General features: G+C 62.8%; 101 protein-coding genes and 5 tRNA genes (2 of these 106 running past the window's edge). 55 read left to right on the forward strand and 51 right to left on the reverse strand.

Annotated elements, in window-relative coordinates; genetic code table 11:
* The 4 genes from EB812_RS03035 to ldhH form a co-directional block, all read left to right on the forward strand.
* On the forward strand, window positions 1-805 hold the 3' portion of the coding sequence (locus tag EB812_RS03035; RefSeq protein WP_130957814.1) for an FAD-binding oxidoreductase. It extends 581 nt beyond the left edge of the window; 805 of the gene's 1,386 nt are visible here — the last part of the coding sequence; its start codon lies off the left edge, out of view; its stop codon occupies window positions 803-805.
* Window positions 806-814: 9 nt separating this feature from the next.
* On the forward strand, window positions 815-2,110 hold the full coding sequence (locus EB812_RS03040) for a heterodisulfide reductase-related iron-sulfur binding cluster (RefSeq protein WP_118229847.1): 1,296 nt from the start codon (window positions 815-817) through the stop codon (window positions 2,108-2,110).
* Window positions 2,111-2,205: 95 nt separating this feature from the next.
* On the forward strand, window positions 2,206-2,832 hold the full coding sequence (locus tag EB812_RS03045; RefSeq protein ID WP_118229846.1) for a LutC/YkgG family protein: 627 nt from the start codon (window positions 2,206-2,208) through the stop codon (window positions 2,830-2,832).
* 3 nt (window positions 2,833-2,835) lie between these two features.
* Window positions 2,836-4,986 carry an L-lactate dehydrogenase (quinone) large subunit LdhH gene (gene ldhH, locus EB812_RS03050; protein WP_118229845.1) on the forward strand — a complete coding sequence of 717 codons (2,151 nt, stop codon included), beginning with the start codon at window positions 2,836-2,838 and terminating at the stop codon, window positions 4,984-4,986.
* 222 nt (window positions 4,987-5,208) lie between these two features.
* On the opposite strand, the gene EB812_RS03055 is transcribed toward ldhH, so the two are convergent.
* The 3 genes from EB812_RS03055 to EB812_RS03065 form a co-directional block, all read right to left on the reverse strand.
* The gene (locus EB812_RS03055) at window positions 5,209-5,628 is read right to left on the reverse strand and encodes a hypothetical protein (RefSeq protein ID WP_130957815.1); all 420 of its coding nucleotides are present in this window, start codon (window positions 5,626-5,628) and stop codon (window positions 5,209-5,211) included.
* 85 nt (window positions 5,629-5,713) lie between these two features.
* A complete protein-coding gene (locus EB812_RS03060) occupies window positions 5,714-6,397 on the reverse strand; it encodes a hypothetical protein (protein ID WP_207287304.1) in 684 nt (227 codons plus the stop codon).
* Window positions 6,398-6,712: 315 nt separating this feature from the next.
* Complete coding sequence (locus EB812_RS03065) at window positions 6,713-7,906, reverse strand: alpha/beta hydrolase family protein (protein ID WP_242621173.1); 1,194 nt, start codon at window positions 7,904-7,906, stop codon at window positions 6,713-6,715.
* Here EB812_RS03065 and EB812_RS03070 point away from each other — a divergent pair.
* The 5 genes from EB812_RS03070 to EB812_RS03090 all read left to right on the forward strand — a co-directional run bounded on the left by EB812_RS03070 (window position 7,905) and on the right by EB812_RS03090 (window position 12,479).
* Window positions 7,905-8,552 carry a DedA family protein gene (locus EB812_RS03070; protein ID WP_118229798.1) on the forward strand — a complete coding sequence of 216 codons (648 nt, stop codon included), beginning with the start codon at window positions 7,905-7,907 and terminating at the stop codon, window positions 8,550-8,552. The two genes, EB812_RS03065 and EB812_RS03070, sit on opposite strands and share 2 nt — an antisense overlap.
* Window positions 8,553-8,694: 142 nt before the next feature.
* On the forward strand, window positions 8,695-9,801 hold the full coding sequence (locus EB812_RS03075) for a VgrG-related protein (protein WP_118229797.1): 1,107 nt from the start codon (window positions 8,695-8,697) through the stop codon (window positions 9,799-9,801).
* A gap of 7 nt (window positions 9,802-9,808) precedes the next feature.
* On the forward strand, window positions 9,809-11,437 hold the full coding sequence (locus EB812_RS03080; RefSeq protein ID WP_130957816.1) for a glycosyltransferase family 9 protein: 1,629 nt from the start codon (window positions 9,809-9,811) through the stop codon (window positions 11,435-11,437).
* 65 nt (window positions 11,438-11,502) lie between these two features.
* Entirely contained in the window at window positions 11,503-12,111 is a 609-nt protein-coding gene (locus EB812_RS03085; RefSeq protein ID WP_118229795.1) for a DUF8043 domain-containing protein, read from the forward strand.
* Window positions 12,112-12,155: 44 nt separating this feature from the next.
* The gene (locus EB812_RS03090; RefSeq protein ID WP_118229794.1) at window positions 12,156-12,479 is read left to right on the forward strand and encodes a hypothetical protein; all 324 of its coding nucleotides are present in this window, start codon (window positions 12,156-12,158) and stop codon (window positions 12,477-12,479) included.
* A gap of 37 nt (window positions 12,480-12,516) precedes the next feature.
* Here EB812_RS03090 and EB812_RS03095 read toward each other — a convergent pair whose 3' ends face one another.
* On the reverse strand, window positions 12,517-15,273 hold the full coding sequence (locus EB812_RS03095) for an EAL domain-containing protein (protein WP_165450880.1): 2,757 nt from the start codon (window positions 15,271-15,273) through the stop codon (window positions 12,517-12,519).
* Between the two features lie 970 nt (window positions 15,274-16,243).
* Here EB812_RS03095 and EB812_RS03100 point away from each other — a divergent pair.
* Entirely contained in the window at window positions 16,244-16,534 is a 291-nt protein-coding gene (locus tag EB812_RS03100; RefSeq protein ID WP_118229791.1) for a helix-turn-helix domain-containing protein, read from the forward strand.
* Window positions 16,535-16,806: 272 nt separating this feature from the next.
* Here EB812_RS03100 and EB812_RS03105 read toward each other — a convergent pair whose 3' ends face one another.
* Window positions 16,807-17,595 carry an AMIN domain-containing protein gene (locus tag EB812_RS03105; protein ID WP_130957818.1) on the reverse strand — a complete coding sequence of 263 codons (789 nt, stop codon included), beginning with the start codon at window positions 17,593-17,595 and terminating at the stop codon, window positions 16,807-16,809.
* A gap of 41 nt (window positions 17,596-17,636) precedes the next feature.
* Complete coding sequence (locus EB812_RS11715) at window positions 17,637-18,680, reverse strand: tetratricopeptide repeat protein (protein WP_207287305.1); 1,044 nt, start codon at window positions 18,678-18,680, stop codon at window positions 17,637-17,639.
* A 7-nt stretch (window positions 18,681-18,687) separates the two neighbouring features.
* On the opposite strand from EB812_RS11715, the gene EB812_RS03115 reads away from it, so the two are divergent.
* Together EB812_RS03115 and hypB are read left to right on the forward strand one after the other, a co-directional pair.
* Complete coding sequence (locus tag EB812_RS03115) at window positions 18,688-19,119, forward strand: hydrogenase maturation nickel metallochaperone HypA/HybF (RefSeq protein ID WP_242621175.1); 432 nt, start codon at window positions 18,688-18,690, stop codon at window positions 19,117-19,119.
* A 114-nt stretch (window positions 19,120-19,233) separates the two neighbouring features.
* Window positions 19,234-19,893 carry a hydrogenase nickel incorporation protein HypB gene (hypB, locus tag EB812_RS03120; RefSeq protein WP_118229789.1) on the forward strand — a complete coding sequence of 220 codons (660 nt, stop codon included), beginning with the start codon at window positions 19,234-19,236 and terminating at the stop codon, window positions 19,891-19,893.
* 198 nt (window positions 19,894-20,091) lie between these two features.
* Here hypB and EB812_RS03125 read toward each other — a convergent pair whose 3' ends face one another.
* The gene (locus EB812_RS03125; RefSeq protein ID WP_118229788.1) at window positions 20,092-21,066 is read right to left on the reverse strand and encodes a peptidoglycan glycosyltransferase; all 975 of its coding nucleotides are present in this window, start codon (window positions 21,064-21,066) and stop codon (window positions 20,092-20,094) included.
* 213 nt (window positions 21,067-21,279) lie between these two features.
* Here EB812_RS03125 and EB812_RS03130 point away from each other — a divergent pair, with 213 nt between their 5' ends.
* From EB812_RS03130 to EB812_RS03190, 13 genes are all read left to right on the forward strand, one after another.
* Window positions 21,280-22,053, forward strand: coding sequence for an SPOR domain-containing protein (locus tag EB812_RS03130; RefSeq protein WP_118229787.1), 774 nt, complete (start codon window positions 21,280-21,282; stop codon window positions 22,051-22,053).
* 242 nt (window positions 22,054-22,295) lie between these two features.
* Complete coding sequence (locus EB812_RS03135; RefSeq protein WP_118229786.1) at window positions 22,296-23,750, forward strand: catalase; 1,455 nt, start codon at window positions 22,296-22,298, stop codon at window positions 23,748-23,750.
* A 234-nt stretch (window positions 23,751-23,984) separates the two neighbouring features.
* Entirely contained in the window at window positions 23,985-24,962 is a 978-nt protein-coding gene (gene lplA / locus EB812_RS03140; RefSeq protein WP_118229784.1) for a lipoate--protein ligase, read from the forward strand.
* Between the two features lie 432 nt (window positions 24,963-25,394).
* On the forward strand, window positions 25,395-26,450 hold the full coding sequence (locus tag EB812_RS03145; RefSeq protein ID WP_118229783.1) for a TRAP transporter substrate-binding protein: 1,056 nt from the start codon (window positions 25,395-25,397) through the stop codon (window positions 26,448-26,450).
* 80 nt (window positions 26,451-26,530) lie between these two features.
* A complete protein-coding gene (locus tag EB812_RS03150; protein ID WP_118229782.1) occupies window positions 26,531-27,136 on the forward strand; it encodes a TRAP transporter small permease subunit in 606 nt (201 codons plus the stop codon).
* Between the two features lie 14 nt (window positions 27,137-27,150).
* Window positions 27,151-28,491, forward strand: a complete 1,341-nt coding sequence (locus EB812_RS03155; RefSeq protein ID WP_118229781.1) for a TRAP transporter large permease — start codon at window positions 27,151-27,153, stop codon at window positions 28,489-28,491.
* Between the two features lie 9 nt (window positions 28,492-28,500).
* Window positions 28,501-29,868 carry an ethanolamine ammonia-lyase subunit EutB gene (locus tag EB812_RS03160; protein ID WP_118229780.1) on the forward strand — a complete coding sequence of 456 codons (1,368 nt, stop codon included), beginning with the start codon at window positions 28,501-28,503 and terminating at the stop codon, window positions 29,866-29,868.
* 37 nt (window positions 29,869-29,905) lie between these two features.
* On the forward strand, window positions 29,906-30,712 hold the full coding sequence (gene eutC / locus EB812_RS03165) for an ethanolamine ammonia-lyase subunit EutC (protein ID WP_242621176.1): 807 nt from the start codon (window positions 29,906-29,908) through the stop codon (window positions 30,710-30,712).
* 225 nt (window positions 30,713-30,937) lie between these two features.
* Window positions 30,938-31,939: a secretion protein HlyD gene (gene hlyD / locus EB812_RS03170; RefSeq protein WP_130957820.1), complete on the forward strand. Its 1,002-nt coding sequence runs from the start codon at window positions 30,938-30,940 to the stop codon at window positions 31,937-31,939.
* Between the two features lie 110 nt (window positions 31,940-32,049).
* A complete protein-coding gene (locus EB812_RS03175) occupies window positions 32,050-33,894 on the forward strand; it encodes an ATP-binding cassette domain-containing protein (protein WP_118229777.1) in 1,845 nt (614 codons plus the stop codon).
* Between the two features lie 46 nt (window positions 33,895-33,940).
* Complete coding sequence (locus EB812_RS03180) at window positions 33,941-35,062, forward strand: ABC transporter permease (protein ID WP_130957821.1); 1,122 nt, start codon at window positions 33,941-33,943, stop codon at window positions 35,060-35,062.
* A 1-nt stretch (window position 35,063) separates the two neighbouring features.
* Window positions 35,064-36,206 (forward strand): ABC transporter permease, encoded by a 1,143-nt coding sequence (locus tag EB812_RS03185; RefSeq protein WP_118229775.1) that lies wholly within the window; start codon window positions 35,064-35,066, stop codon window positions 36,204-36,206.
* Between the two features lie 139 nt (window positions 36,207-36,345).
* Window positions 36,346-36,816: a hypothetical protein gene (locus EB812_RS03190; protein WP_130957822.1), complete on the forward strand. Its 471-nt coding sequence runs from the start codon at window positions 36,346-36,348 to the stop codon at window positions 36,814-36,816.
* Window positions 36,817-37,109: 293 nt separating this feature from the next.
* Here the strand turns inward: EB812_RS03190 and EB812_RS03195 are convergent, their stop codons facing one another.
* From EB812_RS03195 to carB, 9 genes are all read right to left on the reverse strand, one after another.
* Window positions 37,110-37,856, reverse strand: coding sequence for an outer membrane protein (locus EB812_RS03195; RefSeq protein ID WP_130957823.1), 747 nt, complete (start codon window positions 37,854-37,856; stop codon window positions 37,110-37,112).
* A gap of 170 nt (window positions 37,857-38,026) precedes the next feature.
* On the reverse strand, window positions 38,027-38,704 hold the full coding sequence (locus EB812_RS03200; protein ID WP_118229773.1) for an outer membrane protein: 678 nt from the start codon (window positions 38,702-38,704) through the stop codon (window positions 38,027-38,029).
* 401 nt (window positions 38,705-39,105) lie between these two features.
* Window positions 39,106-40,389 (reverse strand): OmpP1/FadL family transporter, encoded by a 1,284-nt coding sequence (locus EB812_RS03205; protein WP_118229772.1) that lies wholly within the window; start codon window positions 40,387-40,389, stop codon window positions 39,106-39,108.
* A gap of 81 nt (window positions 40,390-40,470) precedes the next feature.
* Window positions 40,471-42,828, reverse strand: a complete 2,358-nt coding sequence (priA, locus tag EB812_RS03210; RefSeq protein ID WP_130957824.1) for a replication restart helicase PriA — start codon at window positions 42,826-42,828, stop codon at window positions 40,471-40,473.
* 82 nt (window positions 42,829-42,910) lie between these two features.
* Window positions 42,911-43,783, reverse strand: coding sequence for a UTP--glucose-1-phosphate uridylyltransferase GalU (galU, locus tag EB812_RS03215; protein WP_118229869.1), 873 nt, complete (start codon window positions 43,781-43,783; stop codon window positions 42,911-42,913).
* A gap of 310 nt (window positions 43,784-44,093) precedes the next feature.
* Window positions 44,094-44,336, reverse strand: coding sequence for a glycine zipper domain-containing protein (locus tag EB812_RS03220; protein ID WP_118229770.1), 243 nt, complete (start codon window positions 44,334-44,336; stop codon window positions 44,094-44,096).
* A 30-nt stretch (window positions 44,337-44,366) separates the two neighbouring features.
* Entirely contained in the window at window positions 44,367-44,792 is a 426-nt protein-coding gene (locus tag EB812_RS03225) for a hypothetical protein (protein ID WP_118229769.1), read from the reverse strand.
* A 102-nt stretch (window positions 44,793-44,894) separates the two neighbouring features.
* Complete coding sequence (gene carA / locus EB812_RS03230; protein ID WP_118229768.1) at window positions 44,895-46,025, reverse strand: glutamine-hydrolyzing carbamoyl-phosphate synthase small subunit; 1,131 nt, start codon at window positions 46,023-46,025, stop codon at window positions 44,895-44,897.
* Between the two features lie 2 nt (window positions 46,026-46,027).
* Entirely contained in the window at window positions 46,028-49,270 is a 3,243-nt protein-coding gene (carB, locus tag EB812_RS03235) for a carbamoyl-phosphate synthase large subunit (protein ID WP_130957825.1), read from the reverse strand.
* Window positions 49,271-49,461: 191 nt separating this feature from the next.
* On the opposite strand from carB, the gene EB812_RS03240 reads away from it, so the two are divergent.
* The 9 genes from EB812_RS03240 (at window position 49,462) to EB812_RS03280 (ending at window position 56,021) form a co-directional block, all read left to right on the forward strand.
* Entirely contained in the window at window positions 49,462-50,181 is a 720-nt protein-coding gene (locus EB812_RS03240) for a class I SAM-dependent methyltransferase (RefSeq protein WP_242621177.1), read from the forward strand.
* Window positions 50,182-50,244: 63 nt separating this feature from the next.
* The gene (gene nikR / locus EB812_RS03245) at window positions 50,245-50,661 is read left to right on the forward strand and encodes a nickel-responsive transcriptional regulator NikR (RefSeq protein WP_118229765.1); all 417 of its coding nucleotides are present in this window, start codon (window positions 50,245-50,247) and stop codon (window positions 50,659-50,661) included.
* Window positions 50,661-51,476, forward strand: a complete 816-nt coding sequence (gene folE2 / locus EB812_RS03250; RefSeq protein ID WP_118229868.1) for a GTP cyclohydrolase FolE2 — start codon at window positions 50,661-50,663, stop codon at window positions 51,474-51,476. Before nikR ends, folE2 begins: the two co-directional genes overlap by 1 nt.
* 291 nt (window positions 51,477-51,767) lie before the next feature.
* On the forward strand, window positions 51,768-52,136 hold the full coding sequence (locus tag EB812_RS03255; RefSeq protein ID WP_130957826.1) for a flagellar basal body rod C-terminal domain-containing protein: 369 nt from the start codon (window positions 51,768-51,770) through the stop codon (window positions 52,134-52,136).
* Window positions 52,137-52,220: 84 nt separating this feature from the next.
* On the forward strand, window positions 52,221-53,234 hold the full coding sequence (locus EB812_RS03260) for a C40 family peptidase (RefSeq protein WP_118229763.1): 1,014 nt from the start codon (window positions 52,221-52,223) through the stop codon (window positions 53,232-53,234).
* A gap of 8 nt (window positions 53,235-53,242) precedes the next feature.
* The gene (locus tag EB812_RS03265; RefSeq protein WP_118229762.1) at window positions 53,243-53,755 is read left to right on the forward strand and encodes a rhodanese family protein; all 513 of its coding nucleotides are present in this window, start codon (window positions 53,243-53,245) and stop codon (window positions 53,753-53,755) included.
* 9 nt (window positions 53,756-53,764) lie between these two features.
* Window positions 53,765-54,736, forward strand: coding sequence for a tRNA glutamyl-Q(34) synthetase GluQRS (gluQRS, locus tag EB812_RS03270; protein ID WP_118229761.1), 972 nt, complete (start codon window positions 53,765-53,767; stop codon window positions 54,734-54,736).
* 569 nt (window positions 54,737-55,305) lie between these two features.
* Window positions 55,306-55,680: a hypothetical protein gene (locus EB812_RS03275; RefSeq protein ID WP_118229867.1), complete on the forward strand. Its 375-nt coding sequence runs from the start codon at window positions 55,306-55,308 to the stop codon at window positions 55,678-55,680.
* 265 nt (window positions 55,681-55,945) lie between these two features.
* Window positions 55,946-56,021, forward strand: a tRNA-Thr gene (locus EB812_RS03280).
* 147 nt (window positions 56,022-56,168) lie between these two features.
* Here the strand turns inward: EB812_RS03280 and arsM are convergent.
* The 4 genes from arsM to EB812_RS03300 all read right to left on the reverse strand — a co-directional run bounded on the left by arsM (window position 56,169) and on the right by EB812_RS03300 (window position 57,826).
* The gene (gene arsM / locus EB812_RS03285; RefSeq protein ID WP_118229760.1) at window positions 56,169-57,020 is read right to left on the reverse strand and encodes an arsenite methyltransferase; all 852 of its coding nucleotides are present in this window, start codon (window positions 57,018-57,020) and stop codon (window positions 56,169-56,171) included.
* Between the two features lie 67 nt (window positions 57,021-57,087).
* A complete protein-coding gene (locus EB812_RS03290; RefSeq protein ID WP_118229759.1) occupies window positions 57,088-57,456 on the reverse strand; it encodes an ArsR/SmtB family transcription factor in 369 nt (122 codons plus the stop codon).
* A gap of 208 nt (window positions 57,457-57,664) precedes the next feature.
* Window positions 57,665-57,741, reverse strand: a tRNA-Glu gene (locus EB812_RS03295).
* 10 nt (window positions 57,742-57,751) lie between these two features.
* Window positions 57,752-57,826 (reverse strand) — tRNA-Gln (locus tag EB812_RS03300).
* 362 nt (window positions 57,827-58,188) lie between these two features.
* Here EB812_RS03300 and EB812_RS03305 point away from each other — a divergent pair.
* The 4 genes from EB812_RS03305 (at window position 58,189) to EB812_RS03320 (ending at window position 60,959) form a co-directional block, all read left to right on the forward strand.
* Window positions 58,189-59,631 carry a putative sulfate exporter family transporter gene (locus EB812_RS03305; RefSeq protein WP_118230040.1) on the forward strand — a complete coding sequence of 481 codons (1,443 nt, stop codon included), beginning with the start codon at window positions 58,189-58,191 and terminating at the stop codon, window positions 59,629-59,631.
* Between the two features lie 24 nt (window positions 59,632-59,655).
* Entirely contained in the window at window positions 59,656-59,817 is a 162-nt protein-coding gene (locus tag EB812_RS03310; protein WP_118230039.1) for a bacteriocin-type signal sequence, read from the forward strand.
* 79 nt (window positions 59,818-59,896) lie between these two features.
* Entirely contained in the window at window positions 59,897-60,133 is a 237-nt protein-coding gene (locus EB812_RS03315) for a hypothetical protein (RefSeq protein WP_118230038.1), read from the forward strand.
* A 388-nt stretch (window positions 60,134-60,521) separates the two neighbouring features.
* Complete coding sequence (locus tag EB812_RS03320; RefSeq protein WP_118230037.1) at window positions 60,522-60,959, forward strand: 2-thiouracil desulfurase family protein; 438 nt, start codon at window positions 60,522-60,524, stop codon at window positions 60,957-60,959.
* Between the two features lie 106 nt (window positions 60,960-61,065).
* Here EB812_RS03320 and EB812_RS03325 read toward each other — a convergent pair.
* The 18 genes from EB812_RS03325 to EB812_RS03415 all read right to left on the reverse strand — a co-directional run bounded on the left by EB812_RS03325 (window position 61,066) and on the right by EB812_RS03415 (window position 87,185).
* Window positions 61,066-61,142: transfer RNA gene (locus EB812_RS03325), tRNA-Pro, on the reverse strand.
* Window positions 61,143-61,213: 71 nt separating this feature from the next.
* Complete coding sequence (locus EB812_RS03330) at window positions 61,214-63,286, reverse strand: alpha amylase C-terminal domain-containing protein (protein ID WP_118230036.1); 2,073 nt, start codon at window positions 63,284-63,286, stop codon at window positions 61,214-61,216.
* 166 nt (window positions 63,287-63,452) lie between these two features.
* Window positions 63,453-64,358: an NAD(P)-dependent oxidoreductase gene (locus EB812_RS03335; protein ID WP_118230035.1), complete on the reverse strand. Its 906-nt coding sequence runs from the start codon at window positions 64,356-64,358 to the stop codon at window positions 63,453-63,455.
* A 359-nt stretch (window positions 64,359-64,717) separates the two neighbouring features.
* Complete coding sequence (locus EB812_RS03340; RefSeq protein WP_118230034.1) at window positions 64,718-66,388, reverse strand: formylglycine-generating enzyme family protein; 1,671 nt, start codon at window positions 66,386-66,388, stop codon at window positions 64,718-64,720.
* Window positions 66,381-67,640, reverse strand: a complete 1,260-nt coding sequence (locus EB812_RS03345; RefSeq protein WP_207287306.1) for an ABC transporter permease — start codon at window positions 67,638-67,640, stop codon at window positions 66,381-66,383. Before EB812_RS03345 ends, EB812_RS03340 begins: the two co-directional genes overlap by 8 nt.
* Window positions 67,640-68,614: an ABC transporter ATP-binding protein gene (locus EB812_RS03350; protein ID WP_236031565.1), complete on the reverse strand. Its 975-nt coding sequence runs from the start codon at window positions 68,612-68,614 to the stop codon at window positions 67,640-67,642. The genes EB812_RS03345 and EB812_RS03350 overlap by 1 nt, the downstream gene beginning before the upstream one ends.
* On the reverse strand, window positions 68,589-70,565 hold the full coding sequence (locus EB812_RS03355) for a vWA domain-containing protein (RefSeq protein WP_118230032.1): 1,977 nt from the start codon (window positions 70,563-70,565) through the stop codon (window positions 68,589-68,591). Before EB812_RS03355 ends, EB812_RS03350 begins: the two co-directional genes overlap by 26 nt.
* A 13-nt stretch (window positions 70,566-70,578) precedes the next feature.
* Window positions 70,579-71,670: an SEL1-like repeat protein gene (locus tag EB812_RS03360; protein WP_130957828.1), complete on the reverse strand. Its 1,092-nt coding sequence runs from the start codon at window positions 71,668-71,670 to the stop codon at window positions 70,579-70,581.
* A gap of 2 nt (window positions 71,671-71,672) precedes the next feature.
* The gene (locus EB812_RS03365; RefSeq protein WP_118230028.1) at window positions 71,673-74,291 is read right to left on the reverse strand and encodes a virulence factor SrfC family protein; all 2,619 of its coding nucleotides are present in this window, start codon (window positions 74,289-74,291) and stop codon (window positions 71,673-71,675) included.
* 13 nt (window positions 74,292-74,304) lie between these two features.
* On the reverse strand, window positions 74,305-77,610 hold the full coding sequence (locus EB812_RS03370; RefSeq protein ID WP_130957829.1) for a virulence factor SrfB: 3,306 nt from the start codon (window positions 77,608-77,610) through the stop codon (window positions 74,305-74,307).
* 1 nt (window position 77,611) lies between these two features.
* The gene (locus tag EB812_RS03375; RefSeq protein WP_118230026.1) at window positions 77,612-78,931 is read right to left on the reverse strand and encodes an SrfA family protein; all 1,320 of its coding nucleotides are present in this window, start codon (window positions 78,929-78,931) and stop codon (window positions 77,612-77,614) included.
* Window positions 78,928-80,067, reverse strand: coding sequence for a S1 family peptidase (locus tag EB812_RS03380; RefSeq protein ID WP_118230025.1), 1,140 nt, complete (start codon window positions 80,065-80,067; stop codon window positions 78,928-78,930). The genes EB812_RS03375 and EB812_RS03380 overlap by 4 nt, the downstream gene beginning before the upstream one ends.
* Before the next feature lie 334 nt (window positions 80,068-80,401).
* A complete protein-coding gene (locus EB812_RS03390) occupies window positions 80,402-81,205 on the reverse strand; it encodes a glycine zipper domain-containing protein (protein WP_118230024.1) in 804 nt (267 codons plus the stop codon).
* A 564-nt stretch (window positions 81,206-81,769) separates the two neighbouring features.
* Window positions 81,770-82,348, reverse strand: a complete 579-nt coding sequence (locus EB812_RS03395; RefSeq protein WP_118230023.1) for a TetR/AcrR family transcriptional regulator — start codon at window positions 82,346-82,348, stop codon at window positions 81,770-81,772.
* Window positions 82,349-82,661: 313 nt separating this feature from the next.
* Window positions 82,662-83,486, reverse strand: coding sequence for a lysophospholipid acyltransferase family protein (locus EB812_RS03400; RefSeq protein WP_118230022.1), 825 nt, complete (start codon window positions 83,484-83,486; stop codon window positions 82,662-82,664).
* Window positions 83,483-84,715 (reverse strand): replication-associated recombination protein A, encoded by a 1,233-nt coding sequence (locus EB812_RS03405; protein ID WP_118230021.1) that lies wholly within the window; start codon window positions 84,713-84,715, stop codon window positions 83,483-83,485. Before EB812_RS03405 ends, EB812_RS03400 begins: the two co-directional genes overlap by 4 nt.
* Window positions 84,712-85,470 (reverse strand): 16S rRNA (uracil(1498)-N(3))-methyltransferase, encoded by a 759-nt coding sequence (locus EB812_RS03410; protein ID WP_118230020.1) that lies wholly within the window; start codon window positions 85,468-85,470, stop codon window positions 84,712-84,714. The genes EB812_RS03405 and EB812_RS03410 overlap by 4 nt, the downstream gene beginning before the upstream one ends.
* Entirely contained in the window at window positions 85,467-87,185 is a 1,719-nt protein-coding gene (locus EB812_RS03415; RefSeq protein ID WP_118230019.1) for a hypothetical protein, read from the reverse strand. The genes EB812_RS03410 and EB812_RS03415 overlap by 4 nt, the downstream gene beginning before the upstream one ends.
* Window positions 87,186-87,461: 276 nt before the next feature.
* Here EB812_RS03415 and EB812_RS03420 point away from each other — a divergent pair, with 276 nt between their 5' ends.
* The 3 genes from EB812_RS03420 to EB812_RS03430 are packed head-to-tail and all read left to right on the forward strand — an operon-like array spanning window position 87,462 to window position 90,285.
* Complete coding sequence (locus EB812_RS03420; protein ID WP_236031553.1) at window positions 87,462-88,454, forward strand: GAF domain-containing protein; 993 nt, start codon at window positions 87,462-87,464, stop codon at window positions 88,452-88,454.
* 2 nt (window positions 88,455-88,456) lie between these two features.
* Window positions 88,457-89,479, forward strand: coding sequence for a rod shape-determining protein (mreB, locus tag EB812_RS03425; protein WP_118230017.1), 1,023 nt, complete (start codon window positions 88,457-88,459; stop codon window positions 89,477-89,479).
* Window positions 89,480-89,493: 14 nt separating this feature from the next.
* Window positions 89,494-90,285 carry an inositol monophosphatase family protein gene (locus tag EB812_RS03430; RefSeq protein WP_118230016.1) on the forward strand — a complete coding sequence of 264 codons (792 nt, stop codon included), beginning with the start codon at window positions 89,494-89,496 and terminating at the stop codon, window positions 90,283-90,285.
* Between the two features lie 17 nt (window positions 90,286-90,302).
* On the opposite strand, the gene EB812_RS03435 is transcribed toward EB812_RS03430, so the two are convergent.
* Window positions 90,303-90,845, reverse strand: coding sequence for an NUDIX hydrolase (locus EB812_RS03435; protein ID WP_118230015.1), 543 nt, complete (start codon window positions 90,843-90,845; stop codon window positions 90,303-90,305).
* Between EB812_RS03435 and rimI the strand changes: the two genes are divergently transcribed.
* The 8 genes from rimI to EB812_RS03475 all read left to right on the forward strand — a co-directional run bounded on the left by rimI (window position 90,820) and on the right by EB812_RS03475 (window position 97,496).
* A complete protein-coding gene (gene rimI, locus EB812_RS03440; protein ID WP_118230045.1) occupies window positions 90,820-91,317 on the forward strand; it encodes a ribosomal protein S18-alanine N-acetyltransferase in 498 nt (165 codons plus the stop codon). The genes EB812_RS03435 and rimI overlap by 26 nt on opposite strands.
* A complete protein-coding gene (tpiA, locus tag EB812_RS03445) occupies window positions 91,314-92,081 on the forward strand; it encodes a triose-phosphate isomerase (RefSeq protein ID WP_118230014.1) in 768 nt (255 codons plus the stop codon). The genes rimI and tpiA overlap by 4 nt, the downstream gene beginning before the upstream one ends.
* 87 nt (window positions 92,082-92,168) lie before the next feature.
* Window positions 92,169-92,624 carry a preprotein translocase subunit SecG gene (gene secG, locus EB812_RS03450; protein ID WP_118230013.1) on the forward strand — a complete coding sequence of 152 codons (456 nt, stop codon included), beginning with the start codon at window positions 92,169-92,171 and terminating at the stop codon, window positions 92,622-92,624.
* Between the two features lie 135 nt (window positions 92,625-92,759).
* The gene (locus EB812_RS03455) at window positions 92,760-93,797 is read left to right on the forward strand and encodes a Smr/MutS family protein (protein WP_130957830.1); all 1,038 of its coding nucleotides are present in this window, start codon (window positions 92,760-92,762) and stop codon (window positions 93,795-93,797) included.
* Window positions 93,798-94,299: 502 nt separating this feature from the next.
* Window positions 94,300-94,785, forward strand: coding sequence for a Fur family transcriptional regulator (locus EB812_RS03460; RefSeq protein ID WP_130957831.1), 486 nt, complete (start codon window positions 94,300-94,302; stop codon window positions 94,783-94,785).
* Between the two features lie 75 nt (window positions 94,786-94,860).
* Complete coding sequence (locus EB812_RS03465; RefSeq protein ID WP_242621178.1) at window positions 94,861-95,673, forward strand: metal ABC transporter ATP-binding protein; 813 nt, start codon at window positions 94,861-94,863, stop codon at window positions 95,671-95,673.
* Entirely contained in the window at window positions 95,670-96,548 is an 879-nt protein-coding gene (locus EB812_RS03470) for a metal ABC transporter permease (protein WP_118230010.1), read from the forward strand. Before EB812_RS03465 ends, EB812_RS03470 begins: the two co-directional genes overlap by 4 nt.
* A 48-nt stretch (window positions 96,549-96,596) precedes the next feature.
* Window positions 96,597-97,496 carry a metal ABC transporter substrate-binding protein gene (locus tag EB812_RS03475; protein WP_242621179.1) on the forward strand — a complete coding sequence of 300 codons (900 nt, stop codon included), beginning with the start codon at window positions 96,597-96,599 and terminating at the stop codon, window positions 97,494-97,496.
* A gap of 271 nt (window positions 97,497-97,767) precedes the next feature.
* Here the strand turns inward: EB812_RS03475 and EB812_RS11645 are convergent, their stop codons facing one another.
* Window positions 97,768-97,938: a hypothetical protein gene (locus tag EB812_RS11645; RefSeq protein ID WP_165450881.1), complete on the reverse strand. Its 171-nt coding sequence runs from the start codon at window positions 97,936-97,938 to the stop codon at window positions 97,768-97,770.
* Window positions 97,939-98,253: 315 nt separating this feature from the next.
* Here EB812_RS11645 and EB812_RS03480 point away from each other — a divergent pair, with 315 nt between their 5' ends.
* Window positions 98,254-99,453 carry an iron-containing alcohol dehydrogenase gene (locus EB812_RS03480; RefSeq protein WP_118230007.1) on the forward strand — a complete coding sequence of 400 codons (1,200 nt, stop codon included), beginning with the start codon at window positions 98,254-98,256 and terminating at the stop codon, window positions 99,451-99,453.
* 252 nt (window positions 99,454-99,705) lie between these two features.
* Here the strand turns inward: EB812_RS03480 and EB812_RS03485 are convergent, their stop codons facing one another.
* On the reverse strand, window positions 99,706-100,173 hold the full coding sequence (locus EB812_RS03485; RefSeq protein ID WP_118230006.1) for a nuclear transport factor 2 family protein: 468 nt from the start codon (window positions 100,171-100,173) through the stop codon (window positions 99,706-99,708).
* 201 nt (window positions 100,174-100,374) lie between these two features.
* Here EB812_RS03485 and EB812_RS03490 point away from each other — a divergent pair, with 201 nt between their 5' ends.
* A complete protein-coding gene (locus EB812_RS03490; protein ID WP_118230005.1) occupies window positions 100,375-100,782 on the forward strand; it encodes a winged helix-turn-helix transcriptional regulator in 408 nt (135 codons plus the stop codon).
* 76 nt (window positions 100,783-100,858) lie between these two features.
* Window positions 100,859-101,545, forward strand: coding sequence for a nucleotidyltransferase domain-containing protein (locus tag EB812_RS03495; RefSeq protein ID WP_118230004.1), 687 nt, complete (start codon window positions 100,859-100,861; stop codon window positions 101,543-101,545).
* A gap of 417 nt (window positions 101,546-101,962) precedes the next feature.
* Here the strand turns inward: EB812_RS03495 and EB812_RS03500 are convergent, their stop codons facing one another.
* From EB812_RS03500 to EB812_RS03525, 6 genes are all read right to left on the reverse strand, one after another.
* On the reverse strand, window positions 101,963-103,354 hold the full coding sequence (locus EB812_RS03500; protein WP_118230003.1) for an aminopeptidase: 1,392 nt from the start codon (window positions 103,352-103,354) through the stop codon (window positions 101,963-101,965).
* Window positions 103,355-103,452: 98 nt separating this feature from the next.
* Window positions 103,453-104,883 carry an L-seryl-tRNA(Sec) selenium transferase gene (selA, locus tag EB812_RS03505; RefSeq protein ID WP_118230002.1) on the reverse strand — a complete coding sequence of 477 codons (1,431 nt, stop codon included), beginning with the start codon at window positions 104,881-104,883 and terminating at the stop codon, window positions 103,453-103,455.
* Between the two features lie 9 nt (window positions 104,884-104,892).
* Window positions 104,893-106,212 carry a bifunctional folylpolyglutamate synthase/dihydrofolate synthase gene (locus EB812_RS03510; protein WP_118230001.1) on the reverse strand — a complete coding sequence of 440 codons (1,320 nt, stop codon included), beginning with the start codon at window positions 106,210-106,212 and terminating at the stop codon, window positions 104,893-104,895.
* 32 nt (window positions 106,213-106,244) lie between these two features.
* On the reverse strand, window positions 106,245-106,589 hold the full coding sequence (locus EB812_RS03515; RefSeq protein ID WP_118230000.1) for a hypothetical protein: 345 nt from the start codon (window positions 106,587-106,589) through the stop codon (window positions 106,245-106,247).
* 22 nt (window positions 106,590-106,611) lie between these two features.
* On the reverse strand, window positions 106,612-106,971 hold the full coding sequence (locus EB812_RS03520) for a hypothetical protein (RefSeq protein ID WP_118229999.1): 360 nt from the start codon (window positions 106,969-106,971) through the stop codon (window positions 106,612-106,614).
* A gap of 125 nt (window positions 106,972-107,096) precedes the next feature.
* Window positions 107,097-107,882, reverse strand: a complete 786-nt coding sequence (locus tag EB812_RS03525; RefSeq protein ID WP_118229998.1) for a hypothetical protein — start codon at window positions 107,880-107,882, stop codon at window positions 107,097-107,099.
* Between the two features lie 167 nt (window positions 107,883-108,049).
* Here EB812_RS03525 and EB812_RS03530 point away from each other — a divergent pair.
* A tRNA-Arg gene (locus tag EB812_RS03530) sits at window positions 108,050-108,126 on the forward strand.
* Between the two features lie 107 nt (window positions 108,127-108,233).
* Here the strand turns inward: EB812_RS03530 and EB812_RS03535 are convergent.
* From EB812_RS03535 to lysA, 4 genes are all read right to left on the reverse strand, one after another.
* On the reverse strand, window positions 108,234-108,572 hold the full coding sequence (locus EB812_RS03535; protein WP_118229997.1) for a YnfA family protein: 339 nt from the start codon (window positions 108,570-108,572) through the stop codon (window positions 108,234-108,236).
* A 177-nt stretch (window positions 108,573-108,749) separates the two neighbouring features.
* Window positions 108,750-109,643 carry a DUF2156 domain-containing protein gene (locus EB812_RS03540; protein ID WP_118229996.1) on the reverse strand — a complete coding sequence of 298 codons (894 nt, stop codon included), beginning with the start codon at window positions 109,641-109,643 and terminating at the stop codon, window positions 108,750-108,752.
* A 61-nt stretch (window positions 109,644-109,704) separates the two neighbouring features.
* A complete protein-coding gene (locus EB812_RS03545; RefSeq protein WP_242621180.1) occupies window positions 109,705-111,114 on the reverse strand; it encodes an MATE family efflux transporter in 1,410 nt (469 codons plus the stop codon).
* 1 nt (window position 111,115) lies between these two features.
* Window positions 111,116-112,387: a diaminopimelate decarboxylase gene (gene lysA, locus EB812_RS03550; RefSeq protein WP_118229995.1), complete on the reverse strand. Its 1,272-nt coding sequence runs from the start codon at window positions 112,385-112,387 to the stop codon at window positions 111,116-111,118.
* 289 nt (window positions 112,388-112,676) lie between these two features.
* Here lysA and EB812_RS03555 point away from each other — a divergent pair, with 289 nt between their 5' ends.
* Together EB812_RS03555 and EB812_RS03560 are read left to right on the forward strand one after the other, a co-directional pair.
* The gene (locus tag EB812_RS03555; protein ID WP_118229994.1) at window positions 112,677-113,099 is read left to right on the forward strand and encodes an FKBP-type peptidyl-prolyl cis-trans isomerase; all 423 of its coding nucleotides are present in this window, start codon (window positions 112,677-112,679) and stop codon (window positions 113,097-113,099) included.
* A 325-nt stretch (window positions 113,100-113,424) separates the two neighbouring features.
* Window positions 113,425-113,948 carry the beginning of a glutamine synthetase III family protein gene (locus EB812_RS03560; RefSeq protein ID WP_118229993.1) on the forward strand. Its footprint extends 1,669 nt past the window's final position, so the window shows 524 of its 2,193 coding nt (coding positions 1-524); the start codon lies at window positions 113,425-113,427; the stop codon falls past the right edge of the window.

The raw sequence follows: 113,948 nt of genomic DNA on the forward strand, positions 1-113,948 counted from the left end.
CGGGCTGATGATCCAGTCCGAGGGCACCTTGGGGGTCATTTCTCAGGCCGTGCTCAAGCTGGTGCCGCCGCCCAAGGCTTCCCGCGCCTGTATGGCCGTTTTCCCCGATGTGCAGAGCGCGGCCCAGGCCGTGGCCGGCATCATCGCCGCCCATGTGCTGCCCTGCACCCTGGAATTTCTGGACAACAACACCATCGTGCGCGTGGACGACTTCACTAAGGCCGGCCTGCCGCGTGAGGCCGGGGCCATTTTGCTCATCGAAGTGGACGGCCACCCCGCCCAGGTGGAAGACGACGCCGCCGCTGTGGAAAAAGTGCTTAAGGCCAACGGCGCTACCGCCGTGCATGTGCCCAAGGACGCCGCAGAAAAGTTCAAGCTCTGGGAAGCCCGCCGCATGGCTCTGCCCGTGCTGGCGCGCGCCCGGCCCACCACCGTGCTGGAAGACGCCACCGTGCCGCGCTCCCAGATTCCGGCCATGATGCAGGCTGTTAATGACATCGCCGCCAAATATAAGGTGGAGGTGGGCACTTTCGGCCATGCCGGTGACGGCAACCTGCACCCCACCTTCCTCTGCGACAAGCGCGACGCCGAGGAGTACCACCGGGTGGAAGAAGCCATTGACGAGATGTTTGATACGGCCATCAAGCTCAGCGGCACGCTTTCGGGCGAGCACGGCATAGGCACGGCCAAGGCCAAGTGGATGGAAAAGGAAACCTCGCGCGGCACCATCCTCTTCTCCCAGCGGATGCGGCGGGCCCTGGATCCCAAGGGGCTGCTCAATCCCACCAAACTTGTGGGTATTTAGGAGCCTTCCATGAGTACTCTGCACGAACTGGCCCAGCGCCTCATGTCGCTGGACGACAAAATTACCGCCTGCATGAAGTGCGGCATGTGTCAGGCCGTTTGTCCCATGTTCGGCGCTTCCGGCATGGAGGCCGACGTGGCCCGCGGCAAGCTGGCCCTCATTGACAATCTGGCCCACGAGATGCTCAAGGACCCTGCCTCCGTGAGCGACAAGCTGGGGCGTTGCCTGCTCTGTGGGTCTTGTCAGGCGGCCTGCCCGCCCGGCGTCCAGATTATGGACGTATTTATGGACGCGCGCGAGATCGTCAATGAATACCTTGGCCTGCACCCGGCTAAAAAGATGATTTTCCGCTCGTTGCTGACCAAGCCGGGTTTGTTTAACTTTGCCATGCGCGTGGGCGCGCCCATGCAGGGCCTTATGTTCCGTCGCACGGGCGACGCTCAGGGCACGGTCTGCGCGCCCATGCTCAACTTCATGCTGGGCGACCGGCACATGCGCCCCCTGGCTAAAACGCCCCTGCACGCCCGCTATGGCGCGTTGGACGAACCCCGCCGCAGCGGTGGCCTCAAAGTGGCCTTCTTCCCCGGCTGTATGGGCGACAAAATGTATACGGATATGTCCGAAGCCTGCCTCAAGGTGCTGCGCCACCACAACGTGGCCGTGTTCATGCCCAAGGGCATGACCTGCTGCGGTATTCCGGCGCTTTCTTCGGGCGACGCCAAGGGTATGGTGGAGCAGATGAAGGTCAACGTGGCCGCCCTGGAAAAAGGCGACTTCGACTATCTGCTGAGCCCCTGCGCTTCCTGTACCTCCACCATCAAGGAACTGTGGCCCCGCTATGCCGGCCGGCTGGGTTCTGTGGCCCAGCGCAAGGCGGAAGAACTGGCCGCCAAGGCCATGGACATCAACGCCTTTCTGGTGGACGTGCTCAAGGTGCACCCGGCGGAACACGCCCAGGGCAATGCCGTTACAGTCACCTATCACGATTCCTGCCACCTCAAGAAATCCCTGGGCGTGACCAGCCAGCCCAGGGCCGTCATTGCCGCCAACCCGGCCTATGCGCTCAAGGAAATGGACGAGGCAGACCGTTGCTGCGGTTGCGGCGGCTCCTTCAACCTTTTTCACTATGATTATTCGCGGCAGATTGGCCAGCGCAAGCGCGACAACGTTGTGGCCTCCGGCGCCCAGGTGGTGGCTGCGGGCTGCCCGGCCTGCATGATGCAGCTGGAGGATGTGCTCTCGCACAACCATGACAACGTGCGCGTGAAGCACACGGTGGAAATCTACGCCGAAAGTCTGAAATAACACGGCGTACGGCGTCGTGACGTGGGCGGCCTCGCAAAAAGGCCGGGCCGCCCGCGCGAGCCGCGCGGCCTGGCGCCGCGCACAAGGAGAATGCTATGACCCGAGAGGAATTGGTAGCCGCCTTTTCCGCCAAGGCCACGGCGGTGAACGCCGTGGTGCAGGAAATGCCCACCATGGCCGCGGCTCTGCAGTATGTGGTGGACGTCTGTGCCGACAAGGCTCCTGCCGAGCTGCTGGCCGACGAACCCGGCACCGAGCAGGGCCCCCTGGGCCCCAACAAGGTGCCCACCCGCGTCAAACGCGTGGTGGCTGCGCCGGAACTGAACGATGAAGATTTTGCCCAGCTGTCCAAAGCCTGTGAAGAAAAAGGCTTTATCTGTCTGCGCCAGGGCCTGCGCAACTACCTGGCGGGCATTGACGTGGGGCTTTCCACCGCGGTGCTGGGCATTGCCGGCAGCGGTACCTGCCTGGTCAATACGGACAACGAGGACGCGCGCCTTGCGGGCATGATTGCGGAAATTTCTGTGATTCTGCTGCGCAAATCCGCCATTTATCCGGACCTGCCGTCCATTGCGCAACGTCTGCGCGAACGCATGAATGAAGCTCCCGCCACCTACACCACCCTGATCACCGGTCCCAGCCGCACCGCCGACATTGAGCGTGTGGCCGCCGTGGGCGTGCATGGCCCGCTGGAACTGCACATTATTCTTCTGGAGGACTAACCCATGCACGACGCCCTCAAAAGCTCTTCGGGATACCATAAGGAACTGGACAACGCCCTGAAGGACGACTTTCTGCGCCGCACCCTGGACACCTTTGCCGTGGCCTACCGCGCCAACCGCGAAGCCGTCTTCAAGGATGTGGACGAGCGCGCGCTCATCCACAAGATTGCCGAGGCCAAAGACTACGCCTGTCAGCACCTGGAAGAACTCTACACCCAGTTCAAGGCCGAGGCTGAAAAGCGCGGCGTGCATGTACACCGTGCCGCCACTGCCGCCGAAGCCAATGAGATTATCATCCGCATCGCCAAGGAAAACAACGTTAAGCGGGTGACCAAGTCCAAATCCATGACGGCTGAAGAAATTGAGCTGAACCCCGCCCTGGAGGCTCAGGGCATCACCGTGGACGAAACCGACCTTGGCGAGTGGATCATTCAGCTGCGGCACGAAGGCCCTTCGCACATGGTCATGCCCGCCATCCACCTTTCGCGCTATCAGGTGGCCGACGACTTTACCAAGGCCACGGGCGAGAAGCAGGATTCGGACATCCAGCGCCTGGTGAAGGTGGCCCGCGTGCAGCTGCGCCGTAAGTTCATCGCCGCAGACATGGGCATCAGCGGCTGTAACTTCGCCGTGGCCGAAAACGGCGCGGTTTCCACAGTGACCAACGAAGGCAACGCCCGTATGGTCACCACCCTGCCCAAGGTGCATGTGGCCATTGCCGGTTTGGACAAGCTGGTGGCCAGCCTGGACGACGCCCTGACGGCCTTGCTGGTGCTGCCCCGCAATGCCACGGCCCAGCGGCTTACCTCTTATGTGACCTGGATGTGCGGCGCGGGCCCCTGTGGGGCCAATGCGGACAACAAAAAGATCATGCACGTGGTCTTTTTGGATAACGGCCGCACGCAGATTGCCAAAGATCCCCTGTTCAAGCAGATCTTCCGGTGCGTGCGTTGCGGCGCCTGCGCCAACGTCTGCCCGGTCTATCGTCTGGTGGGCGGCCACAAGATGGGCTACATTTATATTGGCGCCATCGGCCTGATCCTTACCTATTTCTTCCACGGCAAAGACCGGGCCCGCATCCTGAGTCAGAATTGCATGGGTTGCGAATCCTGCGCCAATGTCTGCGCCGGCGGCATTGACCTGCCCCGCCTCATCCGCGAGGTGCGCAGCCGGCTCAATGCCGAGCAGGGCGCGCCGGTGGAAGCCAACCTGCTTTCCGCCGTCATGAAGAACCGCAAGCTCTTCCACCGTCTGCTCAAATTCGCGAGCTTTGCGCAAAAGCCTTTTACGCGCGGCGAACCTTTCATGCGTCACCTGCCCATGGCTTTTCTGGGCAAGCAGGGCTTCAAGGCTCTGCCGGCCATTGCCGGCAAATCCTTCCGCGACCGCTGGCCCGACATCGCGCCCAAGGTGGAAAAGCCGGTCATGCGGGTGGCCCTGTTCAGCGGCTGCGCTCAGGACTTTATTTATCCTGAGGAACTGGAAGCCGCCGTCAAGATCCTGGCCGCCAAAAATGTGGCCGTGGAATTCCCCATGGAGCAGTCCTGCTGCGGCCTGCCCCTGGAAATGATGGGCCAGCGCAGAACCTCCATGGACGTGGCTAAACAGAATATCGCCGCCTTCCGGGGTGGCAACTACGACTACATCATCACCCTCTGCGCCAGCTGCGCCGGGCACCTCAAGCACCACTATCCGGAAATTCTGGAGAAGGACTACTCTACGGTGGAGGCGCAGGAGTTCGCGGCCAAGGTTATCGACTTCAGTTCCTTTGTGCACGACGTACTGGGCCTGAAGCCGGAAGACTTCAACAACTCCGGCCAGAAGGTGACCTACCACGCCTCCTGCCACCTTTGCCGCGGCCTGGGCGTGAAAAAAGCCCCGCGGGAGCTCATCGCCGATGCAGCTGAGTATGTGCCCTGCGAGGAAGAAGAAGTCTGTTGCGGTTTTGGCGGCAGCTATTCCGTGAAGTTCCCCGAAATATCGGCCCAGCTGCTGGAAAACAAGCTGACCCATATGAAGGAAACCGGCGCGGACCGCCTGGTGGTGGACTGCCCCGGCTGCGTCATGCAGCTGCGCGGCGGCGCGGAAAAGAAAGGCCTCAAGATCAAGGTGGACCACATCGCTGAGCTTTTGGCCGAAAACCTGAAAAAATAATCGGGACCTGCGGCGGCTTCTGCCGTCGCGTTCCTGACCAATGCAGAAGGCCGCCCTTTCAGGGGCGGCCTTCTGCATTGGCGACCATGCGCGGCGACGGCAGAAGATATGGGGGTCGACAGAAGGCAAACCCCCGCTGCTGGCGCCAGTGCGGGGGGGCCCAGGTAACGGTGGCAATAGCTGGCGCAGACCGCACGTGCACGGTCTGCGCCGCATCTCTCCTCAATGGGTTTCGGCGTCCAAGGTCATCTCCGGGATGCGCCGCCAGTACCACTGGCTGACCATGGTGCCGTCGGCCGGATCCCACAGGCCGCTGTGTTCAAAGTAGTCCTGCAGACGCAGTTCCGCTGCGGTTGGGGGCCGCTCCGGCTCCTGAGTCTGGCGCAGGCGAAAAAAAATGACCAGACATTCCAGCAGCGCCAGGCCATCTTCTTCCAGAAGGCAGCCCTGTTCCAGATAGCGTATAAATTCCAGATAAAAAGGGTTCTGCGCGTCCAGAACCGCGGTAAAGCCCAGGCTGTCGGCGCTCAGGACTTCCAGTCCGTCACAAAGCAGTCGGGCCTGGGGCGCGGGCAGGTTGGTGTCTGCCGCGCAGGCCGCGCGCAGCGCTTCCAGAGCGCGCGAGTAGCATGCAAAAGACATATTCAGACTCCTCTAAGATGAACTTTGAGGAGTCTATATGCTATTATGTATTAAAATACAAATATGGGATGGGGCAAAGGCCGAATCAGCGAGGTGTGCGTCGGGGCTGCAGATATTGCGGGCGAAACAGCAGTCGGTATTGGCGTACGGGGGTCAGATGGGGCGGTCTGGTGACCTGTCCTTCAATGGACAGGGGCTTGTCGGAAAGGCCAAAGGGCTGCAGCAGGCCGGAGTTGAGCGCCGTGCCGGAGAGGATGCCGCCGGGCAGGCTGAGCACGGGAATGCTGTCGGCGGCGTTGCCGGCCATAAGCCCGGTGCCGTTGGCCGTAGGCAAGGGCGCACCTACGGGCCGGGCCGTGGCATTGAGCAGACTGGGCACGGGCAGGTCTGTGCGGCGCAGTATCTCCAGAAAATCGTTGCCCGTGCGGCCCACAAAGGTCACCAGCGAACTGCCGTCGCCGTAGACCAGCAGGCTTACGGGCATGGTGCCGCCGTGGATGCCCATGTACGTGGGGCGCGCGCCGGCGGGCATAATGGTCCAGCCGTCGTCTTCGGTGGAGGCGGCTGTGGCAGGGGCGGCCGGGGAAAGAGCGTCGCGGTCGGGATTGGTCCTGTTCCGGGGCGCGGTTCTTGCCGGGGGATCAGTCTGGTCGTCGTAAGCAGTGCGGTTTTGTCCTGAGTTATGGGGGGCAGCAGCCTTGGGGGGGATGGCCTCGCGGGGGGCTGGGGAAACAGCCGCGGCCGGCAGGGTTGCTGGGGAGGCGGGCACGGCTCCCCGCGATGCGGCTTCTTGGGATGTGGCTTCCTGGGGTGCAGTTCCCGGGGGGGCTGTTTCCTGGGGTGCGGCAGCCAGAGCCGCTGGCTGACAGAAAACCCAGCAGGCAAAAAGAAGGCAAGTGGCAAAAAGCTGGCGCATGGGGATCCTGGTTGTGGTCGTCCCGCCCTGCGGGATGGGGCAAAACCGGTGCGCGTCGCGCACGCGGCGGCGTCCCTGATGGCGGGGCGCGGTCCTTGACGCGCGTGTTACTGTGCCCAAGCTGTATGTGCTGGCTTTGGTTGTGTCAAGGGGCGGGTCAAAGCCTGCTCAGCCGCGCTTTTTGCGGGCTTTGATCGTGGGCGGCGGGGCCGGTTGCGGCTGGGGCTGGGGCGGCGTGAGATCCGGTGGCGGAGGAATCTGCGGCGGGTTGTCGCCGCCCAGGTAGTGCAGAAAAAAGTCCGCCAGAGCGGTATCCAGGGCCTGGTGTTGTTCACCGCGCAGGGAGTCAGACATGGGGCGGCACAGCTCGGGCAGCTCGGCGGCCAGGGCTTCCGGGCAGGGGGCGGCAAAGGCGGCGGCGTCCGCGCCTGGCAGGTACAGCCAGCGGGGTTTCTTTTCCATATTCTTGTAAATGTGCCGGGCGTGCAGGGCCGGGGGGTTGTTTTGGTCGTTCTGGGCGGCCACCAGCAGCAGGGGAGGATAAAACCAGCGAAACGCGGCGCGCGAAAAAAGCATGCCGAAGCCGGGGGCCACGGCCGCCACGGCCCGCACGCGGGGGTCGGCCAGGCTTTTGGTCAGGGGCAGACTTTGGCAGAGTTTGTCCATGCGGGTGCGCGCCCAGGGGTTGCAGTAGAGGTCGTTGCGCCCGGCCATGCCGCAGTAACTGTTCCATGCCGTGCAGTCCGGCAACGCGCCGCCCAGCAGCAGGGCCGCCGCGCCGCCGGCACCGAAGCCCAGCACGCCGATACGGTTGGCGTCCACACTGGAGGCAGTTTCCGGGTCGGCCAGCAGCAGGTCGATGACGCCGGAAAGCTCCTGCGCTCTGGTCTGCAGCTGGGACCAGGTGAGCAGATCTTCCATATGGTCCAGATTGTCGCGGGCGTGGGTAGGGGCGGCCACCACAAAGCCGCGGGAAGCCAGCCACGAAGCCGTGTCGTGGTAGGAAAAGCGCGTGCCCGCCGTGTCGTGTGAAAGCAGCAGCAGGGGAAAGCGCCCCTCCACAGCCTTGCCGCCCCTGGCGGCGGAAAACTCCCACGGCGGGTAGCTCAGGTCGCGGGGCGGACGGACGGAGGGGTACCAGACATTGACGTCCAGGCGCAGGTTTTTGTCCGCCGACCAGGAACCCAGGGTGCAGAAGCCTACCTGGTAGGATTCGGCGGCCCGAACCCCGTGGGGCAGGGCGGCCACAAGACAGAAAATCAGAACGGCCAGGGTGCGCATCTCAGAGTTGTGCCACAAGCGGCCCTGGGGTACAAGAGCGACCTGGGGCGCGCCCCGCACTTCACCGGAGGCCTGCGGCATGGAATTTTTGCAGTATTTTGTAAATTTTGTTCTGCATATTGACGTACACTTGTTTGAATTGGTGGCGCGCTACGGCGTGTGGGTGTACGCAATTCTGTTCATTATCGTCTTTTGTGAAACGGGGCTGGTGGTTACGCCCTTTCTGCCGGGGGATTCTCTGCTCTTTGCCTCCGGAGTGGCGGCCGGGGCCGGGCTTATGGGGTATACTGAAGTCATGGGTGTGCTGCTGGCGGCGGGCGTGGGCGGCGATGCGGTCAACTACCTTATCGGTCGGCATGTGGGCCCGGCCATTTTTTCGCGGGAGAACCGGCTGATCAAGAAGGATCACCTGCTTAAGGCGCATCTGTTTTACGAGCGCCACGGCGGAAAAGCTATTGTACTGGCCCGCTTCATCCCCGTTGTGCGCACATTTGCCCCCTTTGTAGCGGGTATTGCCCTGATGCACCCGCGCACTTTTTTTGTCTACAACATCACAGGCTGCGTACTCTGGGTGGGTGGACTTGTTTCCGCTGGGTATTTTTTGGGCAATCTTCCTTGGGTGCGCCAGCATTTTAATATCATTGTCTACGTTATTATTGTGCTTTCTCTGCTGCCGCTGCTCATCGAGGTTCTCCGGGCGCGGTGCGGCGGCAAACGGCAGGGCTGAGCCCCTGTCGGGCCTTTGGCGGGGGAGGATGAAAACGCGGAGCGGGCCTCGCAACTGCCTGAATTATTTTTCTGACAGGATTCTGGCACTGTCTTTGCTACCTCTTGGGTGCGGTGGACTGACCGCCATACAGGAGGCACGCATGGCGCTTTCATCTTTCCTTATTCAGCCGCCCACAGGAGGCGGGTCGACCGGGGCCGCGGCCCAGGCTGCACGGTCACGCGCCACGACAACGGACCGTCCGGCGAATTTCGCTGCCCTTATGCGCAGTCAGCCTCCGGCCGCCGCGCAGGCGCAGGCCGCCCCCACGGTTGTCCCCCAGAACGGCCTGGTTCTGGCGGGGCGCAGCCCCAGCGATTTGCTGCGCGCCCAGACCTTCAACAAAGCCCAGGCGGATATGCGGCAAACCAAGGCCCTGGAAGGGCTCATGCAGAGCATGGGCGGCGACGGTTCTACCCTGGATCTGGCCCGCAGCATGGGTACGGCCCGGCACCTGCGCGCCCTGACCCAGGGGCAGTCGTCGGACATGTTGCGCCTTGGCGGCGCGGGGCTGGGGGATTTTGTGCGTTCCGGCGGGGGCGCGTCGCGGCGCAAGGCCGCCGTCAAGGCGGAAGAAGCTGAGCTTGGGCAGCTTTCGGCCCGGTTTGAATCGGGCGGGGACGGCGTTGCTGCTGTGGGCTACGACCGCAACGGGGGCACCTCTTACGGCAAGTACCAGGTTTCTTCGCGGGCGGGCAGCCTGGGGGATTTTCTGGATTTTCTGGACAGTGCGGCCCCGGATCTTGCCCAGCGGCTGCGTGCGGCCGGTCCCGGCAATACGGGCAGCCGCAAGGGCGCCATGCCCGACGCCTGGCGGGCCATAGCCAGGGAACAACCGGAGCGCTTTGAAGACCTGCAGGAGGCCTTTGTGCGCCAAAGCCACTACGAGCCCGCGGTGGAGGCCATTGCGCGGCGCACCAGCCTGAGCGCAGATACGCTCTCCACCGCCATGCGTGAAGTCATCTGGAGCACGGCCGTACAGCACGGCCCGGCGGGGGCGGCGCGCATTTTCGACCGCGCGGACGCCATGAGCGGCAACCCCACAGACCCTGGATACGAGCGCAGACTTATCAGCAATGTCTACAGAATCCGGGCGGGGCAGTTCGGCTCTTCGGACAGCAACGTGCAGGCGGCGGTGGCCAACCGCTTCAAGCAGGAAAAAATGCTGGCATTGAATCTGCTGGACGGCGGCGCGGCCGCCCTGGCCTGAGGCGCGTATGGCTGCGGCCAAGGAAGACGCGGCAGCGGGCGTCAGTCTGGTCGTCAACCTGACCAGGCTGGGCGATCTGCTCCAGAGTCAGGCGCTCATTACAGATCTGCACCGGCGCGGACGAAGGGTGCAGCTGGTCTGTCTGGACAATTTTGCCGACGCGCTGAGCCTGTTGCGCCATGTGGAGCGGGCCTGGCCCCTGCCGGGGGCGCAGTGGCTGGCCGCGCTGGACCGTGATTGGCGGGGAGCCGCCGGCGATCTGCTGGCCTGGACGCGCCGCGTCCGCGGAGTGGCCCAGCCGCAGGAAATCATCAACCTTACCACCACGCTGCCGGCCCGCCTGCTGACCCGCCTGCTGGCCGGATCAGACTGCTCTGTGCGGGGCTTCGACCTTGATGCGGAAGGCTTTGGCCGCAACAACGGGGTCTGGGCCTCCTTTCTCAATGGGACCACAGCAGGCAGGCTTAATGCACCGTTCAATCTGGTAGACATGTTTCGCATGCTGGGCGCGCCCAAGGGCACAGCGTCCGTGGGCGCGGCGGGGGACGCCGCCCTGCGGACGCCCTCGGAGCAGACCCGGCTGGCTGCGTTGGCCCTGCTGGCCGCCGCGCCCGCAGAGTCGCGAGGCTTTGTGGGCCTGCAGCTGGGGGCCAGCGAGGCGCGTCGGCAGTGGCCTGTGCGGCATTTTGCCGTCGTGGGGGACCAGCTGTGGCGCGAACTGCGGCTCTGCCCCGTGTTGCTGGGCGCTCCTGCCGAAACCTCTCTGGCCCAGGAGTACGCCGATCTGGCCAACGCGCCTTTTTGTAATGCTACAGGCCGCACAGACCTGCCCCAACTGGCGGCCGTGCTCACGCAACTGCGCCTGCTTATTACCAACGACACGGGCACCATGCACCTGGCCGCAGGCCTTGGCGTACCCAGCCTGGCCCTTTTTCTGGCCACGGCCCAGCCCTGGGACACGGGGCCCTATCTGCCCGCCTGTTGCTGCCTGGAGCCCGCTTTGGACTGCCATCCCTGCCCCTACAACCGGCCCTGCCCCCACAACCTGGAGTGCCATGAACGCATCAGCCCCGCTGTGGCAGGGGCCCTGGCGCTCTCCTGGTGCCGTACGGGCCGCTGGGAGGACGCGCCGCTGGCGCGCAACGGCGGCGAGGTCCGTATTTGGTTGAGTCGGCGGGATGTGGGCGGCTTTATGGATTTGCGCGACCTGGCGGGGCGGGAAGGGGAGGATCGCAGCCTCTGGATGCGTCAGCAACGGCATTTCTGGCGTCATATTCTTGACGATATGGACCGCCCAGTGCCTTCTCCTCTGCCGCCTTGCCCGGTAACGGCCTGCAGCCCGCCCTTTGCCCATGAAGTGGGGGCAGCTCTGGAGCAGGCCGTAACTCTGTTGCAGGCCATTGCGGCCCAAGGTGCGCTGACCGGCAAAAGCCCCAGGGCCGGGGCCCTGCTGCTGCGCAATTGTGAACGGCTGCAGAACCTGCTCAACGGCTGCCCACCCCTGGCCGCTTTGGGGGGATTCTGGCGTGAGCTGCGCCAGGCAAGGGGTGATGATATTGCAGAATTTTTGCAATTTTCAGGAAAACTGGCTGTGTATCTGGAGCAGTGGCGACAGAAGTTGCAGGGCTTGGCATAACTATTGCTAGTTGTCGCGCAGGGTTTTTACGGAAAAATCTTCCCCGTGGGGAGCAGGAGGAAATCATGATTATTATCGACGGCGCCAAGACTGAAAAAAATCTTGCCGCGTTCGGCAATCTGGAGGAAGCGCTGCTGGACCTCATGCAGGACGTAAGGCTGGAAAACCGTGTAGTGACCGATGTGCTGGTCAACAACGAGGCTTTTTCCGAAATTTATCCGCACCAGGCCGAAGATATTGCCTGCGACGGTATTTCTTCTTTGGAGGTGCGTTCTGTGCCCATGGACGCCATGGCCACGGATATGGCCGGTGAGATGGACAAGGTGGCCGCCATGATGGCCAAAGGCGCGCGAGAGGTGAGCCGTCTGTTCCGCGAGGCTGCGGATGTGGACGCTCTGGAGCTTTTTCAGGATCTGCTGGACGTGACCCGCGACTTTTTGAATATGTTTGCTGCGCTGCGCCAGCGTTACGCCCATGAGGCGGCAGGGGAGCAGGCCGCCAGAGTGGAGCGCCTTGCCGCCCTGCTTTCGGAAATGAGCGGCGTGATGGAAAACGAGGATTGGGTGCTGCTGGCAGATCTGCTGGAGTTTGAATTCTTGCCCTTGTGCGAAACCTGGGGGGGCGAGAGCAGGCAACTGCATGCGGACATGGCCGCTGTGGCCTTGGCGCAGTAGGGCATTGCAGCGCTGCAATGCCCTAAGGAAAAGCGGAGGAAGGTATGGGACAGAGCGCAGGCCTGCTGCACGAAGCGCTGGAACTGGCGCGGCAGGAAATGGCCGCCATGCAGGGCGGCGCCTATGATAAGGCCGTAGCGCTGGCCGAGCGGCGCAATTCCGTTACCTGCATGGCCTGGACGGTCATGGAGGAGAGCTCTGTGGAGCAGTGCCGGGAAAGCCTGCAGGAGCTGGTTCGCCTGCAGGAAAGCCTGACCAGCATGGCCCGCAAGGCCCACGAGGAGATCAAGGCCGGCTTGGGCCGCTCCCGCCGGGAGCGGCGGCGGCTTACGGGCTACCGCCAGGCAGTGGGTCAGGCCTTGCAATAGCGCACGTCAGGGCATTGCAACGTTGCAATGCCCTGTCCTAAAATGGCTGCAGGGCCAGGCGCGCTTCAAAGTCGCGCTCCGGTTCGGGCTTGGCGTAAAAAAAGCCCTGAGCCTTGAAGCAGCCGAGGCGCATAAGAATGGCGGCCTGTTCCGCCGTTTCCACCCCTTCGCAGATGACGGCCATATCCAGTTCCAGGGCCATGCGGATGATGTTGCCAAGCACCACCTGCGCCCTTTGACCAGGCAAGTCGCGTTGGACAAAGCTGCGATCCACCTTGATGACGTCCGTGTTGAGCATCTGCACCAGCCCCAGGGAAGAATAGCCTGTGCCGAAATCGTCAATGGCCGTTTTGAAGCCCATTTGTTTGAGCTGAATGATCTGCATCCAGGCGGCTTCAGGATTTTTCATAATGGCGCTTTCGGTTATTTCCACTTCCAGCAGGGCGTGGGGCACGTCGTAGCGGGCGGCAATTTCAGCCAGTTGCTGGGGAAAATCCTTTCTGTCAAAGTGCAGCTGGGAAAAATTGCAGGAGATGATGTGCGTGGGCAAGTTGCGCAACTGCCAACTGCGCAGCGCTTTGCAGACTTCTTCAAAAACGTACAGATCAATGCTGGTAACCAGCCCGTTGCGTTCAAAAAGGGGAATAAAGCTGCCCGGCATGAGCAGACCGCGGGTAGGATGGTTCCAGCGCACCAGGGCTTCTGCGCCGATAATGCTGCCCGTGCGCATATCCACCTTGGCCTGGAACCAGGGCGTCAGTTCGCCGTTGCTCAGCGCCGTTTCCAGCCTGCTGTTCAGCTCCTGATGCAGCAAGGCCTCCTGGCGCATTTGTTCGTCATAGCGCATAAGCCGCGTGTTGGGGGTGCGTTTGGCTTCATGGCGGGCGTAGTTGGCCAGGTCCAGCATGCGCTGCACGTCCTTGTCCTCGTCGGCAAGCACCTCATAGGCGCCGTAGACGGTGCAGATTTTATAGGGCAGCTCCTGTGAGCGCCGCCAGGAATCCAGGGCGCTTTCTATCTGGCCCATGCGTGCGCTGAGCTGTTCCCAGCCGGTGTAGCGCAGCAGCAATACAAAAATATCCGAAGAAACGCGGGCGCAACGCTCGGCAGAGGAAACCCGTCCCTGCAAAATTGCGCTGTAGGCGCGCAACACCTCATCCCCGCGAGAAAAGCCCAGCTGGTCGTTGATGGCTTTGAACTGGCAGATGTCGCCCATAAGCAGGGCGTAACGATCCTGGCCAGTTTTGAGCAACTGGGTACTGTCTTCACGGAATTTTTCCAGGTTGGGCATGCCGGTGAGGACGTCGCGGTAGAGCAGGTTTTCAATACGCCTTTTGCTGCCGGATTTGATGGCCAGCGCGCAGGCCAGCAGCGCCACCACAAGGCCAAAGACGGCAACGGTGCCCCCCATGGTTCCCACTGGGTGCTGGCGGATAAATTCCGGCAAGCTGACCTTGCCCGTGGCGGGCAGATTTGCCAGCACGGGTCCGTCAATATCCGTGGGGGGCAAAGCCTGCAGGCATTTGTCCAGGATGCTGAATATCCTGCTGTCTGCCTGGGGAGCCACGCCCATGCGCAGGTTGCTGAGCAGGTGGGGCTGCACTTCCACGCGCAGTCCGGCGTAGGGTGGTTCGGCCAGAAGGGCTCTGGCCATGTGCAGATTGGTGTAGACGGCGTCCACCCTGTTCCCTGTCAGGTCGTCCAGGCAGGCGCGCAGGCTCTGGTGCTGCACAATGTTGCGGCCGGGAAGGGCTGCCGCCGCCTGGGCAGAGAGCAGAAGCCCTTCCTGCAGGGCCACCCGCGCCTCGTCCGTGGCGCGGATATCTCCTCGGCTCAGGCGCACGCTGACGGAGCGCAGGTAGGGACGACTGGTGCGCAGGTTAAGGGATTTGTCCTGCAAAAAATCCCCGGTCAGGCAGGCCAGAACGTCAATTTCATTTTTTTCAGCCAGCTCCACTGCCCGGGGGAGCGGCATGGGCACATAGTGGAAGCGCAGGCCGCAGTTTTGTTCCAGTTGTGTAAATATGTTGCGGACGATGCCGGTAAAGGCGCCTGTCTGGGCGTCCTGATACTGCAGCGGCGGGGCGTCCGGGCCGTAGGCCACGGTAATGGGCCGCCCGTGCTTGATGAAATCTTCTTCCTCGGCGGTGAAGTCGTTATGGCGCGGCAGGGCGACAGTTTTTTTTTGTAAAAGTTCCAGACTGTGATCGGCGGCGTCCCGGGCCATTTCGCGCTGCGCGGCGTTGATGTCGGCGAGCAGGTAGGCCTTGCGGGGCGACAGGGCCAGATAGAAGGGTTCCGCCGCCAGCCGGACGACCGGCTTAAAAGGCATGTTCTCGCCCAGATACGCCACGGCTGCGCCGTCCACAGTGCCCTGCCGCAGGGCCGTGAGCATGGCGGCCGTAGAAAGAAAAGGCACCACAGTGGTTGAAAGGTTCTGGGCCTGGTAAAAATTTTTGAAGTGTTCTGTGGCCTTGGACTGGAGCACTACTCCCACGCGCATGCCGTTAAAGGCAGCTGGGCGGGCATGGTCATAGCGGGGGTCGTCCGCGCGCACACTGAGAGTCACAAAGGCATTGCCCATGGGCAGCGCGGGAAAGAGCATTTTTTGCGCGCGTTGAGGTGTGTAGAAAACCCCGGGCAGGATATCCGCCTCGCCCTGTTCCAGCAGACGCAGGCAGTGCGCCCAGTTCCCGCCATCCACGGGCTCCAACTGCAAATGGGCCTTGCGGGCCACCGCCTCCATATATTCCACCAGCAGGCCCCGATAACTGCCGTCAGGCAGTCGGTGCATATACTGACCAAACGCTCTGTACGCCACGCGCACGGTTTCCTGAGGGCCGCTCTTTGCCTGCGGCTGCGGCGGCAGAAGGAGCAGCAGCACAAAAAAAGAGGTCAGAAGGACGAGCCGTGCCTTGAGCATATTTGTCACGTATCGTGTCTGAGGTGTGGAGAGTGCGCGGGCCCGCATTTACCAAAAAAAGGAGCGCAAGGCTGCGGAAGCTGTAGCAACCGGACCACGCCCGTGCACGGTCTGCCGCTGTTGCCCCAACCAAACGTCACGCGGACGCTGGTTGCGTATAAAGCGGACCTTTTGAGGCCGCGCTCCCAGAGCTTTTTGGGGCCTTTGTTCACGGCATGCCATCGTTGTCAAAAAGTGTAGCGGTTTCATCATATTCATGCAAGATGTATTTTTTCTTGCATGTATTGTGCCCAGACGATGCTGTGGTGAAAATTTTTCAAATTAGTTTGTTAGTAATATATTCTATGGTTAAAAATTATTTATGTTTTAATTTTTAAGTCAAAAGTAATAAGATTTTTTACTATAAAAATATAAAATAAAATTAGTATTATGTTTTTTTTGCTATTTATTGCAGTAGTAAAAATATGATACTATTTTTTTGAGATAACATACTATCTAAATTATATAGCAATGATATATCTATTTTTATGTTTATTTAAAAAATAAATATATGCTGTATTTTGTTTAACAACATTTTCTGCACAAAAATAAAACTGAAATAACTGTTTCTTTATCTTATTTCTATCTGGAAAAAGTCATTATAAAGTCTTAGTGAGTTTTTGCCTGAAGAAAAATAATTTTATATATAACTATAGTAAATTATTGATAAATTTTTTGATGAAAAAAATTCAGCCAGGAAGGTTTTTGTTTTTGTTGCAAAAATATTAGCAGTTAGATGTCGCTATTGCGTTTGGGTACTATAGCTCATGTTCTCCTGTGGGATTTTGTGTATTGTCATTCTATGCAAGTGTACCCTTATCTGGCTGAAGCTCTTGCGGAAGTCATCGAGGCTCTGCGCACGGAGCGGGGCATGACCAAATCGTCGCTGGCAGAGAGGGCCAGTCTTGAACGGCGCTACTTGCGCGAGATTGAGCAGCGATTGAAGCGACCTACGGTCAATGCCGTCTATGCCATCTGTGATGCGCTGGAGGTGCCGCCCGAAGATTTTTTTCAGCGGGTAAGCCGGGAAATTGAAAAAAAGAAACGCTCCAGATCCCTGTGTGCGCAGACAAGCCTGCGCACGGGGCAATAGTGTTGTGGTGCTGGCCGCCCTTAGAGCATTTAACACTTGAAATGCTCGCTTACGGCAGGCAAAAGCCTGCCTTCTCGCATTTAGTGGCAAGGATTTTCAAGAAAATCCTTGCAGAGCAGTTAGCTCATTTCATTCGTAAACTGCTCTAGAAGCAAATTACCTTTGAGAAGCGGTGTCGCATCGGTTTTTGCCTCAGGGCGCAACCTTTTTTCCCAATAAAAATGGCCGCGCAGGAGCAACCCGCGCGGCGCTGCAGGGCGGGCGGATAGCGTTTACTGGTCCACACGGATATCCAGGGTACGCTTGTCCTTGGAAAGTGTGTAGCGCGTTTTTTGGGGCTTGGCCGTCAGGTCAATGACCACGCGGGTTCTGTCGCCCATTTTGCCGATACGCACGTTGGTCACCAAGGGATTTTTGGGCACGCCCGGGGCCTTGATCTGCCATGTGCCGTCCAAATCCACCACTACCCTGTGCGGGCCGGTGAGCTGCATAGGCTTGTAGACCAGAGGCCTATTGCCGACCAAGCGCACTGTGGCGCCCGTTTCTCTGGAAAAAATCACAAAACGGGTGATGGCCTGTTGCGCCGGCGCGGGCTTGGCGGCTTCAGCTTTGGTGGCCGGAGCGGGCTTCGGAGCTTCAGCCTTGGCGGTTGGAGCGGGCTTCGGGGCCGTTTGCGCCGCAGTGTGGGGGCGGGGTTGCTCCATGGGTTCGGGCCGGGGCGCGGCCGGGGCCTGGCGCTCCGCTTGAGCCGTCGTCTGCATTGCCGGGGGCTGGGTTGTCGTCGCCTGGGGGGCTGCGCCCGGCAGAGCCTGCGGAGCCGACAGGGGCGCGGGGGGTTCGTCTGCGTCCAGTGGCTGCACCGCCGGCCGCACGGCCTCTGGGGCTGCAGCCTGCGGTGACGCCGGCGGCACGACGGCCGGAAGCGCGTCGACTGTGGCCGGAGCGGCCAAGTCTGCGGGCGGCGGCGTCACGCCCGGCCCGCGCAGACGGTCGTTGAGCATAATGAGGGCCATGCCGAGAATGCAAACGGCCAGTAACAGACTGAGAATGGCTTTGTTCATGCCTGAAGGCTCCTGCTGGAAGTGCGGCTGCCGACGCGGGTTCAGTGCGGCGTCGAGGGGGCGGCGCTCCCTTTGTGCTGCAGCTTTTCCTTGCGGATATGGGCGAGCATCCTGATGTAAACGGGCTCCTGGGCATCCATGTGGATGGCGGTGCGGACATGGCTGGCCGCCTCGTCGTAACGGCCCAGGAGGCAGAGGATGCGGGCCAGATTGAAGTGGGCGTGGTCGTCGTCCGGGGCCAGCTCTACGGCCTTGCGGCTGAACAGCAGGGCCAGGTCAGGCAGAGCGTTTTGCCGCAGGCGCACGCCAAAATCCCGGAACATATGTTTGTGCCCGGGGGTGATGTTTTCGTTGGTCTGAGCCAATTGTTCCAGAGCGGCCAGCGCCGCCTGGCGTTCTTTGGGACGTTTGAGTCTGAGCAGGGTCTGGCGGAAGGTTTCCCGCAGATTATCTTCCGTCAGCCGGGCCAGATGCGCCCTTTGCAGATCAAAAGCCTGTCCTGCAGGGGCAGTCGCGCCGGGCTCGAAAAGGGTTGGGGGGGCAGCCTGGCGCGCCACGCGGACGTCAGGGCCGGCCGCTGTGGGGCCTGCCGTGCGCACAGTCAGACGGGCGGCCGCGTGAGCCTGCGGCGTCGCCGCATACGGGGTGTCCGATGGCTGGGTCGCGGCCGGCTGCGGGGCCACCAGACGCCGGGCAGCTGCTCCACGGGCAGACTGCGCCTGCCGTGCAGCCTCGCGGGCGGCCTGTAGTGGCGGTGTCGCCGGGCTGGAGGCTTGCGTCTGTGTCGTGGCTGGGGCCTGCACTGCGGCCAGCGGCTGCTGTGCGACCTTGCCGCTGGGCTGCCAGAGGGCCGGGTCAGGATTGGCCATAGGCATGACCAACACTTCGGGTTCCAGGCAAAAATTTTTGCGAAAGGCTCGGGTGCTGATGCGCTCGGCTGCCGCCAGAGGCTGCAGCGCGGAGTCCAGTTCCTGCACGGCGTAGGCGCCGTCCGGCAGTTCCCAGACAAAGAAGAGGATCTTGCGGCGGTCGTCCTTCCAGCCCGTGGACAGGGAGTGCACGCCGGAGAATTTAGGCTGACGCATGGCCTGAATGTACATTATTTGCGCCGAATGGCAAGATTGTCCTGATGCCCTTTACCTGCCGGGGGCTTTGGACTACCATGCCCCCATGCATGAAATGTCCATTGCTCAAAGCCTGCTGCAGATGGCGGTTGAGGAAATTTCCCACCGGGGCTGCAGCCGTCTGCAAGTGGTCAGCGTCGCCTGCGGCGCTTTGTCGGGCGTGGTGCCCGAATCGCTGCAGTTTTGTTTTGAAATTCTGGTCAAGGATACGCCCCATGAGGGCGCGCGGCTGGAAATCACCGTGCTGCCGTTGCGCCTGCGCTGCAGCCAGTGCGGCAAAGTTTTTGGCGGGGAAGGGCAGGACGCCCTGTGGGAGCCGTGTCCGGACTGCGGCGAACAATTCGGACATGTGGTGGAGCAGGGCAAAGAGCTGTACCTGGACCGCATTGAGGCGCTCTGATCTGCATTGGAGCGCTTTGCCTATGCAGCGCGCCGGAGCGTCCGGTTTGGCAGAATTTTGTGATTACCCGCATGGGGGCGGCAGGCCCTGCCGCCCCCCGACAAGGAGAACGGCATGCAGATTCCTGTAGTGCGCAATGTGCTTGAAGCCAATGAAAAAATGGCTGCCCATGTGCGGCGGCTGCTCTCGGACAAGGGGATTCTGACCCTTAATCTGATCAGTTCGCCCGGCGCCGGCAAAACCACGCTGCTGGAGCGGACGCTGCGCGACCTTGCGGGCGAGTTTCGCATGGCCGTGGTGGAAGGGGATCTGCAAACGGACAACGACGCCCGCCGCGTGGCCGCCACGGGTGCGCAGGCCGTGCAGATCAATACCGACGGCGGCTGTCACCTGGACAGCAATATGGTGCTTACCGCCCTGGAAAGCCTGAACCTTGACGGTGTGGACATCCTGTTTATTGAAAATGTGGGCAACCTGGTCTGTCCGGTGGAATTTGACTGCGGCGAAGACGCCAAGGTGGCCCTTTTAAGCGTGACTGAAGGGGACGACAAGCCGGAGAAATATCCCTTGCTGTTCAACTTGGCCAAGGCCATGGTGCTCAACAAAATAGACCTGCTGCCCTATGTGGATTTTGACCTGGCCCGTGCCCGGCGTTTTGCCGCAAAGCTCAATGAACATATTGATATTTTTGAGGTTTCCTGCCGTAATAGCCAGGGCCTTGAGGGCTGGTACAACTGGCTCCGGCGCATGCGTGCGGCCAAGAAGGCGGCCTGACGGCCTGACAGGGCGTTTTGCCCAGGCGCTTTGACAAGGTGCTTTGGCCCGGCAGGCTGCGGCATTGACGTCGGGCCCGGCGCAGGGACTGCGAGGACGCGTTTTTTGTAACAATAAAAGCCCCCGGCAACCTCTTTGGGTTTGTCGGGGGCTTTTATTGTTTTTGCAAAGGACCGGCGCAGTCGGCCGTGGGCGTGCTCAGCGGCCGCCTTCGCCGCCCTGATAGGCGGCCACGTCCACAATAAGACTGTGGGAAACGAGGCGCAGGGTCAGGGTAAAAAGCTGCACGTCGCCGTGGGGCGTGTCTGCGTCATCCAGGGCGGGCAGCAGGGTTGCAGGGGCCAGCATGATGGTGGCCTCGCCCACGTCGGCGGTCATGAAGTCGTCCACCGTGCGGCGCAGCAGGGCCTTTTGGCGTTGTGCGCTCAGGCCGGTCATTTCCGTAAAATTCATGTCCAGGCCGGGCAGTTCCGCCTGCCAGGGCGCGTAGCCCTGGGCATAGAGGGCGTCAAACAGCTTGTCCAGCGTGGGCGCGTCCAGGGGACGGCGCAGTTCCAGGTGATCCAGGCGGTCCGTGCCCACGCCGCCTTCGTCCGTGCCCGGCGAAAGGCGCGCCGCCCAGAGCATGCCGGCAAAGCCCAGGCTGGTTAGCACGGCACCGTTGTCGTCGCGTGGGGGGTGGGGGTCCAGCAGGGCGCAGACGTCCCGCATGGTCATGCCGGGGCGGAACTGGTCCAGGTGGCATACGGGACTGTGATCCGGGCCGGGCAATAACGGGGTTGCCTGCCCTGTAAGCCGGCGCTGGCCTTCCGGCCGCAGGGCGATCTGCAGAACCAGCGGATCCCCGCCGCTGAAGGTCAGCGCGCGCGCTTTGTCCAGGGGTATGGCCGCAAAATGCCAGAGAGCCAAGCCCGTATCCACGCGCAGGTCCGCCGTCCCGCCGGGATTTTCCACCAGGTCGCTGCCCTTGGGGGGCATATCCAGACGTACGTACTGCACCTGCCTCTGGTGCGTGACGCACAGGTTCAGCACGTCTGCCCCGCTGTTGTTGACAATGCGCAGCAACTGCGGCGGGCGACCGGCCGCTGGATTGGCGTGGGCCGCACAGGGCGCGCCGGCCGACAGCAGAATCGGAAGCAGCAGAAACAAAAGACGGAAGCAGCTGAAGGGCATAGGCGGACTCCTTGACGGTTGCAGCAACCCCTGAACAGTCTGCAGTATACCAGAGCGGCGGCTACGTCCGCAAGCGCACCACGCTCTTTACGCCCGTGGCCGTGGCTGTTATGGTCGGTAAAGGTGCGGGAGCCGTCAATACTTCAGTCCCCCAGCGCTCCAGGCCTGCGGTCCGTCCGCAGGAGATCGCCACGCCATTTTTCAGGAGAAATCATGCCTCAGGTCGTTCTTCAGTCCCGAAACTCTGACGCCGAATCCAAAGCCTGTTTCTGTCTGCGCCCTGCAGCTGTGGTGGCCGCCTGTTTTTTGCTGGCGGCGGCGGTGGTGCTGGCCTATCTGGGCGGGGTCATGAGCGGCAGGGCCTCCTGGCGCAGCCAGGCCCTCCAGGCGCAGGCGGCGCGGCAAGCGGCCCCGGAGGACGCTGCCGCCGGTGACAAGGATGCAAAGCAGGCCGATGCAGAACAGGGGGCGGGGCAGGGCATTCTGGCTCCGGAAGATCTGCGCTTTGCCCGTGTGCTGCGGGGCGAGAGCCTGCCCCCGGCCAAAACGGCCCCGGTGGCGGCTGCCGCCGCTCAGGCCGTTGTGCCCGCTGGTCCCAAAAGCGCGGGGCGAGAGTCTGCTCCCGGCCAGACGGCCGCACAGACAGCCGCCCCCGGCGGCACGGGGCAGGGCGCGGCTGCCGTGCAGGCGACCTCTCCGGCGCCTGCGGCCTTTGCGGCGTCTGCCCAGCCCACTCCCGGCGCCATGTCCGACTATGTCTTTCAGGTGGGCGCTTTCAAGGATGCGGACAGTGTGGACGGCCTGCGCCAGCGCCTGGAAGGCCGGGGGCTGCGTACCCGCATGGAACGATCCGGCAAACTCTATGTGGTGCTGGTTCTGTTGCGCGGCGACCAGGCCAGGGCCGCCGAAGTGGTGCACACCGCAGAAAGCATGGGCCTCGGCAAGCCCATTCAACGCAGTCGTAAACCTGTCCCCGTACAGAACTAGAGCTTTTCACCTTGCCCTTGCGTTTTCAGCTGTGCGTATCCCTATCAACAGCGGAACCGCAATTTTTCAAAGAAATTAATAAAAACATTAATAATATAGTATAGTTATAAAATACTTTTTGTTTTTTATAATATGATAATAATTACTATTTACAAAAAAATTTGCCCATGCCATAGTGTGCTCAGATGAGGGCGCACGAGCCGCCTTCCCTTGGAATAACCTTTAACCCAAGGAGACGAGCCATGCCGCAAGATCCCAAACTCACCACCAACGCCGGCGCCCCCGTAGCGGACAACAACCGGGTGCTCACAGCCGGCCCGCGCGGCCCCATGCTGTTGCAGGACGTCTGGTTTCTGGAAAAACTGGCCCATTTCGACCGTGAGGTCATCCCGGAACGACGCATGCACGCCAAGGGTTCCGGCGCCTACGGCACGTTTACTGTCACGCACGACATCTCCCGCTACACCCGTGCCGCCATGTTCGCCCAGGTGGGCAAAAAAACCGAGCTCTTTGCCCGCTTTTCCACAGTGGCCGGCGAGCGCGGCGCGGCCGATGCCGAACGCGACATCCGCGGCTTTGCCCTTAAATTTTATACGGAGGAAGGCAACTGGGACCTGGTGGGCAACAATACCCCCGTGTTCTTTTTGCGTGACCCGCTGAAATTTCCCGACCTCAACCATGTGGTCAAGCGCAATCCGCACACCAACATGCACAGTAATACGGACAACTGGGACTTCTGGACCTTGCTGCCGGAGGCGCTGCACCAGGTGACCGTGGTCATGAGCGACAGGGGCATTCCCGCTTCCTACCGCCACATGCACGGTTTCGGCAGCCATACCTTCAGTTGCATCAACGCTCAGAACGAACGCTTCTGGGTCAAATTCCACTTCAAAACGCAGCAAGGCATCAAAAATCTTACGGATGCCGAGGCACAGGAGCTGGTGGGCCGCGATCGCGACAGCCACCAGCGCGACCTTTTTGAGCATATAGAGAAGGGGGATTTCCCCCGCTGGACCATGTTTGTGCAGGTCATGCCTGAGGCGGACGCCGCCAAATTGCCCTACCATCCCTTTGACCTCACCAAGGTCTGGTACCACAAAGACTGCCCCATGCTGGAAGTGGGCGTGCTGGAGCTCAACCGCAATCCGGAAAACTACTTCGCCGAAGTGGAGCAGGCCGCCTTTAACCCCGCCAATGTGGTGCCGGGCATCGGCTTTTCGCCGGACAAAATGCTGCAGGGTCGCCTTTTCTCCTACGGCGATGCACAGCGCTACCGCCTGGGCGTGAACCATCATCTTATTCCGGTGAACCGGGCGCGTTGCCCTTTCCACAGTTATCACCGCGACGGACAAATGCGGGTGGACGGCAACTATGGCGGCCTGACCAACTACGAACCCAACAGCCACGGCGTGTGGCAGGAAAACCCGCAGGCGGCTGAGCCGCCCCTGAACATTGAGGGTGATGCCGACCACTGGCCCTTCCCCTGCGACGACGCAGATTATTTTGAACAGCCCGGCAAGCTCTTCAGGCTCATGACTCCGGAGCAGCAGGAGGCCCTGTTTGGCAATACGGCCCGCGCCATGGCGGGCGTGCCCAAGGATATTCAGCTGCGCCACATCCACCACTGTGCCAAGGCGGACCCGGCCTACGGCGCAGGCGTGGCCAAGGCTCTGGGCATTCCCGAAGCCGAGATCTGATCTCTGCCCTCTGTGCCCGACAGGGGCCTTATCGCGACTGACCATGCAGGCCCGGCTGACAAAGCCGGGCCTTCTGGTGTATGTCATGTCGGCGGGCGCGGGCTGCCGCGCCGTAATTGTCCGCCGTCAGACCGCCAAAAGGCGTTCCGCGGCGCGCCGTCAAGCGTTGGGCGGGCCTCTCATGGCCCTGGTCTGCCCCGCTGCAAAGGTAACCTGCGTGAGCTGAGGAGTCGCATGCGCATTCTGTACAATCCTTCCGTAGACCCCGCTTTCAATCTGGCCGCCGAAGACTGGCTGCTGCACCATACCAGTACGGATATCTTTATGCTTTGGCGCAATGATACGTCCGTCATTGTGGGGCGCAACCAGAACACCCTGGCTGAAATCAACCAGACCTTCGTGCTGGAGCGGCACATCCCTGTGGTACGCCGTCTTACGGGCGGCGGGGCAGTATTTCACGACCTGGGCAACCTTAATTTTACGTTCATCAGTTTGAACAACCTGGTCAGTCAGTTGGATTTCCAGCGTTTCGCCGCGCCCATGGTGGCGGCGCTCAACGCCCTGGGCGTGCCCTGCCAGTTCAATGGCCGCAACGATATGGTCGTTCAGGACAAGAAAATTTCCGGCAACGCCCAGCACGTGCACAAGGACAGGGTGCTGCACCACGGCACGCTGCTGTTCGCCTCTAATATTGAGGATATCTCAGGCGCGCTCAAACCTGGCGCGGCCAAATACAGCGACAAGGCCGTGAAAAGCGTGCGCAGCCGGGTGGGCAATATTGCCGATTTTTTGCCGCAACCCATGGGCATTGAAGATTTTACCGCTTACCTGCTGCGCTATATGACCGGCGACAGTCCGGCGGCGGACACCAGCCTGACCGGGGAAGAAACAGCGGCCATCACGGCGCTGGCGGCGGAAAAATACCGCTCCTGGGACTGGAATTTCGGCTATTCGCCCGACTACGGCTTCAGTCAGGCCACCCGCACGCCCGGCGGCGTGCTGGACGTGCGCATGGACGTGCAGGGCGGCCGCATTACGGGCCTGCGCCTGTTTGGCGACTATTTCGGCGTGCGGGACGTGGGCGAGCTGGAGGCCCTGATTGTGGGTTGCCAGCACGACCGGGCCGAGCTGGCCCAGCGTCTGAGCTCCGTGGACCTCAACGCTTACCTGCAGGGGGTGGACCTGGAAACATTTTTGGATTGTCTGTTTTGATTGCTGCGGCATCCTGCCGCAAAGGCAGCTTTTTTTTGAAGCCCCGCACTGCGGGGTTTTTTTGTACATCCTATGAAACAATTTTGTTTTATATGATATATTTAAAAATAGTAAATAATTAATCGATATTATAAAAAATTAGCGCCGTAGTTGGGCCTTGATTGTCACAAAAAAGCGTGCCGCAGCCTGTGTGTGAGCTAAATTTGTGTTGCAGTGGGGGACGAGATGGCCGGAAAACAGGAGTAGCAAAAAATAAAAATAAATTATTTTAATATTATACAGAAAAAGTCGGGGCCATTCCCGTGTTGGCACTGTGCTTGCTTAAGGGGAAGGAAAGAGAATGGCGCAGTGCTGTTGCAGCCCTTAGGGGTTGCTTGGGCCGCAGGTCATGCGGCCTTTTTTTGTACCTCAGCTTGCCCCAAGGAGGGTGACATGCAACGAAGGGAATTTTTGCGTAAGGCGGGTATGGGGGCCACGGCGGCCGTGGCCGCCTCCACGGGCGTGCTGCAGGCCGTAGAAAGCCGGGCCGCCAAGGCGCCCATCAAGTGGCGCATGCAGACCTATGCCGGGGCCGCGTTGGCCGAGCACGTCATCAAACCCCAGATTGACGCCTTTAACAAGGCCGCCAACGGGGAAATGGTCATTGAGCTCTACACTTCCGACCAGCTGGTGCCCACTAGCGAATTGTTCCGCGCCGTGCAGAACGGCACCATCGACGCCGCCCAGTGCGACGAAGATTCCATGTCCTCTCCGGCGGACGTGGCTATCTTTGGCGCGTATTTTCCCTTTGCCACCCGCTATTCGCTGGACGTGCCCGCGTTGTTTGAGCACTGGGGCCTGAACAAGATCTGGAAAGAAGCCTACGCCGAGATCCGGGGCGTGGAATGGCTGGGCGCAGGCTCCTGGGACCCCTGCAACTTCGCCACCACCAAGCCCATCCGCAGTCTGGGCGACCTCAAGGGGAAGCGGGTGTTTTCCTTCCCCACGGGCGGCAAGTTCATGAGCCAGTTTGGCGTGGTGCCCGTGAGCCTGCCTTGGGAAGACATTCAGGTAGCCCTGCAGACGGGCGAGCTGGACGGCGTGTGCTGGTCGGGCATTACGGAAGACTACACCTCCGGCTGGGCCGAGCAGTGCAAATACTACCTCACCAACAACATCTGCGGCGCGTGGATCGGCTCCTACTTTGCCAACAGCAAAAAGTGGGCGGAACTGCCGGAGCACCTCAAGACGCTCTTCAATCTCACCTGCGACAGCTCACACTACTATCGGCAGCACTGGTACTGGTGGGGCGAGGCGCACTACCGCGTCAACGGCGGCAAGATGGAGCTGACCTCCATTCCCGACGCCGAATGGGCCAAGGTGGAAGAGGCCGCCCACAAGTTCTGGGACGAAACGGCCAAAAAAAGTCCCCGTTGCGCTAAGGTGGTGGAGATTCTCAAAAAATACAATGCAGACATGACCAAGGCGGGACGTCCGTACCGTTACTGACAGGATGCGCCGCGAGGCTCGGTCCGGCCGGCCCCGCGGCGCACTGACACGCAACTGTTTCACCAGAAAAAGAGAATTCCATGCCAGGCTTCATCAAACTATACGTCCGCTACGTTGATGCCGTAAACCGCCTCGTGGGCCGTTGCGTGCTGTATATCATCTTCGTCATGATGGGAATTTTACTTTATTCGGCCTTTTCCCGCTATTTTCTTGATTCTCCGGTCATCTGGGGGGTGGAAATGGCGCAGTTCTGCATGGTGGCCTACTATATTCTTGGCGGCGGTTTCGCCCTCCTGGTCAACGCCCATGTGCGTCTGGACGTATTTTATGCGCGCTGGAACTGGCGCAACCAGGCCAAAGCTGACGTATGCACGTCTGTCTTTCTCATCGTATATTTGGGGTTTTTGCTCTATGGATGCCTTTCAAGCACCTGGTATTCCATAGAATTCAGCCAGCACAACAACACGGCCTGGGCGCCGCCCCTGGCGCCTATCAAGATCATCATGGGCACAGGCATAGCTTTGACTTTACTGCAGGCCTTCTCAGAATTTTTTAAGGCGCTGGCGCGCTCCCGTGGGCTGATTATCGAAGAAAATATTCCTGAGCGGCTTATTGTGGAAGGCAACCTGGAAGAGCTGCAGGGTACCACGGAAAAGCAACAGCAATCGGCTCAGGATAAGCCGTAAAGGACGCAACAACAATGCTGGATTTTACCTTTACCCTTTCGCATGAGACCACGGCCCTGCTGCTGTTTGCATCCATGGGGCTGCTCATGCTCACCGGGCAGCGCGTTTTTGCGGCCATCGGCTTTGTGGGGGCCGTGGCGGCGGCTTTTTTGTGGGGCACGGGCGGCTCGCAGATGGCCTTCAACGCCAGCATCACGCTCATGAAGTGGTTTCCCATGATTTCCCTGCCCCTGTTCATCTACATGGGCTATGTGCTGTCTGAATCAGGCATAGCCAATGACCTTTACCGCATGTTCCACGTCTGGATGGGCCCCCTGCCCGGCGGTCTGGCCCTGGGCACCGTGGGTCTGATGGTGGCGGTTTCGGCCATGAACGGCCTGAGTGTGGCCGGGCTTGCCATCGGGGCCAGCATCGCCATGCCGGAGATGCTCAAACGCGGCTATGACAAGCGCATGGTCACGGGCATTATCCAGGCGGGCAGCAGCATTGGTCTTATGATGCCGCCCAGCGTGGTGCTGGTGCTCTACGGCATGATCGCCCGCCAGCCCGTGAGCACGCTGTGGATAGCCGGCATTGGCCCGGCCCTGCTGCTGGCCGCCATGCTCACGCTCTACATCGTCATCCGCTGCAAGCTCAATCCGGCCCTGGCTCCGGCCCTTTCCAAGGAGGAGCTGGCGTCCATCAGTCCGGAAGAAAGGCGTCGTCTGCTGCGGGCAGGGCTGCTGCCTCTGGTCATCATCGTGGCCGTGACGGGTTCCTTCCTCACGGGCATGGCCAGCCTGGTGGAAAGCTCCGCCGTAGGCGCGCTGGTGGCCACGCTGGCTGCCTATTTCAAAAAGCGGCTGACCCGCAAGGTGATGAACGTGGCGCTGGTGCAGACCCTGAGCGTGAGCTGCATGTTCATGTGGATCATCATGGGCGCACTCTGCTTCAGCTCCGTGTTTGACGGTCTGGGCGCTGTGCACGCCATCAAGACGCTGTTTCTTGACGGCTGGCACCTGAGCCCCTGGGGCGTGCTCATCGTCATGCAGATATCCTTTCTGATTCTGGGCATGTTTCTGGACGATACCGCCATGCTTATCATTGTGGCCCCGCTGTATATTCCCCTGGTCAAGGCCCTGGGCTTTGACCCCATCTGGTACGGCGTGCTCTACACCATCACCTGCCAGATTGCCTACATGACGCCTCCTCTGGGCTACAATCTCTTTCTTATGAAGGCCATGGCCCCCAAGGGCGTAACCATGAACGACATCTACGCCTCCATTCTGCCCGTGGTTTCCCTTTTGCTGCTGAGCCTTATCCTGGTCATGATCTTTCCCGACATCGCCATGTATCTGACCAGGGCTTTCAAGTAGGCGGCCGGAATGGACAGCCGCACTTCTTTACGCGAGCTGCTGGCCAAGGCGTCGCCCCTGCGTTCGGGCGACATCCTGGCCGGGGTAGCTGCCGACAACGACGAAGAGCGCGTGCGCGCTCAGATGGCCCTGGCCGAAACGCCCCTCAAGCGCTTTCTGGAAGAGCCGGTGGTGCCCTACGAGGAGGACGAAATCACCCGTCTGATTCTGGACGGCCACGACGCCGCAGCCTTTGCACCGGTCAGTTCCTTCACGGTAGGGGATCTGCGCGACTGGCTGCTTACCGACGCGGCGGACGCGGCAAGCCTGGCGGCCCTGGCCCCCGGCCTCACGCCCGAAATGGCGGCGGCGGCCAGCAAGCTCATGCGCGTGCAGGATTTGATTCTGGCGGCCTCCAAATGCCGGGTGGTCAGCCGCTTTCGGGATACCATCGGCCTGCCCGGCCATTTTTCGGTCAGGCTGCAGCCCAACCACCCCACGGACGACGCCCGCGGCATCCTGGCCTCTACCATTGACGGCCTGTACTACGGTTCGGGCGATGCGGTCATCGGCATCAACCCCGCCTCGGACAGCCTGGAAAACATAGCCCGCCTCAACTATCTGCTGGACGGGCTCATCCGACGTTATGAAATCCCCACCCAAAGCTGCATACTCACCCATGTGACCAACACGCTGGAGCTCATCAACCGCGGCGTGCCCGTGGACCTCTGCTTTCAGTCCATTGCGGGTACGGAAAAAGCCAACGCCAGCTTTGGCATCAATTTGGCCCTACTGGACGAGGCCTGGCAGGCCACGCTGGATCTGGGGCGCGGCACAGTGGGCGACAACGTTATGTATTTTGAAACCGGGCAGGGCAGCGCTCTTTCCGCCAACGCCCACTATGGCGTGGACCAGCAAACCATAGAATGCCGCGCCTACGCCGTGGCCCGTCGCTACCGCCCCCTGCTGGTGAACACGGTGGTGGGCTTTATCGGGCCGGAATACCTCTATAATGGCAAGCAGATTATCCGCGCGGGTCTGGAGGACCACTGCTGCGGCAAACTGCTGGGCCTGCCCATGGGCGTGGACATCTGCTATACCAACCACGCAGAGGCCGACCAGGACGACATGGACACCCTGTTGACCCTGTTGGGCGCGGCGGGCTGCAATTTCATCATGGGCATACCGGGCGCGGACGACATTATGCTCAACTATCAGTCTACTTCCTTCCACGACGCCGCTTACCTGCGTAAGCTCTTGCATAAGCGCCCGGCGCCGGAGTTCGAGGCCTGGCTGGAAGGTATGGGCATTCACGGCCCGCAGGGAGAACTGCTGCCTCCCGACGGGGCCCTGCTGGCTTTGGAAAAGCAGGTGAGCGCGGCAGAAGAGGGCATTTGAGATGTCACGGCCCCGGTCTTCGTGTCCCAACCCTCCCGTGAGGGCTGATCCCTGGGGTGAACTGCGTGGCTACACTGACGCCCGCATCGCTCTGGGCCGCTGTGGCGTGAGCCTGCCCCACGACCAGTGGCTGCGCTTCCGCCTGGCCCATGCCCAGGCGCGGGACGCGGTGCTCACGTCCTTTGACGCGGCCGCCGTGCGCGCGGATCTGGAAGCCGCCGGGCTGCGCTGTCTGGAGCTGGCCAGTGCCGCCCGCCACAAGGATGAGTTTCTGACCCGGCCGGACAAGGGCCGTCGCCTGAGCGAGGCCGCTTACGCGGAGCTGGGGCGGTTTGCGGCAACGCCGGGCGTGGCCGGGGCGGACGTAAGCGTGGTTATCAGCGACGGGCTTTCGGCCCGTGCTGTGCACGAAAACGCGGCCCCTTTTGCCGTGGCTTTTCTGGAGCGCGTGCGGGCCGCCGGTCTGCGCGCCGCCCCTGTAGTCCTGGTGCGCTATGGACGGGTAGCCGTGGCCGACGAGGTGGCCTCTCTGTTGCGGGCCCGCCTGGTGGTCATTCTTATCGGCGAGCGCCCCGGCCTCAGTTCGCCCAATTCTCTGGGTGTGTATCTGACCTATGCGCCCTTTCCCGGCTGTACGGATGAAGCCCGCAACTGCATCTCCAACGTGCGCCCCGGCGGCTTGAGCATGGAAGAGGGCGTGCGCAAGCTCTGCTACCTGGTGCAGGGGGCTTTTGCGCGCGGCTTCACGGGCGTGCATCTCAAGGATGATATGCCTGCGGACTATCTGCCCTTTGCGCCGCAGTACGGCGCGCTTGCCGCCGGCGGCCCCGGTACGGACGGCTGAGCCTTGCGGCGCTTCCGTCGCGGGGGGGGCTGCTTGACCCCGCCTGCTGGACAAGCCCTCTGCACCCGGCTATGCTTCAGGTATGGCCGGGTTTTTGCGTCCGGAGCGTCCGGGCGGCCTGGCTGTCCAGGGGTTTTGAACATCCCGGCGGCGCAGTCGGTTACATCCGTGCCGTTGTGACGCAATGCGGCGCAAACCGCCCCGCCGATGGGGTGGGGGAGGCGTATGGCTATTTCCCGTAAAACGTTCGGCCTTGCGGCCGTGGGGGCCGTCCTTCTGGTGGCGGCCTTTTTGCTTTGGCGCTGGTGGGACCAGCGCGACCAAGGCCCGCTGACCCTTTACGGCAATGTGGATATCCGGCAGGTGGATCTGGCCTTTCGCGTGGGCGGGCGCATTGCGGCTGTGCTGGTGGACGAGGGCGACGCCGTGACGCCGGGCCAGCCTTTGGCGCGTCTGGATGTGGACCTGCTCACGCAGCAGCGCGATCAGGCCGCCGCCGTGCTGGCCCAGCAGCAGGCCGCCCTGGCGCGTCTGGAGCGCGGCTACCGGGTGGAGGAAATCGCCCAGGCCAAAGCTGATGTCAGCGCGGCCACGGCTGTGGCCGAAAACGCCGCCATCAACCTCAAGCGCGTAACAGCCATGCGCGCGTCCAACGCCATTTCACAGAAAGAGCTGGATAACGCCCGCGCCGGGGACAAGCAGGCCCGCGCCCGCCTGCGTTCGGCCCAGGACCAGCTGGACATGTTGCTTTCCGGATATCGTGAAGAAGACGTGCTGGCCCAGAAAGCGGCGGTGGACGCGGCAGCAGCCTCTCTGGAGCACGCGCAGATTCAGCTGCGCGACGCGCAGCTGGTTGCCCCGCAAAAGGGCATTGTGCTCACCCGCGCGCGCGAGGCCGGGGCTATTGTGCAGGCTGGGCAGACCGTCTACACCCTTACGCTCACGGACCCCGTCTGGCTGCGCGCCTATGTGGACGAACCCAACCTGGGCCGCGTCAAACCGGGCATGGCCGTGAAGATTTATGTGGACGCCGCGCCGGGCAAGGTCTTTTCCGGTCGGGTGGGCTTTATCGCCCCTACGGCGGAATTTACGCCTAAAACAGTGGAAACGCGCGAGGTGCGCACAGCTCTGGTTTACCGCCTGCGCGTGCAGGCGCAGGATCCGGAAAACGTCATGCGCCAGGGCATGCCCGTGACTCTGGTGCTGGAGGACAGCCCCGCGCCATGACGGCCGCAAAATTGCAGATGCCGTTGGGTGGGGAGGCCCCCGCCCGGCCGGAGGCCGAGAATCCCGCTGGCCCGGAACCCTCCGTTGACGCGTCCCCTAATGCGAAGGGCATGGCAGACGCCACTGGCCCCACTGCCGCGGCGGGCGCAGTCTCTCCCTCCACTGTTTTTGCCGTGCGCCTGGAGGGCCTGACCATGCGCTTTGGTCGTGGTCGGCAGGCCGTGACGGCCCTTGACCGCATCAACGCCGTGGCGCCCGCCGGGCGCATTACGGGCCTGGTGGGGCCGGACGCGGCGGGCAAGACCACCCTTATGCGCATTCTGGCCGGGCTCATGCCGCCCACTGCCGGCAGCGTGCGCATCTTCGGGCAGGAGCCGCAGGCCCTGTTGCGGGCGCAGCCCAACAGCATCGGCTACATGCCCCAGCGTTTCGGCCTGTATGAGGATATTTCCGTTCTGGCCAATTTGCGGCTGCACGCCAGCCTGCGCGGCCTGACCGGCGCAGCGCGGGAGGCGCTTTTTGCCCGGCTGCTGGACTTTACCGCCCTTGCCCCGTTTACGGAGCGGCTGGCCGGGCGGCTTTCCGGCGGCATGAAGCAGAAGCTGGGCATTGCCTGCGCCTTGCTGGGCGCGCCTCGCCTGCTTTTGCTGGACGAACCCGGCGTGGGCGTGGACCCCCAGTCCCGCCGGGAGCTCTGGCGTATGGTGCAGGATTTGAGCCGCGACGGCATGACCGTAGTCTGGTCCACGGCCTATCTGGACGAGGCCGCGCGCTGCCCCACCGTCATCATGCTGGACCGTGGCGGCGTGCTCTATGCCGGGCCGCCGGAGGAACTCACCGCCAGGACTGTCGGCCGGGTTTTTCTGCTCCGGACGCCGCCGGGGCTGCACCGCACGGCCTTGGCGCAATGGAGCATGCGTCCGGGCGTGGAGGACGCGCTGATCCAGGGCGCCCGTCTGCGTCTGGTGTTGGCCGCTGACGCGCCTCCGGCCCTGCGTGAGGAAGTGCTGGCCCAGGGCGGCGAGCCCGCGCCCCCGCGCCTGGAGGACGCCTACATGAGCGCTCTGGGCGGCATCAGCCAGCAACCTTCGCCTTACGCCCGGCCATCGGCCGCGACGGCGGAAGGCCCCGCGGCCCCCACTGGCGGCGCGCGTGCCGCGGGGACGCCGCAAGACCACAGCGTCGGGACCGCAGGGGCGGCCGCCGCGCCGCGCATCGCCGCCCGCCGTCTGACCAAGCGCTTCGGCAGCTTTGTGGCCGCGCGGGACATTACCTTTGACGTACGCGCGGGCGAAATTTTTGGCCTGCTGGGTCCCAACGGCGCGGGCAAATCTACCACCTTCCGCATGCTCTGCGGCCTGTCGCGGCCCACCTCCGGGGACTGCGCCGTGGACGGCGTGGACCTGCTCACCGCCGGCAGCGCGGCGCGTTCGCGGCTGGGCTACATGGCCCAGAAGTTTTCGCTGTATCCGGACATACCCGTGGCGGAAAACATCAAAATTTTTGCCGAGCTCTACGGTCTGGACCGAGAGCGCCGCAAGGCCCTGTTGCCCGTGCTGGCCCGCGCCCTGGAGCTGGAGGACTATCTGCACAGCCGCACGGGCGCTTTGCCCTTGGGGCAGAAGCAGCGGCTGGCCCTGCTTTGCGCTACCCTGCACCAGCCCCCGGTGCTCTTTCTGGACGAACCCACTTCCGGCGTGGACGCGCGCACCCGCCGCGATTTCTGGAAGCATATCACGGCTATGACCGCCGCCGGAGCCTCGGTGCTGGTGACCACCCACTTCATGGAGGAGGCCGAATACTGTGACCGCATTGCCCTCATCTACAGGGGGGCCATGATCAGCATGGGCACGCCGGACGCGCTTAAGGCCGCCTGCCCCGGCCTGCAGGACCCGACCCTGGAGGAGGCCTTTATCGCCAGTATTGAGCGTTACGACAAGGAGCACCCCCAATAAAGGGCGGCGCGGCCGCGCGCGGGCTGCGGAGCTGACGGTGAAAAGTATGAAAAAATCTTTGTGGATACAGCAGCTTATGGCCCTGGTGGGCAAGGAATTTCAGCAGATAGTGCGGGATCCTTCCTCCTATCTGGTGGCCGGGGTGCTGCCTTTCATCTTTCTGCTTTTGTTCGGCTACGGCATCACCCTGGACGCGGGCGTGCTGCGTCTGGCCGTGCTGGACCAGAGCGGCGGCCGCCACGCCCTCAGCCTGGCGGCGGATTTTGCCCATTCCCCCTGGTTTGCCACCCGCCCGGTGGGGGATATGGACACGGCTGCGGAGTACATGCGCGATTCTGTAGTGCAGGGCGTGCTGGTCATCCGCCAGGATTTCGACGCCGTCCTGGAGCGCGGCGGCACTGGGGTGCTGCAGGTGCTGGTGGACGGCACGGAGCCCAACACGGCCCAATACATCCAGAGCTACAGTCAGGGCCTGATCACAGCCTGGCAGGCCGCAACCCTGGGCAGCGGCGCGGCCGCACCCGTCAGCCTGGAGCCGCGCTTCTGGTATAATCCGGCGGCCAAGAGCGTGCAGTTTCTGGTGCCGGGGGCCATTACGGTGATCATGACCCTCATCGGCACCCTGCTGACCTCCCTGGTTTTTGCCCGCGAGTGGGAGCGCGGCACCATGGAGGCCATGTTCGCCACGCCCGTAAGCCGCATGCAGCTTTTGCTGGGCAAGCTCATTCCCTATTTCTGCATGGGCATGTTCAGCATGGCCCTCTGCGCCGTGGCGGCGGTGACCCTGTTTGCTGTGCCCTTTCGCGGTTCCGTAGCGGCGCTGCTGCTGCTGTCTTCCGTCTTCATGTGCAGTGCCCTGGGCCAGGGGCTGTTCATTTCCGTCACCTTGCGTGGGCAGCTGGTGGCCGCCGAGGCCGGGCTGTTTTCCGGCTTCCTGCCAGCGCTGCTGCTCTCCGGCTTTGTGTTTGACATCAGCAGCATGCCCCTGGCCCTGCGCGTTCTTACCCGGCTTCTGCCCGTCAGCTACTTCAACACCTGTCTGCGCACGCTCTTCCTGACCGGAGACGTGTGGGCCGTGTTTCTGCCCAGTCTGGCCTTTATGGGGCTGCTGGCCGTTGTGCTGTTGGGGCTGGTCTACAAAAATCTGGTCAAGCGCCTGGACGTGTGAGATGGCCGTCTTTTCCCTTCCCCGGCTCAACTGGCGGCGCATGCTCACCATTGTGCGCAAGGAACTGCTGGTGCTGTTTTGCAACCGGGTTTCCCGCACCCTGATCATTGTGCCGCCCCTGCTGCAGATCGTGGCCTTTGGCTGGGCCGCCACCCTGGAAGTGCGCAATGTGGACGTGGCCGTGCTGAACCAGGACAACGGCCGCTGGAGCCGGGAAATCGTCCGCCGCATTCAGGGCTCGCCCACCTTCCGCAGTGTGAGCTTTCTGGAAGGGGAGGCGCACATCCGCCCGGTCATGGAGCAGCAGCGGGCCCTGTTCATCCTGGTCTTTGACCAGGAGTTTTCCCGCCGCATTGAAAGGGGCGAACCGGCCACGGTGCAGGCCATCCTGGACGGCCGCCGCTCCAACGCCGCGCAGATCGCCGCCTACTACCTGGAGCGGCTGCTGCGCCCCGTGGCCCTGGATACGCCCCTGGGCCAGGAAGCCCGCAAAGCCGCAGCCCCGGACCTGGACGTGCGCGTGCGCTGCTGGTTCAACCCTAACCTGGAGTTCCAGTGGTTTTTTCTGCCCAACCTCATCGGCATGCTGAGTTTTATGCTGGGGCTGGTGGTTACGGGACTTTCCGTGGCGCGGGAGCGGGAGGTGGGCACCTTTGACCAACTGCTGGTTTCGCCCGCCACCGCCACGGAAATCGCCCTGGCCAAACTGGTGCCCGGTTGCCTGGTGGGGCTGGCCCACGGCACCATTTTCCTGATCATTTCCGTGTTTGGCTTTGGCGTGCCTTTTACCGGCTCCCTGGTGCTGCTGTACCTGGGCATGCTGGCCTTTGCCGTGGCCTCCGGCGGTATGGGGCTGATGGTTTCCTCCCTTTCGGCCACGCAACAGCAGGCTTTTCTGGGGGCCTTTACCGTGGGCGTGCCCTGTATTCTTATTTCCGGCGCGGTTACGCCCATCAACAATATGCCCGTATTTCTGCAGTACGCCAGCCAGATCAACCCCATGCGTCACTTTACCGCCATTGTGCAAGGGGTGTTTCTGAAGGATATTACCGTGCTGGCCGCCATGACGCATCTGGGCAAGATCATTCTTATCAGCGCCGTGGCTGTGGCCGTAGCTGTGCGTATGTTCAAACGGCGAACATAGAGCCATGCGCATTATTTTGCGCTGCCACGGCTTTTGTCTGGCCCTGAATAATCCCTGGGGCTGTGGCGCAATAGCTGTGCAACCCTTTTGTTGTCTGTACTACAATGCGCCCGCCGGACGTCGGGCTCTGGAGAAGAAGATGTGGCGAAAACTGTTCTGCAGTCTGGTTCTGACCGTAGTGTTGCCCCTGGCCGCCTGGGCCGCCCCCCTGACCACCCCCTACTACAGTCTGGATCTGCCCCCCGACTGGGTGGTGGTCAGCGGGCCGGTCAAGCTGCAGGACGCGGTGCAGGTTTTGTTGGGACAAAAGGACCACAAGGCTTCGGCCCTGATTATTGCAGGGCCCGCCCAACCCGGCGAAGCCGAGCAGGCCGCCCGCGCCAATGCCCAACGCCTGGGCGGCGGCAAACCTGTACTTCGGGCCAGCGGTCAATGGGAATTTGCCTTTACGCAGGAAGGCGTCACAGGGCTGGGCCTGGCCAGGGAAGACCCTGCCGCCGGGCTTCTGCTCCTGCTGGTGGTCAGCGGGGACCTGCCCCGTGCGGATTTTGTCTATCGTATGCGCGGGCCTCACAAGACTCTGCTGCCCGTCAAGCCGGCAAAGCCCTGAGCTGTGGGGGCGCGTTTTTTTGAAGAGGGATAGTCGTTACAGAAATGCTGATGCGCATGACTCCCTTACCCCAAAGCTGATTTTGGAGCCAAGGAAGAAAAGCGCAAAAATGGCTGCGGCTACAGAAACAGGCGCACCCCGGCCGGTATGGCAAGGCCGCAGGGCGGGGCCTTTGCGGCAGGAAGGTTGCGCCGCCGGCCGGGGTACTTTTTCTTGGTCAGGACGGCCCGGTGCGGCCCCCATGCTGCAGAGCAATGCTGCGGACCGCACCGGAGTGATTTCTGGCTGTGCGGCTAGAAGGTGTACCGCAGGCCCAGGCTGAATTCGTTGGCGTAGGGCGCCATGCCGATTTTTTCTTTACTGCCCAAAAGGTTTTTTTCTGTTTCGCTGTAGCTCAGACCCACAAAACGGTAGGCCAGGTCGGCGGAGAAGTTTTCGTTGAAGGCGTAGGAGCAGCCCGCCCCGGCGTTCCAGGCGAACACGGTGTGGGTCTCGCTAAAGCTGTCGCTGATGCTAGCCGTCTGCCCGTGAGCTGACGCCGCAACCTCAAGCTCGTACTTGGTGCGCAAAAAACCCAGGCCGATGCCGCCGCCGATATAGGGGGTGAAGGCCGTGTCGTTGTGGAAGTCCCAGTAGGCATTAAGGAACAGGGTCTGCAGGTTCCATTCGCCCTTCAGACTGGCGTCGGCTGTATCGGCTCCCTTGCTTTTTGCAAAACTATTCACCGCAACCTTGGCGGTGTCGTTCAGATCCCAGGTGGTGGTGCTGTTGGTGCGGATGGCGTACTCAATTTCCGTACGCACGGGCACCTGGTTCTGCGGGTAAAAATCATAACCCACATAAATGCCGCCGCCCACGGTGTTCTGGGTATAGTTGTCCACATCGAAGACACTGGAAATTCCTGAACTTTTGGATACAGAGCCCGTGCTCTGGATGGAATCCAGGAATTTCAGCCCCACATACACGCCGTTGGTTTCCGCCAGGGCCGGGCTGGCCAGGGCCACCATCAGGCCCGCCACAAGAAGCATCCTCTTGAGCATCTTTCTTCCTCCTTTGCTGGAACAGGGTATGAAAAAAACACGCTTAGTATATAATCAATAATCTATATGTCAATAAAAAACGTTAGTTCTCCCGCAGTCCCTGCGCTGGGGCACAAAAAAGCCCCGGCAAGAACCGGGGCTAAGCAAGAGGCGCTTGTGCCGTATGCGGTTTAAAACGCGAAGCGCAGGCCCACCATAAATTCGTTGTTGTAGGGACGGTTGCCGATTTCGTACTTACGGCCGTTGGAAGTGGCGCTCACTTCGTTGTAGCCCAGGCCCACAAAGCGGTAGGAAGCATCGACGGCGAAGTTTTCATTGAAATTGTAGGCCACGCCCGCGCCCACATTCCAGGCGAAGTTGGTGAAGCGGTCGTCGGCGGAAAACTTGTTGCCGTTGTTGTCGGTGAAATCATAGCCCACGTAGTTGAAGGCCATACCCAGACCGGCGCCCACATAGGGGGTGAAGGCCGTGTCGTTGTGGAAATCCCAGAACAGGTTGGCAAAGAGGGTGGAGCTGTTCCAGGTGCCCTTCACCTCGTTGATGTACTGGCCGCCGTCGCTCCAGGTTTTTTCATTGTTGCCGCGCAGGGCGAATTCAATTTCCGCGCGCAGGGGCAGCATCTGCTGGGGCCAGAAGTCATAGCCCAGGGCAAAAGCGCCGCCCAGGGTGAACTGGCTGTAGCTGTCCACGCCAGAGCCGGCCAGGGCGTCTGTGCGCTCCGTGTTGCCGGTGCTCTGGATGCTCATAAGAAATTTGGGAGCCAGATACATGCCCGTACCTTCGGCAGCGGCCATGCCCGGCAGGGCCAGGGTCAATACAAGCGCCAGTGCGGCGATAATGCGTTTCATGACAGTCCTCCTGTGTGCTAACCCTTATAAATGTCAAGGGCAGCTTTAACTTTGGCCTAACCACTAGAAAATGTCAATAGCTTTTCTATAGTTCGTGGTGCGGCTCGGCGCAGCGCCGCTCCAGACGTCCGTTCGGCGGCGCAGGTAAAGGCCCGCCCCTGGGGTTGCGTAAGCAGACGCCAGCCACGCAGGTTACGCGCAATGCGTGTGCGCGGGTACGCGCCGGAATGCGCGTGTCGCAGACTTTGAGCAGGCATATCCTCAAAAGGAAGCTGCCTAGAGCAGTTAGCGAATGAAATGAGCTAACTGCTCTGCAAGGATTTTCTTGAAAATCCTTGCCACGAAATGCGAGAAGGCAGGCTTTTGCCTGCCGTAAGCGAGCATTTCAAGTGTTAAATGCTCTAGAAGGCATACGCCAGTGAAACCATATAGACATTGGCCGCAACATTTTTGGATTGCCCCCCGCTGATGCCGGAAAGCTGGTTGCGAATGCCGCTTGCATCGGTGCGGTCGTAGTCCGTACTGTTGATCCAGAAGTGGGCGTAGGCCAGATCCAGGGTCCAGTTGTTCCAGGCAAAGCCCGTGCCCAGGCTGAGCATCTGGCGGCCGTTGACGGGCATGATGTAGTCTGCGTGGTCTTCGTTGAGCACCGGCGTTTCGTAGGCGAAACCGGCCCGCAGGGTCCACCAGTCCAGGGGGCGGTATTCCACGCTGGCGTTGAAGTTCCAGCCGTCCCGCCATTCCTTGTTGTTGACGGAGCTGTACCCGTTGTCCATGTAGATATTCAGGGCGTTGTAGGTGGACCAGCGCGTCCACACCGCGCCCACCTCAAAGCTCAGATTGTCCAGGGGCTTGTAGGCAATGCCCAGGGCGGCGGAGTCGGGCAGCTGTAAGGTCGTGTTGGCCGAGCAATCCCTGGCGGCGGGCAGGTGCTGGCCCATTTTGACAAGCATGTTCTGGTCATGGCGGCCAAATTCCACATCGCCGTCCAGGCGCATGGTCACCTGGCTTTTGTAGCTCAGGCCCACAGACCACTGGTCGCTGAGGCGCATGTGCAGGCCGAACTGCGCGCCCATGCCCCAGCCGGTGCCTTCCAGCTGCATGTCGTTGTCATACTTTTCGAGGGTGGGGGTAACTGTGGGGATTTTGTTGCCCATGTACATGTGGGCGTACATGGCTTCCACCCCGGCGGAAACGGAAAACACGTCGTTGAGCTTTACGGCCAGGGTAGGCACAAAGGAAAAGGTCTGCACGCCCACGTCGTACACACTGTAGCGGCCGTCCCAGTTGCCGGAAAAGCTGTTGCCCAGGCCGAAGCGTGAAAAGGCCGCCAGCCCCAGCCAGACCCGGTCGTTAAGCTGCTGGGTCAGGTAGGCGTGGGGGGCGGTCCAGATGGCCGGCTTGGTAAAGGTGGTGTGCCGGCTGCCGTCCTGCATGTCGGCTTCAATGCTGCCGTACGGCGCAATAAAGGCAAAGCCGCCCATGACCTGGGTGCCGGGCAACTGGGTGATGCCCGCCGCATTGTAGGCCAGGGCCGAAGGGTCGTTGGCCCGCCCCACCATGCCGCCAGCCAAGGAAACGCCCCTGGCGCTCCATTCGTTAAGGGCAAAGCCCTCTGCCAACACCCCGGACGCGCAGCACAACACCAGCGCCAGGCCCAAAACACACGCGCGCAGACCCCGCATCACTCCTCCAGTACCCTAGAAAGTGCCAAGAAATGCACCGACAGCGGCAGCCCCGCCGACAGCACGAAATACGAAGGAGTTTCACAACATATTTACGGGATCAAGGTCAAGAAAAAGTCGCAGGTGCGCGGCTGCTTTTTGTTGCCGCGCGAAAAAAAAGACCTGACGCAGCGCTTGCCAGTCCTGCGCTTTCAGCAGGCAGGAGAAGCGCTTGCGTCCGCGCAGCAGGGCCAGGGGCGCGGGTGCGGGGCCCAGCATCTGCACGCCCAGTTCCCTGGCCCTGCCGCGCATGGCGGCGGCCACGGCATTCAGGGCCTGGGGGCCCTCTTGCGCCTCCCTGGCAAAGGAAATGCGCACCAGAGCCAGACGTACAAAGGGCGGGTAGCGCCGCAGCCGTCGGCGGGCCAGCTCTTCCGCATAAAAGCCTTCGTAATCCGCCGTGCGCACAAACTGCCAGCAGTAGTGGCTTACGTCGCGGGTCTGGATGAGCACGCGGCCGGGTTTTTCTCCCCGGCCGGCCCGCCCGGCGGACTGCACCAGCAGCTGAAAGGTGCGCTCTGCCGCGCGGTAGTCGGGCAGGTTCAGGCCCAGGTCGGCGTCGGCCACCACCACCAGGGTCACCTGCGGAAAGTGGTGCCCCTTGGAAAGCATTTGCGTGCCCACCAGGATGGGCGCTTCCTGCCGGGCGAAGGCGGCGAGGATTTCTTCCATGCGGCCGGGACGGCGGGTGCTGTCCCGATCCAGACGCAGTACGGGCCCGCCCGCCAGTACGCCCAGGCGTTCCGCCAGGCGTTCCGTGCCCTCGCCCAAGGGCAGATAGTCCGTGCCGCCGCAGTGGGGGCAGGGCGTGGGAAAGGGCAGACTATAGCCGCAGTAGTGGCAGACCAGGCGCTCCAGCCCCTTGTGGTAGGTCAGGCCGATTTCGCACTGCGGGCAGCGCAGCACGCGGCTGCAGTCCAGACAGTACATGAGGGGCGCGTAGCCCCGGCGGTTGAGCAGCACCACGGCCTGTTCCCCCCGGGCCAGGGTGGCGCGCAGGGCCTCTTCGCTGGCCGGGGCCAGGGGGCTTTGGCCGGCTGCGGGGGCAAGGCTGCCGATATCCACCAGGTCCACAGGGGGCAGATCCCTGCCGCCCACGCGCCGGGGCAGGCGCAGCAAAGGCAGACGCCCTGTTTCCGCCGCGTAAAAAGTTTTGAGGTCCGGCGTGGCCGAACCCAGCACCAGCAGACCGCGGTTCTGCGCCGCGCGGAACCAGGCTACCTCCTTGGCCTGGTAAGCCAGGCTTTCTTCCTGCTTAAAGGAGCCGTCGTGTTCTTCGTCCAGCACAATGCAGCCCAGCCGGGGCACGGGCAGAAACAGGGCCGAGCGCGTGCCCACCACCAGGCAGGGATCCTTGCGTTCGGCCAGCTGGCGGAAGGTGGCCTCCCGTCGCGTTGGGGTCTGGTAGCCGTGGTGGAAGTAGAGGGGCGCTCCCGGCAGGGCGCAGGCCGCGTCCCGCCGCAGCTTGTGGGCCAGGGCCACCTCCGGAGCCAGCAGCAGCAGACTTTTGCCGGCAGCCAGGCAGGCCTTGGCCAGCTCCAGATACACGGCCGTCTTGCCGCTGCCTGTTACGCCGAACAGCAGGCGTGAAGCCGGGGCCTCCGCGCGCAGGGCCGACAGCAGGTTGTCGAGGGCGGCGGTCTGGTCCGCATTGAGGCTGAACGGGGCCGGAGGCGGCGGCAGCAGGGACTGTTCCAGGGCGTCCGTGGGGTCTTCGGCCTCCTCTCGCTCCAGCGCCACATGCCCGGCCTCAATGAGGCTGCGCAGGGCCGGGGCGGCCTGCTGGCCCAGGTTGCGGAGCAGTTGTCGGCGGCACACGGCGCCGTGGGCGTGCAGGTATTCCAGCACGGCGATCTGGCGGGAGGCGGCGGGGCGCACGGGCCAGGGCGGGTCCACGCGCAGCAGGCAGAGTTCTTCGCTGGCCGCGTCCGTGCCCGGCGGCAGCAGGCGGGCCGCGTTGGAAAGCAGGGCCTGGGCCAGCTCTGCCCTGGTTTCCTGGTCTGCCGCACGCAGGCGCGCCAGAGGCCAGACCGCTGCCCGGCCTTGGTGCAGGCAGTGCAGGCGCACGCCCGTCTTGCGCAGGCCCAGGGGCAGCACATGCCCCAGAATACTGCCGGGCGTTAGCCCTTGCCGACGGGCCAGGTCCTGGGCCAGGGCCAGCAAATCCGGCGCGAGCAGCGGGGCGGGCTCCAGAGGCCAGCACAGGTCTTTGCAGACAACGCCCGGCGGCAGGTCGATCTGCGCGCTGGTTTCCAGCAGCACGGCGGCCCGTAGGGCGCCCCGGCCCAGGGGCGCGGCCACGCGCAGGCCCGGCTTCCAGAATTCCACGGGAAATTCCGTCGGCAGGCTGTAGCTCAGACTGGCGTAGGGCGGGCTCAACAGGGCGACGGTGGCGTACATGCGGCACTCTTGACGGTAAAACGCGAACCCCTCCGCGGGCGCGGCCTGCGGAGGGGCAAAAAAGGCGCGGGGCGCGATGGTATCAGTGGAACTGCACGATCTTGCGCAGTTTGTCCAGCAGTTCGTAGCGCAGTTCCTCATCCTGCAGGGCAAAGTAGATATTGGCCGTGAGAAATTCGGCCCAGTCGCCGGCGTCAAAACGCATGCCGGTCATGCGCACGGCCATCATACCTCTTTCCTGGGCCATAGCCTGCAGGGCGTCGGTAAGCTGTATTTCGCCGCCGTGGCCGGGCGTGACTTTTTCCAGATAGTCAAAAATATCCGGCGTAAGCACGTAGCGGCCCACAATGGCCAGGCGCGAGGGCGCGTCCTCGCGCCGGGGCTTTTCCACCATGCTTTTGATGCGGTAGACGCCTGGGGTCACTTCTTCGCCGTCAATGATGCCGTAGCGGCTGACTTTTTCCCACGGCACTTCCATGACGCCAATGACGGGCATGTTTTCCGCCAGGGCCACTTCTTTGAGCTGACCGATGCCCGGCACGCCGCCGAACATGAGGTCGTCGCCCACCATGATGGCAAAGGGGTCGTCCCGCACCAGCTCACGCGCACAGAGTACGGCATGGCCCAGGCCCAGCTGTTTTTTCTGGCGCACGGACATGATGTTGACCATTTCCGCCACGCGGCGCACTTCGGCCAGCTTGTCCAGCTTGCCGGCCCGCTGCAGCACGGCTTCCAGCTGCAGGTTGTAGTCGAAATGGTCCTCGATGACGCTTTTATCCCGGTTGGTCACAAAGATGACGTCTTCAATGGCTGCCCGCTGAGCCTCCTCCACCACATACTGGATGACGGGCTTGTTATAGATGGGCAGCATTTCTTTGGGAATATTCTTGGTAGCGGGCAGGGAGCGCGTGCCCCATCCGGCCACGGGGATGACGACCTTGCGAATATCCTTCATGTCTGCCTCCAGGTTGGGGGGATTGCTTTCCATAATCATGGGCCAAAAAAGATTGTTGGGCAAGCGCCCCCCACCCGTAAAACGCCCGTGGGGACGCCCGAACGCACGCCTGCCGCAAGGGTGGGCGGCGTTGGGCTGCGCGCGCAATGCCGTAATATTTGCCGACTGTTGCAGCAGGTGTGCCCGCAAGGGCGGGCTGCGCCGATAAAATCGGGCACGGCCAAAGCGCTGTGCCGGGAACAAAAAAGGCCGCCCCGCTTGCGGGCGGCCCTGTATGGGCGGGGCAGCCCCGCCCGTAGTTGACAAAGTTTTACCAGCTTTTGTTCTTGCTTTGCTCGTGGCCGATGATGCCGCCGGCCAGCGCGCCCACGCCTGCGCCGGTAAGCGCGCCCCAACCGGCCGAGCCGCCGGCGATGGCGGCCACGCCCGCGCCGCCCAAAGCGCCCAGGGCTGCGCCGCTGGCTACGCCCTGCTGGGTTTTGCTCATGTTGGTGCAGCCCAGACCGCTGGCTACCAGCGCGGCCAGAAGGCCAATCATCAGGAATTTTTTCATAACTGTCTCCTTGCGCCTTGCGCAGCCTGCTTATTGCGCGGCCAGACGCGGCGCGATGAGTTCGTACCAGATCACGTCCATGACCGGGCGGTCAAGGTGCTGCGGATTGGCGGCGTACCACTTGTCCACTTCGGCCGCCACCTCGGCACGGCTCATGCCCTTGAAGGCTTTCATCCAGCCCTTTTCAAAAGGGGAGAGGGTGTAGACCGGGCGTTTGCCCGCCTTGGCGGCTTTTTCGGTCAGTTTTGCATTGACGAAGTATTCCACGGTAATAGCAGTTTCCACCCCGAAGAGGAAGGAGGCTTTTTCAGATTCTTCGGTGCGCTGCCAGACAGTCCCGGTGAATTGCTCTACGGGGTTGTCGCGCGTGGTGTGCGGCCCTTCAGCAGCCAGGGACGGGACGCAGGGCGTCGCCAGGGCCAAGGCCAGGGTCAGACTCAACAGTGTCTTTTTCACACGAAGCTCCTTTGGGGTTGGGGTCATGGCGGACAAGCCGTCGCATCCACTTCACCATAGCCGCAAGCGTCACGGAGAATCAAGTCCCGCGGCGGCAGGGCCTCAGCTGTTGACTGCCGTGGCGATCATATCCTTAAACCGGGCAAAAAGGTAGCGCCCGTCGTGGGGGCCGGCCGCGGCTTCAGGGTGAAACTGCACGCTCATGACGGGCAGCCGGGTATGACGCAGACCTTCCAGGGTATTGTCATTGAGGTTGATATGCGTGGCCTCCACGTCGGGCGCGTCGTCCAGCACCACATGGAAGCCGTGGTTCTGCGAGGAGATTTCAATGCGCCCGGTGGTCAGGTCTTTGACGGGGTGGTTGCAGCCGTGGTGGCCGAACTTGAGTTTGTGTGTGGTGCCGCCCAGGGCATGGCCGATGAGCTGGTGCCCCAGGCAGATGCCCGTGACCGGGAACATGTCAATGAGTTCGCGCACCAGGGCAATGGCGTCGGTAAGGGTGGCCGGGTCGCCGGGGCCGTTGGAGAGAAACACGCCCTGAGCTCCGCTGGCTTTGGCCCGCGCGGCGCTGAAATTGGGCGGTACGGCCAGGGGTTCGAAACCCGCCGCGCAGAGGCAGCGCAGGATGTTCCACTTGATGCCGTAGTCATAGACCAGCAGGGGCAGGCCCGTGCCGCGCCAGGCGTAGGCGCCGTTTTCGTCCAGGGCGACTTCCTGGGGGGCGTTGTCGATCCAGGCGTAGGGCTTTTGGGCGGCCACAAAGGGCACCAGGTTGCGGCCCTGCATGGTGGGCAGGGCGCGGGCGCGCTCTTGCAGCACGCGGCGGTCCTGCTCTTTGGTAGAGATAATGCCGCGCATGGCCCCGTGCAGGCGCAGGTGGCGGGTCAGAGCGCGGGTATCCAGCCCTTCCATGCCGGGGGTTTCATAGCGCTGCAGAAAGGCGGGCAGGCTCATGTGGGACCGCCAGCTGGAAGGCTGCTTGCAGCATTCCTTGACCAGAAAGGCGGCGCAGTGCACCCGCGCGGATTCCATATCTTCACGGCAGATGCCGTAGTTGCCCACAAGCGGGTAGGTCATGCAGACCATCTGCCCGTAGTAGGAGGGGTCGGTGAGGACCTCCTGATAGCCGGTCATGCCCGTGGTGAAGATGACTTCGCCGCCGGTTTCGAACTCTCCGGTAAAGGACTTGCCTTCCAACGTAAAACCGTCTTCCAGCACCAGCAATGCTTTCATAGCTACCCCCGCGCTTCCCGCGCGTAGTATTCCTGCAGACTTTCCACATGCACCTCGTCGCGGCGGGAGCCGATGGCCGTGGCCGTGGCCCTGGCGGCGGCGATGGTGGTGCAGTAGGGGACCTTGAACATGAGGGCCGCGTGCCGGATGGCCTTGGAATCTTTGGCCGTGTGCTTGCCAGAGGCCGTGTTGATGACCAGGGCCACCTCGTGATTGATGAGCAGGTCCACGATATTGGGCCGACCTTCATAGACTTTGAGCACTTCTTCCACGTCTAGGCCGCGTTGGCGCAGCACGGCGGCGGTGCCGCGCGTGGCCAGAAGCTGAAAGCCCAGTTCGGCAAACTTCTGGGCCACCTCGGGCAGGTAGGGTTTGTCTCTGTCGTTGACGGAAAGGAAGATGCGCCCGCCCTGGGGCAGCGCCTGCCCCGCACCCAGCTGGCTTTTGAGGAAGGCCTCGCCGAAGCTGGGGCCCATGCCCATGACCTCGCCCGTGGAGTGCATTTCCGGTCCCAGAATGACGTCCACCCCAGGGAAGCGCTGGAAGGGCAGCACGGCTTCCTTCACGCAGACAAAGCCGCCCTTGCGCAGGCTCCAGGGGTCCAGTCCCTCCAGGGTTTTGCCCAGCATGACCTGGGTGGCCAGGTAGGGCAAGGGCACGCCCGTGGCCTTGGAAACGAAGGGGGCCGTGCGCGAGGCGCGGGGGTTCACTTCCAGAATGTAGATGTCATCGCCCTTGATGGCGAACTGGATGTTCATGAGCCCCACCACGCGCAGTTCTCTGGCCAGGGCTTCGGTCTGAGCCGCGATGTTGGCCACGTGGTCGTAGGAGAGGGAATAGGAAGGCAGCACGCAGGCCGAGTCGCCGGAGTGGATGCCGGCTTCCTCAATATGTTCCATGATGCCGGCAACGTACACGTCCTTACCGTCGGAGAGGGCGTCCACGTCCACCTCCACGGCATGCTCCAGGAACTTGTCGATAAGGATGGGGTGCTCCGGCTTTTGGGGCACTTGGGCGTGGAAGTATTCGGTCAGTTCCGTGGCGTCGTAGACCACGGCCATGGCGCGCCCGCCCAGCACATAGCTGGGCCGCACCACCACGGGATAGCTGATGCGTTCGGCCGCCTCTTTGGCTTCTTCAAGACTCATGGCCGTGCCGTTGGGCGGCTGCAGCAGATTGAGCTTCTGGATCAGGGCCTGGAAGCGTTCGCGGTCTTCAGCCCGGTCTATGGCGTCCGGGCTGGTGCCCAGAATGGGCACGCCCGCGCGCATGAGGGGCACGGCCAGGTTGAGGGGGGTCTGTCCGCCAAACTGCACGATGACCCCTTCAGGCTTTTCTTTTTCCACAATGTTCATGACGTCTTCAAACGTCAAGGGTTCAAAGTAGAGGCGGTCGGAGGTGTCGTAGTCCGTGGACACGGTTTCGGGGTTGGAGTTGACCATAATGGCCATGACGCCCGCGTCCCGCAGCGCGAAGGAAGCGTGGCAGCAGCAGTAGTCGAACTCTATGCCCTGGCCAATGCGGTTGGGGCCGCCGCCCAGGATGAGCACCTTGCGCCGGTCTTCCACCACCAGTTCGTCGCCGTGCTCGTAGGTGGAGTAGAAATAGGGGGTATAGGCCTCAAATTCCGCCGCGCAGGTATCCACCAGATAGTAGGTGGGCACGATGTCCATTTCTTTGCGCAGGCGGCGGATGTCGCTTTCGGGCCGCTTCCACATTTCCGCCAGCTGCCGGTCGGAGAAACCGTATTCCTTGGCTTCGCGCAGGATAAGGCGCAGATGGGGGTTGGTGGCGGTCATGTCGTTGGCCAGGCCGAAGTCGCTGATGCGGGCCTCCATATCCACAATTGCCTTGACCTGCCGCACAAACCAGGGGTCAAAGGAAGATGCGGCGGTGATTTCCTCTTCACTCAGGCCCGCGATCAGGGCCTGGCGCAGGGCAAAGATGCGTTTGGAATTGGGCCGGTGCAGGGCTTCCAGAATGGTTTCCCGGTCGGGCAGGGCGGCACGGAAGTTAAAGCCCAGGCCTGTGGCGCCGATTTCCATGGAGCGCAGGCCCTTCTGCAGCGCTTCCTTGAAGGTGCGCCCAATGCTCATGGCCTCGCCCACGCTCTTCATGGAGGTGGTCAGCTCGTCCTGGGCGCCGGGGAACTTTTCAAAAGTGAAGCGCGGCACTTTGACCACGCAGTAGTCAATGGCGGGCTCGAAGCTGGCCACAGTTTCGCGGGTAATGTCGTTGCGCAGCTCGTCCAGAGTATAGCCCACGGCCAGCTTGGCCGCAATTTTGGCGATGGGGAAGCCCGTGGCCTTGGAGGCCAGAGCCGAAGAGCGCGACACGCGCGGGTTCATCTCAATAACCACCAGGTCGCCGTTGGCCGGGTTGATGCCGAACTGCACGTTGCTGCCGCCCGTTTCCACGCCGATTTCGCGCATGATGGCGATGGAGGCGTCGCGGATATTCTGGTATTCCGCGTCCGAAAGGGTCTGGATGGGGGCCACGGTGATGGAGTCGCCCGTGTGCACGCCCATGGGGTCGAAGTTCTCAATGGAACAGATGATGACGCAGTTGTCCTTGGCGTCGCGCATGACTTCCATTTCGATTTCTTTCCAGCCCAGCACGCTCTGTTCGATCATGACCTCGGAGGTGGGGCTGGCGGTCAGGCCGTTGGCGGCCACTTCCTCCAGATCCTCCAGATTGTAGGCCACGCCGCCGCCCGTGCCGCCCAGGGTGAAGGCCGGGCGCACGATCAGCGGGAAGGGCAGCACATTGCCCAGGCGGCGCACGTCGTCCATGCTGCGGGCAATGCCGCTGGCGGGCACCTGCAGGCCGATGCGCTCCATGGCCTCGCGGAAGAGTTCGCGGCTTTCGGCCTTTTCAATGACCTCGGCCCGCGCGCCGATGAGCTCTACGCCGCATTCCGCCAAAACGCCGCTCTTGGCCAGTCCAAGAGCGGCGTTCAAAGCCGTTTGTCCGCCAAGGGTGGGCAGCAGGGCGTCGGGACGCTCTTTGCGGATGATGGTGGCCAGGGTTTCATGCTCGATGGGCTCCACATAGGTGGCGTCGGCCAGATGCGGATCGGTCATGATGGTGGCCGGATTGGAGTTGACCAGCACCACCTCGTAGCCCTCTTCCTTGAGGGCCTTGACGGCCTGGGAACCGGAGTAGTCAAACTCGCAGCCCTGACCGATGATGATGGGCCCCGCGCCGATGACGAGAATTTTGTGCAAATCCGTACGCTTGGGCATTGGATCTTCCTGCGGATTTTGGGGATGGAAAGGGCGGCCCCGGCAGGGCCGACGCCGTTTGCTAAAACTGGGGGATAATACATGCCACGCCGTCAGGCGTCAACTGTGGCGCGTCGCCTGCGTCGCGCGGGCGGCCGGCCGCGGTTGCCCTGTACAGCCCGGCGGCAATGCGTTATGGTGCCACGGTGAAGATGTTGTCAAAAACTTCCGCGCCCTTGCCTGTCGCCGAGGCCGACAGTGGACTTGCCGCCTACTGCCCGCAGATCAGCGTGCGCGCCGCGGGGCGGTTGTGGCGGCTGGAGCGGGCGGCGGACCTGGAGGCCCTGTGGGAGGCCATGACCGCCGATGCCGACGACTTTGCCGACGAGCGCCTGCCCTACTGGACGGAGCTCTGGCCCGCCAGCGTAGCTCTGGCCGACTGGCTGGCCCTGCGGCGGGAAGAGATCGTCGGTCGTCCCTGCCTGGATCTGGGCTGCGGCCTGGGGCTTACTGCTATGGTGGGGCAGGGACTGGGCGCGCGGGTCACGGCCGTGGATTATGAAGAAGAAGCCCTGCGCTTTGCCCGCAAAAACGCCGCAACCAACGGGGTGCCCCAGCCCTTCTGGACGGTCATGGACTGGCGGCGGCCTGCCGTGGCCGCAGGCTGCATGGCGCGCGTCTGGGGCGGCGACATTATGTACGAAAAGCGGTTCGTGGCCCCGGTGCTGCATTTTCTGGACCGCGCCCTGGCCCCGGACGGCGCGGCCTGGGTGGCGGAGCCGGGCCGCACGGTGTATGAGGCCTTTTTGTGCGCCTTGCACAATGGCGGCTGGCAGGGGCGGCAGGTCTTCAGCCGTGTTGTGGAACCGATCTACGCCCAGCCCGTGCCCGTCACCGTGCGGGTCTGGGAAATCCGCCGCACCCCGGCCTGACGCCAGGGACGGTCTCACCGGCAAACGGCGGCCCCGCCGCACGGCCGTCACAGGAATCTGCATATGGGAAATCTGGCCCGCTTTGGCGTGTCTTTGGACGAGGACCTGCTGGAACCTTTTGACGAACTCTGTCGGCGCAAAAGCTACCCCAACCGCTCGGAGGCCATCCGCGACCTGATCCGCAAGGCCCTGGTGGAAGAAAGCTGGAACAAAGACGCCTACGGCGCCGGCACTCTGACCCTGGTTTACGATCACCATAAAAACGATCTGGCCCGCAAGCTCATGCAGATCCAGCACGACGAACACGAGCTGATCATCACCACCCTGCATGTGCATCTGGACCACTATAACTGCCTGGAAGTACTGGTACTCAAAGGCGAACCCCGACGCATGCAGGCCCTGGCCGATAAGCTCATCTCCTGCCGCGGTGTAAAGCACGGCGTATTTACGGGCACGACCACAGGACAGGATCTGGCATGATGGAAGATGTGCAAAGTCACGCCCCCCAGGTGGCGCTGAATATTGATCGGGTGGGCGTGCGCGACCTGCATTTGCCCCTGTTGGTGCGCGACCGCAGCCGGGGCAGTCAGCAGACCGTAGCCAAGGTTGATCTGGGCGTGGACCTGCCCTCGTCCTTTAAAGGTACCCACATGAGCCGCTTTGTGGAGGCGCTGGAAGCCTGGAACGACGAGATCAGCTACCGTTCCGTGCGGCGGCTGCTCCTGACCATCAAGGAACGCCTGGGCGCGCGCCGGGCCTTTGCCTGCTTCAGCTTTCCTTATTTTATTGCCAAAAAAGCCCCGGTTTCGGGCAGCCCGGCCACCGTGGCCTATGCCTGCCGTCTCACGGGTGAGCTGGACGATTCCGGCCAGTCCTTTTTACTGGAGGCGGACGTGCCCGTCATGACCGTCTGCCCCTGTTCCAAGGCCATCAGCCGCGAGGGCGCGCACAGTCAGCGGGCCATGGTGCGCATGCGCCTGCGCATGAAGGCCTTTTCCTGGTTGGAGGATTTTATCGACATTGCCGAGGCCTCGGCTTCGTCGGCGGTCTACACTCTGCTCAAGCGCGAAGACGAAAAGTTTGTGACCGAAAACGCTTTTGCCCACCCCACCTTTGTGGAGGACGTGGTGCGCAACGTGGCCCAGCGTCTGTTGGAGCACGGGCAGGTGGAGCGGTTCAGCGTGGAGGTGGAGAGCATGGAGTCCATCCACAACCACAATGCCTTTGCCCGCATTGAGCGGGATCTGACCGTCGCGCCCGCCCGAAATGCGGAGGAAGCGCGTCCGGAAGTGTAGGATGCATGACCGCGGCCGGGCTGCAGCCCGGCAAGGCGCACAGTGTGCGCCCAMGGCTTTGCCCGCACGGCGAAGTTCTACACCGGCCTGATGGTCCCGCTGCGGAGAGGAATGGCGTCTGGTTTTGCAGCGCCGCAGGAGGCCTGCACGGGGCTGGCCACGACACCCTGCGACGGCGGGCGGGTTGCATTTGCACGGGGAGCTATTAATAATGTATATTATTAAAAATAAACTCTAAAAAATCTCTTCCCTATCCATTGTCTCTTGTGCTAGACCGGAACAGGTGCCCAGATGATCAGCAGCAACAGTATGACCTTGGCCGCGGGCGCTTTAAAGGCTCAATCGCAAGGGCTGGCGGTCACGGCGCACAATGTGGCCAATGTTTCCACCGGCGGTTTCAGGCCCCGGCATGCTGCATACGCCACAGGCCCGGAAGGTTTCGGCGTCCGTTTGAACGCCGTGCTGCCCCCTGCGGAAGCCCCGGACCCCGCTCAGGCTGTGTATGACGCCACCGCAAACGCCGGCCTTGTTCCCAGCGGCACAGATCTGGCCGTCGGCGCTGTGGAAATGATCTCTGCCCAGCACGCCTATGCGGCCAACGCGCAGGCAGTGCGGACCGCTGACGCCATGCTGGGCACGCTGCTGGATATCCGGGCCTGACCGCTCCTCGCATAGAGGAGCGCCCGTCAATTTGATACATTCGTCCGCCCCTGCGGCGCGGCGTAAACCCTGTACGGAGCGCGGATGGGTAAGTGCCTGAAGCTGGGCGTGCTGCTCACAGCCTGCGTCCTGGCCTTTGGTTGTGCGGCTAGGCAGCAGCAGAACAGCCCCCAAGACGAAACCCTGCGGGTGGAACGGTTCCGCCGGTCCTACGAGGCGGCTTTCGACAATAAACAGCAGGAGGCCAGCCAGCAGCTCATCAGCAAGGCTCGCTCGGCCCTGGGCACGCCCTATGTGAGCGGCGGCAGTTCCCCTGGCGGATTTGACTGCTCCGGTTTTGTCTGCTGGGCCTACAAGAGTGTAGGCGTAAGCCTGCCGCGCACCGCACGGGAACAATCCGTGGTGGGCAAGCGCATCACCAGAGTGGAAGACATGCGCGCCGGCGATATCGTGGCCTTCCGCCATCCGCGTCGGGGCTATCACACGGGGATCTATGTGGGGGACGGAAAATTCATCCACAGCCCGCGGCGGCGCTCCACCGTGCGGATCACTTCTTTGGACGACCCCTACTTCAGCGGCACCTTTTTGGGCGCGCGGCGCGTAAAAATTGAGGCCGGTGAAAACCTGGTGGCGCAGGCCGAAAGTCGTCTTAACGATTTCACCGAAGAACGGGCCGTGCGCGACCTTTCCACCGCCAGAAAAGCCAAAGGTAAGTCAAAAGTCAGCGCTAAGTCCAGCCGCAAGCAGGGTAAAGTTGTGCAGGTAGCCAGCAATGAGCGGACCAGCAAACAGCGCGTCGAAAAATCTTCCGCCAAGTCTGCCAAATCTTCCTCCAAAGTTTCCAAATCTGCCAAGTCCGCAGACGTCCGCGCCGAAAAGCGCGGCAAAACTGTTGCGCAGTCCACCGGCAAAACGACCGCCAAATCCGCAAAATCCGCCAAAAAGGAAGCGGCTGCACGCGGGGGCCGAGTCGCCAAAGAAGCCTCCAAAGCCTCCGCCACAGAAAAAAAATCCAGCGCCGTGCGCAAGGTGGCGTCCAAGAGCGATGCCGGCAAAACCTCTAAAACCGCCGTCAAAAAACGGGGCGGCAATTCGTAGGGCTCTCCATGCTCAGCAGTATTTCTCCCGAAGAAGCATATAAAAAACTGCAGGAAGGCACGGCCCGTCTGGTGGACGTGCGTGAACCCGACGAACTGGCCACACTGCGCTTCCCCGGCGCCGAGGCCGCGCCCCTTTCCATCATCCGTTGGGTTGACCTGCGCCCGGCCAGTGCGGAACAGCCCATTATTTTCACCTGCAATTCCGGCAGGCGCACCAGAAATGAGAGCGAGCTGCTCCAGCAACTGGCCGGCGGGCCCGCTTTTCAACTGGAGGGCGGGATCAACAACTGGGTAAAGAAGGGGTTGCCCGTGGAACGCGACGCCAAAACCCTGCCCATGTTTCGTCAGATTCAGATCGGGGCGGGTTCATTGGTACTGCTGGGCCTTGTGGGCGGGCTGGCCTGGCCGGGCCTGCGCTGGCTTTCGGCTTTTGTGGGCGCGGGACTGGTCTTTGCCGGGGTAACCGGCTTTTGCGGGCTGGCCCTTTTGCTGGCAGCCATGCCCTGGAACAAAAAATAACTTTTTGTCATGATCCGCTGCTGCGGCAGGCTGGCCCCCAGCCCTACGGGCTTGCTCCACCTGGGCAACGCCTGGGCTTTTCTTCTGGCATGGCTGGCCGCGCGGGCTCAGGGCGGGCGGCTGCTGCTGCGGCTGGAGGATATTGACCCCCAGCGTTCCCGGCCGGAGCTGGCCGCTGCCGCTCTGGAAGATCTGCGCTGGTTGGGGTTGGATTGGGACGCTGGCCCGGATCTGGGCGGCCCCCACGCGCCCTACGTACAGAGCCTGCGCACCGATCTCTATGCCGCGGCCCTGGCCCGTCTGGAGGCGCAAGGGCTGACCTATCCCTGTTTTTGCAGCCGCAGGGAACTGCGGCAACTGGCGGCAGCCCCCCACGTGGACGATCGCGGCGCGCCGTACCCCGGCACGTGCCGACGTCTGAGCGCGGCGCAGCGGCAGGCCCTGCTGGCCCAAGGGCGACACGCCGCCCTGCGTTTGCGCTGCCCCCCAGAGTCCATCAGTTTTGTGGACGCCGTACAAGGGCCGCAGTGCTTTACCCTGGCGGACTGCGGCGGCGATTTTGCCCTGCGGCGCAGCGATGGCGTGGTGGCCTACCAGTTGGCTGCGGCCCTGGACGATGGCCTCATGGGCGTGACGCAGGTGGTGCGCGGGCGGGATATTTTGCCTTCTACGCCACGCCAGATCGTTTTGCTGCGTCTGCTGCGGCTGCCCGTCCCTGCCTACGCGCACGTACCGCTTTTGCTGGACGCTGCAGGCGAGCGCCTGGCCAAGCGTCACCACAGTCTTGCCCTACGCACATTGCGAGAGCGCGGCGTGGACGCCCGCCTGGTGGTGGGCCTTCTGGGACGGCTGGCAGGGTGCAATCCTTCGGGCGCGGCCTTGCGGCCACAGGATCTGCTGGCGGATTTCTCGCTGGCAAAGCTGCCGCGTGCGGATATTCATTTGGAGGCGGGGCTGGTGGACGGACTCCTGGCGGGATGAACGTTTGTTGGTGCGGCCTGTGGATGTTCGGGGCGGTAGTAGCCTGCCGTGCGCCTGAAGTATCCCGGCAGTGTCGTGGACGCGCGTCCCCCGGAGCAGATTACCTTTGAGGATATAATATATTCTCAAAAGGGTACGGCACGCTTGTTCCTGCGCTTAAGCGCGCACATACGTTGCGCTTGCGCCTCCACGGCGGGCGTCTGCTCACGCAATCGCCAGGGCATTCCAACGTTGCAAGGCTCTGGTCATGGGAATATGTGTGCTCGGACCTTCTCCGATCTGCGGGACGAGGCAGATTTTTGGCAAAAGGCAACGCCGGTTAGGGCAATTTTGTGTGAATTTGTTCTGACCGCTGTGTGGGCAGGCGTCTGCCGCAGGGTGTAAACGCGGCCCGTTATGGTTAGGGGCTGCGGTGGCCTTACAGTGAGCTTTGCGAATGTGCATTCCCGAAGTTCGCTGTTTTTGCGGTGTGGGCAGCCTTGGCGACTGCAGGGGTGTTTCCGGCGGCAGAACAACAGGCGGGGATCCGTGGCGGCCTTCGCCGTGCAAGGGTGGAGTATTTGATGGGTATGCAGTCTTTAGAACAAAAAATTTTGGACGAAATTTTTCCGGCCGAGCGCGCGGACGCTTTTTTTGACGCCTTGTTCGGCGGCGCGGAAGAGGGCGCCTATGATATCGTGCTGGTGTGCCGCGAAGTCACGCCGGACAAGGCACATCTGGCTTTTGAACTGCGCCAGCGCCCTGGCCGCTGCCTAGCCTGTAATTTGACCTATGGCCTGCCCCAGGTTTTTCAGCGCCACCCCATTCTCAATGTGGCCGACGTGGTAAAGCAGGTGGCGGAGCGACTGCACTGGCAGCCTGAAACCACCAGCTGGAAGCTGGGCCATACCGAGGAACTGCGCCGCGAAGTGCACGCCATCCCCCTGGTGCTGCAGCGCGCCTGAGCCGCAGGCGCAGCCCGTAAGGTTTGTGCGGGCTTTGCGCCCTAGAGGTGCAATCCTCTTGACAGACAACGCCTTTTTTGGCAGATGTAACCGGTTGCCGGTCTAGCTCATTGGGTAGAGCAGCTGATGCGTAATCAGACAGGCTCTGAAGAAATGGAGCTCTAGAAAAAGAGAAAAATCACCAAGTTATCCAATAGGTCACAGCCCCAGTTTTTCGTTTCTGCCACCCTATTGCTACATTGGTGCGAAATACAGTTTTTCCTACGCCGCCTTGGCTCAGCTGGTAGAGCGGCTGATTCGTAATCAGCAGATCGTCAGTTCAAATCTGACAGGCGGCTCCATAAAATCAAGGGTTTATGTGCCAAATAAGCACATAAGCCCTTAATTTTTTGTGTTGTTTCGCCTCTCTTCCCTGCTAAATGAGGATTGACGGGCTGTTACTCTTGCAGCCACAACATCTTTGGCTGTCCGAATAATCTGGATAACTTCTATATGTTTACCTGTTTTTGAGCTTCAATGGATAAACTGACAACGTAATCCGTCAGTTCCTCGCCCTTGGGCAGGGTTTCAGCAATTTGCCTGTACAGAGGGTCGTTCCAGTCCAGCATGTTCCGCACGTAATCCGGCTTCGGGGTCAGGGCGATGCAAGTGAAGCCTGTCTTTTCCAGTATGGCCCTGGTTTCGTCCACCAGAATGGCCCCGGCCACGCAGCCCACCAGCGCCGAGGCCATTTCCCGGATATTGTCGGGGAGGGGCTTTAACAGGGCCAAGTCCGAAATGGAGATTGTACCGCCCGGCTTAAGTACGCGGGATATCTCACGCCAGACCTGGGGCTTGTCCGGGGAAAGATTCATGACGCAGTTGGAAAGCACCACGTCAATGCTGTTGTCGGCCACTGGCAGATGCTCAATCTCGCCAAGGCGGAATTCCACATTGTCCAGGCCGGTATGCTGCCGGTAGTGCCCGATGTTCTTGCGGGCCTTACCAAGCATTTCCGGCGTCATATCCACGCCTATAACTCGGCCGGAAGTTTTCACTTTTTCGCCCGCCTGGAACACGTCAAAGCCACCGCCGCTGCCAAGATCAAGCACGGTCTGGCCTTCCTTCAAAGTCGCAATGGCAAGGGGGTTGCCGCAGGAAAGCCCCATATTTGCGCCTTCCGGCAGGTTAGTGAGACTTTTTGAATCATAACCTATAGCCTCAGCAAGGCGGGCAGGGTCGGCCTGACTGCTGCGCGGACTTCCGCAACAGCAAGCGCGTTTTCCCAAGGCGATTTCAGCATATCCGGCGCGGACTGTCTCGCGGAGGTCAAACGGAGTTAGCTCTTTTGTCTTTTTCATGTACCCTCCAATTGTCCAAATGAAGTTGTATAGTTGATGTAAATGGGCAAAAAAATAGGGCCTCGGCTTACTTGTTTGCAGTATGGGGCGGGGGCGGCAAAAAACCAGGGGGAACCGCACACACCGCTCTGAAACTCTGGCACTGCTCAGGATGAGACGAACAGCATTCCGCAGTCAAATACGCGATTACCTCAAGCATCAAAGGGATATTTGCCCGATAGCGCGAAAAGCGGCCTTCCTTTTCCATCCTGACCAGCCCGGTGTGGACAATGGCTTTGAGGTGGAATGACAAGTTTGTAGAAGGCAGATTGAGATTTTTTGCTATTTCTCCCGCTACAAGTCCTTCCGGCGCATGCTTCACAAGCAGACGGAATATGTCCAGGCGCACATCAGAGGATAACGCCTCAAAAAGTTGAGCAGCATCTGTCGATTTCATTTGTTAAATGTTCAACACTAATTGACCAATGTCAAGAGGTAAAAACAAAGACTACGAGTGGGAGTGGGCTCTACCTCAAAAGGGCTCTACCTCAAAAGCGGGGGCATAGCGGTCCGGAGAAGGCGCTTGTCTCTGTCTTTGGTGTAGAGCCAATTTGCCCCACAACGAAAAAAGCACTTACATTTTCATGTAAGTGCTTGATTTTCATTGGCGTCCCCAAGGGGATTTGAACCCCTGTCGACGGCGTGAAAGGCCGTTGTCCTGGGCCGGCTAGACGATGGGGACACCCTATATGTGGCTGGGCTGCAAGGACTCGAACCTTGATTAGCGGAGCCAGAATCCGCCGTCCTGCCAATTGAACGACAGCCCAACGCGAGAGATAGGTGTATGTGAAAGGCGTGCCCCTGTCAATAAAAATGTCGGCATTTTTTTAAAAAATTTCATACATGGCACGAAAGTAGGGAAAGGCGGTCGCCCTCGCCGGCGGTTGTTAAACTTTGAACGAATACTTGACAATATCGAGCATACAGGTAAGTTGACGTGGAGACGTCACTGCGGTTCCCAAATGCGGGCGGCCAGTGAGTTTCAGTGGTTCTTCCGTCGTTACCGCGGCAAATCCCGTCGGCCCAGTCGTATGTATCAAACAGATACAAATCGATTGTTGCGGCCGGGAGGTGACGGCAGAATGGTGTTTTAGGTTCACTTGCATAATCTGCATGGAGGAGTTTGGGTATGGCATCAACAAAGGCAGGTTATAATGAGGATAAAGTCGCCCTGCTGATTGGCTGCTTTATCTTCGTTCTGGGCCTCGGCAAAATGGTCGGCCTGGATCCGTTGGGTTGGGTTCTCAAAATGGGCATGTGGGTTGATAACCCCGTGGACAGCTGGCGTTCGGCCACCAAGGGCATGCTGCCCGGCTGGGGTGCGCTGGTTGCCAGCTATGTGTTCATTACCGCTTTGCTCGCCATCGGCGTTAAGGCCATGAAGGGCAATGTGGGCAAGTTCATTTATGGATTTACTATCATTTTCTTCATTGGCATCGCCTGCTACACCGTGGGCGCCAACGCTTACGTGGCCGCCAACCCCACGCAGCTCAGCAAAATGGGCATCACGTGGTCCTTGGGACTGAGCACGGAAGCGGGCCTGATTGTGGCGCTGCTCATGGGCATCTTTATCGGCAACTTCGCTCCCAACTTTGCGGAATCGTTGCACGATGCCTGCCGGCCAGAGCTGTTTGTTAAAATCGCTATCGTCATTCTGGGTGCGGAATTGGGCGTGAAGGCCGCTGATGCTGCCGGTTTTGCCGGTCACATCATTTTCCGAGGCCTCTGCGCCATCGTGGAAGCGTACCTGCTCTATTGGGCCCTCGTGTACTACATTTCGCGCAAATACTTCAAGTTCAATAAAGAATGGGCCGCGCCTCTGGCTTCGGGCATTTCCATCTGCGGCGTTTCCGCGGCCATTGCCACGGGCGGCGCCATCCGCGCCCGGCCTGTGGTGCCCATCATGGTTTCCTCGCTGGTGGTTGTGTTCACCTGCATTGAAATGCTGATTCTGCCCTTTGCGGCGCAGTACTTCCTGTACAGCGAGCCCATGGTGGCCGGCGGCTGGATGGGCCTTGCGGTCAAGTCCGACGGCGGCGCCATCGCCAGCGGCGCCATCACAGAATCGCTGATTCTGGCCAAAATGGCCGGTCTGGGCACCCAGTGGGAGCCCGGCTGGATCGTGATGGTGACCACGACGGTCAAAATCTTTATTGATATGTTCATCGGCGTCTGGGCTCTGGTGCTGGCATACATCTGGACCGCCAAATTTGATAAGACCCGCGGCGAGCGCACCATGACCTGGGGCGACGTGATGGACCGCTTCCCCCGCTTCGTGCTGGGGTATCTGGGCACCTTCCTGATCCTGCTGACCATCTGCCTGTCCTCGCCTGAGCTGCACAAGCTCGGTAAGGGCATGTCCGGCGCCATGAACGGCTTCCGCGTGCTCTTCTTCCTGCTGACCTTCTTCAGCATCGGTCTGGTTTCCAACTTCCACAAGCTGAAGGAAGAAGGCATCGGCCGGCTCGCCGTGGTGTACATCGTGTGCCTGTTCGGCTTCATCATCTGGATTGGTCTGTTCATTTCCTATGCCTTCTTCCACGGCATGACCCCGCCTGTGGTGGGTGCGTAGTCCAACGAAGGGAGAGTTACAGTTATGGATAACAATGAAGTGAAGCTCCATGAAGAAATCCAGAAGATGGAGTATGAACCCCTGGATCCTGTTGAACTGAAGCTCGTGCGCTGGAGCATCGGTCTGGGCATCTTTCTGCTGGTGGTGCTCTTTCTCATCAGCAAGTTCGTGATGACCACGCACTAGTCCGGGCAAAGATCAGACTTGTAACGCACCGGGAGGGGGGTTCCCCCTTCCGGTGTTCTTATAATCATAAGGATATGTTATGCCGCGCTACCATCTGCGTTATCTGAAGGGCCCCAACTATACGCTGAACCTGGAATATGAGGCGGTGGTGGAAGCCCCTTCCTTTGAGGCCGCCCTGGCCCCGCATACGGACTGGCCCATTACTGAAAGCTATGATCACGCCACGGCTACGGCCTGGAATCCCGGCACCAGCATGTATTATCAGGAATTGTGGGAAGCGGCCCTGCTGCCCGCCACTGAGGATGCCGACGCCTGAAAGTTGTGGACATCGTCGTTTTTTCCCCAGGAATTTCGTGGGACGAAAGTCGCGTGCGGCCGTGTACCGCGGCGCATTAAGGTCGTCCGGCTCCGGGGTGGCGGCCTTTGCCTGTAAGCCTTTTCAATGGTTGGAAAGACGCCCATTCCGGCGCATGCGCGTACGCTTGCCAGGCGTTGCGTTTTGCCTGGAGTGGGCGTTGCTGGCTTTGCCCCACTTTTGGGCGCTCTGGATAACGGCTTTTTACGCCGTGGACAGGGCCTAAGGACGCCACAGGACGTTTGTGCGCCGGAAAGTCTCGTTACCTTGGGCGTCGTTGGGCAAGTTCGGCAAATGATGGGGCGTCGTCAGTGGTAGGGGCGCGGCGTCTGTTTTCGGAGGCACAACCGTGAGAATCCGCTTTGTGGTCAGCGCCTGTCTGGCGGGCATCCCTTGTCGCTATGACGGCAGGGCCAACACCTGCTCCGCCGTTGTGCGTCTGGTGGCCTCAGGCTGTGCTGTGCCGGCCTGTCCGGAATGGCTGGGCGGCCTGCCTACGCCGCGCCCGCCTTGTGAACTTCACCACGAGCGCGTGTGCACATGCGACGGTGTGGATGTGACCGCAGCCTTTATGCTGGGAGCCCAAAGGGCGACCGACCTGGCCTTGCGGCAAGGCTGCACAGCCGCCATCCTCAAGAGTCGTTCGCCTTCCTGCGGTGCGGGGCAGGTTTATGACGGCTCTTTCAGCGGCGTGTTGCGGTCCGGCCAGGGACTGTGGGCGCGTTTACTGCTGGAAAAAGAATTGCGTCTTTTTTCTGAGGAGGCCTTGCCGCCGCTTGGGGTATAGGGGCTCTACCTCAAAAACGGGGACAGCGATTCGCAGAGAGAGGTGGTCCCCATATCCCCCAACGAGAAAAGGGAATTCATGTTTCCATGAATTCCCTTTAAATCTCTGGTCGGGATGAAAGGATTTGAACCTTCGACCCCTTGAACCCCATTCAAGTGCGCTCCCAGACTGCGCTACATCCCGACGCGAGAAATGTTCTTACGCGGCAACCGTCCTGCTGTCAAGAAAATTTCAGAAAAAAGAGCAGATAATGTTCAGGTCCGGTACAGGGCCAGGCCCACCAAGGGCGGCAGGTAGAGGGTGATGTCTTCCAGCCCGGTCTTGGGCGTGAAGCCGCCGGGGCGGGTAAAGTGTTCTGTGGGGCGGCTGCGCGGGTCCAGATTGCCGTGTCCGGCAAAGCGGGGTTCGTCTGAAGAAAGCAACTCTACATAGCGGCCCGGCGTTACGCCAAAAGTCACGTCGCTGTTGGGCGTTAGCTCGTGGAAGTTAAAAGCCAGCAGCAGTCTGCCCCGTTCAAAGGCCAGTAGGCGTTTGTCTTCATGGATGTACCGGAACAGCGGGGCTGTGCTAAAATTGCACAGGAAAGGCCGCACCAGCTCCAGCAGTTGTGCTTTGTCCCAGGCGGCCAGGGCGGCGTATTTGAGGTCCGACCGCTCGGCCAGCCGCCATAGCCTATGGGCGTGGGCTTCGGCGTCCAGCCATTCCGGATGGCCGAATTCATTGCCCATAAAGTTGAGGTAGCCCGCGTCCGCGGTGGCAAGGGTGATAAAGCGCATGAGCCGGTAAAAGGCCAGCCCGCGCGAGATCTTCCAGTCTTCCGCAGCCAGGCCCATGCCGGTATACATGGCCGGGCCAAGCAGCCGCCAGATCATGGCGTCTTCGCCGTTAATGCACTGGTCGTGGCACTCCACATAACTGATGGTGCGGTCATAGGGGCGGTGGTTGGTCATTTCGTGCCACAGGCTGCCCATATCGCGCGGGCTCTGCACGCATTTGGCCCAGTAGTCGGGAATGCCCATGGCAAAGCGGTAGTCAAAGCCCAGCCCTCCCGCTTCGGGCGGACAGGTCAGGCCCGGCATGCCGGAAAATTCTTCGGCTATGGTCACGGCGGCGGGGTGGATTTCGTGCGTCAGGGCGTTGGCCAGGCAGAGGTACAGTTCGCCGTCCGCGTCGGCGCGGGGCTGATTGTCCTTGCCGTAAAAGCAGCGTCCCGCATGCGAAAAATCGTCGTCCAGGCCGTGATCCAGATACAGAATGTTGCCCACGGCGTCAAAGCGGAAGCCGTCCACACGAAACTCTTCCAGCCAGTAGCGGCAGTTGGAGAGCAGAAAACGCCGCGCCGTCTCCTGGTTGAAGTCAAAAGAAGGCGTGCCCCACTGATTGTACTGGGGCTTGAAAAAATACGGACTGCCGTCATAGGCGGCCAGGCCCTGCTCGGTATTGGGGCAGGCGTGGCCGTGGGGAATGTCCAGCAGCACGGCCAGACCCAGGCCGTGGGCGGCGTCTACCAAAGCCTTGAACTGGTCCGGCGTGCCGCAGCGGGAGGTGGGCGCAAAGTAGCTGCTGACCTGATAGCCGAAGGAGCGGTAGAGCGGATGTTCCAGAATGCCCATGAGCTGCACGGCTGTGTAGCCGTCAGCCTTGATGCGGGGCAGCACCTGCCGGATAAAATCCGTATAGCTGCCTACACGTTCGCCGTGGTGGTCCGTATCGGCCTGGGCCATGCCCACATGGGCCTCGTAAATGCGCGGAAAGGGCGTGCGCGCCGGCCGACGGCGGCGAAAGCGGTAGGGCTGTTCCGGCCGCCAAATGCGGGCGCACCACTGGGTGGGCGTTAGCGCGTCCTGTTCCACCCAGACGGCAAAGGCCGGCACGCGTTTGAGGAGGCCGGCTTCTGCGGCGCTGGTGTTATTGTCCGTGTCCTGAGGCCGGGGCTGCACGCGCAGTTCCACATAGCTGCCGTGCCCCAGGGCGGCTTCGGGCAGAACCAGTTCAAAAATATCTCCGGCCAGCCGCTGAAAGCGACAACGGGCGTGGCGTTGAAACCGTCCTTTGTCCGTGACCAGCCAGACGGCTTCGGCCTGCGGCAGGTATTCCCGCCACCGCCAGACGCGACCGCCCCCCGGCCTGCGCAGCAGATGCGGCCCCAGCACCCGGTGCAGGTTGGCATAGGCCCGCAGAGAACCGTAACGGCTGCGGATGCGTTCCGCCTCGGCGGCAAAGCGTCGGCTGCGGGCCTGCAAAAATGGCCGGTAGGGCTCCAGCGCGGGGTCCTCAAAAGGATTGCGGGGGAGAGTGTCAAGAGGACGGGGGAATGGTGTTGGCATGGCGGCTGCGGGGCAGAGGTTCGCCCGGAAGAGCGGGGCGCGGAGGCGTAACTCTGACTGCCAACGGACGGCTGCGAGCCTCGGCAGCGGGGCCGAGGCCTGTGCCTGCAGCGATAACACGCGGTATGCCGGGTGGGGGTCTTACCCCCCATCCGACAAAACGGTTTTACTTGCAGCAGGGCGTCCAAGTGGCGCCGGAGATGTCGGCCAGGCCCTGGATAAGGGCCTGCGTACCCTTGCTGCCCTGACCCTTAGCCTGCATGATGCGGTAGACCTGTTCCGCTGCGGCAGTGCCGGGCAGGACGAGCTTCATGCGGCGGCATTCTTCAAGGCAGAGGCCCAAGTCTTTGATAAAGTGGTCGATAAAGAAGCCGGGGGCGAAATCGCCCTTGAGGATGCGGTCGCCCAGGTTGTTCATGGCCAGGCTGCCGCCGGAACCCGCGGCCACCAGTTCTTTCCACTGGGGCACGTCCAGCCCGGCCTGCTGCGCGAAAAGGAAGGATTCGCAGATGCTGAACATGACGCCGGCAATGGCGATCTGGTTGGCGAGCTTGGCCCGCTGGCCCATGCCGGCGGGGCCGCAGTGCAGGACTTTTTTGCCCATAGCTTCAAGGCAGGGCAGTAGACGTTGGTAGCCTTGCTTGTCGCCGCCCACAAAGATGCAGAGCGTACCTTCGCGCGCGCCCACGTCCCCGCCGGTAACTGGGGCATCCATGCTCAGGCAGCCCTTTTTCAGGGCTTCGGCGGCAATGCGTTCGGCCAGGACAGGGCTGGAAGTGCTCATATCGCAGACCACGCCGCCCTTGGCCAGGCCGGGCAGCACGCCGGTTTCGCCCAGAATGACGCTTTCCACGTCGCGGGGGTAGCTGACCATGGTAAAGACCACATCCGAGGCTTCGGCCACGGCGCGGGGGGTCTCCGCCCACCGCGCACCCTTGGCCAGCAGGGGGTCGGCCTTGGCTTTGGTGCGGTTGTATACGGTGAGGGGCAGGCCAAGAGCCTGCAGATGTCCAGCCATGCAGAGGCCCATGACTCCGGTGCCGATCCAGCCGATGCGTAATTTTTCTGCCATGTTCCAAACTCCTTTGAGCCATAGCGGCGGTCACTGCGGCAGTGGTGGGGGCGGATTGCGCCGCTTCCCTTCGCCGCGTGGATTGCGGTGTTGCAGCAAGGGGACGTCCCTGCCCCAGGCGGTCCGTCAGGGCCTTTCAGAGCGGCATTGCAACGCTCTGATGCCTCCTGGCGGTTGCGTCAGCAGTCGCCCGCCGTGGAGGCGCAAGGCTAGCATCAGCTGTTGCGACGCCGGAGCTTGACCCGTTATGGCGAAGGACGCTGCGGGCCAGGACAGCAGCGTTATGCGCTTGCGCGGGTAAGCGCCGGAACGCGCGTGCTGTAAACCTTGAGAATACATATTCTCAAAGGCAATCTGCTTTACTGAAAACGCCGTTCCAACAGTTCTTTTTGCATGGCCTCTCGCGAGAGGGGTTTGTTCCGGCGCGTCAGGTCCACATGGCGGCGGAACAGGTCCAGGTTACGGCGCATGTTCTGGTTAAAGGGGTCGTCGCCGGTAAAGTCCTTTTCCAGGGACTGGCGGGCGGCGGCGAGCGCATCCGGCGTGAGCCGGGCGGTCTCTTCCACCTTGCTGCGGTAAAAGGTCAGGGACTGGGCAAAGCTGGTATCCAGCATGGCCAGGCCTCTGTGCGCAGTATCCAATATCCCGCGCAGCTTTTCAAGTGTTGCGCCTTTGGCGGCGGCTATTTCGCGCCCCATGCTCGTGATCTGGGATTGCAGGCTGCGGCGGCGTATATCGTAATTGCGAATAGTTTCAGTCATATATACACCTGTGCGCAGCAGAGAGAGGGCCTCCAGCTGTTTCTGCCGCTCCTGCATGATGTTGTTTTCTTTGATGGTGGCGCGCAGGCGCAGCAAATTGTCGCGGGCCGCCTTATCTGGCGCGGCGGCCAGCAGGCGGTCCAGCTCCTCCAGCGGATTGCGGGCCGCGTCAGCGGTCACGGGCTGCTCGCCGGCCTTGTTCCAGTCGGCCAGCAGTTCTGCCGGGCGGTCGCCGCCGGGTGTGTTGATGCCGCTGACCACGGGCCGGAAGCCCAAATCGCGGGCGTGGGCCGGGCCATCGGCCAGAAAAAAGGCTGCCTCTTCTCTGCGGCCGGGTAAAATGCCCGCATCGTCGGAAAGGAAGGAACCGCCCTTGCGCACAAACCCTCCGGCGGAGCCGTGCAGCCGCCCGGCCACGGAAAAGCGGAACGTGTCCAGGACCATTTCCGCCGCATTGCCCGCCGTGTCATAAAGACCCAGAGGATTGGGCCTGCGCGAACCAATATTGGCCGTGGCCTCGGCCTGCGGGCCTGCAGCGGCTCGGTACACGGCGTAGTCCGCCTTGCGGGCCCCGGCCGGAAGGGCAAAGAAGTCTTCATCCAGCAATTGCTGGGCCCCGGCGGTCTGGCCGCCGCGCGCCGCGTATTCCCACTCGGTTTCCGTGGGCAGGCGCACAAAGCCCACGTTGCGTTTGTCGCCGGCAAAGCGGGGCAGGGCCTCCGGGGCGTCCTGCAAAAGCCAGGTGGTGTAGCGGCGGGTAAAGTCCACGGCGTCGTACCAGCTGATGTCCGTCACCGGGCGGGCGGCGTCCGCATCGGGCTGCTGCACGTTGGGGCAGGCGTTGTCCATGACCGCCCGCCACTGGAGGTTGGAAACCTCGTATTTGGCCATCAGGTAGAAAAAGTGTTCACCCTTGGGGGCCTGGGCGCGCCAGGACGGGGGCAGGTCCGCCAGGGTCAGCGCACCGGAAAGGGCGGCGTTGTAGCGGCGGTCGTAGAAGGCCCGGTCCTGGTGGGCGCTGTCGTCCAGGCCTGGACGCAGGGGCATGTCCCAGAGCAGGCCCTTGGCGGGCACGGCCACCAGGCGAAAGGCCATGCTCAGGCCGCAGGGCATGGGCAGCACGATGTCCTCTGCCTCTGGCTGGGGATTGCAGGCGGCGGCCGCGCTCACGGCGGTTTTGCGTTCCAGGGCGGCGTGGGCGTCGGGCGGGGAAAACAGCAGAACGGTCAGACAAAGCAACAAACCGAAGCGCAGGCGTATGTCAGACATCGCGGATGACCTCCGAWGGCTCAATGCGGGTAGCCCGCAAGGCCGGGCCCAGAGCCGCGGTCAGGGCCAGGCCGGCTACGGCGGCAAAGACCAGCAGCACATGCCTGGGCAGCAGGCGGCAGACCTGCTCCATATCGCCGAGGCTGGCCGCGAAAAGATGGTTGATGACCGCAGCGGCCGCGGCGTAGACGCCCATGGCCGTGGCCGTACCAAGCAGGGCGGTGAGCAGGGCCTGCACAAGAGGAAAGAGCAGCAATGCGCCGGTGCCGAAGCCCGTGAGACGCAGCAGCCCCAGCATGCGTTCCTTGCGTTTGACCCCGGCCAGGGCGCTGCTGGCTGTGGAAGCCAGAAATCCGGCGGCGGCGGCCGCGCAGATGAGTGCAAAAACGGTGTTCAGGGCGCGGGAAAGGCTGGTCACCTGTTCGATTTCCGCCGCATGGGTGTAGACTTCCAACCCCTGCCCGGCGAAAAACTCCCGCAGACCCGTGACGGCCTCCAGGGAGGAGGCGTACAGGCGGAAACCGGGGTAGAGGCGTGGGCCTTCCGGTCGCGGTTCGCCGGTCCAGCCCTGGGCCGTCCCCAGCTCCGGCACGGCGCGGCCGTCGCGGTAGTCCTCCGTTGCCTGGGCCAGGGGCAAGGGCACAAAGGCCACATCCTTCTGCTGTGCGGCCAAAGGCAGGACGCCCGCCACGCGCAGAGTCACGCGCGCCCGCTGCACCTGCCCCTGATAGCGACGCTCCAGCGTGCCCGTAAGCGTGTCCCCCAGGCTGCAGCCCAGTTTTTCCGCCGCCGGGGCGGAAAGCGTCACCTCCACGGGCGCGGCCAAAGGCTGGGCGGGCATGACGGGTGCGGGGACGCCATAGCGGGCAAGCAGGGGGTCGCCCGCGGCGCTGGGCTCCAGGGAAGCCGTCACGGTTTTGCGCGCGCCTTCCTTGCCGTTGCGCAGGTCCATGGTCGCGGCGATGGCGCGGGTGCGGGGCAGAGCAAAGGCCACGTCAGGCCGTGCGGCGAATTTTTCCACATCCTGCAGGGTAAAACGCCCACTGCTGACGGGGCTTACTTCCAGGTTGCGGGGGTCGTGCTGCAGTCTGTCCGTGAGGGTCTGCACCACGCCGAATTTGACGCCGTAGAGCACCAGCAGGGGCGTGAGCACGGCGGCCAGGCCCAGCACGGCGCAGGCTGAGAGCAGCGCTTCGCGCAGATAGTCCCGGCAGGCCAGCCGGCACATGACGCGGTGGGTACGGGCGGCCATCAGGACCGGACCTCCTTGTCGGCCCTGTGGGGCGGGCGGCTCTGGTCCGGCGTCGTGGCGTCCGGCTCTTCCGCGTCCGGCCAGGCGATGCGGGCCAGGGTCGCGTCCCCCGTGGCAGTCAGGCGTACGGGCACGGGGGTGAAACCAGCGTCCTGGGCCGCTTGCCTGTTGTGGGTGACCATGATGACGGTGATGCCGCCTTCGCGCGTCAGCTGGGCCAGCAGGCGCAGCACGGCGTCCGCGTGCAGAGGGTCCAGGGCGGCGGTGGGCTCGTCCGCCAGCACCACCGCAGGGCTGTGGGCCAGGGCCGCGGCAATGGCCACGCGCTGGCGTTCGCCCACGGACAGGGTGGCCGGGTACTGGTGCAGCAGTTTTGTGATGCCCAGACGTGCGGCCACTTCATCGGCGGCGCCCCCAAGATCCTTGGCGGGAGCCGTGGCGGAAGCCTTGCCCAAAACGTGGGGGACAGCCGTGGGCCGCGCGGGCGTAAGGCCCAGGGCGCGGCAGCGCAGCAGAATATTTTCCTGCGCAGTGAGAAATGGCAGCAGACCGCCGGTCTGCAGCACATAGCCCAGGTGGCGCAGGCGCAGCCGGGCCAGAGCGTCCGTGCCGCCGTGCTCCCAGGCGGCCAGCACGTCCGTGTGCGTGTCCGGCGTGGGCGCGAAGGTAAAGGCGGTTTTTTCCGGTGCGGCTTGTTCCGTTTTTGAAGGGGCGGACGCGGGCGCGTCGGGCCGCAAGGCGCAGGCCAGCAGGTCCAGGGCCGTGCTTTTGCCGCAGCCGCTGGGGCCCACCAGGGCCAGCAGGGAGCCGCGCGGCACGTCAAGCCGGTCTATGCGCAGGCAAAAGCCCGCGTCGCCGGGGCGGGTCTTGCGCACCCGACGCAGCCGGAACACCGGGTCCGCCGCAGGGGCGGCGGTGGGCGCAAGCGGCTGCGCGGGCGCGGCTGCCTCAGGGCAGCATGCGCAAGGGCACACGGTAGACCCACTCCCCGGCGTCAGTCTGGCCGAAGTTTTCCCAGTTGGCGCGGTCGCGGTCGTATTCTTCATAGCGGGCCAGGCGGGACTTGAGCCGGTTGATGAAGGTTGTCTGTTCGCCCACGCTCATGCGGTACCAGTCTTCCTCGCGCAGCAGCATGACGTCGCTCTTATAGGGCAGGCCGTCCAGAAATTCCGCCAGCACGCCCAGTTCGGCCAGGGTTTTGCCCTGGGTGGGCAAGTTGGGGTCGCGGGCCATGCGGGTGGAGGCGGAAAGCACCCCCTGGAAAAAGTCGCGCGCGTCGGTTTTTTTGGTGCGTTCGGCATTGTCGATAATGGTTTTAAGCTGGCTGCTCAGGTCGCTGAGCTGATTTTTGGTCAGGAGTACGGCCACCTCCACGCTGGGGACCTGCTCCTTGCGGGCCAGGCGGGCCAGATCCATATCCGCTATCCAGGAGTTGACCACGCTGGGGGCCTGATTTTCCCGCGCGCGGCCCAGGTATTCCAACTGCATGGCGTAGCCCAGCGTGGCAGCCAGACGGGCGGCTTCAGTTTCCGGCGTTTCCTTCTGCGGTTTTTCGTCCTTGGGTTTGGTCATGATCTTGCCCGCCGCCGTGTTGCGGACCATGTCCAGCATGCCCGAAGCCAGGGTTTTGGTCACGGCGGCGAATTGGGCGGCCCCGGCCTGCGGCGTGGGCGCGGCCACGGCCTGGTAGTTGGACTTTTCGCCGGAAAGGCGGCTCAGGGCGCGGTAGCTCTGTTCCGCATAGGCGTGGTTGGCCCGTCCTGCGGGGCTTTTGACGTGCAGCGCGGTGATCCAGATGCCCTTTTGCCGGGCCAGGTCGTTGACTTCGCTGGGGCCCATGCGCACGGAGGCGTAGGGATCCGTGCTCCTGAGCGGCCCGGCGTCGGAAATAAGCAGGATGAGCCGGGAGGCGTAGGGTCCCCAGTTGAGGTCCTGCACGGCGGCCTGCACGCCCGCCAGGGAGTCTTCATTGAAGTCGTGGCTGGAAACTGTGGCCTCCTGTACCTTGGCGAGGTTGTTTTCCAGACTTTTGCGGTCCTTGGCCGTGGCAAAGTCGCTGACCACTTTTGTGGTGTACTCCAGGCCGGGCCGGGCCTTGGTGCTGCTGCGGAAGGCCACTACGGCAAAGCCCACCTTGTCGGCCAGGTTGCTTTTTTCAATGCTGTCGTAGATCTGGCGCACCACGTTGAGGCTCTGGTCAATATAGGGCTTCATGGAAATGCTGGTGTCGAGCACCAGGGCAATGCCGGTTTTGGGCGGGCCTGAAGGCGCGTTTTTGTTCTTGCCGTAGTTGCCGGGATCAATGGAGGCCACCTGCAGGAACTTGACGCCCGCGTAAGGGTCTTTCATGTCCAGAATGGGCATGAGGTAGAAGCGCTTTTCAGAAACGGCCCCGGCGGCGTCCGCCGGTTCCGCGGCCACAATGGGCAGGCTTTCCGGTGCGGGGGCGCTTTGGGCGCGCAGGGCGGCGGCCTGCGCTTCCAGCGCGGTCAGGCGCGTTTCCATGTCCGGCGCGGCGCAAAGGTCGTCCAGGGCCTGCCGGGTGCGGAAAAAGAGCACGGGGTCGCGGCCGGTGCGGGGTGAGAAAAGCAGGGTGAGGGACTGGTTCCAGGCCGTGGTCTTGGCCGCTTCCAGCCAGCCCTGGGGCTGACTGGTGGAAACGCCCACCTGAAGCCAGCCCTCCTGCCGGGCGTAGACATAGAATACGGTGAAGGGCGTCACCGCCTGGGTCAGCACGGCGGCGTCGGCCTTGGGTTCGGCCAGCAGGGCCGCGCCGGGGTGGCTGACCACCCGTTGGTAGAGGCTTTTTTTGCCCTCTTGCAGCAGGGGGGCGGCCTCGGCCCACAACGCGCTCAGCTGCAGGGCGGTCAGGGCCAGCAACAGGCAACAACACACGCGCCGTACGGGGCGGAGAAGGGAGAGCATGGTTTTTCCTCGCTTATTTCCAGTCCTGCAGCAGGGCGGCGGCTTCGGCGTCGCCCTTGTCCGCCTGGGTTTTGGCGTAGGCGCGCAGGGCGTCCAGGGCCGGGCGGGCTTCAGCGTGGCCCTTTTGTAGGGCTGCTTCATACCAGCGTCTGGCCTGGGTCAGGTCCACAGGCAGGCTGCCGCGCGGCAGCCTGCTTTGTGGGTCATAAAACTGGGCCACCATGTACATGGCCGCGGCATTGCCCTTTTGCGCCGCGTCTTCCAGCAGCAGAAAGGCCGCGTCGCTCTGTTCCGGGCTCGCCTGCGGCGTACGCAGGGGACCGGCCGCGCTCAGACTCTGTTCCGGCTGGGCCTGACCGCGCAGCATTTCTCTGGCCATGCGCAGGGGGGACTGCTGCGCCGGTGTGCTCTGCGCCTGTTCAGCTTGCTGCTGTGCCGGAGCGGCCGCGTCTGTACTTCCCCTTGCGGCGGGCGTGTCTGCCGTTGCGGCGGGGGCCGACGGCGCGACCGGCCCGCGCAGGGCAAACCACCACAGGGCAAAAGCCAGAATGGCCAGGAGCAACAGACCCAGGATCAGGAGCAAGGGCAGATTGCGCCTGGGGGCGGGCGCTTCTGGCTCCAGGGCCAGGGGTGGCGCGTCGGGCGCGTTGAGGCCTTCCGCCGTTGGTTCTGCCGGAGCGGCTTCTTCCGGCGGCGCTGCGGGCTCCGGGGTGGGCGATGGGGCCGGTTCCGGTTCGGGATCCGGGGCCGGCGTGGGCGCGGCGTCCGCCAGGCCGTGCCCGCCGCGCATGGGCGAATAGACCAGCGGTCCTACCTGCAGCACGCAGGGCGCGGCATTGACCAAGGTCAGGCGGTAGGCGTCCAGATCGTCCAGCGCGTCCACCACGGCGGGGCCCACCAGCAGGCGCAGGTCTGCGCCCTGGCGTTCCCAGTGGTCGGGGCTGAGGCGGGTTTCGTTTTCCTGCCAGCCGGCGGTGGTGAGGCTTTTCTGGTCCGAAGCCCGGCGGAGAAGAAATGCCGGCCCGGCCGTTTCCGGGGCGTCCGCAATGACAATAACGGCACAGCCGGGGCCGCGCCCGGCGTCCGCAGTGATGGTGGCGCGCATGGCTAGTCCTTGAAAACCTGCAGGATGTCGCGCAGGCGATTATTTTGTTCCGGATTCACGTTCTGCTGGCCGTCAAAATCCACGTTCGTCATGATGTTGGCCACCAGGGCGCGCAGCCAGTCCGTATACCAGAGGCGGTCGTAGGGGGCTTCCTGCTCGCCAATGTGGGGTTCGCCCACTATATCCGGAGGCGGATCGAACAGGCTTACGGCCTTGCCTCCCTGGGTGAGGGTGCGCTCGGCCCGGCTTTTGTTGCGGGGGTCAAAGTCCAGCCAGTCCACAAAGGCGTTAATGGCGTCCGCCGCCAGACTGACCTGCTTCCAGACCTGTCGCTCGCGGGCCAGGTTGCCGTAGGCCGTGTTGCCGCGCAATTCAGCCTCCAGGTTTTCCCGCAGCCGGCAGCGGGCGGCGGCCTGGACCAGTTCGTGGCAGAGCTGGTCTACCTCCCGCGCGGGCAGGCCGAACAGTGTGCGCACTTCTGTGCTGCCGCCGAACTGGCGCAGGCGTTCGATCCAGTGGTCCAGTACCATAGTGGCGAACGCGCCCGCCGTGTCCCTGGCTGTGGCGGCGGTTTCCTGTACCGGTGCGGCCGGAGCAGCGTCGCCGAAAATATCGCTCAGGATGTCACTGGCAGCCACACGGGTACCCACCACCTGCGCGGTCGGGGCCTCGCCAAAGGTCGGGTTTTGCCAGGCGTTGCAGCACAGTTCGTAAAGGTCTTCGTCCCGCACCTGCAGACGGCGCAGCAGCGCGCCGAAGAGCTGTTTTTCCGCCACGCCGGCCAGCAGCGCGGCCAGGGTGCGGGCGAGCTGTTCTTTTTGGCGGCGCAGTTCTTCCCTGTCGTCGCTGCGATAGAAGGGGGCCAGGGCCGTGCGCAGACGGGCGTTGCGTTCCGTCAGGCTCACGCTGATCTGTCGGCGTTTGAGCTCCGGGTTGCACAGGGGCCGCAGGCGTTCGCGCAGCAGGGAAACGCCGCCGTCGTTGAGGGTCATGGCCGCCTGCCAGACAGTTTCCGGGTCGGCCACATGCCGCCGCACCAGGGGGGACTGGAGGAAGGCTTGGCGCACTTCTTCCACAAATGCGCGTTGCTCCGGGCGAATGCCGGTTTCTCGCCGCTGGTCGTAGGTGAAGATGGCCTCGCAGAGAAAATTGGGATTGCGCAGCAAAAAGACGTTGTTGAAGGGGTGCACGCCGTCCCAGTTTTGCGGCCAGTCGTGCATCTGGCCAAAAAAGTTGACCAGAGAGGATTCCAGTCTGGTGGTCCAGCGGGTTTCCACTGAGGGGGAGCCGGCCTTTTTTTCAAATTCCATGTCCATCTTGGTGAGCACAAAGAACAGGGCCGGGGGCTTGCCCGCGCGCATCTGCGGTTGTTCGCCGTGGGTGGAGCAGATCCACTCGTAAACGGCCTGGGGCAGATCCTGCACCTCCTGGGTGCTGGGGCCGATGCAGAGCAGCATGCTGGTGAGTTCTTTTTCCTCCCGATAGCGCTCAAAAAGATAGGCCACCTTGCCGCGCAGGAACAGTTCCTTGAGGGTTTCCTTTTTGCTTTCCAAGGCCTCACGCAGATTGGTGAATTTGTAGCGCGCCCGGTAGCCGGGAAAGTCCAGCAGGTCGGTGTAGTCAAAGAAATCATCAGGTTTTTCGCGCATGTAGATGGTAATCTCGGCCGTGAGGGCCGTGACGACGGCCCGGGGCAGGCGTGTTGTGCGGCCCGCGTCGGTGGTGACGGACAAGGTGTCGTCCCCGGCAGGCGTGCCCAGACCGTGCAGACGGGCCACGTCAATGATGCTGTTGGCACGCGGGATGAGCGCTTCGGGCGGGCAGAAGGCCTCCGTGGGGTTGCCCAGGTCGCGCAGAGCCGCGCAGAGTTCCAGATAGACGGCCTGAAACTGCGGCACGCTGTCCCAGATCAGGCCCAGCAGCGCGGCGCGGTCTTCCAGATTCAGGCGGGGGGCCAGCTCCACGGCCCGCGCCCAGTAGCCGTTTTGGAGCAGTTGGACGCGCGGGCGGGAGGCGAAGTTTTTGTGCACATAATCCCGCAATTCTTCCACATCGTCGCCGCTCAGGCCGCCGGACAGGGGCGCGGCGGCGGCGCGGGCGGCCAGGGCCTCCAGGGCGGCGCGCAGGGCGTCGGCATCGGGGGCGTCTTTGTGGTCGCAGTCGGCATAGTAGGTGTTGGCCAGCACGCGGGCCACGTCCGTTTCCGACAGCAGGCGCAGGCGGATGGGATAGGCCGCGCTGACGCCTTCGGGCCTGGTAGTGGTGAAGCGGGTGACCAGGCCTGTGGATTCCTTGCCGCCTTCCGGGTTTATTTCTTTGATGAAATCGTGTTCTGCACCGCAAAAGTCGGCCAGCAGCACGCCCGCCGCATTGCTGGCCAAGGCGGAGATAAGGTAGGACTTGCCCGATTGACTGGGGCCAAAGACGCCCACGCACATCTTGCGCACGGCCGCCTGCTCGCATTTGCTGAAAAAACGGGCCGCCTGGCGCATGTCCTTTTGCAGGGCCGCGCGTTCGCCGCCCACCAGAGCGGCGTTGTCCGCAAGCCAGCCGCCGGCTTCACGGGCGGTTTCGGCCAGTTGGCGGCAGTGCCGCGCCAGTTCGCTATCCTGCTGTTGCATGACGTTCCCCATATCAGCCGGCGTCGGTCACGATGCCCGTGTCCAGCCAGTAGCCTTCGTCCAGTTTGAGGGTTTGCAGGCGGATTTCCAGATCGCGCCGGTCCACGTTGCGACCCTGGTTGTCCTCAATGGCGTCAATGTGGAACTCGCCTTCGCTGCGGTTTTCGTCCCCGTCGACAGTGYGGGGGGCGTCGTCCCAGACGTCCGCTACGCTCAGACGCACTTCCACGGTATAGGGCAGGCGTCCCGCAGCGCGGGAGCGCGCCGCCTCATCCGCAAACGTCAGCAGGTGGTAGCGGGTGGTAGGCCAGCGCTCGGCGTCCAGTTGGCGGTAGCCGATGGAAAGGGGACCGCTGAAGGCTACTCTGCGGCTTTGTTCGCTGCCCTCATTGCTGTCCACGTCCACGGTAAACCAGACCTTGGCCCGGCGCAGCTGGCCGTTGATGTCTGTTTCGCCAATGTAGCGCGCTGTGGAAGTCAGGCGCAGCGATGCGGAATCAAAGGAAAAACCTTCCAGGTGTCCGTCGGCCAGAGCGCAGAGAATGGCCCCCACCACTACGGTAGTTTTGGGGTCGCTGATGCGGCCCAGAGCGTCGGCAAAGGGGTACCAGGCCCCCGCGCGGTAGCGCCGCATGGGGATGATCCTGTCCGGCGGCACGGGCAGCCGGGCCAGCACCGAATCCACCACAGCCGACCAGGCGCTGGGGCGGCCGGTGAGCAGCAGCACGTCGCAGTCGTACATGTGCACCAGCTCGCAGAGGGCAGAAAGCGGACCGCCCAGGGTGGCGCGGATGGTGGCCCCCACAGCGGCCGGGCAGACCTGGATGGGCACGTCCAGAATATTGAAGCGCTGGATGGCGGGTGCGGCGCGGCGCACCAGCTCTTCCACGGCCCGCAAGGTGTCCTGCTGGGGACGGGGCGCGGGTGCGGCAAAGAAGGGCGCATCGGCGGCGTCCCCTTCGCGGACGTTGTCCTGGCCGGGCTGGGCGGCGGCGTCCTGCGGCAGGTCGGCGGACAGGGGGCGGCTCCTGCCGTCATTGACAGCGTTTTTGGCGTTGGCATCTGTGCCGTTTTGTCCCGGAGCGGGCGGGTCGTCGGCCCCGGCCGCAAGGTTGCGCCGGGGGTCGGCTTCAAAAAAACGCTCCAGCGGGCAGGTCTGGTTGAGGCCGTCCAGATCCGGATTCTCGCAGGCGGCCAGCAGGCCCAGGGCCACGGGCACGGCGATCTGCCGCACCAGGCGTACGCGGGTATTGCGTTCTTCCTGCGACATGCCGATGGCGTCCCGGCCGAAAAGCTGGCCCAGCAGGGCGCGGGGTTCGGCCAGGCCCTGGGCTTCCAACGCCTTGCCGATAGCTGGGATGACGTGGTTGGCCACCACTTCGCGCAGCACTTCATCTCCGGCGATGTTAAAACCATCGCGAAATGCGGTATGGGGCACAATGCGGGGGGTATCGCCTTCGCCGCTGGCCAGCTCAAATGTGGTAATGGAAAGGTCAGTAGTGCCGCCGCCGATGTCTATGGAAGCCATGCGCACGCAGGGCCGGTTGCCGCAGGCCGCGCGGGGTTTGCCCATGAGACGGAAGAGGTGGTGGGCGTCACCGTGCTGTTTGACGGCCAGTTCGTTATAGAGGAGCACCAGTTGGGAGCAGCTGGCTTCGTCCCAGTCGCAGCGCACCAGCGGGCTTTGGCGGTAGTCGCCCCCGGTCTGGACCGCAGGCGCGGGCGCGTACCACTGGCTCCAACCCAGGGCCTGCCAGACTACCCGCACGGCCCAGGTGACCCAGCGGCGGAAGATGCGTTTTTCCGCCACGGGCATGGCCGTGGGCACGGTAAAGATGAGCCGCCGCAGGCGGCGGGGCAGATTGGGTTGCTCCCGGCGGGCGCGGGTGGCCGGGGAATTAATGGTGACCAGGGCCTGGGTGAGGATTTCCCCCAGCATAAAAAGCATGAGTGAAGAGCGGGTGAACAGGGATTCAAAGATGGGTTCGGCCTGCTGCTTGCGCAGGGCCGGGCTTTTTTTGAACAGGGGGTCGCCGAAGCAGGCCAGGGGCGTGCCCAGGGGGTTGAGCTGCCGGGGGAAGAGCCCGCGGCTGACCATGGGCTCTGCCCTGCCGCCCGTGTTGTAGCGCCAGCTTTGCAGCCAGGGGCGTTCGTCCCAAAGGTAGCGTTTGGGGCTGGACATGCCCGTGGTGCCTTCGGCGCACACGGCCTGGGTGGCCAGGCGGGCGGCCTCCGGCCCGATGCGCACGGCCGAGGGCCAGGCAAAGGCGGGCGTCTGTCGGCCGGAGCGGCGGGAAAGGGCGTCGTTGCCGAACTGGGCGTCCACAAATTCCACGCGAGTTTCAAAAGGTTCGGCGTAGACGTTTTCGGGCTCGCTCAGGTCACGCAGTTCCAGCAGATAACTGTCGTTGAGGTTGGTGACGCGCTGGGGCAGGGTTTCCACCAGAATGCCCGTGGTGCGCGAATTGCCGATGTCCAGCACCAGGTCCACGTCCACGGGGGTGTCCCGGTCCGGATTGATGACCTGTACGGCCAGGTGTCCGCAGGCTTTCTGCAGGATTTCCAGCCAGGTGAGGTAGGAGGCCAGGTGCTCCAGCACGTTGGCGGTGTGGTCCCGCCAGGAGCCGCGCCGACCGCGTTCGGAAGATTCGGCCTGCTTCAGGGTGTCGTAGAGCCCGGCCAGCCACTCGTCCACCCAGGGCGCGTTGAGAAACCAGGCGTTGTCGCGCACATGGTGGGCCAGCATAAAGTGCCCGTGGTCCGTCACGTCCTGGGGCGAGAGGGCATAGTAGCGTTCGCCCTGTTCCGGCCGATTTTCCACGGTGGTGTCAAACAGCAGGACCACGCGCGTCATGCCGGGATGCCGATCCGAGGGGGTGACCCTGGCCCGCACCCAGTTGGAGGGGCCGTACTCAAAGCGCTTGCCTCCATCGGGCCAGAACTGGTCCAGGGTGCGCAGAAAGGGTACGGGCAGCCACTGCCCCTGCCAGAGGTCCCGTTCCGTCAGGGCGGATTTGGCATATATCTTGAGTTCGCCGTCGTCAGGGGTTCCACAGGGCTGCCCGGTGATCATGTCCACATAGGTTCCGCTCTGGCTGGTGTCCGTTTTTTCTTCCCGCAGGCAGTGCAGCAGGTGTTTGTAACGGTTTTCCGTCGCATCCGGCATATCCGGGGCGTTGGCTTCCGGCTGTCGCACCTCTTCATAAAAATAGCGCTTCAACGACGCGAGGTCGGACGTCGGCAGTTCAAAATCCAGAAACTGCGGGCAGCCGCCAGGGATGATGCTGACCGGGGAAAGATACCGGGGAATGGCGTCCATGCTACTTCCTTCTGAAGCGGGCGTCCCACTTGTGGTTGGCCCCGCCCAATTCTCTGCCCTTGCACTGGGTGGTGTTTTCACTGCCCGTGCACTCCACCTTCTGCGGCACATAGGTGCCGCCGCGTGGGCAGCGGGCCTGGTTGGACTCAAACTGCAGGTTGCCGCCCTGGAAGCGCGCCGTGGCCGTGCCGCTGCAGACCTGGCCGTTGCGTTCGCGCACGAAACGGCGACCTTTGCCGCTTTTATCAAAGCAGTATTCCGCCACGATGGGTTCGTTGGACGGATGGGAATAGAGGCCCGTTTCGCTGGTCCAGCAGCCTTCCAGAAAGCTCAGGTCGTTCTTTTTGGCAGCGTCTTTGGGAATGTTCAGATCCTCATTCTTTTTTTTCTGCGGCTGCGGTTTGGGCTGTTCCACGGGCTTGGGCTCGACCTTGGGTTTGGGCTGCGGCTTGGGCTGTTCTTTGGGTTTGACGGGTTCCGGCGGCGTTGCCGGCGTTTCGCCAAAGAAGGGCGTAACCACTTCCGGCTCCGGCGCGACCGGCGCCGGCTTCTTTTCCGCCACGGGGGGCGTTGCTGGCTTGCACTGGGCCGCGCGCTCCTGCAGCTGCCGCCAGAGCAGGGCGAGTTCGTCCTCCTGGGCGGCGGTTTTCTGTTCTTCTGCCGTAAGGGCCGTGCGGTCCACCGGCGTGCAGCCCGTGGGCAGGGGCGGGGGTAAAAGCCCCAGAGCCGCGCCCAGAAGCCAAAGCAGCAAAAGCAGCAGAAGCAGAGGCAGCAGCCAGGGCAGGCAGCCCGGCCTGGCTGCAGGGGCCACGGCTGCGGGCATTGCCGGAGGCGGCGGGGGGGCGGCCGGGCCCAGACGGGCCAGGTCCTGCGGCTGGGCGCTGCCGCTGCTGGGCCCAAAACCCCAGTTGACAAGCACGGGCCTGCCGTCCACGCTCCAGAGGTCTTCGGGCGCGGGGTGCTGCAGGGCCAGGCGCAGCATCTGTCCGGCCAGGGCCTGGCGGGCCTGGGCGTCTGCCGTGAGGCTTTCGGAAAGCCCCCGGATGTCTCTGGCCAGACCTCCGGCTTTGGCGCGCAAGGTGTCCGCTTCCTGCGGCGGCAGATCGGTCAGGGGCACGGCCGGGCCCTGGCCTGCGGCGTACCAGTCCACGCTGTCGTTCTGGCTGTTGTGCTGGGGTTCGGCCAGCAGGGCGGCGTGCTCCTGCCCCAGATGGTTGAGCACCAGCGTGTGCAGCTGCTCGTAACAGTCCGTGGCAAATATCCCCTGACTGGCCAGGGCGCGCATGCGCCCGCGCAGGCTGGTGGCGATGCGCACGCTCATGACCGGCCTCCTGCGGCGGCGGGCGCGTCACGGCGCACGGTCAGGCCGGCCTTGCGTAAAAAGTCCGCCAGGCGCGCACTGACAATGGCCAGACTGGACTGCCGGTAGGAGGCGTCGTCCAGTTTGATGGCGGTATTGATGCCCACCACCCGGCCCTGCTCGTCCACCAGGGGGCCGCCGCTGTTGCCCTGGGAAACCGTGGCCGTGTGCACGATAAGGGGCGGCGTGCGGTCCAGCACCACGCTCACCACGCCGTCGGTATAGACCACTTCCGGGGCCTGGGCGCTTTGGCCGCGCAAAAGGGCTGCAAATTTGGGATCGTCCGTGGTGACCGCGCCGGGAAAGCCCCAAGCGCTGACCCTTTGGGTGCGGCTTACCGTATCGGTGAAGGCCAGGGGCGTGATGGCGGGCGCGTCCGGCACGGCCAGCAGGGCGAAATCTTCGTTGTTGTTCACGCTCAGGGCTTTGACAGTGGCGGCCAGAGGCTTGCCCAGAGCCTTGTTGACCACCACGACCTGACTGGCTTGCGCCACCACATGTGCGTTGGTGGCTACGGCCCCCTGGGCCACAAAAAAGCCCGAACCCAGCACCAGCCCTTCAGGCCGCAGGGCCAGGACCAGCACGGTGGCCTGTTCCAGCAGCGCCGCCACGCTGCCGGGCTGGGCGGCCTGCGCGGTCGGGGCGGGCGTTGTGTGGGGCGTGGCCGCTGCGGTGGCCGGGGTTTCGGCCTCTGCGGCCGCCTTCGGCGTCGGGCTTTGTCCGGGCGCGGTCACGCCCAAGGGCGGCCAGGTGATGCCGACGGGGGGCGTGAGCAGGGGCAGCTGCCGCTGCACTTCGCAGGGGTCTTGGGTGAGCAGAGCCCGCAGCCGCTGCAGAAAAGCCGCCAGCTCGGCGTTGTGCTCACGGGCTGCGGCGGTTTCCTGATCCAGGCGGGCCTGCGCGGCAAGAGCGGCCTGTCGCTCCTGCCAGAACAGCCAGGCGGCCAGCAGGGCCAGGGCCAGCAGCAGAAGCAGGGACCAGAGCAGCGGCCGGGCGTACCAGGGGCGCGGGGCCGCGTCTGTGACGTCCGTTGCCGGATCGGGCTGCCGGACCTGCTGGGGGTCCTGCTGGGGGGATTGCTGCTGGGATTGTTCCATGCGCCGCTCCACGTGGCACTATACCTTTAAAGGAAAGCATTGCAACTTTGAGAGTATCCATTCTCAAAGATTTTACTACGCTCACTTCGGTGCTTGCCAGCGCAAAAAACGCGCGCTTACACCTGTGTGACGGGCGGTTGCTTACGCCGCCTGCATACGACCTGCCTGCACCTGCAAGGCAGCGGAGCCGCAGGCTTTTGCGCGCCTGCAGCCGCGCCGGAAACGACGTCCCCGGTCCGTGCTGGGAATGGGGCGGGGCCGGGAACGGGGCCGGGGCCGGGAACGGGGCCGGGGCCGGGAACGGACGGCACACGGTCAGGCTGTCCGTGCGGCCTCAGCCCAGAAGATTTTTGACGGTCTCGTCGTAGCTGGTCACCCTTTGGTCCAGGTCGTTTTTGGTGCTTTCCAGATCCTGCCGGGACTGCTTCCATTCCGAAGCCGAGGCCGCCACATTGCTTTTGGGGGCGGCCGGTTTGGCGGTTTTGGTTTTTTTGCCGGCAGGGGCTGTGGCGGCCGTCGGCTGTGCGGTGGCGTAGGGTTCGGCGAGGGCCTGGCGGTATTCGCCGTCCTTGCGGGCCATGGTGGCGGCGGTGTCACCCAGAATATACGAAGTTTCTGCAAGACCGCTGCGGATTTCGTCGTAGCGCTGCTGAAATCCCAGACGGGAGATCTGTCCGGCCCGGAACTGGTCGGCGGCCAGTTTGAATTGTTCGTCGTAACACTTGGCGGCCACTTTGGCGGCGGCGGTGGAGCGGTTCATGCTGGCCGCCTCGGCGCCCAACTGCCGGTTGTAACTTTCCACGTAAGCCGCATCACGCTTTTTAGCCTGGGATTTGCCGTAAATATTGCCGCCCACAGCGCCGACTGCGCCGCCGGCGGCGGCTCCGGCCACCGCGCCCTGCACCTTGCCGGTGGCAAGCCCGCCGATGAGCGCTCCCAGCAGTGCGCCGCCCACGGCCCCTGCGGCCGTGCTGGAACCCGTGCTGTTCTCATCCTGACGGAGGGCGCTGACGGGCTGATAGCACTGGGGATAATAATTGACCTTGGTTTGTTGTGCGCCGTACTTGCTGGCGCAACCGGACAACAACAGGCTGCCCGTCAGGAGCAGAAGGACGGGCAGTTGCAGATAACGGGGCATGTACGGCCTCCTGAAAGCGGTTGAGGAAATGCCAACATGGCGATGGTACCGCAAAAGAAGGGCAAACAGCAAGCGCCGCCATCGCCGGGCAGCCGACGGACAAAGGCTGACAAGCCCGTGTGGAAACGAAAAGGGGCTGCCCCGGCAGGAGGGGCGGGACAAGGCAGGGGGAACGGGGGCAGCCGCGTTCAGGGCCTTGCAAAGGTGCAATGTCCTGGCGGTTGCGTAAGCAGACGCCCGCCGGAGAGGCGCAAGCGCAGCTGCAGCCGTTGCGACGCTGGAGCTTGGCCCATTACAATGAAGGAAGTTGCGGGCAAAGACAGCAGCGCTGGCGCCGGATGAGGACAGCACCGCCATGCCTTTGCGCGGTTCAGCTCCGGAACGAACGCGCCGTAACCTTTGAGAAGGCATATTCTCAAAGGTAATCTGCCCCAGACCATTTCGGCGGGAGGGGGGCGGCGGCCTCTGGACGGACGCAGCCCCCGTCGGTTGCGGGCGGAGGGGCTGGCGCGGGCTCTGGGTGTTGGCGAAAGGCGGCGAACAGGGCCGCAGCCTGAACCGCAGTCAGGGCCGGATGGAGCGGGCCACGAAGTCCAGCACTTCCTGATAGAGATCCGGTGCGGCGTAAGGCGTAAGCACGCGGGTACGGTTGGCCCCCACCATGAGCGAAATGATGACCTGCGCGGTGGCGTGGCTGTCTACCGAAACAATGCTGCCGTCGGCCACGCCCTTGGCGATGACCCGTTCCAGCTCCTGGTGCACCTGAGAGAACATGGAATCCATGATGTCCCGGTCCGTCTTGGTTTTCATATCGCTGTAAGGAGAACATCGCACCAGCACGAGCCAGCTGGAATCCGGGTCTATGGAAAAATCAAGATAGGCCTTGCAGAAGCGCAGCGCGGCGTCAAAGCCGTTGTGTCCCTGGGCCGTGGCTTCGCGCAGCTTGACGAGAAAGTGTTCCAGCACGTCCAGTCCGGAGGCGAGAAAGAGCTTTTCTTTGTTGCCGTAGTGGTGGGTCAGAAGGCCCAGGGCTACGCCCGCCCGTTCGGAGATTTTTTTGAAAGTGGTTTCCACATAGCCATATTCGCCGAACAGTTCTTTGGCCGCCTGGAGCAGAGCTTCTTTCTTGTTTTTTTGCGTCATGGTCGTGGGCGTTGGTTGTTGGAACAGTCAATGGGGATGCGCGTTAAAAAACATATAACCTTTGGCGTAGCCCTTCGCAAAGGTCTATACAGGTCTTTTCCGGCGCATAAACTTGCCGCTGCAAACGTTGCGGACCTGATCTGCCGTGGGCGCTGCAGGTCCGGCCGTTTGTCGGCGGCGTCTGCGTCGCAGGTTCAGCCCGCGCCGCCGTCAACACATTGCATTATGTGCACTATCCTGGCAAGAAGTCATACCAGTACAAAAAGGTGAAGTCAAGGCGAATGCTTCAGGTGTGTCGCAGGCGCTGGCCTGCTCAGGCATTGATGCCGTCCGTGCGCTGCCACTGCCGCAGGTGTTCGTCAATATAGCGGCAGATGGCGGCGTGTTCTTCTTTGCCCGGACCGCTGATCTGCAGCGGAGGGGCAAAGCTGAAGCGTACGGGCAACCCCGGCCGGACCGGTCCAAGCTCCTTGATTTTTTTGCCCGTTCCCCAGGCGTCGGTCTTGAGCGCCAGGGGCACTACGGGCACGGCGGCTTTTTTGGCCAGTTTGATGCCGATGCTGTTGAACTGCTGGGGGGCAAAAATGCTGGAGCGGGTATGCTGGGGAAAAACAATGATAGAAATGCCCTTGCGCAGGCGCTCCAGGCCGCCTTCCAATACGGCCTTGAGGTCTTCGCGCGGGTTGGTGCGGCCCACCACAATGGGGTCGCGCGAACGCATTACCGGACCGAAAAAGGGCATGGTGGTGAGGCTTTGCTTGACCACAAAGGTCACGGGGCGGCGCGGCCGGATAATGCCGGGCAGCATAAAGGTTTCCAGCGTGCTCATGTGGTTGGCCACAAACAGGCAGGGGCCGTCCACGGCGTCAATGGCCTCCATGCCCTGAACCTCCACCGGGCAGCCCAGGCGCTCCATGAGGTCCGCTACCCAGACGCTGGCGTAGACCCAGGCCGCGTCATCGCACAGGCCGCGGGCGGCGCGGCGGCACAGCCAGCGCACCGGGCCCAGGAACAGGCGGCTGTAAAAACTGAGGGAAGGCAGCATGCGGCTGAACAGGCCCGTGCGCAGATCTGGGCTGCGGTAGGCGTTGCCGGTAAGGAATTTGGCGCAGAGCGCCCCGTCCTCAAAGGGATTCATGATTGCGGATCCGTTTTTTTGCTCTGGCGAAGCAGCCTGCGCCACCATTGGCTCAGGCGCGGTTCTTCGCCGTTGTCGCGGGGCTGGTAAAAACGCCGCCCTGCCAGTTCGGGCGGCAGGTAGTCCTGCGGCACCCAGGATTCGGGAACATTGTGAGGGTATTTGTATTCCTTGCCGTACCCCCAGTCTTTTTGCAGCTGGGTGGAAGGGTTGCGCAGATGCAGGGGCACAGCCCGCGCGCCGTTGAGCTTTACCTCGCGCGCGGCATTGAGGTAGGCCGCGTAACTGGAATTGCTTTTGCGGGCCAGGGCCAGGTAGGTGACGGTTTCCGCCAGGGGGATGAAGCCTTCGGGCATGCCCACAAATTCCACGGCCTGCTGGCAGGCCACAGCCAGGGAGAGGGCGGCGGGGTCGGCCAGGCCCACATCTTCGGAAGCGGAAAGGATGAGCCTGCGGCAGACAAAGCGCGGGTCTTCTCCCCCTTCCAGCAGGCAGGCCAGGTAGTAGAGGGCCGCGTCCACGTCGCTGCCCCGGATGGATTTGATCAGCGCCGAGGCCAGCTCATAGTGGCTGTCGCCGTCCTTGTCGTGGCGTTGCAGAATTTCGGGCAAAGCGGCCCTGACCTGCTCCAGTTCGCGGCGGTCTTCCGGCAGGACGGCCACATATTCCACCAGATTGAGCAGGGTGCGGGCGTCGCCGTGGGCTACGCCCGCCAGCAGGTCAGCCACGGGTTCGGCCAGTTCCAGGCCCAGATCCTTGGCTCCGCGCCGGGCCAGCTCCAGCATTTCCGCATGGCCCAAGGGGCGCAGGCGCAGCACATGCAGCCGCGAAAGCAACTGCCGGGTGACGCTGAAAGATGGATTTTCTGTAGTGGTGGCCAGCAGGGTCAGTTCGCCCGACTCCACCAAGGGCAGAAAAAAGTCCTGTTGCGCCTTGGAAAAACGATGCAGTTCGTCCAGCACCAGCACTTCCACGCCCGTAAGGGCGCGGCGCAAATGCTGCAAGCCGGCCTCGGGCGCGCTGAGGCGCAGGTACTTTTTCCCCGTGCCTTTGGCCAGCAGCAGGGCCAGGGTAGACTTGCCGCAGCCCGGCGGGCCGAAAAAGAGCAGACTGGGCAGGCGCTTGGCCTGCATGAGCGAACGCAGCCGCTCTCCCAGATGGCTTTGGCCCAAAAAAAGGTTCAGGTCGTCGGGGCGCAAACGTTCCGGCAAGGGCTGTTGTACGCTCACGCGGGGCTGCCTCCCCCGGCGTCCGGGCCGCCGGGCAGTTGCGCGGCCCACCAGTGCAGGCCCAGGCAGAGGGTGGCCGCCGTTTCGCAGCGCAGCACGCGGCCGCCCAGACTTACGGCCGTAAAGCCCGCTGTGCGCAGGGCCGCAAGCTCCCGCTCTGAAAAGCCGCCTTCAGGCCCGATGACATAGACGGTGAGGCCAGGGCGTCCGGCCAGGTCGGGGGTGAGCATGGGCACGCCGTCCTGCATTTCCCAGGGCAGAATGCGGTAGTCGGCCGTTGCCGCCAGGCTGACGAGCTGGTCCACACCGCCGGTGAGGGCGCGCACATCGGGCAGCCAGGCGTTGCCGCTTTGTTTGGCCCCGGCCACCATCTGCCCCCGGCAGGTTTCCCGCGCGGCGGCGGGCAGTCGGCCCTGGCTGTGGTCGCCCTGCCACAGCCACACGCCGTGAGCGCCCAGCTCCACGGCCTTTTCCATAAAAAAGCCACGCCGCACGGCCTTGCTGAAGGCCAGGGCCATGACGGCCAAAGCCTTGGGCCGGGGCAGCGTTTCTTCTTCCAGGCGTTCCAGGCGGGCGGATTTTTTGTTCACCGCGCGCAGTACAAAGCGCCCCCGGCGGCCCTGACCGTCCAGCAAGCCGACTTCGCAGCCGGGCGTCAGGCGCAGCACCTGCGCCAGGTGACGTGCTTCCTGCCCTTCCAGGCAGACGTCGGGCCCCCAGGCTTCCGGGGGCAGATAAAAGAAAGGTCCGTTCATGCGACAGCTGTATCCTTGCCCCCACGCGCCCGCCGCACAGCCTTGAAGCCGTCCTGCAGCGCCACGAGCCGGCCGTAGTTTTTGCGTATTTCCTGACCGGCTGGGGTCAGGGAGTCTTCAGGCGGCTCGAGGTAGGTGCGTTGCAGGTAGCGGTCGCCGAGGATGCGTTCCAAGCAGTTGATGATGTCGTCCACCAGGGCGGGAAAAAAGTTGACTATTTCAAACTGGAGTTCATTGAGCAAAGCCACGGCCTCGCGCAGGGCCTGTCGGTAGGTGAGGCGGCCGCCCTTGTGGCTGCGTCGGCAGATGTCCTCCAGGATGCGCACCCGGCGAGCCTGCTGGATGTAGCTGAAGCGGGTGCGCACCTCCTGATAAAGTTCGCGCAGGTTTTCAAAGACCTCGTCGTTGTCCGGCGAGTAGAGGTAGCTGGAAAGCACCTTGCTCACGTTGGAGAAAAATTCGTCGCTGTAGCTGATCATGCGGCGTTGGTGCTTGGTCAGCCAGCTGTAGAGGAATTTGAGGCGTTTTTCATGGGTGTCGGTATTTTCTACCACTTCGGTACGTTTGTAAATGATGCGTCCCGAGTATTCGCCCCGCACGATGTCGTTGAGGCGCAGAAACATGTTGGAAGTGTCCTTGATGATGTTGAGCCCGCGCAGGGGTTCGCCCGTGAGCGGGTGCAGCACTTCCTGAGCAATGACCGAGAGGGCGCGGTCCTGGCGCACGTTGCTGGAATCAAAGCTGTGCTGGCGGTAGGTTATGCGCAGGATGACCACGCGCCGGGGCTTGTCAAGAAAAAAGCCGTCGCGGTCAATGACTTCCAGGGCCTCTTCCTGGTCCTGATCCACGGCCACCAGGGCGATTTTTTCCAGCCGGGGGTAGCGCGTGTTTTCGCCTCCGGCAAAGTAGGTGGTGAGAGTGCGGTCGGTCTGGCCCAGCACGCGGAGCAGAAAACGCTCGCCCATTTTGTGCAGTTTGCGGGCGAACAGGGCGCTGGAGGTGCGTCGTTCCGAAACAATGGGAAAGCCGTAGAGCTCCATAAGATACTGGTACACGAACATACGGTTGCGTTCGTACATGTCGTTGTCGCCGTAGGCAAACTTGCCGATGCGGATGCCAAAGCGCTTAAGTTCGCTGTCGATATCGGAAGGAAAGGAGGCAAAGATGCCCGCCAGGTGAAAGGTGTTGTCCGCGCCCCAGGCCAGCACATGGGCCCTGTCCATGCTCAGCAGATAGGGCATGAGGGCAGGGTAGGTTTCCAGCAGCGCCGTGTCGGCGGAACGGAACTGCTGGCGGAACACGTCCTGGTGGCGGCGCGGCAGGCGCGAGGCCAGGGTCAGCAGGTTTTGTTCCATGACCTGGTTTTCCAGCGGGCAGCAGGCGCCTTCGCCTTCAATGATCACCGGGTGAAGTTTGTCGAACTGAAAAATTTCGGAAAAATAGTCCAGCTGCCGGGCAAAGGCCACCAGCGCAAAGCCCGGCAGCTCTTTGTATTCAAACATATCGTTGTCAAAGGAGGGCAGGAGCTCCCGGCTTTCAACCAGAGGGTAATTCTTGTTTTCCTGGTAGGGTTTGACCAGGCAGAAGCGGATGTGCACCGCGTCCAGAAACTGCTTGAGTTCAGGCAGTCCGCTGACGGCGACCGGGGCGGCAAGTTCGGCGGCGTCCTGCCAGGGCAGGCCGTTTTTGCTGAAAATTTCTTGCCATTTAATCATCCGCACGCCCCATCAGAGATTTTTTTGTCTATTTAGCTTTTTTTCAGAGATATTTCCAGAGGTAAAACCGGGATAATCCGCGCCTGCGCAAATTCGGGCTTGGGCCGGGGCCGCCGCGAGGACCGACGCGAGGCGCAAAAGCAGTTGCGGGCTTGAGCCCGCTTTGCTACAAGAAATGCGTTCCCTTACGCCGCCGTAGGCGCGGCCGCACCATCAACCCCACCCGCCATGACCTCCAATTCTCTTGAAAGACATATACTAAGCATTGTTTGCAGCGTGTTCGACGCCTACTCGGTGGTGCTGTTTCTGCCCGAAGAAGAAGGCGAGGCCCACCGCCTTACCGCCTTTTTCAGTCTGGGGGACAAAATCGCCGCCAATGCCACAGTGCTGCCGGGCAAAGGACTGGTGGGCTGGATAGTCCGCAACCGTCAACCCCTGCTGGTGCCCAATTTTGACCAGCGGCAGAGCAACCTTGGCTACTATGCCAGCGGGGAGGAAGGCAGCATCAAGGCCTTTATGGGCTGCCCCGTGCCCACGGGCGGCGCTCTCTGCGTGGACAGCAAGCGGCAGTATTCCTTTTCGGACAAGGACCACAAAATTCTGCAGATGTTTGCAGAGCTCATCGCCCGCCAGCAGGGCAGCCGCGGCCGTCAGGAGCTTGCCGGAGATATTCCGCGGTATTTCGCAGACTTGGGCGTCATTCAAGACCTGCGCTTCCGCTACAAGCGCTGGCCGCAGTTTCTGCACAACTACCTGCGCATCATGGTGGAGGCCACGGGCTTTGACTACTGCGCTTTTGCCTCAGTGGACCAGCCGGGCGAAACGTACTGTGTGGAAAGCGAATCGGCCCGGCTGCTGCTCACCGGTGAGGAGCCGCTCATTCTGCCCATGGGCAGCGGCATTACAGGCTGGGTTTTCCGCAACGACCAGCCCGTGGTGGCCGAAGGCGTGGAAGGCGCGCCGTCGGCCGTATTGTTCGGCAAACTGCCGGACATGCCGGATTTTCAGGCCGCCATGTGTATGCCCGTGATGGTCAACAAAAGCACCAGGGGCGTGCTCTGCCTCGCTCATACCACGCCCCGGCCCATAGACGAATCCATGCGCAGCTTTGTGCGCCAGGCTGTGGACCATCTGGCCCTGTTTCTGGAAAACCTGTATCTTAAAGTGCGCCTGCGCACCATGCTGCCCAGGGCCAGGGTGCACAGCGACGGGCCGCAGGTCTATGACCCGGATACGGCCCCCATGCCCGGAAGCAGCAAAGAATACTGAATATGTTCAGGCGACTGTTCCGCTTTCTTGCCAAAGATATCGCCATGGACCTGGGCACGGCCAACACCCTGCTCTATACCCGCGCCCAAGGCATTGTCATCAACGAGCCTTCCGTGGTGGCCATCGACACCCACAAGAATGCCGTGCTGGCTGTGGGCGCGGCCGCCAAAGACTATCTGGGCCGCACCCCCCAGCGCATCCGCGCCGTGCGCCCCATGAAGGACGGCGTCATCGCCGATTTCGACGTCACCCGCGAAATGATCGCCTACTTTGTGCGCAAGGCCATTACGGGGCTCAGGCTGGTCAAACCTTCCATGGTCATCTGCATCCCTTCGGGCATCACCCAGGTGGAGAAGCGCGCGGTCATTGATTCGGCCTTGCTGGCCGGCGCTGCGGACGTGGCTATGGTGGAGGAGCCTATGGCCGCCGCCATTGGCGCGGATCTGCCCGTGCACGAACCCCTGGGCAACCTGGTGCTGGACATCGGCGGCGGCACCAGCGAGGTGGCGGTCATTACCCTGGCGGGCATTGCTAACGCCCAGTCCGTGCGGGTGGCGGGCGACGCCATGAACATGGCCGTGCAGCGCTATCTGCGCGACGTCTTTCGGATGGAAGTGGGCGAAAACACGGCGGAGAACGTCAAAAAGATTCTGGGCTCGGCCCTGCCGCAGCCCAATGCCCCCGTGCTGGAGGTTTCCGGCAAGGATCTGGTCTGCGGCGCGCCCCGCGTGGTGCAGATCACCGAAGGGCACATCCGTGAGGCCCTGCGCGAGCCTGTGCAGGCCATTCTGGGCGCGGTGCTGCGCGCTCTTGAAAAAACCCCGCCGGAACTGGCGGCGGACATCTACCGCAACGGCATGCTCATGGCCGGGGGAGGCTCTTTACTTAAGGGACTGGACCAGTACATTGCCCAGGAAACGCGGCTCAAGGTCTTTGTGGACAAAGACCCTCTGACCACGGTGCTGCGCGGCACGGCCCGCGCCATGCTGGACCGGCAGGCTTACCACGCCGTTTTCATCAACTGAAAGGATAGTGCAGCATGAAGGCTTGGACGTCCCTGTGGCGGGACTGCGTGGAAATTGTGCGCCAAAGCGGCGGCATTGTGCGCGAACACTGGTCCAGGCCCAGCGAGGTGCGCCACAAGGGCCGCATTGATCTGGTCACCCAGACGGACCTGGCCGTGGAGGCTTTTCTTAAGGAGCGTCTGGGGGCATTATTGCCCGAAGCCGCCTTTCTGGCGGAGGAGAGCAGCCGTGCGGACGCCGAGCCCACGGGGCTGTGCTGGATCATCGACCCCGTGGACGGCACCACCAATTTTGTGCACCGCATCCCGCAGGTGGGCACCTCCGTAGCTCTGTGGCATGAAGGGCGGGCAGAGCTGGGCGTGGTCAACGTGCCCATGCTGGACCAGTGCTTTTACGCGGCGCGTGGTGAAGGGGCCTTTTGCAACGAGGCGCCCATTGCCGTGAGCCGGGCGGCCGCCCTTGCCGACGCCCTGGTGGGCACGGGTTTCCCGTACGATTTTACAGACCGGCTTGACCGTGTGCTGGACCGTCTGCAGCTGGCGCTGCCCCGCACCCAGGGGCTGCGCCGCATGGGGGCGGCCTCGGTGGATCTGGCCTATGTGGCCTGCGGCAAGCTGGACATTTTTTATGAAGAGGGCCTCAAGCCCTGGGATTTTGCCGCCGGCGTCCTGCTGGTGGAAGAGGCGGGCGGACGGGTCAGCAACCTGACCGGCGCGCCCCTGCGTTTTGGGCAGACCGTGCTGGCCAGCAACGGCCTGCTCCACGCGCAGGCCGTGGATCTGCTGGGCCCCACCAGCGAGGATTGACAACCCGGCGACGCGGTTCAGCGCGGACGCACGTATCCGGCCTGCACAGCCCCGCGCAACAGTGGGGTGAGCAGCTCGCCGAAGTGCGCGGCCATGCCCCGCAGTTCGTCGTAGTCCGCCAGAAGGTGGCGCTCGGCGTCTTTGCCCCTGGCCAGTGCCTGGGAGAGCGGCAGCCGCGCTTCAAAAAAAGCTACAAAGGCGTTGCGGCTTTCCGTGCAGGGCGCAGCCATGCCCAAGGGCAGTACGCGGCAGGCGGGGTCCAGCCCGTCTGCACGCAGCAGGTCGCGGGCGCAGTCCTCAAAGGCCTGCCCGGCAGGCACCCGCGCGTAGGCCGAAAAGCCCCAGCCCAGTTCCGGCCAAAAGGTCAGCAAGGCGCGGCTGTTTTTATCCCGCAGCAGCAGGGCCACGGCCCGGTGGGGCAGGCCCTGGCGCAGCACGCTGGCCGCGTGCAGCAGGCAGACGGGGGTATTGCTTTTGTCCACCACCTCCAGCAGGAGGCGGCTGGGCGAGTGCTGGAAGGCGTAGGGGGAGGATATGCTTACACGGCCTGCGGGCGACATTGGTCCTGTCCTTAAATGTCTGAACGCCGACCATGCAACGGCCTTGGCCACGCTGGAACGGCGCTGTTTTTCCCTGCCCTGGTCCGAAGAGCAGTGCCGCGCAGCCTTTGCCCAACGGGCCTTTGCGGCCCTGGGCCTCTGGACGGGGCGGACGCTCTGCGGCTACATTTCCGTATACCACACGGCGGACGAACTGGAAATACTCAATCTGGCCGTGAGCCCGGATCTGCGGCGGCGCGGGCTGGGGCGGCGGCTGCTGCGGACGGCCTTGCGGCTTGCCGCCAAAGGGGGTATTATGAAGGTTCTGCTGGAAGTGCGCGCCGGCAATGCGCCCGCGGTTTCCCTGTACGAAAGCTGCGGCTTTCAGCGCGTGGGGCTGCGCAAAGGCTATTATGTGGACACCGGCGAAGATGCGCATGTGTACGCATTGTCTTTGCTCCCCGCAGCGCTCCAACCCAAGAGGACAGCATGAGAACCATCATCGCGGCCAACTGGAAAATGTTTAAAACCCGTGCGGACGCGGCAAGCTGTGCCGTGGACCTGGCGCGCGGGCTGGAAGGCGGGCTGCCTGCCGGGCGCGAGGTGCTGATTTTCCCTCCGTACACGGCTCTGACTGTGGTAGCGGAGGCTGTGGCCAAGACCCCCGGCCTGGCCGTGGGCGGGCAGAACGTCTATCCTGAGTCCGAAGGGGCTTTTACCGGCGAAATTTCTCCGGCCATGCTGCGGGACGCCGGCGCTTCCTGGGTGCTGGCCGGCCACTCGGAGCGCCGCAGCCTGTTTTGCGAAGACCCGGCCTTTGTGGCCCGCAAGACGGTCTTTGCGCTGGAGCAGGGCCTTAACGTCATGCTCTGCGTGGGCGAAACCCTGACGCAGCGCGAAGCCGGGCATCTTGAGGCCGTACTGGAGGCGCAGCTTGCGCCCGTGTGCGCTGCCCTGCCGCCCGCTCTGACCGGTGAAGCCCTGGCCCGGCGCCTGGCCGTAGCCTACGAACCAGTGTGGGCCATCGGCACAGGCAAGGTGGCGGGCCCGCCGGAGGTGCAGGAAGCCCATGCCGTAACGCGCGCCCTTTTGCATCGCGCCTTGGGCGATGCGGCCGTGCAGCTGCCCATTTTGTACGGCGGCAGCGTCAAGCCTGCCAACGCTGCAACCCTGCTGGGCCTTGACAATGTGGACGGCCTTCTGGTAGGGGGTGCCTCTTTGGAGGCGCAGAGTTTTTTGCAAATCGTTTTCTGCTGACGTTGCCGGCCCCGGCCGGGAACGTTGACTCGCGGCCCCTTGCCGTCGCGCGCCTTTTTGTCACGCCAATCCGCTTTGGAGGAATCTGTGCAGACTCTTATCCTGACGCTGCATATTATTGTCTGCGTACTGTTGGTCATTCTTATTCTGCTTCAGGCGGGCAAGGAAGGCATGGGCGTCATTTTCGGCGGGGGCAACAGCTCGGTCTTCGGCAGCGGCGGCGCGGGCGGCATCCTGGCCAAGCTCACCACGCTTATGGCCGTTATTTTTGTGATCACTTCTCTGAGCTACACCTATGTGACCAGCTCCCGTCCCAGTTCGGAATCTACCATCCTGAACGTGAAGATTGAGGATACCGCCGCTCCGGCCAAGTCGGCCGCGCCCGTTCAGACCCCCGCTGTTCCGGCCCAGAAAGCCGTACCGGCGGCCCCGGACAAGAGCGCCGCACCCGCCACAGAGCCGTCGACTCCGCCTGTGGCCCCGCAGGGCGCGCCCGCCGCGTCCGGTCAGGCAGCCCCGGCCGCGGGAGCTTCCGGCAAATAGTTTTTCGCCGCGCGGAGCGTGGGGCGGCGCTTGCGTCGGCCCTGCCGCAAACGTATGCTTACGGCCGTGGGGCAAGCCCTGCGGCCGTATCTTTTTGGGGGGACCGCATTCGGCGCGCCCAGTGAGGAGAGTGTCATGGCCGATCAGGAAGAAAGTTTCGGCGAAAATCCGTTTCGTCGCCTCAAGGTCGGGGATTTTCCGCAGCGTAAGGACGCGGCGCGCGCGGAGGTCAATATGCGGTCCACGCACATGCGCCGACGGCCCGCAGGCCCGGCAGACGCTTCTACGGCTGCTCCCGCAGCGTCCCCTGAAGACGCGCGGGACGCGGAGCTTTTTTTGCGGGCCATGAGCCGGGTACACCCCACGCGGCGCAGCAGGAAACCTGAAGGCTTTACCCTGACCGAGCGGCAGGCTTTGCCCGGCAGCGCCGGCGCAAAAACGCAGGAGCGCGCGCGTCAGAGCGCGTCCGCGGCGGACCGGGCCCCGGCCGCCGCCACACCCTGTGGCGCAGGCCTTGCACTACCGAGATCGGGTTCAGCAATGGTCGGAGAGGCGCAACCCGCTGCCCGGCCGGGGCAGGGTGCGGCCGCAGACGACGAAGCCGCCGCTTTTCTGCAGGCCGTGCGCGAGGCCACGCCCCTGGTCGGCAAGGGGCGTGCCGTGGCTCCCGCTCCCGCGCCGGGCACGCCGCCGGTCCAGGGTGAGCTGAGCCTGCAGGATTTTATGGACGGCAAGCTGGAGTTTGCCCTCTCGTTTACCGACGAATACCTTGAAGGCTATGTGGTGGGCCTGGACCCGCTGATCCTCAACAAGCTGCGGGCTGGTTCCCTGAGCCCGGAAGCCCATATGGACCTGCACGGGCTGACTGTAGAGCAGGCCTTTGAAGCCCTGCGGGGCTTTTTGCGCGGCAGTTGGTACAAGGGCCTGCGAACCGTGCTGGTGGTGCCGGGGCGGGGCCGCAATTCGCCCGATGGCCAGGGCGTGCTGCGCGGCAAGCTGCAGACCTGGCTGACTCAGGAGCCTTTCAAACGGGTAGTGCTGGCCTTCTGCACGGCGCAGCCCCATGACGGCGGTCCGGGCAGCGTTTATGTGCTGTTGCGCAAATACCGCAAAAAGGGCCGGGTTTACTGGGAGCGCCTGCCCGCCGACGCAGACCTTTATCGCGACTTCTGACCGTTGCAGTGTGTGTAGGGCGTTCTGTCGGAATCCATGCGCACGGGCCTGCAAAACCCGCGTTTCCTGCCCGGATATGGCGTCGGAGATACGCTGACGCGGCGTAAGAGTGCGGCAATCCCGCCAACGGCGAGCGTCGGGGTTCTTTGGGAGCACTGCCGCACCCTGTGCCGACGCGGTGTGGCGGCCCCATGCCGGACAGGTATCCTTTGTTTGTCAACTCCGTCCTCTTGACAAAAATGCAACAATATATCATTGCATTTTTGCGCGCTGTTCCGGATCCTGCGGCGGCGCGCGGTATGTCTGTACAACAGGCCGGTTGCGCTCGGGCATTGCAACCTTGAAATGCCCTGGCGGTTGCGCAAGCAGCCGCCTGTCGTGGAGGCAAAAGCGCAAGTTACTTGCGCGGTTAAGCGCCGGGACGAGCGTCCGTAACCTTTGAGAATACATATCCTCAGAGGCAATATGTTCTAAGGGAACACGTTCTAAGGATTGGTGAGCCATGAGCGGTAGGACAAAAACCCCCGCCGGATCCGACGGACTGCGGGAAGTGCGCGGCGTGCGGCTGACCCTTCTGCGGCAGCGGGTGCTGACGGTGCTGGAAGAGGCGGGCGAGCCGGTAAAGGCTTACGCCATTCTGGAGGCGTTGCGACAACCGGCGGCCCGGCCCATTCCCCCGGCCAGCGTCTATCGGGCGCTGGATTTTTTGCAGCAGCACGGTCTGGCCCACAAGCTGGAAACGCTCAACGCCTTTGTGGCCTGTACGCGCGCCTGTGCGGGCCCAAGCACGCCCGTGTTTTTGCTGGTCTGCGACCGTTGTCGCCAGAGTCGCGAAGTGCGCAACCCTGCCTTGTACACGACTATTGATCGGGCACTGCGCGGCGAAGGTTTTGCGCTGGGCGGGGGAACCATAGAAATCAGAGGGCGTTGCGCAGCCTGCGCCGACGCCGACCTGCAGGAAAGTCTTGATGCGGACAACAACAAATAGTTGTGCGGCCTTGGCCGCGCCTTTTTCTCCCTTGAGCTGGTCAGTCTGGCGCAGGCTGGCCGTGGCGGCGGCGCTGTGCGCGTTGCTCTGGGGCGTGGTCTGGTGGGCCTTATGAGCCGACAGCCCCGCCCCATCAGCGTTTGCGATCTTTCTTTGTCCTACAGTCGGCATCCCGCCGTGCGGCATTTGTGCTGCCATTTTGCGCCCGGCAGTCTTACGGCTGTGGTGGGGCCCAACGGCGCGGGAAAATCCACGTTGCTCAAGGCCCTGGCGGGCCTGTTGCCGCCCAGAGGGGGGCGCATCGACCTGGGCGGGCAGAGCGTCAGAGACCTGGCCTATCTGCCCCAGCAAGCCGCCATTGACCGCTCTTTTCCCATTACTGTGCAGGACATGGTCTCCTTGGGGCACTGGCCGCGCGTGGGGGCTTGGGGCGCGCTGGGCCGGGCACAGTGGCAGGCCGTGCAGGCCGCGCTGGCGGCTTTGGATCTGGCGGATTTCGGCGCGCGGCCCATCAGCGCCCTTTCCGTGGGGCAGTTCCAGCGCGTGCAGTTTGCGCGTCTGCTGCTGCAGGACGCGCCCGTGATCTTGCTGGATGAGCCCTTCACCGCTCTGGACGCGCGCACCACCGATGATCTGCTGGCTTTGGTGCGGCGCTGGCACATTGAAGGGCGCACCGTGGTGGCGGTGATCCACGATCTGGAGCAGGTGCGGGCGCACTTTCCGCAGAGCCTGCTTTTTGCCCGTGACCCCATTGCCTTTGGCCCCACGGCGCAGGTGCTTACGTCGGGCAATCTGGCCCGGGCGCGGGATCTTTCCGCCCGCTGGGACGGCCCGCTGGAGGAGCAGAACAGCCCGGCGGCGCATGGGGCGGAGGGGGGAGCGGCATGACCACGTTGTGGACGTTGTTTTGTCAGCCCTTTGCGGAATTTGCCTTCATGCGCCACGCCCTGGCGGCCATCCTGGCCCTGGCTCTGGGCTGCGGCCCGGTGGGCACCTTTCTGGTACTGCGGCGCATGAGCCTTATGGGCGACGCCCTGTCCCACGCCGTACTGCCGGGGGTGGCGGCGGGCTTTTTGCTCTGCGGGCTTTCGCTCACGGCCATGACTGTGGGCGGTTTTCTGGCCGGGCTGGGCGTGGTGGTGGCGGCGGGCCTGGTTTCGCGCTACACCCCCCTGCGCGAGGACGCCAGCCTGGCGGCCCTGTATCTGATTTCCCTGGCTTTGGGGGTGCTGTTGGTTTCGCTGCGGGGCAACAGTATGGACCTCATGCACGTCTTGTTCGGTTCCATCCTGGCCGTGGACGACGCCTCCCTGTTGCTGGTGGCCGGCGTGGCCAGCGTGAGTCTGCTGACCTTGGCCCTGATCTACCGCCCCTTGGTGGTGGAATGCTTTGACCCCGGTTTTCTCCGCTCCGTGGGGGGCGGGGGCCCTTGGGTGCACACCTTGTTCATGGCCCTGGTGGCCCTCAACCTGGTGGGCGGCTTTCGCGCTCTGGGCACGCTTATGGCCGTGGGGCTGCTGGTGCTGCCTGCTACGGCGGCCCGCTTCTGGGCCGGGCAGGTCTGGTCCCAGGCTCTTGTGGCTACGGGCATTGCCATGTTTTCCGGCTACCTGGGGCTGCTGTGCTCGTACTACTGGAACCTGCCGTCCGGCCCGGCCATTGTGCTCACCGCCGGGGCCTGTCATTGCGTTTCTTTGTTTGTGGGGCCGCGGCAGGGGCTGGTCTTCCTGCGGCGGCGCGCTCGCGGCGCGCAAGGGCAATAACCCCGGCTGTGCCGGGCATCTGGAGGTAGATTTATGCGACGGTTTGGAATGGGTGTTTGCGCTCTTGTTTTCGCATTTGTTTTTGGTTTTGCGCTGCCGGGCGCACAGAACGCTCTGGCCGCGCCGCTCAAGGTGGTGACCAGCTTTTCCATCTTGGGCGACATGGTTAAAAATGTGGGCGGCGACCTGGTGCGCGTGACCACCTTGGTGGGCCCCGATGCGGATACCCACGTTTATCAGCCCAGCCCCGCCGACGCCAAGGCCGTGGCCCAGGCCGACTTGGTGGTGGTCAACGGCCTGCACCTGGAGGGCTGGATGGACCGGCTGGTGCAGACTTCCGGCTACAAGGGCGTGGTGGTGACCGCCAGCAAGGGCGTGCGCACCCGCACTATGGTGGATGAAGAAGAAGGCGGCAAAAAGGTGACGGATCCCCACGCCTGGCAGAGCCTGGACAACGGGCGCATCTATGTGCGGAATATTGCTGACGGCCTGGCCGCGGCGGACCCGGCCCACGCCGCCGCATACCGCAAAAACGCCGGAATGTATCTGGGCAGGATCGGCGAGACCGAAGGCTGGGTCCGCAAGATGTTGGGCAGCGTGCCCAAGGCGGAGCGCAAAATTATTACTTCGCACGATGCCTTCGGCTATTTCGGCGATGCCTATGGTCTGACCCTGCTTTCGCCGCAGGGCCTTTCCACCGAAGCAGAGGCTTCTGCCCGCGACGTGGGCGCGCTCATCCGGCAGATCAAGGCGGAAGGCATCAAAGCCCTGTTTGTGGAAAACATGACCGACCCGCGTCTGGTGGAGAACATCGCCAAAGAAACCGGAGCCAAGCCCGGCGGCGAACTGTACGCTGACGCCCTTTCTGGACCGGAGGGGCCCGCGCCCACGTATCTGGACATGTTTCGGCACAACGTCACGGTTCTGGTAAAGGCCCTGCGCCCGTAACAATCGCGCTCGCGCCAAAAGAGGCGGCAACTACAGAAAAGGGTTGGGGCAAAAGCCTCAACCCTTTTCGCTATCTCTTCGTTATAGAAAATTCCCCTGCATTGGCCCCGTTTCCTTCGACGCTTTCCTGTCGGGGACAGCACTATTTAGAGCAGTTAGCGAATGAAATGAGCTAACTGCTCTGCAAGGATTTTCTTGAAAATCCTTGCCACGAAATGCGAGAAGGCAGGCTTTTGCCTGCCGTAAGCGAGCATTTCAAGTGTTAAATGCTCTAGCCGAAGGCATGTCCGGCAGTAAGGGGGCTCGCGGCCTTCACTCCGGTCAGCGGCAAAGCCCGCCTTCTGTCCAATGGTTCCAGCAGCAGGTTCGTCGCCTCTGTCTTGTCCTCAAAAAAGATGGCGTCCTCTTGTCGCCTCTGGGCAATGATGGGAATTTTGCGCACGTTGTGCAGCTCCAAGAGGGTCTGGGTGGAGTGGACTGGCGCGGCGTGGCCAACCTCATGCTGCCGGATAAAACGTGTAGGTTGGGTGGGCGTTCAATCAAAGCAACAGTTGTGCAAAAATGAACAAGTACAGTGTATATTGTGCAAAAAAGAACGTATTGAATGGTAAAAAAATTAAAAATTACAACAGAACAAATGCGTTTGAAGGCTTGCAAAGGTATTTCGTGTGCGGTATATTCCTTTTCAAGGATTTCAAAACTTCTTTAAGAAGTCCTTTGTGATGGCAAATGCACTGCATAACTAAAGGAGTCACGTATGAGCACGGATCTTAAAAGCATGCATATGGGGCAGATCACTTCTTTCTTCATCCCCAATGTTACGCTTGTGGGCGAGGGATGTTCTAAAGAGATTCCCGCCCGTCTGAAGAGCATCGGTGGCAAAAAACCTCTGGTCGTTACTGACCAGGGCATTGTCAAAGCCGGTATTCTCAAGCAGATTACGGATATCCTTGATGCCGCCAAGATGAAGTATGCGGTTTATGACAAAACCGTGCCCAACCCCACGGATAAAAACGTGGCTGAAGCCTTTGGCATGTACACTGCCGAAAAGTGCGACAGCCTCATTACCCTTGGCGGCGGCAGCTCCCATGACTGCGGCAAGGGCGTGGGCTTTTTGGCCGGCAACGGCGGGCGCATCCACGACTACGAAGGCGTGGACAAATCCACCAAGCCCTTCCCGCCCTATGTGGCCGTGAACACCACGGCCGGTACTGCTTCGGAAATGACCCGCTTCTGCATCATCACCGACACTTCCCGTAAGGTGAAGATGGCCATTGTGGATTGGCGTTGCACCCCCAGCGTGGCCATTGACGACCCCATCCTCATGATGGGCATGCCCCCGGCCCTGACCGCCGCCACCGGCATGGACGCCCTGACCCACGCCGTGGAGGCCTATGTGTCCACGGCCGCTACGCCCATGACTGACGCCTGCGCCGAAAAGGCCATGGAATACATTAACCGCTACCTGCGCCGGGCTGTGGCCAACGGCCGCGACAAAGAAGCCCGCGAAGGCATGTGCTACGCCCAGTATCTGGCCGGTATGGCCTTCAACAACGCGAGCCTGGGCCACGTGCACGCCATGGCCCACCAGCTGGGCGGCTTTTATGACCTGCCCCACGGCGAGTGCAATGCCATCCTGCTGCCCCATGTGTGCGAATACAACCGTATTTCCAGCCGTCGCCGCTTTGGCCGCATCGCTCAGCTGCTGGGTGAGCTCACCCAGGGCCTGAGCGCTGACGAGGCCTCCCGCAAGGCCATTGCCGCCATCAACATCCTGTCCAAAGATGTGGGCATTCCGGAAGGCCTCGTTGCTCTGGGCAAAAAGTACGGCAAGAACGTGCGTGAGGAAGACATCCCCACCATGACCGCCAATGCGCAGAAGGACGCCTGCGGGCTTACCAACCCCCGCACCATGACGGACGCCGCTGTGGCCGCCATCTACAAGGCCGCTCTGTAATCATCTTTTAAAGACAAAAACATACGACCTCTTGGGCGCAAGGCTCAGGAGGTCGTATGTTTTTATATGCCGGGATATTCCCGCTACGGCCCTGCACTGCGGCTTTCGCGGTCGTTATCTGGCATCTCCCCCGCGGTGCGGAGGCTTTTGTCGGCTGGGCGTTTGCTGAAGGGGCAATGGCGCGGTGCAGCGGGCAAAGGCAAAATCTGCTGGGGTGTGCCCGCGGCCGCGCCATATGCCCTGCAGGTTTTCTTAGAACATGCTGTTTCCGTTGGCCGACTGTTCCAGAACATCCTGAATGACGTCCCAGTGTTCCACAATCTTGCCGTCTTTGACGCGGAAGATGTCAAGCACCGCCTGTCCTCTGTCTGTGGCTGTATTGGTGGAATGCACATGCAGCCAGACCAGATCGCCGGACGTGGCCGTGCGCACTATACGCGCCTTTGATTGGGGCGTTCCTTTAAAAAATTTGGTGAAGTAGTCCACAAACGGTTTTTTCCCGTCCGGTACGTCGGGATTGTGCTGGATATAGTCTTCACTGATGACTTCTGCGGCGTGCGCCACGTCATGTTTGTTAAAAAACTGGTCATAGAACTGCACGACCAGTTTGCGGTTAGCTTCTTCTGCGGACAGGTTGCGCTGTTCCTGTGCCATGGCCTGCACGGCCAACGGCAGGCTTATGACCGCCATAAGTGCTGCCAATGCGAGAGGGCGAACCATTAAAGCTCCTTTATTTTACAGTTTTGGCTGTTATCTCTGTCGGTTGAGCCATTGCGGCGGGCGCGGCAGAGTTGTTTTCATGGTTTCCATTTGATACAAGGTCCATATTCTGGACAAAGCATAGGCGAATTGTGGACGCGTGCAAGGAGTCGCAAAAAAATTATCAGGTCAGACAACAGTGACCAAGGTAGGGGAAGAAAGATGAAAGAGAACGCGCCGCAGCGTGCCGAGGCGGTTTTTGCGCAGCCTTGTCCCATCCGCGATGTGCTCGACCGTATTGGCGATCAATGGAGCCTGCTTGTGCTGGAAGCCCTGGACGGCAAGACGTTGCGGTTTAGTGCACTGTTGCGCGAACTGGACGACATTTCAAAACAGATGCTGGCAAAAACGCTCAGAAATTTGGAGCAGGATGGGTATTTGCTGCGCACGGTATATCCGGAGGTGCCGCCACGTGTGGAATATCAACTGACGGAATTGGGCAAATCCTTTTTGACGCCCATGAAAGTGCTGGTGCACTGGGCCGCCGCCAACCATGCCGCCATTTGCGACGCGCGTGCTGTATATGAAAAGCGGGCCGTTACTGCCACGCAAGGGGCACTGCCCCTGTGACATGCAAATCGGGGCCTGGCGACACTTGGAAGTGCATAAAAGAAGTTAGAGCAGTATTGACCGCTCTGGAGATTTTATGATTGATCCGCAGGTCTGGATGCCGGAGGCCGTATCCGCCCTGCGGCGGCGCTTTGGCGCACATGTGTTGTTTGTTGGATTGCAGGGCAGCTATGAACGTGGCGATGCCGTTGAAGAGAGCGACATAGATATCCTGACAGTCCTAGACCGACTGGACCTGGAAACGCTGGCGGCGTATCGGGCGACCTTGCGGCGGCTTCCCGAAGGCGAAAAGGCCGGTGGTTTTACCTGTGACCGGGATACGCTCCGGGCTTGGCCGGCTCTGGAGTTGTTTCAGTTTGCGCGGGATACCACGGCATATTACGGCGAATTGGAAACTTTGCTGCCGCCAGTGGGGCTGCAAGACACCATTATGGGGGCTCGGCTCGGCGTCTCCAGTCTTTACCATTGGGCGGTCCACACCGCTTTGCTGTCAGACGGGGCCAGCAAAACCGCCGCCCTGCGGCAGCTGCAGAAAAACTTTTTTTTCGCCTTGCGCATCGTGGTCTATCTGCGGGGCGGGGAGTACGCGCACAGTTGGGAGGCGTTGTGCGCCCTGTTAACTGGCGACGCCGCTGTTATGCTGCGGTGGTGCATGGACACTATGGCCGTGCCTTTGCCGTGGGACGCGGCTGCAGACGCCTTTTGCCGATTTGTTTTGTATTGGGCCGCTGCGACCCTTCAGGATTTGGACAGACGGGTTTGACCCCTTGCACGGGGGGCACTTCACAGGGGCGCAAGGCCGCGCGGCCCGCCAAAACGGCAGCGGACCGCGGGGGGCTTGCTCACGCGGTCCGCTCGTCTGGTTCTTATGTCCCGGCCAGCCCTGAGGCCGGGCCGGGCCGCAAGGTTTAGGGCAGTTCAACTTCAAAATACCCTGGCGGTTGCGGAAGCAGATGCCCGCCGTGGAGGCGCAAGCGCAATGTATTTGCGCGGTTAAGCGCCGGAACGAGCCTGCCGTAACCTTTGCGAACACATATTTTCAAAGGTAATCTGCCTTAGAGCAGTTAGCGAATGAAATGAGCTAACTGCCCTGCAAGGATTTTCTTGAAAATCCTTGCCACGAAATGCGAGAAGGCAGGCTTTTGCCTGCCGTAAGCGAGCATTTCAAGTGTTAAATGCTCTAGACCTGCGCTTCCAGAAATGTCCGGTAGGCCTGGGTGGTGGCGTAGATATCCGCGCAGCTGGCCAGTTCAAAGGGGCTGTGCATGGACAGGATGGCCGGGCCCAGGTCAATGACGCGCATGCCGTAGGCCGCCAGGAACAGGGCCACCGTGCCGCCGCCGCCATGGTCCACCTTGCCGAGCTCCGCCGCCTGCCAGGGGATGCCCTTGCTGTTGTACAGGCCGCGCAGGGCGGCAAAGTATTCGGCATCGGCCTCGCTGGCTCCGTATTTGCCGCGCGAACCCGTAAATTTGCAGAAGGTGGGGCCGTAGCCCAGAAGAGCGGCGTTCTGTTTTTCGTGCACGTCCTGGTAATCGGGGTCCAGAGCGCCGGCCACATCGGCCGAAAGGGCGCGGGTTTCCAGAAATACGCGCGAGGCTGGCAGGTCCTGCCCCCAGGCGCGGGCCAAGTCTTCCACGCAGTACTGGAAGAAGCGCGAGGAAGCGCCGGTGGCCCCGTCCGAGCCGATTTCTTCCTTATCCCAGAACATGACGGCCATGCTTCGGCCCGTGGGCGCGGCTTCCAGCAAGGCTTCAAGAGCCGTGAACACGCAAATGCGGTCGTCCTGGCCGTAAGCGCCCACCAGAGCCTTGTCAAAGCCCACAAAGCGTGCGGGACCGGCGGGCACTGCCTGCAGCTCGGCGGTCACAAAATCTTCTTCGGTAATGCCGTATTTTTTGTGCAGCAGTTCCAGCAGCAGGGCCTTGACGGGTTCTTTGGGCGCGTCTTCCTTTTCCTTGCCTTTTGCGGTTTTGGGGGCAGGTTTGGGGCTGTGGCCCAGAATGACGTTGAGTTTCTCTCCTTCAAAAGCCTCGCTGACGGGTTGGGCCGACTGCTTCTGCGCCAGGTGGGGCAGCAGGTCTGCAATACAGAACACGGGTTCGCCGGGTTTTTCGCCAATGGTCACGGGCAGAACCGTGCCGTCCTCGCGCACGACCACCCCGTGCAGGGCCAGAGGGCGCGCCAGCCACTGGTATTTGCGGATGCCGCCGTAGTAGTGGGTTTTGGCCTGGGCCACGCTGGCCTGTTCCACCAGGGGGCGCTGCTTGAAATCCAGGCGCGGGCTGTCCGCATGGGCGGCTACCAGGTTCAGGCCCTTTTCCAGCGGCAGAGCGCCGCGCCGGGCCGCAAAAACGGCCTTGCCGCGCAGGGGCCGCACAACCTTGTCGCCCGTGGCGGCGTAGCCCTGCGCCTTCAGGCGCTCGCAGACATAGGCCACAGTTTCGCGTTCGGTTTTGCAACGGGAAAGAAAGTCCACATAGCGGGCGGCCAGGGCGTCCATGTCCTTGCGGGCTGCGGCGTCGGCGTTGTCCCAGGCGCTTTTGGGGGTGTAAGCAAAGGGTGTGTCCATGCATCTTCCTTTTGCGGCTTGTACTGCCGCATTCTTCGTTCAACCGGTCTGAATGGCGGACGTGCCGGAGCGTCGCGCCACGGCACGCCGTCTTTTTCTTAGATAAGTCCGTCAGCGCAGAGGGCCAGCCCCTCGCGCAAGGTGCGCAGCAGCGCGGGGTGTTGATGCGGGTCCAGGGTGCGCGGATCCAGGCAGAAGGCGTCGCCCTCCAGGCGGCCGATGAGGGGCGGGTCTGTGCGCAGCAGGGCGCGCTTGAGGGTCGTGGCGCTGCCTTTGGCCGGGGTCAGACAGACCAAGGTAGTGGGCAGGTCGTACTGGGGGAAGGCCCCACCCCCCACGCGCGAAACGTCCCGGCGCAGACTTACGCTGCAGAGCGGCCCCGTCGCATCGCGCAGGCCGCGCCGCAGTTTGGCCGCCAGAACGCCGGCGGCGCGGGACAAGGCTTGCGGTGGGCAGGTGATCATGCGCAGGGTGGGGATCTGCCGGAGGGCCGTTTCCGGCTCCAGATAGAGGCGCAAGGTAGCCTCCAGCGCTGCCAGGCAGAGCTTGTCGCAGCGTAGGGCACGGGTGAGGGGGTTGCGCTTGAGGGCCGCCACCAGGTCCGCCCGCCCCACGATGACGCCGGCCTGCGGGCCGCCCAGCACCTTGTCGCCGGAGAAGGTGGCCAGATCCGCCCCCTGCGCCACCACGGCGGGCACTGTGGGTTCGTTGGGCAGGCCGCAGGGCGAAAAATCCGTAAAGCTCCCGCTGCCCAGGTCTTCGATCAGGGGCAGGCCGCGTTCGTGGGCCAGGGCCGCCAGTTCCGCCAGTGGTACGGCAGAGTGGAAGCCCACAATGCGGTAGTTGGAGGTGTGCACGCGCATGAGGGCGCGGGTTTCTCCCGTAATGGCGGCGGCATAGTCCCGCAGGTGGGTGCGGTTGGTGGCCCCCACTTCGCGCAGGCGCGCGCCGCTTTTTTCCATCACTTCCGGGATGCGGAAGCTGCCGCCGATCTCTACCAACTCCCCGCGCGAAACAATGACCTCGCCGCCTTTGCAGCAGGTATCCAGCACCAGCAGTACGGCTGCGGCATTATTGTTGACCACAAGTGCGGCTTCGGCTCCGGTGAGGCGACAGAGCAGGTCTTCCACCAGGCTGTGGCGGCTGCCGCGGCCGCCGGTTGCAAGGTCCAGCTCCAGGCTGCAGTAGCCGGCGGCGGCTTGCCGTACGGCCTCCTGCGCTGCCGTCGCCAGTACGGAGCGGCCCATATTGGTGTGCACCACCACGCCCGTGGCGTTGAGCACGGGGCGCAGCCGGGGCAGCAGTGCGCGGCGCACATGGGCGAGCAGGGCCGACAGGTTTGCGTCCAGGGCAAGGTCCGCAGGGCGGGTTACACGGCCTTGACGGATGTCCTCACGGAGTGCGTCCCAAAACTCTGTCACGGCCGTGCGCAACAAGGGGCGCGGGGCCGCTTCCAGTGTGGGATCAACATCCAGCAGGGCGTTGAGGCTGGCGTCCACGGCGGGAATGGCGCGAAACAGGTCAGACATGGCAAGTCCTTACGGGGTCGGTTGGACGGGAGAGGCGGCAAAAATATCAGGCCGACAGGCGGCGGATGTGGGCGGATTGAGCCACTGCGGCCGCAGAGCGTAAAATTCGGCCAAAAGATAGAGCGACCCGGCCAGCAGCACTGGGCGACGCGGCCCCACTTCAGGCAGGGCGGCGGCGCGGGACAGGGCCTGGGAGAGCGCTTCCGGGCCGTCGGGCAGGGCTTGGGCCGTGGCTGGGCCGCAGCTGTTGGCTGCCGCCGCGATGACGGCGGCGGGCGCAGCGCGTTCGTTCCGCAACGTGGGGATAAAGAGGGGCGCGTTGCCCAGGCAGTCTTTGAGCAGGTGCAGGGCCGGCTGCCAGTCTTTGTCTCCCAGGCAGGAGAACACGGCCCCGGCCGGGTGCAGGTCCGCGTTCCGCAAGGCTGCAACCAGGGCGGCCATGCCGTGCGGATTGTGCGCGCCGTCAAGGAGAAGGGGCGGCAGGCCGTCGCCGCCGGGCACGTATTGCAGCCTGCCGGGCAGAAAGGCCGTGGCCAAGCCGTGTGCCTGGGCGGTAACGTCTTGGAGGTTTTTGCCCAAAAGAGGGGCCAGGCTTTGCCAGGCGGTCAGGGCCAGACCGGCGTTGGTGCGCTGGTGCGGCCCGGCCAGCCCCAGAGGCCGGTCCGGGGCCACGGGGGCTGCCTTTGTCAGCGGCGCGCTATGGGCTTTGGCGGCGGCGGCCAGGGCGCGGGCGGCGGCGGGAAACTGGGGGGCTGTGCAGACCGGGGCCGAGCCGCGCACGGCAGCGGCTTTGTCTGTGGCGATGGCCGTGAGCGTGGGGCCCAGCACGGCCTTGTGGTCCATAGCTATGGGCGTGTAGCAGAGCACATCGGCAGCCACGGCGGTGGTGGCGTCGTACCGGCCGCCCAGACCGGCCTCCAGTATGGCCAGGTCCACCCGCGCCTCGGCAAAGGCCAGCAGGGCCAACACGGTAAGAAATTCAAAATAGGTCAGGTCCGGCGCGACCTCCATCACGGCGTTGGCCGGGGCCGCCCATGCGTCTTCCGGCCAGGGGCGGCCGTCAATGCGGATGCGTTCGGCCGGGTGGACAAAATGCGGGGAGGTATAGAGCCCCACGCGGCAGCCGTGGGCCATGCCCAGCGAGGCCAGAAAAGCGGCCGTGGAGCCCTTGCCGTTGGTGCCCAGCACCTGCGCCGTCACAAAAGGCGGGCGGGTCAGGTGCAGCGCTTTCAGGGCGCGGTGCATACGCTTCAGCCCCAGGTCCATGTGAAAAAGACCCAAACCGTCCAGATGCCGCACTACGTCGGCGGCGGAAGAAAACTGCGTCATGGCGCACAGCCTATCCCAAAGCGGGACGGCTGTCAGCGCCTGTGCAGGGGGTTGTGGCGGAGCTCATTATCCCCTCCACGGGCTTCCACCGTATACGCGCCAGCCGGAAGGCTTGCCCCGCGCAGGATGAGAGCAGAGCCTTTGCCATCCTCATCGGGCACGAATTGGGGCTGTTTGCCCAGTACCTGGGCGGCATCGCGCCCATTGATGGTCAGCCGCGCGGCATTGGGGTCGGGCAGCCTGGAGGAAAATTCCACCTTGACGTCAAAACGGCTGCCGGAAAGGATTTCGGCCTGATCCAGCGGATAGACGGTCGCGGCCTGCGTGGCGGCTGGGAACAGGACCAGAGCTAATAAGGCCAGGAACATACTTTTCATGAGGACGCTCATTGAGATGTGTTCAGGCCGGGCGTACCGCGCTGGCGGCCAGTTCGGCCACGGCGGCCGGCCCGCCGACGGTCAGCGCCCCGTAAAGGCGCATGGCGCTGAGCTGCGCGAATACATAATTGCGGAAGTTGTTGCCGGGCAGGCCGTCCAGGTCCGCCCCTTTGAGGCCGTACTTTTTTTCGGCCAAGGCGCGCAGCACAGGGGTGACCCACTGGGCAGCGGGGACGGAGAGTACAAAATCGTGGTCGCCCAGGTGCACCAGAAAACCCTCGGTGCGCCGGGGCAACGGCAAAGTTTCGCCGCCAGGGGCCAGCAGGTCCGCGCGCACGGGGTCCACCCCGGCCAGCAGGGCTGCGGCCTTGATCCAGCCCACTACCTGCGCCTCGTCTTTAGTGCATTTAACACTTGAAATGCTCGCTTACGGCAGGCAAAAGCCTGCCTTCTCGCATTTCGTGGCAAGGATTTTCAAGAAAATCCTTGCAGAGCAGTTAGCTCATTTCATTCGCTAACTGCTTTAGCTGTGCCGGGATGCGTGTGGGCACAGGCCTGGGCCACCACCACCGGGGCCGGGATTTTGCGCGTAATGCTTTCGGCCACGCTGAGCACATGGTGCTCGCCCGTGGCGGCCAGGGGCTGTTCCGTGCGGCAGGCCCCGTCCTTGCGCCACTGGAAAACCCAGGGCTTGTGCAGGTCGTGCAGCAACTGCGCGGCCAGGGCCACATCCTTATCCGGAGTGAAGCCGAAGGTTTCCTGATAGTCGCGGAGCAGCCCCTGGGTGGAGCGCACGTTCATGGCCACATGGGTGACCAGACCGCCGGGGTAGGCGTGGTGGCTTTGCCAGCCGCTGCCCGGTGCGCTGCGGAAGGGTTGCGGCGCGCGTTGCGGGTCTGCGGTGGGAGGCAGCAGAGGCGTTTGGGCTGCGGCGACACGCAGGCCAGCCTTGCTCAGGGCGCGGGAAGCGGCCTCCTGGTCCAGGTTTTTGGCCAGTGTCGGGGCTGGATTATCCAGAATGTCCAATACCTGACGGCGTAGCTCGGCATTTTGGATGCTGCCGGCGGTTTCACGCAGGTAGGCCCAGGATTCGCGCACCAGGGGTGAAGCCTCGGCGATTTCTTGCGGTGTCATGGCGACGCAGCGGTCAAAGGAAATGGGTTTGATGTCGTAGCGGCCTGTGGCCGCGGGCGCGACGCGGGCGGCGAAGCCGCCACCCAGGACAAAGCCGACGACGGCCGTGCTTTTAAGAAAAGCGCGGCGGCCGGAGTGGTGGGGATTGTGCGTGTCCATACAAACTCCTTGCTTGTGGACCAATGCCGTTTGCCGTAAGCTAGAGAAGCAGTATGACAAAAAAATTGTGTGAGTGTGACAAGTTGCCGCATTATGGATAAGGCGTCGCAGATGCGGGATGCTTGACGTGAGGCCGCTCCATCCCTACTATGGCGCTCCACACGCACGCGCCCGTAGCTCAGTTGGACAGAGCAGATGCCTTCTAAGCATCAGGCCGAGGGTTCGATCCCTTCCGGGCGCGCCAATATATTTCAGAGGGACACTCGTCAGCGCCGAGTGTCCCTCTTTTTGTTTTGGTGACGTTTTGGGGGTCGTACCGCATAAAATCGGGGGATGGTCGCTTCGCGGCTTTCAGGAAGCGCCGCCCCAGCCGGAAACAATGATCAGCATGCCTGCCAGGGCCACCGCGCCGCCCAGCATATCCGTATTGGACAGGTGCACTTTGTCCACCAGGCGGAGCCAGGCCAGGGCCGTGACCACGTACACGCAGCCATAGGCCGCATAGACCCGGCCGCTGGCCGCGGGATGCAGGGTCAGGAGCCAGGCAAACACGGCCAGGCTGGCGGCGGCGGGCAGCAGAAGCCAGGGAGACCCCCCTTTGCGCAGCCAGACGTAGGGCAGAAAGCAGCCCGTGATTTCGGCCAGGGCCGTCAGCACAAAGAGCAGCAGGGTTTTGGCAAGCACAAGCATGGTCCCTCCGCAAGGCGTTTTTCGCGCCTTTGGGGTATGTTACCTTTGATAATGCGCCTTCTCAAAGGCCGTGCGACGCCCGTTCCGGCGCTTGCCAACGCGCATAGCCGACGTCAGCGCCTTTATGGCGGGCGTTTGTCTGCGCGGGCAGCAGCGCAATTCCACGGTGGAGTTGCGCTATTTTTGCCGGATGACAACCTGATGTTTACGCAGAAAGTCCGCAGGCAGATAGGTCATCTTGGCCTGCCGCAGGCCTTCTTCGTCCAGGTCCTGAGCACGGTTGATATAGGTGAAGCCGGCCCCGGCGCGGCGGGAGAACTCACAGTTCATGGTCTGATAGACGCCCTTGAAGCCGTTGAGACCTTTCTCGTAGTGCACGCCCAGGCTTACGTCGTCCAGGTTTTCGCCCACGCTGAAGGCCACCATGCGGCCCTCCACATAGAGGGAGCCGCCCGTCAGGCCGCGAAAGCAGTTCCAGTGCGAGAGCACGCGGTTGATGGCCTCATTTTCCGCCTGCAGCGAAGGCGAACCCTCACATTCGTGCCATTGGCACCAGTCGTCCTGCAGGCCYAGCACATCCTCCACCATGGCGTCGCTCAGGGGGCGGTAGTCCGGCTGGCCATAGGCCTTGATGTAGCCGTTGTAGTGGTTGCGCTTTTTGTGAAAACGGTTGCCGGGCAGCTCGGCCAGGTCGGTCTGGTTGTAGAGGTATTCCCACTGGCCGCGATCTTCCCGGCCTTCCACCTGGCCCGGCAGGGCCCTTTGCCAGATATGGAGCAGGGTTTCAGGCACGCGGGTCACACTGTGCTCGGCCACGTCAAAGCCACAGGGCAGCAGATCCTTCCAGGCCACGGCGTTCCAGTCGCCCACCGGGGCCCAGCAGACCAGATTGGGGCGGGTTTGCCGTATCCAGCAAAGGTTGTCCGCAAAGCACCACTCCAGGCCGTAATAGGCCTGCCAACCCCAGAGGTTGGCCAGGGTATAGTCCAGGGAACGGCAGGGGGTGCGCTGCCAGAGTTCGTAATAGCGCTCGCGGTCTTCCAGGGTAACGGGGGTAAAGTCTTTGCTCACGGGTATATCTCCTTGCACGGCCCGGCGGTGCACCTGCCGGGGCGTGGTATATGCTGTGTGATCAGACGGCGCGCTGGTGCCGGCAGCGCATGGCAAAGCGCGTCCAGTCGCGGTAGCGCACTACATAGAACATGATGGCGGTCTGCAGAACCTGGGAGCAGAGCATGGCTGCGAACACACCCGAAGCCGTGCCCCAGAGCACATGCCCCAGCAGCCAGCCCAACGGCAGGCGCACCAACCAGAAGGTGCCGCCGAAGATAAGCAGGTTGTACCTGGTGGCCCCGGCGCCCACCATTATGCCCCCCATGACCGTGCTGGCAATGGAAAAGGGCGTGGAAAGCAGGTTGTAGGTCAGGTAACTGACGATCTGCGCACGGGTGCCCGCTTCCTGCGAAAGCAGGGCGGCGACCTCGGCGCGGAAGGGCCAGAGCAGGGCGGCCATACCGCTCATGGCTGCGGCGGCCACCAGCACCATGAACAGGCCCACGCGTTTGGCCTCTTCCGGCCTGCCCGCGCCCAGGCTGTTGCCCACCAGCACGGCCACGCTCATATTGCAGGCCATGCCGGGCAAAAAGAGCAGGGCCTCCACACGCAGACCGGCGGTGAGCCCGGCCAGAGCGTTGACGCTGTCCGCAGGCAGGGAGGCCACCAATACGAATAAGGTCATGTAGCCGGATTGCCAGACGATCTGCGCGGCCCCTGCAGGCAGGGCCACCTTGAGCAGGTAGGGCAGGGCGGCCTTGAGCCAGCGGAAGGGGGGCAGGGCGTCGCGTCGCAGGTAGCCGTAGCGGGCCAGCAGCAGACAGTTGCACAGCGCGCCCAGATACTGCACGGCCACGCCCGTCCAGATCAGCCCCATATAGCCCAGCTTGGGCAGGCCGAACCAGCCCAGGCCCAGACCCAGGCAGCCCAGCAGATTGAGGGCGCACACGCCCACGGCCACCCAGAGGGGCGGCAGCACCTGGCGCGTGGCCCGGAACATGACGCCCGTGGAGGCGTAGACGTACTGGGCGGGCAGCCCCAGCATGCTTACCCGCCACATGTCGCTGGTGAGGGGAAAGATGCTTTCCGGCACTTGCAAAAGGCGCAGCAGCGGGTCGCCGTAGAGCCAGCCGACCAGTGCAATAATCAGGCCCAGGCCCAGGCTGCCCGCCACGGTGGTGACAACATAGCGCCGGGCGCGGGACACGCGCAGCGCGCCCAGAGACTGGCTTACCGCGGCCGTTGCCCCGCTGGAGACGGCCATGGCCACCACCATAAGCAGAATGCCGCACTGGTTGACCATGCCCAGCGCGGCCTGCACCTGTGCGCTGAGCTGCCCGGCCACCCATACGGCCACAAAGCCCATGAAGAACATAAGGTACATCATGAGCATCTGCGGCCAGGTAAGCCGCCAGACGGCGCGGGGGGCGGTGCTCAGGTCCGGCGCGGGGCTGGTTTGCGGCGGGGGGGCGCCGCGAAGGGAGGTCACACTAATCCAGGAGGCAGCGCGCCAGGTCTTCAAGGTTTTCACGCCGGCGGATGAGCCGTGCCGTGCCGTCGCTCTGGATGAGCACTTCCGCCGGACGGCGGCGCATGTTGTAGTTGGAGCCCATGGTAAAGCCGTAGGCCCCGGCGTCCAGCACGCCCAGGACGTCGCCCTCATGCAGGGCGGGTAGGGTGCGGTCCTTGGCCAGGATGTCGCCGCTTTCGCAGATGTTGCCCACAATGGTCTGCGGCAGGGCGTCGCGTGCGCACGCGCCTGGGGCTTCGTAGATTTCAAAGTCGTGGAAGGAATCGTACATGGCTGGGCGCACCAGCACGTTAAAGCCCAGGTCCGTGCCCACATAGCGCCTGTCGCCGTTGTTTTTCACGGCGTGCACGCGGCCCAGCAACACGCCGCATTCGGCGGCCACATAGCGGCCGGGCTCCACAAGAAAACGCCCCTGGTAGCCGGTCTGGGCGGCCCAGTCGCTGATGAGGGCGTGCAGCCGCGCGCCCAGGTCGGCCATGTCCAGCCGGGTTTCGTTGTCGTATTTGTGGTAAGGGATGCCGAAGCCGCCGCCGAAGTCAATGACCTCCAGCGTGGCGAGGGTCGCCGCGGGCAGGCGTTCGGCCAGGTGCAGAAGTACCGTGGCGGCGTTCAGGTAGCCGTCCGGCTCCATGAACAGCGAACCGATATGCTGGTTGATGCCTGCCAGCGTCAGATTGTGGCGCTTGAGCAGGGCCAGTACATCGTCCAGCTTGTCCGGGGTGACGCCGAACTTGGTGGCCTTGCCCGCCGTGATGACCTTGGCGTGGTGCCCCGCGCCGATGCCGGGGTTAAAGCGCACCATGACCTTGCCGCCGGGGTTGAGGCTGCCCAGCAGGTCCAGTTGAGAGAGGGAATCCACGCTGACGAGCAGGCCCTTGACCATGGCGTTCTGTAGCTCCGCAGCGGAGTTGTTGTTGGAAATATACAGGATTTCTTTGGGGGTAAAGCCCGCCAGTTCGTCCATATGGAGTTCGCCGGGGCTCATGGCGTCCACCACCAGGCCTTCCTGGCGCGCCACCTTGAGCAGGGCCGGGTTGGCGTTGGCTTTGACGGAATAGTTCACGCCAAAGCCGGGATGGGCGGAAAGCCCCTTGAGCTCGCGGCAGCGTTGGCGCAGGATGTTTTCGTTGTAGACATAGAGGGGGGTGCCGTAAGTTTCGGCCAGTTCGCGGGGGGTGTGGCGGCCGTAAAAAGAGCAGGCGTCGGTATAGCTGGATCGGATATGCGACATACGTACCTCATGCAGTGCCGAAAACGCAGGGTTGGTCCGGTTCGGGCCCTGGTCGGTGTGATTGGAACAGGCAAATAATCATTATTGGTTCTCTGTGCCGCGCTGTCAAGATACTTGAGCGGGCGCACAAGCCCGCTGGCGGGGCGCGGGGCCGCCGCAGCCGCCGCAGGTCTGCCCGCATTGACAGAAGGCCTGCGGCGTGTTTTTCTGCTATCTTCATCAAGGGCGCGTTGCGCAGCCGGCAACGCTGATCGGTTGCGGCGGGCCCACCCCAGACAATGGAGTAGTTATGGGCATCAAAAAAGGCGACACGGTGCGCGCGCACTACACGGGCACCCTTGACGACGGCACGGTATTCGATTCCTCGCGGGAGCGTGATCCTCTGGAATTCGTGCAGGGCCAGGGCATGCTCATCCCCGGTTTCGAGAGCGCCGTGGAAGGGCACGAGGCCGGCGACGTAGTCAGCGTGACCATCGCCCCCGAAGAAGCCTACGGCGAGGCGGACCCGGAGCTGATCTTCACCGTGCCCCGCGCCCAGGTGCCGGACCATATTCCCCTCAATGTGGGCGTGCCCCTGCAGCTTTCCAACGAGCAGGGACAGATGGACGTGACCATCACCGAAGTGGGCCCGGAAGAAATCACCCTGGACGCCAATCACCCCTTGGCGGGCAAAAGCCTGACCTTTGAAATAGAAATCGTCAGCGTCGGCTAGCGCGTATTTTGAGAAGGTGCATTCTCAAAATGTTGTGAGGCTCACTCCGGTGCTTATCGGTGTAAATACATTGCGTTTACGCCCCATAGGGGATGCCTGCCTGCGCAGTTGCCGGGGCATTTTTACAGTGGAATTGTCCTGAAAAGCCGCGTTGACGGCAGCCCGCCGCGTCTGTTTTGCGGCCGGGGAGCTTTGCCGTTCTGACAGCATAACCACCGTTCCGACGCGGTTGTCGCAGCGCCGTTTTTTGCGACAGCCGCGCGGCGCGGAAGCCCTGTGCACGAACCTTTGTCCGAACCCCCTCTCTTCCAGCAAGAGGTTTTTCATGAGCAGCAATACCGCCAGATACGACGCCATCCAGGCCATTACCGGCTATCGTCCGGAAGCGGCCCCCCTCAACTTTGCGGATACCAAACCCACGGATATTTTTGGCTGCAACGTGTTCAACGACCGCGTCATGCGCGAGCGCCTGCCCAAGAGCGTGTACAAGGCTCTGCATAAGACCGTAGAATACGGTGAGCGCATGGACCCTGCCATTGCCGATACCGTGGCTGCAGTCATGAAGGACTGGGCCATCGAAAAAGGCGCTACCCACTTTACCCATATTTTTTATCCCCTTACAGGACAGACGGCGGAAAAGCACGACAGCTTCCTCATGCCCGACGGCAACGGCGGCGTCATTGCCGAATTTTCCGGATCCATGCTCATCCGGGGCGAGCCGGACGCCTCCTCCTTTCCTTCCGGCGGCCTGCGCTCCACCTTTGAAGCGCGCGGCTACACGGCCTGGGACGTGACCAGCCCCGCTTATATCATGGAAAACCCCAACGGCACTTTTTTGTGCATTCCCAC

The organism is Desulfovibrio legallii, assembly GCF_004309735.1.
GTDB lineage: Bacteria > Desulfobacterota > Desulfovibrionia > Desulfovibrionales > Desulfovibrionaceae > Desulfovibrio > Desulfovibrio legallii.

Bases quoted from the DNA above. Each gene is read 5' to 3' on its own strand.
- EB812_RS03155 (WP_118229781.1), top strand. From the start codon at position 27,151: ATGCTGGATTTTACCTTTACCCTTTCGCATGAGACCACGGCCCTGCTG.
- EB812_RS03100 (WP_118229791.1), top strand. From the start codon at position 16,244: ATGCAAGTGTACCCTTATCTGGCTGAAGCTCTTGCGGAAGTCATCGAG.
- EB812_RS03460 (WP_130957831.1), top strand. From the start codon at position 94,300: ATGAGCGGTAGGACAAAAACCCCCGCCGGATCCGACGGACTGCGGGAA.
- hlyD (WP_130957820.1), top strand. From the start codon at position 30,938: ATGGCTATTTCCCGTAAAACGTTCGGCCTTGCGGCCGTGGGGGCCGTC.
- EB812_RS03150 (WP_118229782.1), top strand. From the start codon at position 26,531: ATGCCAGGCTTCATCAAACTATACGTCCGCTACGTTGATGCCGTAAAC.
- EB812_RS03045 (WP_118229846.1), top strand. From the start codon at position 2,206: ATGACCCGAGAGGAATTGGTAGCCGCCTTTTCCGCCAAGGCCACGGCG.
- EB812_RS03515 (WP_118230000.1), bottom strand. From the start codon at position 106,589: ATGAAAAGTATGTTCCTGGCCTTATTAGCTCTGGTCCTGTTCCCAGCC.
- EB812_RS03415 (WP_118230019.1), bottom strand. From the start codon at position 87,185: ATGATTAAATGGCAAGAAATTTTCAGCAAAAACGGCCTGCCCTGGCAG.
- carA (WP_118229768.1), bottom strand. From the start codon at position 46,025: ATGAAAGCATTGCTGGTGCTGGAAGACGGTTTTACGTTGGAAGGCAAG.
- EB812_RS03500 (WP_118230003.1), bottom strand. From the start codon at position 103,354: ATGGACACACCCTTTGCTTACACCCCCAAAAGCGCCTGGGACAACGCC.
- EB812_RS03525 (WP_118229998.1), bottom strand. From the start codon at position 107,882: ATGGACACGCACAATCCCCACCACTCCGGCCGCCGCGCTTTTCTTAAA.
- EB812_RS03435 (WP_118230015.1), bottom strand. From the start codon at position 90,845: ATGTCGCCCGCAGGCCGTGTAAGCATATCCTCCCCCTACGCCTTCCAG.
- EB812_RS03485 (WP_118230006.1), bottom strand. From the start codon at position 100,173: ATGGTTCGCCCTCTCGCATTGGCAGCACTTATGGCGGTCATAAGCCTG.
- lysA (WP_118229995.1), bottom strand. From the start codon at position 112,387: ATGTCGCATATCCGATCCAGCTATACCGACGCCTGCTCTTTTTACGGC.
- EB812_RS03095 (WP_165450880.1), bottom strand. From the start codon at position 15,273: ATGCACCGACTGCCTGACGGCAGTTATCGGGGCCTGCTGGTGGAATAT.
- EB812_RS03315 (WP_118230038.1), top strand. From the start codon at position 59,897: ATGCCGCGCTACCATCTGCGTTATCTGAAGGGCCCCAACTATACGCTG.
- EB812_RS03125 (WP_118229788.1), bottom strand. From the start codon at position 21,066: ATGCCCTTCAGCTGCTTCCGTCTTTTGTTTCTGCTGCTTCCGATTCTG.
- EB812_RS03310 (WP_118230039.1), top strand. From the start codon at position 59,656: ATGGATAACAATGAAGTGAAGCTCCATGAAGAAATCCAGAAGATGGAG.
- EB812_RS03355 (WP_118230032.1), bottom strand. From the start codon at position 70,565: ATGCTCTCCCTTCTCCGCCCCGTACGGCGCGTGTGTTGTTGCCTGTTG.
- EB812_RS03305 (WP_118230040.1), top strand. From the start codon at position 58,189: ATGGCATCAACAAAGGCAGGTTATAATGAGGATAAAGTCGCCCTGCTG.
- tpiA (WP_118230014.1), top strand. From the start codon at position 91,314: ATGAGAACCATCATCGCGGCCAACTGGAAAATGTTTAAAACCCGTGCG.
- EB812_RS03480 (WP_118230007.1), top strand. From the start codon at position 98,254: ATGAGCACGGATCTTAAAAGCATGCATATGGGGCAGATCACTTCTTTC.
- EB812_RS03055 (WP_130957815.1), bottom strand. From the start codon at position 5,628: ATGTCTTTTGCATGCTACTCGCGCGCTCTGGAAGCGCTGCGCGCGGCC.
- EB812_RS03470 (WP_118230010.1), top strand. From the start codon at position 95,670: ATGACCACGTTGTGGACGTTGTTTTGTCAGCCCTTTGCGGAATTTGCC.
- EB812_RS03085 (WP_118229795.1), top strand. From the start codon at position 11,503: ATGATTATTATCGACGGCGCCAAGACTGAAAAAAATCTTGCCGCGTTC.
- EB812_RS03335 (WP_118230035.1), bottom strand. From the start codon at position 64,358: ATGGCAGAAAAATTACGCATCGGCTGGATCGGCACCGGAGTCATGGGC.
- EB812_RS03510 (WP_118230001.1), bottom strand. From the start codon at position 106,212: ATGACGCAGTTTTCTTCCGCCGCCGACGTAGTGCGGCATCTGGACGGT.
- EB812_RS03105 (WP_130957818.1), bottom strand. From the start codon at position 17,595: ATGAACAAAGCCATTCTCAGTCTGTTACTGGCCGTTTGCATTCTCGGC.
- EB812_RS03275 (WP_118229867.1), top strand. From the start codon at position 55,306: ATGCAGTCTTTAGAACAAAAAATTTTGGACGAAATTTTTCCGGCCGAG.
- gluQRS (WP_118229761.1), top strand. From the start codon at position 53,765: ATGATCCGCTGCTGCGGCAGGCTGGCCCCCAGCCCTACGGGCTTGCTC.
- EB812_RS03400 (WP_118230022.1), bottom strand. From the start codon at position 83,486: ATGAATCCCTTTGAGGACGGGGCGCTCTGCGCCAAATTCCTTACCGGC.
- EB812_RS03220 (WP_118229770.1), bottom strand. From the start codon at position 44,336: ATGAAAAAATTCCTGATGATTGGCCTTCTGGCCGCGCTGGTAGCCAGC.
- rimI (WP_118230045.1), top strand. From the start codon at position 90,820: ATGCTTACACGGCCTGCGGGCGACATTGGTCCTGTCCTTAAATGTCTG.
- EB812_RS03430 (WP_118230016.1), top strand. From the start codon at position 89,494: ATGAAGGCTTGGACGTCCCTGTGGCGGGACTGCGTGGAAATTGTGCGC.
- folE2 (WP_118229868.1), top strand. From the start codon at position 50,661: ATGGAAGATGTGCAAAGTCACGCCCCCCAGGTGGCGCTGAATATTGAT.
- carB (WP_130957825.1), bottom strand. From the start codon at position 49,270: ATGCCCAAGCGTACGGATTTGCACAAAATTCTCGTCATCGGCGCGGGG.
- EB812_RS03040 (WP_118229847.1), top strand. From the start codon at position 815: ATGAGTACTCTGCACGAACTGGCCCAGCGCCTCATGTCGCTGGACGAC.
- EB812_RS03260 (WP_118229763.1), top strand. From the start codon at position 52,221: ATGGGTAAGTGCCTGAAGCTGGGCGTGCTGCTCACAGCCTGCGTCCTG.
- EB812_RS03475 (WP_242621179.1), top strand. From the start codon at position 96,597: ATGGGTGTTTGCGCTCTTGTTTTCGCATTTGTTTTTGGTTTTGCGCTG.
- EB812_RS03455 (WP_130957830.1), top strand. From the start codon at position 92,760: ATGGCCGATCAGGAAGAAAGTTTCGGCGAAAATCCGTTTCGTCGCCTC.
- EB812_RS03410 (WP_118230020.1), bottom strand. From the start codon at position 85,470: ATGAACGGACCTTTCTTTTATCTGCCCCCGGAAGCCTGGGGGCCCGAC.
- hypB (WP_118229789.1), top strand. From the start codon at position 19,234: ATGCAGATTCCTGTAGTGCGCAATGTGCTTGAAGCCAATGAAAAAATG.
- EB812_RS03395 (WP_118230023.1), bottom strand. From the start codon at position 82,348: ATGACGCAAAAAAACAAGAAAGAAGCTCTGCTCCAGGCGGCCAAAGAA.
- EB812_RS03495 (WP_118230004.1), top strand. From the start codon at position 100,859: ATGATTGATCCGCAGGTCTGGATGCCGGAGGCCGTATCCGCCCTGCGG.
- EB812_RS03380 (WP_118230025.1), bottom strand. From the start codon at position 80,067: ATGGAACAATCCCAGCAGCAATCCCCCCAGCAGGACCCCCAGCAGGTC.
- EB812_RS03340 (WP_118230034.1), bottom strand. From the start codon at position 66,388: ATGTCTGACATACGCCTGCGCTTCGGTTTGTTGCTTTGTCTGACCGTT.
- galU (WP_118229869.1), bottom strand. From the start codon at position 43,783: ATGAAGGATATTCGCAAGGTCGTCATCCCCGTGGCCGGATGGGGCACG.
- EB812_RS03535 (WP_118229997.1), bottom strand. From the start codon at position 108,572: ATGCTTGTGCTTGCCAAAACCCTGCTGCTCTTTGTGCTGACGGCCCTG.
- priA (WP_130957824.1), bottom strand. From the start codon at position 42,828: ATGTACGCCACCGTCGCCCTGTTGAGCCCGCCCTACGCCAGTCTGAGC.
- nikR (WP_118229765.1), top strand. From the start codon at position 50,245: ATGGGAAATCTGGCCCGCTTTGGCGTGTCTTTGGACGAGGACCTGCTG.
- EB812_RS03080 (WP_130957816.1), top strand. From the start codon at position 9,809: ATGGCTGCGGCCAAGGAAGACGCGGCAGCGGGCGTCAGTCTGGTCGTC.
- EB812_RS03090 (WP_118229794.1), top strand. From the start codon at position 12,156: ATGGGACAGAGCGCAGGCCTGCTGCACGAAGCGCTGGAACTGGCGCGG.
- arsM (WP_118229760.1), bottom strand. From the start codon at position 57,020: ATGAAAAAGACAAAAGAGCTAACTCCGTTTGACCTCCGCGAGACAGTC.
- EB812_RS03200 (WP_118229773.1), bottom strand. From the start codon at position 38,704: ATGAAACGCATTATCGCCGCACTGGCGCTTGTATTGACCCTGGCCCTG.
- EB812_RS03330 (WP_118230036.1), bottom strand. From the start codon at position 63,286: ATGCCAACACCATTCCCCCGTCCTCTTGACACTCTCCCCCGCAATCCT.
- EB812_RS03205 (WP_118229772.1), bottom strand. From the start codon at position 40,389: ATGCGGGGTCTGCGCGCGTGTGTTTTGGGCCTGGCGCTGGTGTTGTGC.
- EB812_RS03195 (WP_130957823.1), bottom strand. From the start codon at position 37,856: ATGCTCAAGAGGATGCTTCTTGTGGCGGGCCTGATGGTGGCCCTGGCC.
- EB812_RS03265 (WP_118229762.1), top strand. From the start codon at position 53,243: ATGCTCAGCAGTATTTCTCCCGAAGAAGCATATAAAAAACTGCAGGAA.
- EB812_RS11715 (WP_207287305.1), bottom strand. From the start codon at position 18,680: ATGCGTCAGCCTAAATTCTCCGGCGTGCACTCCCTGTCCACGGGCTGG.
- EB812_RS03555 (WP_118229994.1), top strand. From the start codon at position 112,677: ATGGGCATCAAAAAAGGCGACACGGTGCGCGCGCACTACACGGGCACC.
- EB812_RS03255 (WP_130957826.1), top strand. From the start codon at position 51,768: ATGATCAGCAGCAACAGTATGACCTTGGCCGCGGGCGCTTTAAAGGCT.
- ldhH (WP_118229845.1), top strand. From the start codon at position 2,836: ATGCACGACGCCCTCAAAAGCTCTTCGGGATACCATAAGGAACTGGAC.
- EB812_RS03130 (WP_118229787.1), top strand. From the start codon at position 21,280: ATGCCTCAGGTCGTTCTTCAGTCCCGAAACTCTGACGCCGAATCCAAA.
- EB812_RS03360 (WP_130957828.1), bottom strand. From the start codon at position 71,670: ATGCGCGCCACCATCACTGCGGACGCCGGGCGCGGCCCCGGCTGTGCC.
- EB812_RS03240 (WP_242621177.1), top strand. From the start codon at position 49,462: ATGTTGTCAAAAACTTCCGCGCCCTTGCCTGTCGCCGAGGCCGACAGT.
- EB812_RS03180 (WP_130957821.1), top strand. From the start codon at position 33,941: ATGAAAAAATCTTTGTGGATACAGCAGCTTATGGCCCTGGTGGGCAAG.
- lplA (WP_118229784.1), top strand. From the start codon at position 23,985: ATGCGCATTCTGTACAATCCTTCCGTAGACCCCGCTTTCAATCTGGCC.
- mreB (WP_118230017.1), top strand. From the start codon at position 88,457: ATGTTCAGGCGACTGTTCCGCTTTCTTGCCAAAGATATCGCCATGGAC.
- EB812_RS03065 (WP_242621173.1), bottom strand. From the start codon at position 7,906: ATGCCGCAGGCCTCCGGTGAAGTGCGGGGCGCGCCCCAGGTCGCTCTT.
- EB812_RS03290 (WP_118229759.1), bottom strand. From the start codon at position 57,456: ATGAAATCGACAGATGCTGCTCAACTTTTTGAGGCGTTATCCTCTGAT.
- EB812_RS03490 (WP_118230005.1), top strand. From the start codon at position 100,375: ATGAAAGAGAACGCGCCGCAGCGTGCCGAGGCGGTTTTTGCGCAGCCT.
- selA (WP_118230002.1), bottom strand. From the start codon at position 104,883: ATGTCTGACCTGTTTCGCGCCATTCCCGCCGTGGACGCCAGCCTCAAC.
- EB812_RS03375 (WP_118230026.1), bottom strand. From the start codon at position 78,931: ATGAGCGTGCGCATCGCCACCAGCCTGCGCGGGCGCATGCGCGCCCTG.
- EB812_RS03075 (WP_118229797.1), top strand. From the start codon at position 8,695: ATGGCGCTTTCATCTTTCCTTATTCAGCCGCCCACAGGAGGCGGGTCG.
- EB812_RS03160 (WP_118229780.1), top strand. From the start codon at position 28,501: ATGGACAGCCGCACTTCTTTACGCGAGCTGCTGGCCAAGGCGTCGCCC.
- EB812_RS03115 (WP_242621175.1), top strand. From the start codon at position 18,688: ATGTACATTATTTGCGCCGAATGGCAAGATTGTCCTGATGCCCTTTAC.
- EB812_RS03190 (WP_130957822.1), top strand. From the start codon at position 36,346: ATGTGGCGAAAACTGTTCTGCAGTCTGGTTCTGACCGTAGTGTTGCCC.
- EB812_RS03390 (WP_118230024.1), bottom strand. From the start codon at position 81,205: ATGCCCCGTTATCTGCAACTGCCCGTCCTTCTGCTCCTGACGGGCAGC.
- EB812_RS03175 (WP_118229777.1), top strand. From the start codon at position 32,050: ATGGCAGACGCCACTGGCCCCACTGCCGCGGCGGGCGCAGTCTCTCCC.
- EB812_RS03070 (WP_118229798.1), top strand. From the start codon at position 7,905: ATGGAATTTTTGCAGTATTTTGTAAATTTTGTTCTGCATATTGACGTA.
- EB812_RS03145 (WP_118229783.1), top strand. From the start codon at position 25,395: ATGCAACGAAGGGAATTTTTGCGTAAGGCGGGTATGGGGGCCACGGCG.
- EB812_RS03185 (WP_118229775.1), top strand. From the start codon at position 35,064: ATGGCCGTCTTTTCCCTTCCCCGGCTCAACTGGCGGCGCATGCTCACC.
- EB812_RS03135 (WP_118229786.1), top strand. From the start codon at position 22,296: ATGCCGCAAGATCCCAAACTCACCACCAACGCCGGCGCCCCCGTAGCG.
- EB812_RS03365 (WP_118230028.1), bottom strand. From the start codon at position 74,291: ATGCAACAGCAGGATAGCGAACTGGCGCGGCACTGCCGCCAACTGGCC.